95 protein-coding genes, 1 tRNA gene and 4 pseudogenes (1 of these 100 only partly in view) are annotated in these 113,745 nt (G+C 73.6%); 54 read left to right on the plus strand and 46 right to left on the minus strand.

Annotation, left to right across the window (positions count from 1 at the left end):
* Positions 1-1,214, minus strand: a pseudogene (locus K7787_RS31660) (hypothetical protein); the annotation flags it as partial.
* Between the two features lie 379 nt (positions 1,215-1,593).
* Between K7787_RS31660 and K7787_RS09090 the strand changes: the two are divergent.
* A complete protein-coding gene (locus K7787_RS09090) occupies positions 1,594-2,520 on the plus strand; it encodes a DUF3027 domain-containing protein (RefSeq protein WP_009189239.1) in 927 nt (308 codons plus the stop codon).
* A 49-nt stretch (positions 2,521-2,569) separates the two neighbouring features.
* Here the strand turns inward: K7787_RS09090 and K7787_RS09095 are convergent, their stop codons facing one another.
* Positions 2,570-2,917 carry a hypothetical protein gene (locus K7787_RS09095; protein WP_043260971.1) on the minus strand — a complete coding sequence of 116 codons (348 nt, stop codon included), beginning with the start codon at positions 2,915-2,917 and terminating at the stop codon, positions 2,570-2,572.
* A 43-nt stretch (positions 2,918-2,960) separates the two neighbouring features.
* A pseudogene (locus K7787_RS31665) lies at positions 2,961-3,275 on the minus strand (hypothetical protein); the annotation flags it as partial.
* A 171-nt stretch (positions 3,276-3,446) separates the two neighbouring features.
* On the opposite strand from K7787_RS31665, the gene K7787_RS09100 reads away from it, so the two are divergent.
* The 5 genes from K7787_RS09100 to K7787_RS09120 all read left to right on the plus strand — a co-directional run bounded on the left by K7787_RS09100 (position 3,447) and on the right by K7787_RS09120 (position 9,008).
* On the plus strand, positions 3,447-4,322 hold the full coding sequence (locus tag K7787_RS09100; RefSeq protein WP_223001071.1) for a helix-turn-helix domain-containing protein: 876 nt from the start codon (positions 3,447-3,449) through the stop codon (positions 4,320-4,322).
* On the plus strand, positions 4,319-4,528 hold the full coding sequence (locus K7787_RS09105; RefSeq protein WP_223001072.1) for a DUF397 domain-containing protein: 210 nt from the start codon (positions 4,319-4,321) through the stop codon (positions 4,526-4,528). The genes K7787_RS09100 and K7787_RS09105 overlap by 4 nt, the downstream gene beginning before the upstream one ends.
* Positions 4,525-4,734, plus strand: a complete 210-nt coding sequence (locus tag K7787_RS09110) for a DUF397 domain-containing protein (RefSeq protein ID WP_223001073.1) — start codon at positions 4,525-4,527, stop codon at positions 4,732-4,734. Before K7787_RS09105 ends, K7787_RS09110 begins: the two co-directional genes overlap by 4 nt.
* 205 nt (positions 4,735-4,939) lie before the next feature.
* Positions 4,940-8,104 carry a sacsin N-terminal ATP-binding-like domain-containing protein gene (locus K7787_RS09115; protein ID WP_223001074.1) on the plus strand — a complete coding sequence of 1,055 codons (3,165 nt, stop codon included), beginning with the start codon at positions 4,940-4,942 and terminating at the stop codon, positions 8,102-8,104.
* A 145-nt stretch (positions 8,105-8,249) separates the two neighbouring features.
* Entirely contained in the window at positions 8,250-9,008 is a 759-nt protein-coding gene (locus K7787_RS09120) for a calcium-binding protein (RefSeq protein WP_223001075.1), read from the plus strand.
* A 187-nt stretch (positions 9,009-9,195) separates the two neighbouring features.
* On the opposite strand, the gene K7787_RS09125 is transcribed toward K7787_RS09120, so the two are convergent.
* The gene (locus tag K7787_RS09125; RefSeq protein ID WP_223001076.1) at positions 9,196-11,595 is read right to left on the minus strand and encodes a cation-translocating P-type ATPase; all 2,400 of its coding nucleotides are present in this window, start codon (positions 11,593-11,595) and stop codon (positions 9,196-9,198) included.
* 50 nt (positions 11,596-11,645) lie between these two features.
* Positions 11,646-11,927 carry a DUF2530 domain-containing protein gene (locus K7787_RS09130; RefSeq protein WP_223001077.1) on the minus strand — a complete coding sequence of 94 codons (282 nt, stop codon included), beginning with the start codon at positions 11,925-11,927 and terminating at the stop codon, positions 11,646-11,648.
* Between the two features lie 279 nt (positions 11,928-12,206).
* On the opposite strand from K7787_RS09130, the gene K7787_RS09135 reads away from it, so the two are divergent.
* Positions 12,207-13,658: an NCS2 family permease gene (locus tag K7787_RS09135; protein WP_164387967.1), complete on the plus strand. Its 1,452-nt coding sequence runs from the start codon at positions 12,207-12,209 to the stop codon at positions 13,656-13,658.
* Positions 13,659-13,688: 30 nt separating this feature from the next.
* Here the strand turns inward: K7787_RS09135 and K7787_RS09140 are convergent, their stop codons facing one another.
* Complete coding sequence (locus K7787_RS09140) at positions 13,689-13,877, minus strand: ribbon-helix-helix protein, CopG family (RefSeq protein ID WP_019985860.1); 189 nt, start codon at positions 13,875-13,877, stop codon at positions 13,689-13,691.
* 152 nt (positions 13,878-14,029) lie between these two features.
* On the opposite strand from K7787_RS09140, the gene K7787_RS09145 reads away from it, so the two are divergent.
* Complete coding sequence (locus tag K7787_RS09145) at positions 14,030-14,467, plus strand: MarR family winged helix-turn-helix transcriptional regulator (RefSeq protein ID WP_009189225.1); 438 nt, start codon at positions 14,030-14,032, stop codon at positions 14,465-14,467.
* A 561-nt stretch (positions 14,468-15,028) separates the two neighbouring features.
* Entirely contained in the window at positions 15,029-16,318 is a 1,290-nt protein-coding gene (locus K7787_RS09150) for an MFS transporter (protein WP_223001126.1), read from the plus strand.
* 18 nt (positions 16,319-16,336) lie between these two features.
* Here the strand turns inward: K7787_RS09150 and K7787_RS09155 are convergent, their stop codons facing one another.
* Positions 16,337-16,924, minus strand: coding sequence for a Uma2 family endonuclease (locus K7787_RS09155; protein WP_027758780.1), 588 nt, complete (start codon positions 16,922-16,924; stop codon positions 16,337-16,339).
* Between the two features lie 116 nt (positions 16,925-17,040).
* On the opposite strand from K7787_RS09155, the gene thpR reads away from it, so the two are divergent.
* The gene (thpR, locus tag K7787_RS09160) at positions 17,041-17,613 is read left to right on the plus strand and encodes an RNA 2',3'-cyclic phosphodiesterase (protein ID WP_223001078.1); all 573 of its coding nucleotides are present in this window, start codon (positions 17,041-17,043) and stop codon (positions 17,611-17,613) included.
* Positions 17,614-17,774: 161 nt separating this feature from the next.
* Here thpR and K7787_RS09165 read toward each other — a convergent pair whose 3' ends face one another.
* The gene (locus tag K7787_RS09165; RefSeq protein WP_009189222.1) at positions 17,775-18,767 is read right to left on the minus strand and encodes an aldo/keto reductase; all 993 of its coding nucleotides are present in this window, start codon (positions 18,765-18,767) and stop codon (positions 17,775-17,777) included.
* A 131-nt stretch (positions 18,768-18,898) separates the two neighbouring features.
* On the minus strand, positions 18,899-19,573 hold the full coding sequence (locus K7787_RS09170) for an SGNH/GDSL hydrolase family protein (RefSeq protein WP_009189221.1): 675 nt from the start codon (positions 19,571-19,573) through the stop codon (positions 18,899-18,901).
* Between the two features lie 141 nt (positions 19,574-19,714).
* On the opposite strand from K7787_RS09170, the gene K7787_RS09175 reads away from it, so the two are divergent.
* Entirely contained in the window at positions 19,715-20,701 is a 987-nt protein-coding gene (locus K7787_RS09175; protein WP_223001079.1) for a YncE family protein, read from the plus strand.
* Positions 20,702-20,843: 142 nt separating this feature from the next.
* Here K7787_RS09175 and K7787_RS32395 read toward each other — a convergent pair whose 3' ends face one another.
* A complete protein-coding gene (locus K7787_RS32395) occupies positions 20,844-22,829 on the minus strand; it encodes an eCIS core domain-containing protein (protein WP_223001080.1) in 1,986 nt (661 codons plus the stop codon).
* A 268-nt stretch (positions 22,830-23,097) separates the two neighbouring features.
* Here K7787_RS32395 and K7787_RS09185 point away from each other — a divergent pair, with 268 nt between their 5' ends.
* A complete protein-coding gene (locus K7787_RS09185) occupies positions 23,098-24,720 on the plus strand; it encodes a cellulase family glycosylhydrolase (protein WP_223001081.1) in 1,623 nt (540 codons plus the stop codon).
* Between the two features lie 155 nt (positions 24,721-24,875).
* On the opposite strand, the gene K7787_RS09190 is transcribed toward K7787_RS09185, so the two are convergent.
* Positions 24,876-25,169 (minus strand): hypothetical protein, encoded by a 294-nt coding sequence (locus K7787_RS09190; RefSeq protein WP_223001082.1) that lies wholly within the window; start codon positions 25,167-25,169, stop codon positions 24,876-24,878.
* Entirely contained in the window at positions 25,147-25,569 is a 423-nt protein-coding gene (locus K7787_RS09195) for an ATP-binding protein (RefSeq protein ID WP_027758784.1), read from the minus strand. The genes K7787_RS09190 and K7787_RS09195 overlap by 23 nt, the downstream gene beginning before the upstream one ends.
* A 138-nt stretch (positions 25,570-25,707) precedes the next feature.
* Between K7787_RS09195 and K7787_RS09200 the strand changes: the two genes are divergently transcribed.
* Both K7787_RS09200 and K7787_RS09205 read left to right on the plus strand, forming a co-directional pair.
* Positions 25,708-26,577, plus strand: coding sequence for a helix-turn-helix domain-containing protein (locus K7787_RS09200; protein WP_223001083.1), 870 nt, complete (start codon positions 25,708-25,710; stop codon positions 26,575-26,577).
* On the plus strand, positions 26,574-26,750 hold the full coding sequence (locus tag K7787_RS09205; RefSeq protein ID WP_223001084.1) for a DUF397 domain-containing protein: 177 nt from the start codon (positions 26,574-26,576) through the stop codon (positions 26,748-26,750). Before K7787_RS09200 ends, K7787_RS09205 begins: the two co-directional genes overlap by 4 nt.
* A gap of 45 nt (positions 26,751-26,795) precedes the next feature.
* On the opposite strand, the gene K7787_RS09210 is transcribed toward K7787_RS09205, so the two are convergent.
* The 8 genes from K7787_RS09210 to serC form a co-directional block, all read right to left on the minus strand.
* On the minus strand, positions 26,796-27,602 hold the full coding sequence (locus K7787_RS09210; protein ID WP_043260965.1) for an enoyl-CoA hydratase/isomerase family protein: 807 nt from the start codon (positions 27,600-27,602) through the stop codon (positions 26,796-26,798).
* The gene (locus K7787_RS09215; protein ID WP_247720705.1) at positions 27,599-28,735 is read right to left on the minus strand and encodes a cytochrome P450; all 1,137 of its coding nucleotides are present in this window, start codon (positions 28,733-28,735) and stop codon (positions 27,599-27,601) included. Before K7787_RS09215 ends, K7787_RS09210 begins: the two co-directional genes overlap by 4 nt.
* A gap of 231 nt (positions 28,736-28,966) precedes the next feature.
* Positions 28,967-30,283, minus strand: coding sequence for a cytochrome P450 family protein (locus K7787_RS09220; RefSeq protein WP_043260964.1), 1,317 nt, complete (start codon positions 30,281-30,283; stop codon positions 28,967-28,969).
* A 183-nt stretch (positions 30,284-30,466) separates the two neighbouring features.
* Positions 30,467-31,060, minus strand: coding sequence for a GTP-binding protein (locus tag K7787_RS09225; RefSeq protein WP_009189212.1), 594 nt, complete (start codon positions 31,058-31,060; stop codon positions 30,467-30,469).
* Positions 31,038-31,409 carry a DUF742 domain-containing protein gene (locus K7787_RS09230; protein WP_009189211.1) on the minus strand — a complete coding sequence of 124 codons (372 nt, stop codon included), beginning with the start codon at positions 31,407-31,409 and terminating at the stop codon, positions 31,038-31,040. The genes K7787_RS09225 and K7787_RS09230 overlap by 23 nt, the downstream gene beginning before the upstream one ends.
* Entirely contained in the window at positions 31,406-31,807 is a 402-nt protein-coding gene (locus K7787_RS09235) for a roadblock/LC7 domain-containing protein (RefSeq protein WP_009189210.1), read from the minus strand. The genes K7787_RS09230 and K7787_RS09235 overlap by 4 nt, the downstream gene beginning before the upstream one ends.
* The gene (locus tag K7787_RS09240) at positions 31,804-33,003 is read right to left on the minus strand and encodes an ATP-binding protein (protein WP_169438984.1); all 1,200 of its coding nucleotides are present in this window, start codon (positions 33,001-33,003) and stop codon (positions 31,804-31,806) included. The genes K7787_RS09235 and K7787_RS09240 overlap by 4 nt, the downstream gene beginning before the upstream one ends.
* 657 nt (positions 33,004-33,660) lie before the next feature.
* Entirely contained in the window at positions 33,661-34,779 is a 1,119-nt protein-coding gene (gene serC, locus K7787_RS09245; RefSeq protein ID WP_223001086.1) for a phosphoserine transaminase, read from the minus strand.
* A 443-nt stretch (positions 34,780-35,222) separates the two neighbouring features.
* On the opposite strand from serC, the gene K7787_RS09250 reads away from it, so the two are divergent.
* On the plus strand, positions 35,223-38,288 hold the full coding sequence (locus K7787_RS09250; RefSeq protein ID WP_247720711.1) for an FAD-binding and (Fe-S)-binding domain-containing protein: 3,066 nt from the start codon (positions 35,223-35,225) through the stop codon (positions 38,286-38,288).
* A 61-nt stretch (positions 38,289-38,349) separates the two neighbouring features.
* Here K7787_RS09250 and K7787_RS09255 read toward each other — a convergent pair whose 3' ends face one another.
* Positions 38,350-38,559: a DUF397 domain-containing protein gene (locus K7787_RS09255; protein WP_164392037.1), complete on the minus strand. Its 210-nt coding sequence runs from the start codon at positions 38,557-38,559 to the stop codon at positions 38,350-38,352.
* Positions 38,556-39,401, minus strand: a complete 846-nt coding sequence (locus K7787_RS09260; protein WP_308036317.1) for a DUF5753 domain-containing protein — start codon at positions 39,399-39,401, stop codon at positions 38,556-38,558. Before K7787_RS09260 ends, K7787_RS09255 begins: the two co-directional genes overlap by 4 nt.
* A gap of 252 nt (positions 39,402-39,653) precedes the next feature.
* Here K7787_RS09260 and K7787_RS09265 point away from each other — a divergent pair, with 252 nt between their 5' ends.
* From K7787_RS09265 to K7787_RS09315, 11 genes are all read left to right on the plus strand, one after another.
* Complete coding sequence (locus K7787_RS09265; RefSeq protein ID WP_223001089.1) at positions 39,654-40,097, plus strand: ATP-binding protein; 444 nt, start codon at positions 39,654-39,656, stop codon at positions 40,095-40,097.
* 449 nt (positions 40,098-40,546) lie between these two features.
* Positions 40,547-41,536, plus strand: coding sequence for an EamA family transporter (locus K7787_RS09270; RefSeq protein WP_164392043.1), 990 nt, complete (start codon positions 40,547-40,549; stop codon positions 41,534-41,536).
* Positions 41,537-41,741: 205 nt separating this feature from the next.
* Positions 41,742-42,560: a TIGR03084 family metal-binding protein gene (locus K7787_RS09275; protein ID WP_223001090.1), complete on the plus strand. Its 819-nt coding sequence runs from the start codon at positions 41,742-41,744 to the stop codon at positions 42,558-42,560.
* Entirely contained in the window at positions 42,557-44,251 is a 1,695-nt protein-coding gene (locus tag K7787_RS09280; RefSeq protein WP_223001091.1) for an acyclic terpene utilization AtuA family protein, read from the plus strand. The genes K7787_RS09275 and K7787_RS09280 overlap by 4 nt, the downstream gene beginning before the upstream one ends.
* Positions 44,248-45,846: an acyl-CoA carboxylase subunit beta gene (locus K7787_RS09285; RefSeq protein ID WP_164392049.1), complete on the plus strand. Its 1,599-nt coding sequence runs from the start codon at positions 44,248-44,250 to the stop codon at positions 45,844-45,846. Before K7787_RS09280 ends, K7787_RS09285 begins: the two co-directional genes overlap by 4 nt.
* Before the next feature lie 136 nt (positions 45,847-45,982).
* The gene (locus K7787_RS09290; protein WP_223001127.1) at positions 45,983-47,836 is read left to right on the plus strand and encodes an acetyl/propionyl/methylcrotonyl-CoA carboxylase subunit alpha; all 1,854 of its coding nucleotides are present in this window, start codon (positions 45,983-45,985) and stop codon (positions 47,834-47,836) included.
* Positions 47,837-47,921: 85 nt separating this feature from the next.
* Complete coding sequence (locus K7787_RS09295; protein ID WP_169438991.1) at positions 47,922-49,082, plus strand: acyl-CoA dehydrogenase family protein; 1,161 nt, start codon at positions 47,922-47,924, stop codon at positions 49,080-49,082.
* Positions 49,083-49,145: 63 nt separating this feature from the next.
* On the plus strand, positions 49,146-50,714 hold the full coding sequence (locus tag K7787_RS09300) for a 4-coumarate--CoA ligase family protein (RefSeq protein ID WP_169438992.1): 1,569 nt from the start codon (positions 49,146-49,148) through the stop codon (positions 50,712-50,714).
* Complete coding sequence (locus K7787_RS09305) at positions 50,711-51,448, plus strand: enoyl-CoA hydratase family protein (RefSeq protein WP_223001092.1); 738 nt, start codon at positions 50,711-50,713, stop codon at positions 51,446-51,448. Before K7787_RS09300 ends, K7787_RS09305 begins: the two co-directional genes overlap by 4 nt.
* Complete coding sequence (locus tag K7787_RS09310; protein ID WP_223001093.1) at positions 51,436-52,047, plus strand: TetR/AcrR family transcriptional regulator; 612 nt, start codon at positions 51,436-51,438, stop codon at positions 52,045-52,047. Before K7787_RS09305 ends, K7787_RS09310 begins: the two co-directional genes overlap by 13 nt.
* A gap of 343 nt (positions 52,048-52,390) precedes the next feature.
* Positions 52,391-53,419: an isopenicillin N synthase family dioxygenase gene (locus tag K7787_RS09315; RefSeq protein WP_169438993.1), complete on the plus strand. Its 1,029-nt coding sequence runs from the start codon at positions 52,391-52,393 to the stop codon at positions 53,417-53,419.
* 39 nt (positions 53,420-53,458) lie between these two features.
* Here the strand turns inward: K7787_RS09315 and K7787_RS09320 are convergent, their stop codons facing one another.
* Positions 53,459-54,559 (minus strand): citrate synthase 2, encoded by a 1,101-nt coding sequence (locus K7787_RS09320; protein WP_027758790.1) that lies wholly within the window; start codon positions 54,557-54,559, stop codon positions 53,459-53,461.
* Positions 54,560-54,909: 350 nt separating this feature from the next.
* Here K7787_RS09320 and pdxH point away from each other — a divergent pair, with 350 nt between their 5' ends.
* The 3 genes from pdxH to K7787_RS09335 all read left to right on the plus strand — a co-directional run bounded on the left by pdxH (position 54,910) and on the right by K7787_RS09335 (position 58,045).
* Complete coding sequence (gene pdxH / locus K7787_RS09325; protein WP_203622375.1) at positions 54,910-55,539, plus strand: pyridoxamine 5'-phosphate oxidase; 630 nt, start codon at positions 54,910-54,912, stop codon at positions 55,537-55,539.
* A gap of 104 nt (positions 55,540-55,643) precedes the next feature.
* Positions 55,644-56,399, plus strand: coding sequence for an SIS domain-containing protein (locus K7787_RS09330; RefSeq protein ID WP_009189189.1), 756 nt, complete (start codon positions 55,644-55,646; stop codon positions 56,397-56,399).
* Between the two features lie 176 nt (positions 56,400-56,575).
* On the plus strand, positions 56,576-58,045 hold the full coding sequence (locus K7787_RS09335; RefSeq protein ID WP_223001094.1) for a PAS domain-containing protein: 1,470 nt from the start codon (positions 56,576-56,578) through the stop codon (positions 58,043-58,045).
* Between the two features lie 33 nt (positions 58,046-58,078).
* Here the strand turns inward: K7787_RS09335 and K7787_RS09340 are convergent, their stop codons facing one another.
* A complete protein-coding gene (locus tag K7787_RS09340) occupies positions 58,079-58,468 on the minus strand; it encodes a RidA family protein (RefSeq protein ID WP_043260960.1) in 390 nt (129 codons plus the stop codon).
* Positions 58,469-58,916: 448 nt separating this feature from the next.
* Here K7787_RS09340 and K7787_RS09345 point away from each other — a divergent pair, with 448 nt between their 5' ends.
* Positions 58,917-59,609 carry an iron-dependent transcriptional repressor DtxR gene (locus K7787_RS09345; protein WP_009189186.1) on the plus strand — a complete coding sequence of 231 codons (693 nt, stop codon included), beginning with the start codon at positions 58,917-58,919 and terminating at the stop codon, positions 59,607-59,609.
* An 859-nt stretch (positions 59,610-60,468) separates the two neighbouring features.
* Positions 60,469-61,365 (plus strand): alpha/beta fold hydrolase, encoded by an 897-nt coding sequence (locus K7787_RS09350; RefSeq protein WP_037726346.1) that lies wholly within the window; start codon positions 60,469-60,471, stop codon positions 61,363-61,365.
* Positions 61,366-61,530: 165 nt separating this feature from the next.
* Here the strand turns inward: K7787_RS09350 and K7787_RS09355 are convergent, their stop codons facing one another.
* The 3 genes from K7787_RS09355 to K7787_RS09365 all read right to left on the minus strand — a co-directional run bounded on the left by K7787_RS09355 (position 61,531) and on the right by K7787_RS09365 (position 64,712).
* Positions 61,531-63,174 (minus strand): transporter, encoded by a 1,644-nt coding sequence (locus K7787_RS09355; RefSeq protein WP_223001096.1) that lies wholly within the window; start codon positions 63,172-63,174, stop codon positions 61,531-61,533.
* Positions 63,171-63,965, minus strand: a complete 795-nt coding sequence (locus K7787_RS09360; protein ID WP_009189183.1) for an ABC transporter ATP-binding protein — start codon at positions 63,963-63,965, stop codon at positions 63,171-63,173. Before K7787_RS09360 ends, K7787_RS09355 begins: the two co-directional genes overlap by 4 nt.
* Before the next feature lie 81 nt (positions 63,966-64,046).
* Positions 64,047-64,712, minus strand: a complete 666-nt coding sequence (locus K7787_RS09365) for a bifunctional DNA primase/polymerase (protein WP_223001097.1) — start codon at positions 64,710-64,712, stop codon at positions 64,047-64,049.
* Positions 64,713-65,058: 346 nt separating this feature from the next.
* On the opposite strand from K7787_RS09365, the gene K7787_RS09370 reads away from it, so the two are divergent.
* The gene (locus K7787_RS09370; protein WP_009189181.1) at positions 65,059-66,444 is read left to right on the plus strand and encodes an NsdA family TPR-like regulatory protein; all 1,386 of its coding nucleotides are present in this window, start codon (positions 65,059-65,061) and stop codon (positions 66,442-66,444) included.
* 189 nt (positions 66,445-66,633) lie between these two features.
* Entirely contained in the window at positions 66,634-68,397 is a 1,764-nt protein-coding gene (locus K7787_RS09375) for a hypothetical protein (protein ID WP_223001098.1), read from the plus strand.
* A gap of 398 nt (positions 68,398-68,795) precedes the next feature.
* Here K7787_RS09375 and K7787_RS09380 read toward each other — a convergent pair whose 3' ends face one another.
* A complete protein-coding gene (locus tag K7787_RS09380) occupies positions 68,796-70,109 on the minus strand; it encodes an ABC transporter substrate-binding protein (RefSeq protein WP_223001099.1) in 1,314 nt (437 codons plus the stop codon).
* Between the two features lie 117 nt (positions 70,110-70,226).
* On the opposite strand from K7787_RS09380, the gene K7787_RS09385 reads away from it, so the two are divergent.
* Both K7787_RS09385 and purU read left to right on the plus strand, forming a co-directional pair.
* Positions 70,227-70,730: an SCO4402 family protein gene (locus K7787_RS09385; protein WP_009189178.1), complete on the plus strand. Its 504-nt coding sequence runs from the start codon at positions 70,227-70,229 to the stop codon at positions 70,728-70,730.
* 178 nt (positions 70,731-70,908) lie between these two features.
* Complete coding sequence (purU, locus tag K7787_RS09390) at positions 70,909-71,793, plus strand: formyltetrahydrofolate deformylase (protein ID WP_009189177.1); 885 nt, start codon at positions 70,909-70,911, stop codon at positions 71,791-71,793.
* Positions 71,794-72,017: 224 nt separating this feature from the next.
* Here purU and K7787_RS09395 read toward each other — a convergent pair.
* A pseudogene (locus tag K7787_RS09395) lies at positions 72,018-73,163 on the minus strand (zf-HC2 domain-containing protein); the annotation flags it as partial.
* Positions 73,164-73,204: 41 nt separating this feature from the next.
* On the minus strand, positions 73,205-73,789 hold the full coding sequence (locus K7787_RS09400) for a sigma-70 family RNA polymerase sigma factor (protein WP_009189175.1): 585 nt from the start codon (positions 73,787-73,789) through the stop codon (positions 73,205-73,207).
* Between the two features lie 377 nt (positions 73,790-74,166).
* Between K7787_RS09400 and K7787_RS09405 the strand changes: the two genes are divergently transcribed.
* The 3 genes from K7787_RS09405 (at position 74,167) to K7787_RS09415 (ending at position 76,355) form a co-directional block, all read left to right on the plus strand.
* A complete protein-coding gene (locus K7787_RS09405) occupies positions 74,167-74,535 on the plus strand; it encodes an STAS domain-containing protein (protein ID WP_169439001.1) in 369 nt (122 codons plus the stop codon).
* A 288-nt stretch (positions 74,536-74,823) separates the two neighbouring features.
* Positions 74,824-75,336: an EF-hand domain-containing protein gene (locus K7787_RS09410; RefSeq protein WP_009189173.1), complete on the plus strand. Its 513-nt coding sequence runs from the start codon at positions 74,824-74,826 to the stop codon at positions 75,334-75,336.
* Positions 75,337-75,836: 500 nt separating this feature from the next.
* Positions 75,837-76,355: an ATP-binding protein gene (locus K7787_RS09415; RefSeq protein ID WP_223001128.1), complete on the plus strand. Its 519-nt coding sequence runs from the start codon at positions 75,837-75,839 to the stop codon at positions 76,353-76,355.
* A gap of 849 nt (positions 76,356-77,204) precedes the next feature.
* Here the strand turns inward: K7787_RS09415 and K7787_RS09420 are convergent.
* Together K7787_RS09420 and K7787_RS09425 are read right to left on the minus strand one after the other, a co-directional pair.
* On the minus strand, positions 77,205-78,008 hold the full coding sequence (locus tag K7787_RS09420; protein WP_223001101.1) for a serine hydrolase: 804 nt from the start codon (positions 78,006-78,008) through the stop codon (positions 77,205-77,207).
* A gap of 213 nt (positions 78,009-78,221) precedes the next feature.
* Positions 78,222-79,208, minus strand: a complete 987-nt coding sequence (locus tag K7787_RS09425; protein WP_223001102.1) for a GlxA family transcriptional regulator — start codon at positions 79,206-79,208, stop codon at positions 78,222-78,224.
* A 71-nt stretch (positions 79,209-79,279) separates the two neighbouring features.
* On the opposite strand from K7787_RS09425, the gene K7787_RS09430 reads away from it, so the two are divergent.
* Positions 79,280-80,596, plus strand: coding sequence for an MFS transporter (locus K7787_RS09430; RefSeq protein WP_223001103.1), 1,317 nt, complete (start codon positions 79,280-79,282; stop codon positions 80,594-80,596).
* A gap of 318 nt (positions 80,597-80,914) precedes the next feature.
* Here the strand turns inward: K7787_RS09430 and K7787_RS09435 are convergent, their stop codons facing one another.
* Positions 80,915-82,141 carry a flavin-containing monooxygenase gene (locus K7787_RS09435; RefSeq protein ID WP_223001104.1) on the minus strand — a complete coding sequence of 409 codons (1,227 nt, stop codon included), beginning with the start codon at positions 82,139-82,141 and terminating at the stop codon, positions 80,915-80,917.
* Between the two features lie 154 nt (positions 82,142-82,295).
* Here K7787_RS09435 and K7787_RS09440 point away from each other — a divergent pair, with 154 nt between their 5' ends.
* Both K7787_RS09440 and K7787_RS09445 read left to right on the plus strand, forming a co-directional pair.
* Positions 82,296-82,907: a GNAT family N-acetyltransferase gene (locus K7787_RS09440; RefSeq protein ID WP_223001105.1), complete on the plus strand. Its 612-nt coding sequence runs from the start codon at positions 82,296-82,298 to the stop codon at positions 82,905-82,907.
* A 418-nt stretch (positions 82,908-83,325) separates the two neighbouring features.
* Positions 83,326-84,189 (plus strand): GNAT family N-acetyltransferase, encoded by an 864-nt coding sequence (locus K7787_RS09445; RefSeq protein ID WP_223001106.1) that lies wholly within the window; start codon positions 83,326-83,328, stop codon positions 84,187-84,189.
* Between the two features lie 88 nt (positions 84,190-84,277).
* Here the strand turns inward: K7787_RS09445 and K7787_RS09450 are convergent, their stop codons facing one another.
* Complete coding sequence (locus K7787_RS09450; protein WP_223001107.1) at positions 84,278-84,949, minus strand: pyridoxine/pyridoxamine 5'-phosphate oxidase; 672 nt, start codon at positions 84,947-84,949, stop codon at positions 84,278-84,280.
* 198 nt (positions 84,950-85,147) lie between these two features.
* Positions 85,148-85,783: a TetR family transcriptional regulator gene (locus K7787_RS09455; protein ID WP_009189165.1), complete on the minus strand. Its 636-nt coding sequence runs from the start codon at positions 85,781-85,783 to the stop codon at positions 85,148-85,150.
* A 134-nt stretch (positions 85,784-85,917) separates the two neighbouring features.
* Here K7787_RS09455 and kbpA point away from each other — a divergent pair, with 134 nt between their 5' ends.
* From kbpA to K7787_RS09470, 3 genes are all read left to right on the plus strand, one after another.
* Entirely contained in the window at positions 85,918-86,649 is a 732-nt protein-coding gene (gene kbpA, locus K7787_RS09460; protein ID WP_009189164.1) for an AfsK-binding protein KbpA, read from the plus strand.
* A 339-nt stretch (positions 86,650-86,988) separates the two neighbouring features.
* Entirely contained in the window at positions 86,989-89,352 is a 2,364-nt protein-coding gene (gene afsK, locus K7787_RS09465) for a protein serine/threonine kinase AfsK (RefSeq protein ID WP_223001108.1), read from the plus strand.
* 246 nt (positions 89,353-89,598) lie between these two features.
* Entirely contained in the window at positions 89,599-90,183 is a 585-nt protein-coding gene (locus K7787_RS09470; RefSeq protein WP_223001109.1) for a hypothetical protein, read from the plus strand.
* Between the two features lie 142 nt (positions 90,184-90,325).
* Here the strand turns inward: K7787_RS09470 and K7787_RS09475 are convergent, their stop codons facing one another.
* The 4 genes and pseudogenes from K7787_RS09475 to K7787_RS32255 all read right to left on the minus strand — a co-directional run bounded on the left by K7787_RS09475 (position 90,326) and on the right by K7787_RS32255 (position 94,183).
* Complete coding sequence (locus K7787_RS09475; protein ID WP_156301883.1) at positions 90,326-90,493, minus strand: hypothetical protein; 168 nt, start codon at positions 90,491-90,493, stop codon at positions 90,326-90,328.
* 200 nt (positions 90,494-90,693) lie between these two features.
* The gene (gene afsR, locus K7787_RS09480; protein WP_164391356.1) at positions 90,694-93,639 is read right to left on the minus strand and encodes an SARP-family global regulator AfsR; all 2,946 of its coding nucleotides are present in this window, start codon (positions 93,637-93,639) and stop codon (positions 90,694-90,696) included.
* 137 nt (positions 93,640-93,776) lie between these two features.
* Positions 93,777-93,956, minus strand: a pseudogene (locus K7787_RS09485) (SAM-dependent methyltransferase); the annotation flags it as partial.
* 83 nt (positions 93,957-94,039) lie between these two features.
* A complete protein-coding gene (locus K7787_RS32255; RefSeq protein ID WP_308036320.1) occupies positions 94,040-94,183 on the minus strand; it encodes a hypothetical protein in 144 nt (47 codons plus the stop codon).
* Between the two features lie 375 nt (positions 94,184-94,558).
* Between K7787_RS32255 and K7787_RS09495 the strand changes: the two genes are divergently transcribed.
* The 3 genes from K7787_RS09495 to K7787_RS09505 all read left to right on the plus strand — a co-directional run bounded on the left by K7787_RS09495 (position 94,559) and on the right by K7787_RS09505 (position 99,134).
* On the plus strand, positions 94,559-97,144 hold the full coding sequence (locus K7787_RS09495; RefSeq protein ID WP_223001110.1) for a bifunctional FO biosynthesis protein CofGH: 2,586 nt from the start codon (positions 94,559-94,561) through the stop codon (positions 97,142-97,144).
* 122 nt (positions 97,145-97,266) lie between these two features.
* A complete protein-coding gene (locus K7787_RS09500) occupies positions 97,267-97,836 on the plus strand; it encodes a hypothetical protein (RefSeq protein WP_164391886.1) in 570 nt (189 codons plus the stop codon).
* Positions 97,837-98,015: 179 nt separating this feature from the next.
* A complete protein-coding gene (locus K7787_RS09505; protein ID WP_009189156.1) occupies positions 98,016-99,134 on the plus strand; it encodes an ADP-ribosylglycohydrolase family protein in 1,119 nt (372 codons plus the stop codon).
* A 286-nt stretch (positions 99,135-99,420) separates the two neighbouring features.
* On the opposite strand, the gene K7787_RS09510 is transcribed toward K7787_RS09505, so the two are convergent.
* From K7787_RS09510 to K7787_RS09520, 3 genes are all read right to left on the minus strand, one after another.
* On the minus strand, positions 99,421-99,612 hold the full coding sequence (locus K7787_RS09510; protein ID WP_009189155.1) for a DUF397 domain-containing protein: 192 nt from the start codon (positions 99,610-99,612) through the stop codon (positions 99,421-99,423).
* A gap of 273 nt (positions 99,613-99,885) precedes the next feature.
* A complete protein-coding gene (locus K7787_RS09515; protein WP_223001111.1) occupies positions 99,886-100,746 on the minus strand; it encodes a helix-turn-helix domain-containing protein in 861 nt (286 codons plus the stop codon).
* Between the two features lie 458 nt (positions 100,747-101,204).
* Positions 101,205-101,957 (minus strand): GOLPH3/VPS74 family protein, encoded by a 753-nt coding sequence (locus tag K7787_RS09520; RefSeq protein ID WP_009189153.1) that lies wholly within the window; start codon positions 101,955-101,957, stop codon positions 101,205-101,207.
* Between the two features lie 433 nt (positions 101,958-102,390).
* Between K7787_RS09520 and K7787_RS09525 the strand changes: the two genes are divergently transcribed.
* Positions 102,391-105,009 (plus strand): D-alanyl-D-alanine carboxypeptidase, encoded by a 2,619-nt coding sequence (locus tag K7787_RS09525; RefSeq protein ID WP_223001112.1) that lies wholly within the window; start codon positions 102,391-102,393, stop codon positions 105,007-105,009.
* Between the two features lie 148 nt (positions 105,010-105,157).
* The gene (locus tag K7787_RS09530) at positions 105,158-107,035 is read left to right on the plus strand and encodes a DUF8823 domain-containing protein (RefSeq protein ID WP_223001113.1); all 1,878 of its coding nucleotides are present in this window, start codon (positions 105,158-105,160) and stop codon (positions 107,033-107,035) included.
* A 135-nt stretch (positions 107,036-107,170) separates the two neighbouring features.
* Here K7787_RS09530 and K7787_RS09535 read toward each other — a convergent pair whose 3' ends face one another.
* Positions 107,171-107,680, minus strand: coding sequence for a glutathione peroxidase (locus K7787_RS09535; RefSeq protein ID WP_247720708.1), 510 nt, complete (start codon positions 107,678-107,680; stop codon positions 107,171-107,173).
* 101 nt (positions 107,681-107,781) lie between these two features.
* Positions 107,782-108,762 carry an ArsR/SmtB family transcription factor gene (locus K7787_RS09540; RefSeq protein ID WP_223001114.1) on the minus strand — a complete coding sequence of 327 codons (981 nt, stop codon included), beginning with the start codon at positions 108,760-108,762 and terminating at the stop codon, positions 107,782-107,784.
* A gap of 107 nt (positions 108,763-108,869) precedes the next feature.
* On the opposite strand from K7787_RS09540, the gene K7787_RS09545 reads away from it, so the two are divergent.
* From K7787_RS09545 to K7787_RS09555, 3 genes are all read left to right on the plus strand, one after another.
* Positions 108,870-110,162 carry an MFS transporter gene (locus K7787_RS09545; protein ID WP_223001115.1) on the plus strand — a complete coding sequence of 431 codons (1,293 nt, stop codon included), beginning with the start codon at positions 108,870-108,872 and terminating at the stop codon, positions 110,160-110,162.
* Positions 110,163-110,274: 112 nt separating this feature from the next.
* Positions 110,275-110,736 (plus strand): DUF7144 family membrane protein, encoded by a 462-nt coding sequence (locus K7787_RS09550; protein ID WP_009189147.1) that lies wholly within the window; start codon positions 110,275-110,277, stop codon positions 110,734-110,736.
* A 166-nt stretch (positions 110,737-110,902) separates the two neighbouring features.
* Positions 110,903-111,634, plus strand: coding sequence for a ferritin-like domain-containing protein (locus K7787_RS09555; RefSeq protein WP_223001116.1), 732 nt, complete (start codon positions 110,903-110,905; stop codon positions 111,632-111,634).
* Between the two features lie 568 nt (positions 111,635-112,202).
* On the opposite strand, the gene K7787_RS09560 is transcribed toward K7787_RS09555, so the two are convergent.
* Together K7787_RS09560 and K7787_RS09565 are read right to left on the minus strand one after the other, a co-directional pair.
* The gene (locus tag K7787_RS09560; protein WP_223001117.1) at positions 112,203-112,730 is read right to left on the minus strand and encodes a GNAT family N-acetyltransferase; all 528 of its coding nucleotides are present in this window, start codon (positions 112,728-112,730) and stop codon (positions 112,203-112,205) included.
* Between the two features lie 137 nt (positions 112,731-112,867).
* A tRNA-Phe gene (locus tag K7787_RS09565) sits at positions 112,868-112,926 on the minus strand.
* Between the two features lie 231 nt (positions 112,927-113,157).
* Between K7787_RS09565 and K7787_RS09570 the strand changes: the two genes are divergently transcribed.
* The gene (locus K7787_RS09570) at positions 113,158-113,526 is read left to right on the plus strand and encodes a type II toxin-antitoxin system RelE/ParE family toxin (protein WP_055626722.1); all 369 of its coding nucleotides are present in this window, start codon (positions 113,158-113,160) and stop codon (positions 113,524-113,526) included.
* Positions 113,526-113,745: the 5' portion of a helix-turn-helix domain-containing protein gene (locus K7787_RS09575; RefSeq protein ID WP_223001118.1), read on the plus strand. It continues 104 nt past the right edge of the window; the window shows 220 of its 324 coding nt (coding positions 1-220); its start codon is at positions 113,526-113,528; its stop codon lies off the right edge, out of view. The genes K7787_RS09570 and K7787_RS09575 overlap by 1 nt, the downstream gene beginning before the upstream one ends.

The following is a 113,745-nucleotide window of genomic DNA, read 5'->3' on the forward strand; positions in this document are numbered from 1 at the left end:
TCCGGTGCCGCCCCCGGCCGGTCGGGTTCCACCCCGGGCTGCTCGGGCGCAGCCTCGCCCGGCTCGTGCGCCGGCCCGGGCAGCTCGTGTGCAGCCCCGGGCCGCACAGACGCGGCCCCGGACCGCTCAGGTCCCACCCCGGACCGCTCAGGTCCCGCCCCGGACCGCTCAGGTCCCGCCCCGGACCGCTCAGGTCCCGCCCCGGACCGCTCAGGTCCCGCCCCGGACCGCTCAGGTCCCGCCCCGGACCGCTCAGGTCCCGCCCCGGGCCGCCCGGGTGCCACCCCCCGCCGCTCAGGCGCTGCCCCCGGCCGCACGGGCGCGGACCAGGGCCGTCCGGGCGGCGCCCCCGGCCGTCCCGGCGCCCGCTCGGCCCGCGCGGTCGGGCCGCGGCGCGTCCCGTGGCGTGTCGTGCCCTCCGCCGCCGCCAGCAGTGCCCGGTGCTCGCCCTTGGCGGAGTCCACCTTGGGCGGCAGGGAGAACGACAGGAACGTTCCCGCGACGAAGATCACGAACGCGCCGTAGAGCGGCCAGCGCGGGCCGATCAGGTGCAGTCCCGCGCCGACGGGCGCGGCGGCGCCGGTGGCGAGCAGCCCGCCGAGGGTCACCCGGGAGTTCGCCTTGACCAGCGAGAACCGCGGCGGCAGCAGCCGCGGCACGACCGCGCTGCGGACCACCCCGTACGCCTTGGAGGCGACCAGCACGCCGAGCGCCGCCGGATACAGCTCCAGGCCGCCACCGGCCGCCGCGCCCGCGATGACCAGGGCGAGCAGCGCGCGGGCCAGCATCGCGGCGGCCATCGCGGCGCGCCGGCCGTGCGGGAGGCGGTCCAGGAGGGGGCCGATCACCGGGGCGAGGAGCGTGAAGGGAGCCATGGTGATGGCGAGGTAGAGCGCGACCCGGCCGCGGGCCTCGTCGGTGGGGACGGAGAAGAAGACGGTGGAGGCGAGGGCGACGGTGACCATGACGTCCCCGGCGCCGTTCACCGCGTGCAGCTCGATCAGCTTGCCGAGGCCGGACTCGCCGGCGCCGTGCGCGTGGGTGGCCTTGCGGATGCCGCGCACGGTGCCCGTGAAGGGGAGGCGCAGGGCACGGCCGACCGCGCGGACGGACCCGCCGAACCGGCCCGAACCGCTGCCTCGGCTGCTTCCCTCGGACCCCTGGGGCTCGTCGGTCCCGGCGGGGGTCTGCGGGGGCGTCCTCGGGGCTGCCACTCCGTCATACTGCCCCGAGACGGCCGCGGCTAGCGTCAAGACGGCCCGGAAGGGGCCACCCGCCCCCCGACGGGCGCACCCGCACGACGGGGACGCGGGGGGCGGCGCGCGGACCCTTCGGGCAGGCGAATCCGTTCGCCGCGCGACGGTGAGGCACCGTCGGTGTAGGCCGAGCGGCGGCGAGAAGGTAGCGTGCGTAGCGCGCCGTGGCGAACGTTCTCGGCCGCGCGCCTTACGGGCATACCGCAGAATGGATGACGTAGGTGCGCCCGAGCGCGATCGGGCGCGTACGTCGACGCGGTCCGCAGGTCCGCTCCGTTCGCCCCGCCGCCTTCAGGCCGGCGCACCCGTCAGACGGCGTAGGAGAGAAGCGATACCTGTGAGCGCAGCGACCACGCGAAGCCGCACCCCCGACCGCCTGTGCGCCGAGGCCGTCGACCTCGCCCGCGCCGCAGCGGAGGAGGTGGCAGCGCCCGGGGTCGTCGGTGAGCACGCGGGCGTGGTGGCCGAGGGTGACCGCGTCGTCACCCACTTCTTCGAGTGCAAGGAGCTGGGCTACCGCGGCTGGCGCTGGGCGGTCACGGTGGCGCGCGCCTCCCGCGCGAAGATCGTCACGCTGGACGAGGCGGTGCTGCTGCCCGGCCCGGACGCCGTGCTCGCGCCGGAGTGGGTGCCGTGGAGCGAGCGGCTGCGGCCCGGCGACATGGGGCCGGGCGACCTGCTGCCGACGGACGCGGACGATCTGCGTCTGGAGCCCGGCTTCTCCGGCGAGGACGCGCCGCCGCCGAACTCCGCCGTCTCCGAGGAGATGGCCGAGCTGGTGGAGGCGGAGGACGCCGAGGTCACCGACGGCCCGCCGCGCAACCTGCCCACCGCGCCCTCGCGGGGCTCGGTCGCGGCGGTCGCCGAGGAGCTGGGGATGCGGCGCGCGCGGGTCCTGTCCCGCTACGGCCTGCATGTCGCGGCCGACCGCTGGGAGGAGGCGTTCGGCGCGAAGACGCCGATGGCGCAGGCCGCCCCGGCGACCTGCGTGAGCTGTGGTTTCCTCGCTCCGATCGGCGGCTCGCTCGGACAGGCGTTCGGTGTGTGCGCCAACGAGTTCTCCCCGGCCGACGGCCGCGTGGTCTCCCTCGCCTACGGCTGCGGCGGCCACTCGGAGGCGGCGGTCATGCCGAAGCCCCCGCAGCCGGCCCCGCCGGTCATCGACGAGACCAGAGTCGACCCCTTCCCCCTCCGCCCGGCCCCCGACTCGGGCTCGGTCCCCCCGCTCCCGGACGAGGAGACGGCGGAACTGGGGCACTCGTAGGGGGCGCGGCCGGAGTGGGGAGGCGGCGGCCTCCCCTCCCAGCTCCAGCTCAAGTCCGTACTGCCCTCATGGCCTCGTCCAGGACCTCGGTCAGTTCCTGGAGGGCCGCCCGGGCGACGGCCGGGTCCTCGTGCTCCAGGTTGCCCTTGGCCCGGGCGTGGCGGGCGGCGAGGTCGGGACGGCGGGCGATCTCGATGTCCCGGGCCCAGGCCAGGACCCAGCTCCGCACCGGGCTGAGGGACTGCCACTCGACGGCCTTGGCGAACGCGTCGTCCTTCGTCCGCTGCATCTCCGCGAGCCGACCGGGAGCGACCACGGCGAGGGCGGCGCGCAGGGCGTCCGGTGTCTGCTCGGGCCGGGGAACCAGCTCGGGTCCATGATCGGCCCGAGTGCTCATGGTGCCCTCCGGGGATCAGGCCGGGGGAAGCTCGGCCCTCCCCGAAGATGTCCTCGGGCTTCGCCACGGTGACGGCCCGAGTGAGCCAGGTCCGCAGGACGTCGAGGTCGTCGCACTCGGTCACCCGCCTGCGGGCCTCTTCGGACATCTCGAGCCCGCGCTGCTCCAGCACGAGCAGAACGTCCTCGGCCCGGCCCTGAGCCCGGCCCTCGTCGCGGATCTCTTCGGAGAGGTAGGACTTGTAGAACGAGAGGTCCACGGCCACCAGATTCCTCCAGAGGTGCTTGGCCGGGCGGTCGCCCAGACCCTGAGCGGTGAATTCGATGATGGGGTCTGCTACGTCTTCGGGGATGTGGCGATTTCCTGATTCATGTCACTCAGTGTGGCCGGGGCCGCCTACCGTGAACGGTGACTCAGCGGTTGCGTACGGTCACTGTCGGCAAGTTGTCCGGTGCTGTCCAGGCTGTCGGGACCGTTGCTGCGGGTAGGGCGCTCACGCGAACGAGCGCGGGACTACGGAGGGGCGCGAATGTCGGTGGACGGCGAGGCGGGACGGCGCGAGGACGAGGCGGACGAGCCGGGGTGGGATGTCGATCCGGACGACGAGTGGGGCGTCGCCGTGATCACCACCGTGGGGCGGCAGTTGAAGCTGCGACGCGAGGCGCTGGGGATGCGCGTCGTCGACTTCGCCAAGGCGGTCGGCTACGGCGAGGACATGGTCTACAAGATCGAGAGCGGCAAGCGGATTCCCCGCCAGGACTACCTCGTCGTGTCCGACAAGGTGCTGAGGGCCGGTGGGATGGTCGCGGCGATGTGGGAGGACGTCAAGAAGGTCCGGTACCCGAAGAAGATCCGGGAGCTGGGCAAGTTGGAGGGCAAGGCGGTCGAGATCGGCGTGTACGAGTGCAACATCGTTGCCGGGCTGTTGCAGACTCCGGAACACGCGCGGGCGCTGATCGAGGCGGCGCAGCCGCCGTACTCACCGGACGACGTGGAACGCATGGTGGCGGCGCGGCTGGCCCGGCAGTCGGTGTTCGAGCGGAACCCGGCGCCGTCGATCCATTTCGTGCTGGAAGAGGCACCGCTGCGTCGACAGGTTGGGGGCACAATGGCGTGGCGACAGCAGCTCGAACGTCTGTTGGAGGTGGGTCGGTTGAGCAACGTCACGCTTCAGGTGATGCCGACGAACACCGAGCCGCATCCAGGACTGGACGGCAGGATCGAGCTGCTGAAGTTCCCGGACGGTACGGCGGTGGGGCGGGCCGACGGCCTGTTCAACGGCCGTCCGGTGACCGACCTGAAACAGCTCCGCATTCTGGAGCTGCAGTATGGGACGATCCGGGCGCAGGCCCTCCCGTCAAGGGAGTCGCTGGACTTCATCAAGGAACTGCTGGGAGAGAAATGATGCGCAAGGCATCCGCCGGGGACGCCTCCGAACTGGCGTGGTTCAAGAGCAGCTACAGCGGCGGCACCAACGGCGAGTCCTGCGTCGAGCTGGCGCTCACGCCGGGCACGGTGCACGTCCGCGATTCCAAGACCACCGACGGTCCCCGCCTCGCCCTCACGCCCGCCGCGTGGGCGGACTTCGTGCCGTACGCCTCGGAGGCATGATGCGCCGGGCATCCACCGGGGACGCCTCCGAGCTGGCGTGGTTCAAGAGCAGCTACAGCAGCGGCAACGACGGCAACTCATGCGTCGAGCTGGCGCTCACCCCCGGCACGGTGCACGTCCGCGACTCCAAGGCCACGGACGGTCCCCGCCTCGCCCTCACGCCCGCCGCGTGGGCGGACTTCGTGCCGTACGCCGCCGGGAACTGACCCGCCGCGGCAAGCGCCCCGCTCCCGGTTGCCGCCGGGGGCGGGGCGTCGTGCTGTCCGCGTATGGTCGCGGTGCAGCTCACGTCACCCTCCGGGGCGTATCGGTGCGCCGCCGCCCGAACAGGGCACCCGCCCCCCGGGCACCCCGCGTGCCCGGGTGTCCCCGCGCGGTACCTTCGGTTCCACCCTCGTGAGGAGAATCGACGTGAGTATGTTGGTGCAGCCGTCCGCCGGTGGCGATCCCTTCGGGACCGCCCGGCTGCGGCGGGGCGTGCTGGATGCCTGGGCCACCAGCCCGGCGCGGTTCCGGGAGGACGCCAACGCCGAGGAGGACCTCGTCCTCGGCGGCTACCGCGACCGCCTCGTCATCGAGCTGGCGCAGAACGCCGCCGACGCCGCCGCCCGCGCGGGCGTCCCCGGCCGGCTCCGCCTCACCCTGCGCGACGGGGTCCTCGTCGCCGCGAACACCGGCGCGCCCCTGGACGCCACCGGAGTCGAGTCGCTGTCCACGCTGCGCGCCTCCGCGAAGCGGGACGCCGCCGGGCAGGCCACCGCCGTGGGCCGGTTCGGCGTCGGCTTCGCCGCCGTCCTCGCGGTCACCGACGAGCCCGCCGTCGTCGGCCGGCACGGCGGTGTGCGCTGGTCGCTGGCCGAGGCCCGGGGCCTGGCGGAGGAGACCGCCCGGCACAGCCCCGGCCTCGGCGACGAGATCCGCCGCCGCGACGGCCACGTCCCGCTGCTGCGGCTCCCGTTCGCCGCCGAGGGCACCGCCCCCGACCCGTACGACACCGTCGTCATCCTGCCGCTGCGCGACACCGCCGCCGCCGACCTCGCCGAACGCCTCCTGCACGCCGTGGACGACGCCCTGCTGCTGGCCCTGCCGGGGCTGGAGGAGGTCGTTGTGGAGGTCGGCGACGACGCCGAGCCCCGTACGCTGCGCCGGCGTACCGAGGACGGCCTCACCGTCGTCACCGACACCCGCGAGGGCGTGACCCGCTGGCGTACCGCCGACGCGCACGGCCCCCTCACCCCCGACCTGCTCGCCGACCGCCCGGTCGAGGAGCGGCTGCGCCCGCAGTGGTCGGTGACCTGGGCTGTTCCCGTCGACGGCGACGGCGCCCCGGCCCGCCCCCGCACCAGTCCCGTCCTGCACGCGCCCACCCCCAGCGACGAGCCCCTCGGCGTCCCCGCGCTGCTCATCGCGTCGTTCCCGCTGGACAGCACGCGGCGGCACACCGCGCCCGGCCCGCTCACCGACTTCCTCGTGCAGCGCGCCGCCGACGCCTACGCCGCCCTCCTCGCCGACTGGCGGCCGGTCACCGAGGGCGTCATCGGCCTGGTGCCCGGCCCGCTCGGCAAGGGCGAACTGGACGGCGCGCTGCGCCGGGCGATCCTGGACCGGCTGCCGCGCACCTCCTTCCTGCCGCCCGCCGCCACGCCCCGCGCGGACGACTCCGACGAGCTGCCCGAGTCGCTGCGCCCGCGCGACGCCGAGGTGGTGGAGGGCGCGGGCGCCGACACCGTGCGCGTGCTGGCCGAGGTGCTGCCCACGCTGCTGCCCGCCGGCCTCGAACGCCGCGCCGAGCTGCGCACCCTCGGGGTGGCCCGGCTGCCGCTGACCGAGGCCGTGGACCGGCTGGCCGGTCTGGAGAAGGAACCGGAGTGGTGGCGGCGGCTGTACGACAGCCTCGCCGGCGTCGACCCCGACCGGCTCTCCGGACTGCCCGTGCCGCTCGCCGGGGGCACCTCCCGGGCTTTCGGCACCGGGGGAGGGCGTACCGCCATCGGACCGCGCCAGGTCCTGCTGCCCGCCCCGGACAGCGCCGCCGTCGCCGACCCCGAGGTGCTGGCCCGGCTCGGGCTGAAGGTCGCCCACCCCGACGCCGCCCACCCGATCCTGGAGAAGCTGGGCGCGCTGCCCGCCACCCCGCGCGCGGTCCTTACCACCCCGCAGGTGCGGGCCGCCGTCGCCGCCTCCCTGGACGCGGACGGCGGCGGGTGGGACGAGGACACCCCGGACGCCGACGAACTCGCCGACACCGTCCTCGCGTTGGTGCGGGACGCGGGCCTGGAACCCGGCGACGAGCCCTGGCTCGGCGCGCTCGCCCTGCCCGACGAGGACGGCGAACTCGCCCCGGCGGGCGAACTCGTCTTCCCCGGCGGCCCGTTCGCCCGGATCATGCGGGAGGGCGAACTCGCCGCCGTCGACCAGGAGCTGGCCGACAGGTGGGGCGAGCAGCCGCTCGCGGCCTGTGGCGTCCTCGTGGACTTCGCCCTGGTCCGCGCCACCGACGTCGTCCTCGACCCGGACGAACTGGAGCCCCGCGAGAGCGACTTCCCCGAGCCCGACGACCCCGGCCTGCTGGACGCGGTGGACGTGTGGAGCGAGGACGTCCTCGACCGCTTCCCGGACAGCCCCGTTCCGCCGGTCGCCACCGAGATCGTCGCCGTGCGCGACCTGGACCTGGTGGACGACGACCAGTGGCCCGCCGCCCTCGCCCTGCTCGCCCGGCCGCCGCTGCGCGACGCGCTCACCCAGCCGGTGCGCGTCCTGCTGCCCGACGGCACCCACGAGATCGTCCGCCCCTACACCGCCTGGTGGCTGCGCGGCCATCCGGTGCTCGGCGGCCGCCGCCCGGCCGGACTGCGCGCCGCCGGCTCCGACCCGCTGCTGCGCGGCCTGTACGACGAGGCGGACGCGACCGGCTTCGACGACGAGCAGGTGCTGCGGGCGCTCGGCGTACGCACCAGCGTGGCGGCGCTGCTCGCCGAACCGGGCGGCGCGGCCGAACTGCTGGACCGCCTCGCCGACCCGGACCGCCCGGTGACCTCCGCCCAACTGCACGCCCTGTACGGCGCGTTGGCCGAGCTGGACCCCGAACAGGTCACGCTGCCCGACGAGGTGCGGGCCGTAGTCGACGGCCGGGTGGAGGTGGTGGACGCCGCCGACGCCGTGGTCTGCGACTCCCCGGACCTGCTGCCGTTCACCGCCGGCGTCCCGCTGCTGCCCGTAAGGCCTTCCCTGGCCGCCGAGTTGGCCGAGTTGTTCCAGGTGCGGCGGCTGAGCGAGTCCGTCACCGGCGAGGTGGACTCGGACGGCGCCGAGCACGACGTACCGGAGCCGGTGCGGACGCTGCTCGGCCCGCGCACCCCCGAGACGTACGTCGAGCACGAGGAACTCGTCGTGGACGGCACCGAGTTGGACTGGCGTCTCACCCAGGACGGCGTACTGCACGCGGCCACCCTGGAGGGCGTCGCCGCGGGCCTCGCCTGGGCCGCGGGCCAGTGGCCCCGCCGCTTCGAGGTCGCCGCCCTCCTGGAAGACCCGTCCCGCACCGAGGAACTGGCCCGCGACCGCTGGTTCGACTGACCTGTACAAGTCGCACACAATTCAGTCACCGGACGTACAACCTTTCCCCTCCGCTCCCGGTCGTGTCTGGGGAGTCACCGGACTCCCCAGACACGCACGAGGCCCCTGAGCCCCCGTGCGCACCTCTCGAACGTAGGGACCGCATATGCGCATCCGTGCTTCCGTCGCCGTCGTGACCGGCGCCCTCGCCCTGACTGCCCTCGCCGTCCCGGCCGCGCAGGCGGACGGCGGGTACGGCGACACCAAGGTCACCAAGGTCGTCGTCGACGGCGACAACAAGGCGGCCCTGTCCACCTCAGGACTGAAGACGATCACGGTCAGCGTGACGGCCACGGACGGCTCGGGCATCCTGAGCGCCGACCCGTTCGCGCTGCAGGGCCCCGACTACGGCTACTGGACCACCAGCAAGCCCGTCTGCAAGGCGTCGAGCCACACCACCTCCACCTGCACGGCCTCCGTGAAGATCGACCCGAAGGTCGACTTCCTCAGCAACGCGATGGCCGGCACCTGGTACGTGGACGCGTGGGTCGACGCCCGTGACGGCGACTACATCTGGAAGGAGAAGGCCGGCTCGTTCAAGCTCCAGCGCGCCTCCAAGCTGACCGTCAACGCCGCCCCCGAGCCGGTCAAGAAGGGCAAGACCGTCACCGTCACCGGCGCGCTGACCCGCGCGAGCTGGGACGCCGGCAAGTACACCGGCTACGCCGCCCAGCCGGTCAAGCTCCAGTTCCTGAAGAAGGGCGCCAAGACCTACACCACCCTCAAGACCGTCAAGACGGACGCCAAGGGCAACCTGAAGACCACCGTCAAGGCGTCCGTCGACGGCTACTACCGCTACAGCTTCGCGGGCACCCCGACCACCCCGGCGGTCAACGCGACCGCGGACTTCGTCGACGTGCGCTGACCACGCGCGACGTACGCCGGCCGCACCGAACGCATTCGGCCCACCGCTTCCGACGCCTCCGCGCGCCGGAAGCGGCGCACCGGGGAACTGGCCCGCGACCGCTGGTTCGACTGAGCACGCGGCCGGGGGGCCGCTGCGCCGGTGGCCCCCCGGTGGCCCTTCCCGTGCCGCGACCGCGCACACCCGGCTACGCCGGGAAGCGGCGTCCCACCCACTTCCACAGCAGCTCCAGCAACGCCGACGCCACCACCGCGATCCCCACCGCCAGCCACGGCATCGACGTGCCGACCAGGCGCAGCGCGAAGAAGTGCTGGAGCGCCGGGACGGCCAGGACGACCACGAACGCCGCCCCCATCGCCGCCACCAGCGCGACCCGCCACCAGGTGTAGGGGCGGGCGATGATCGCCAGCACCCACATGGAGATCAGGAACAGGGTGAGCGTCGCCACGCTGGTCTCCGCGTCGAGCGCGCCCGGCCCGGTGTAGTGGCTCCGGGCGATCAGATACGTCACGAAGGTCGCCGCGCCCGCCACCACGCCGCCGGGGATCGCGTACCGCATCACCCGCCGTACGAAGTGCGGCCGGGCGCGTTCCTTGTTCGGGGCCAACGCCAGGAAGAAGGCCGGGACGCCGATGGTCAGCGTGGACAGCAGGGTCAGGTGCCGGGGCAGGAACGGGTACTCCACCTGCGAGCACACCACCAGCACCGCCAGCAGCACCGAGTACACCGTCTTGACGAGGAACAGCGTCGCGACCCGGGTGATGTTGCCGATGACGCGGCGGCCCTCGGCCACCACCGACGGCAGGGTGGCGAAGCTGTTGTCCAGCAGCACGATCTGCGCGACCGCCTTGGTGGCCTCCGAGCCGGAGCCCATCGCCACCCCGATGTCGGCGTCCTTGAGCGCCAGCACGTCGTTGACGCCGTCGCCGGTCATCGCGACCGTGTGCCCGCGCGACTGGAGCGCGCCGACCATGTCCCGCTTCTGCTGCGGGGTGACCCGCCCGAACACCGTCGCCTGATCCAGCCGCTCGGCCAGCGCCGCCCGCTCCTCGGGCAGCTTGCGGGCGTCCACGGCGGGGCCGCCGTCCAGCCCGGCCTTGGCGGCCACCGCGCCCACCGAGACCGCGTTGTCGCCGGAGATCACCTTGGCGCGGACGTTCTGGTCGGCGAAGTAGCGCAGGGTGCCGGCCGCGTCGGGCCGCAGCCGCTGCTCCAGCACCACCAGCGCGGTGGGCGTGAGGTCGCGGGTGACGTCCGGGTCGTCCAGCTCGCGGCCGGCCCGCGCCAGCAGCAGCACGCGCAGGCCCTGCTCGTTGAGCCGCCCGGTCTCGGCGAGGGCCGGCGACTTCTCCGGCAGCAGCACGTCCGGCGCGCCGAGCAGCCATGTGCTGGACTCGCCGTCGCCCTCGCTGAAGCTGGCGCCGCTGTACTTGCGGGCCGAGGAGAAGGGCAGCGACTCCACGCAGCGCCAGTCCTCGCTGTCCGGGCAGGCCTCGATGATCGCCTGGAGGGAGGCGTTGGGGCGCGGGTCGGACTCGCCGAGCGCGCCGAGCACCCGGCGGACGTACGCCTCGTCCTGGCCGTCCAGGAGACGGACCTCGGTGACGTCCATGCCGCCCTCGGTGAGCGTGCCGGTCTTGTCCAGGCACACCGTGTCCACCCGGGCCAGGCCCTCGATGGCGGGCAGCTCCTGCACCAGGCACTGCTTGCGGCCGAGCCGGATCACGCCGATGGCGAAGGCGACGGAGGTGAGCAGCACCAGCCCCTCGGGGACCATCGGCACGATGCCGCCGATCATCCGGGCCACGGAGTCCTTCAGGTCGTCGTCCTTGGCGACGAGCTGGCTGATGACGAGGCCGATCGCGGTCGGGATCATCATCCACAGCACGTACTTGAGGATGGTGGAGATGCCGGTGCGCAGTTCGGAGTGGACGAGCGTGAAGCGGGAGGCCTCCTCGGCGAGCTGGGCGGCGTAGGCCTCGCGGCCGACCCGGGTGGCCTGGAAGGCGCCGCCGCCGGCGACGACGAAGCTGCCGGACATCACCGCGTCCCCGCGGCGTTTGACGACGGGGTCGGCCTCGCCGGTGAGCAGCGACTCGTCGATCTCCAGCCCGTCGGCCTCGACGCAGACGCCGTCCACGACGACCTTGTCCCCGGGCCCGATCTCGATCACGTCGTCCAGGACGATCTCCGAGGTGGCGATCTCGGTGGCCGTCCCGTCGCGCCGCACGGTCGGGCGGGCCTCGCCGATCACGGCGAGCGAGTCGAGGGTCTTCTTGGCCCGCCACTCCTGCACGATGCCGATGCCGGTGTTGGCGATGATCACGAAGCCGAACAGGCTGTCCTGGATCGGCGCGACGAACAGGGTGATCACCCACAGCACGCCGATGATCGCGTTGAACCGGGTGAAGACGTTGGCGCGGACGATGTCGGCGAGGCTGCGGCTGCCGCGCACCGGTACGTCGTTGACGTCACCGCGGGCGATGCGCTCGGCGACCTCGCCGGCGGTGAGTCCGGTCGTCCGCGCCGGGGGTATGGGCACGGGGTGCACGGGGTCCAGTTCCGTACCGGCGTCGCTGTGCGTCATGCCTTCGACGGTACGTGGGGACGGGGCCCATTACTCGTTGACGGGGCCCTTTACTCGTTGAACGGGATCACGGTCGGCATCGCCCGGCCGGCCGCCGCGCGCTTGATCGCCGCGTCGCGCCTGCGGACGTACCAGACGCCGATCAGCCCGAGGCCGCCGCCGGCCAGGCAGGTCCACAGCCACCAGGTGCGGTCGTGGTCGGCGTACCAGCCGTAGAAGGGGAGCTGGGCCAGGAAGAGGACGAACCAGACGATCGTGCCGCCGGTGATGGTGGCGACCACGGGGCCCTCCAGGGGCTCCGGCGCCTCGTGCTTGGGGGTCCACTTCGCCATGCGCTCAGCTTACGGCCCGGGGTGCGGGGGCCTCGCGGCCCGGGGGAGAGGAGCTGTGGGGGTGGGCGTGCGGCCGGGGTCTACGCGCGGAGATGGCCATTTTCGCCTTCATATGTTCATACTGAAACGGTCTGCGTCTGGCCGCTTATCTTCGTAGAAAACACCAACCGCAATCTGGGGGAGATCTGTTGGTGACAGAAGACGGCCAGACTCGACCACGTTTGATCCCCTTCCCGGCCCGGTACTCCAGTACCTCCCCGCATCCCTGAGGTCATCCGCATGTCCACCTCGGCCACCGCCAAGGTCCCCGCCCCCGAGAAGCCGGGGACGCCGCCCCCGTACGGCGCCCTCGACCGTTACTTCAAGATCTCCGAGCGCGGCAGCTCCCTGTCCCGCGAGATCCGCGGCGGCTTCGCCACCTTCTTCGCGATGGCCTACATCATCGTGCTGAACCCGATCATCCTGGGCAGCGCGAAGGACATGTACGGGCACCAGCTCGACAACGGCCAGCTCGTCACCGCGACCGCCGTGACGGCCGCGTTCACCACGCTGCTCATGGGCGTCATCGGCAACGTCCCGATCGCGCTCGCCGCCGGCCTCGGCGTCAACACCGTCGTCGCGCTCCAGCTCGCGCCGCGCATGTCGTGGCCGGACGCGATGGGCATGGTCGTCCTGGCCGGCTTCGTCGTGATGCTGCTGGTGGCGACCGGTCTGCGCGAGCGCGTGATGAACGCCGTGCCGCTCGGCCTGCGCAAGGGCATCGCCATCGGCATCGGCCTGTTCATCATGCTGATCGGCCTGGTGGACTCCGGCTTCGTCTCCCGCATGCCGGACGCCGCGCACACCACCGTCCCGCTCCAGCTCGGCGCGGACGGTCACCTCAACGGCTGGCCGGTCCTCGTCTTCATCCTGGGCGCGCTGCTGACGCTCGCCCTCATCGTGCGCAAGGTGCCCGGCGCGATCCTCATCTCGATCGTCGTGATGACGGTCGTCGCGGTGATCGTCAACGCCGTCGCCACGGTGCCGTCCTGGGGTCTGACCACCCCGAAGTGGCCGGGCAACCCGGTCTCCACCCCCGACTTCGGGCTGCTCGGCAAGGTCAGTCTGTTCGGCGGCTTCGACAAGGTCGGCGTCCTGACCGGCATCCTGTTCGTCTTCACCGTGCTGCTGTCCTGCTTCTTCGACGCCATGGGCACGATCATGGGCATCAGCGACGAGGCGAAGCTGACCGACGCGCAGGGCCAGATGCCCGGCATGAACAAGGTGCTGTTCATCGACGGCATCGCCGTCGCCGCCGGCGGCGCCAGCTCCTCCTCGGCCACCACCTGCTTCGTGGAGTCCACGGCCGGTGTCGGCGAGGGCGCGCGGACCGGCTTCGCGAACGTGGTCACCGGCGCGCTGTTCGCCGTGGCGCTGTTCCTCACGCCGATCGCCACGATGGTGCCGTCCCAGGCGGCCACCCCGGCGCTGCTCGCGGTGGGCTTCCTGATCCTGTCCGGCTCGATCAAGGAGATCGACTGGGCGGACCACACGATCGCCATCCCGGCCTTCGTGACGATGCTGATGATGCCGTTCACCTACTCGATCACCAACGGCATCGGGATGGGCTTCATCACCTTCGTGGCGCTGCGGCTGGCCGCCGGGCGGGGCCGGGAGGTGCCGCCGGCGATGTACGTGGTCGCGGCGGTGTTCGCCTTCTACTACCTGATGCCGGCCCTGGGCCTGCTCTGACGGCCCTCGGGGCCCTGGCGGGGAGCGGTTCTACGGCACGCCGTAGAACCGCTCCGTCTCCTCGACGGCGGCGTGGAACCGTTCGTCGAAGTCGTTTCGCATGAGCGTCCGGACTACGTAGTCCTGGACGCTCATTCCTCTTTTCGCGGCGTGTTCCCGGAGCCGTTCGAGCAGCTCGCGGTCCATGCGCAGGCTGAGCACGCTGGTCCCCATGGACATGAGGGTCGCGGCAGCCCTTCGCGCCGGGGTAGACCTTTCCTCCCCCTGTCACCCATATGAGTGACAGTGTTCGACCGGTAGTGGCCAGGGTCACCTCGGCTGTGCGTGTCCCGGTTGGTCTTTAGCGAGAGTGATGAGTTACGCTAAAGAACATGCCGGACCTTACCCATGGTGACGACGTAGCCGCCGTGAACTCCCTGCGCTCCGCCGTGATGCGGCTGTCCCGTCGGCTCAAGCACCAGCGCGTCGACGAGTCGCTGAGCCCCACCGAGATGTCGGTGCTCGGCACCCTGGCCAACTGCGGCAGCGCCACGCCGGGCGAACTCGCCCGCAAGGAGCATGTGCAGCCGCCGTCGATGACCCGCATCGTCGCGCTGCTGGAGGCCAAGGGGCTGGTACGGCTCGAGCCGCACCCCGAGGACCGGCGGCAGAAGGTCGTCACCCAGACCGAGCAGGCCGTGACGATGCTGGAGGAGAGCCGCCGCAAGCGGAACGCCTTCCTGGCCGGCCTGGTTGACGGGCTCGACGAGGACGAGTGGGCGAAGCTGCGCGACGCCGCCCCCGTACTGGAAAAGCTCGCGCACCTGTAGAGAACGTCAGCAGCACCAAGGAGGCGAACCCTTTTGAGTACGGGACCCGGAGCAGCTTCCGCCCCCGCACCGACCGCCTACGACACCCAGCCCGCTCCTGACCCCGGGACCGCCGCCGGCGCCGGCGCGGCCCCCGCCACCGCCCTCGGGCCCGCACCCGCCGCCACGACCGCCGCCGACAGCGGCGCGGTCCCTGCCACCGCCCTCGGGCCCGCACCCGCCGCCACGACCGCCGAAGCGGCCCCGCGTCCCGCAGCCGCACCGCGCACCGCCCCGGAGCCGGGCCGCACTGCGCCCGATCCGGGCCGCGCCGCGTCCGATCCGGGTCGCACTGCCCACGAGCCGGGTCGCACTGCCCACGAGCCGGGTCGCACCGCCCCGGAGCCGGGCCGCACTGCCCGCGAGCCGGGCCGCACCGCGCCCGAGCCGGGCCGCACCGCCCCGGAGTCGGGCCGCACCGCCCCGGAGCCGGGCCGCACTGCCCCCGAGTCGGGCCGCACCGCCCACGAGCCGGGCCGCGCCGCACCCCGTAAGGCCGGAAGCGCCCGGCGCGGCTCCTCGATGTTCAGCTCGCTCAAGGTCCGCAACTACCGCCTGTTCTTCATGGGCCAGGTGGTCTCCAACACCGGCACCTGGATGCAGCGCATCGCCCAGGACTGGCTGGTGCTCAGCCTCACCGGCTCCTCCGCCGCCGTGGGCATCACCACGGCCCTCCAGTTCCTGCCGATGCTGCTCTTCGGCCTGTACGGCGGCGTCCTGGTGGACCGGCTGCCGAAGCGGCCGACCCTGCTCGTCACCCAGTCCGCGATGGCCCTCACCGGCCTGGCGCTGGCCGCGCTCACGCTCACCGGCCACGTCGAGGTGTGGCACGTGTACGTGGCCGCCTTCGCCGTCGGACTCGCCACGGTCGTGGACAACCCGGCCCGGCAGTCCTTCGTCTCGGAGATGGTCGGCCCGGGGCAGCTGCAGAACGCGGTCAGCCTGAACTCGGCGAACTTCCAGTCCGCCCGGCTGATCGGCCCCGCGGTAGCCGGCCTGATGATCACCGGCGTCGGCACCGGCTGGGCGTTCCTCGCCAACGGCCTGTCCTTCGTCGCGCCGCTCACCAGCCTGCTGCTGATGCGCGCCCGCGAACTGCACGTGGTCGAGCGCTCCCCGCGCGGCAAGGGCCAGCTGCGGGAGGGCCTGCGCTACGTCGCCGGCCGCCCCGACCTGATCTGGCCGATCGTCCTGGTCGGCTTCATCGGCACCTTCGGCTTCAACTTCCCGGTGTGGCTGTCGGCCTACGCGGACGACGTGTTCCACGCGGGCGCGGGGGCGTACAGCCTGTTCAACACGGTGATGGCGGTCGGCTCGCTGGTCGGCGCGCTGCTCGCGGCCCGTCGGGGCACGGCGCGGCTGCGGGTGCTGATCGCGGCGGCGGCGGCGTTCGGCGCGCTGGAGATCGTGGCCGCGCTGGCCCCCTCGTACTGGCTGTTCGCGCTGCTGATGGCGCCGATCGGCGTGTTCGGCCTCACGGTCAACGTCACGGCCAACACGACGGTGCAGATGGCCACCGACCCCGCCATGCGCGGCCGGGTGATGGCGCTGTTCATGATGGTCTTCATGGGCGGCACCCCGCTCGGCGCACCCCTGGTCGGCTGGGTCACCGACGCCTACGGCCCCCGCACCGGCTTCGCCCTCGGCGGCGTGATCTCCCTGGCGGCGGCCACGGCGATCGGCCTGGCCCTGACCCGCGCGGGCAACGTCCGCCCCGCCCTCTCCTGGCACGGCCGCCACCCCCGCCTGACCTTCGTCCCCCGCGAGAACGACCACGAGAAGAACAGGGAGCCGGCGAACGCGGCGGCGTGACACCGCCGCCCGCCGGGCTCAGTCGCGGGGGAACTCGTCGGTCTTGAGGACCAGCCCGACGGGCGTGCCGGTCAGGTCGATCTCGTCGCCGAAGTCGAGGCTGAGGTCGCTGCGGTACACGCCGTCCTTCGGCAGGGTGTGCAGGTGCCACATGCCGGTGTACGGGTCCACGATCAGGTACACCGGCACGCCCGCGGCGGCGTAGGCGGTCTTCTTCGGGCCGTAGTCGTTCTTGGCGGTGTCCTTGGAGATCACCTCCGCGATGAACTCCACGTCCTCAGGACGCCACAGGCCGTTCTCGTCCTTCTCCGAGCCTTCCGCGAGGGCGACGACGTCGGACGCGAAGCCGTTGAGGTGGCCGGGGTACTGCATGCGGACGTCGGACTTCAGGCACTTGCGCGGGTACTTGGCGCGTAGTTGGTCATAGATGTCCGCGATGATGTCCCAGTGGGTGTCCCGCTGCGGCGTCACGAAGATGGCCCCCTCGACGATCTCGGTCTTGAAACCCTCGGGGACGTGCATGCGCTCCAGCCACTCGAACATGGTGTCGAGGTCGAGTTCGTTGCCCTGGTCGGCCATCACGGTCCTGTCTGCGAGAACAGTCACTGTGCCGCTCCTCCCCGCTGCTGCCTGGTCGCATGCAGCCGCGCGGTACAACGATAAGCACGGTGACCTGGTCACACCGGTGCACTCGCGGGACGCGCGGCGGGGACACTGGGGGTATGAGACTGTTCGCCGCGGTGTTGCCGCCCGAGGATGTCGTGCGGGTGCTCGGGCGGGAGGTGGAGCGGTTGCGGGAGCTGCCGGGGGCCGGGAGGTTCCGGTGGACCGAGCGGGCCGGGTGGCACTTCACGCTCGCCTTCTACGGCGAGGTCGCCGAGGACGCCGTGCCGGAGCTGTCGGCGCGGCTGGCCAAGGCGGCGCGGCGCACCGAGCCGTTCCCGCTCGCGCTCAGCGGCGGCGGCCAGTTCGGGCGCGGCAAGGCGCTGTGGACGGGCGCGGAGGGCGACCTCGGCGCCCTGCGGCTGCTGGCCGAGCGCGCGGACGCCGCCGCCCGCAGGACCGGCCTGGAGAGGGGCGAGCACCGCCGCTACAAGGCCCACCTCACGGTGGCCCGCGCCCGCGAGGCGGTGGACGTGCGGCCGTACGTCGCCGCGCTCCGGGACTTCGCCGGGCGCACCTGGACGGTGGAGGAGCTGGTCCTCGTCCGCAGCCGACTGCCGAGGTCGGGCGTGCCCGGTGAACAGCCCCGTTACGAGCCGGTCGGCCGCTGGGCGCTCGGCGGGTCCGGTTAGTCTCGAAGACGTGGACCCGAAAACCCGGAACCGGATCATGGCCGGTGCGCTTGTGCTGATGTTGGCCGTCGTAGCCCTGGCGGCCGCGCTCGGCAGGTGACGCCGGGCGCGGCCGCCGCGCCCGCGCCGTCAGGCGGCGCGGGCGGCCGGCGCCCTCCCCGCTACCAGGCGAAGGCCTCCGGGGACGGGCCCGGGCCCGGGAAGATCTCGTCCAGGCCGGACAGAACCTCCTCGCTCAGCTCCAGCTCGACCGCCCGCAGCGCGGACGCCAGCTGCTCGGCGGTGCGCGGACCCACGATCGGGCCGGTCACGCCGGGCCGGGTCAGCAGCCAGGCCAGCGCTGCCTCGCCAGGCTGGAGCCCGTGCTTGTCGAGCAGCGCCTCGTACGCCTCGACCCGCCCGCGCAGCACCGGGTCGGCGAGGGCGTCGGCGGCCCGCCCGGAGGCGCGCCGGCCGCTGTCGGCCTGCTTCTTCAGCACCCCGCCCAGCAGCCCGCCGTGCAGCGGCGACCAGGGGATGACGCCGAGCCCGTAGTCCCGCGCGGCCGGGACGACCTCCATCTCGGCGCGCCGCTCGGCCAGGTTGTACAGGCACTGCTCGCTGACCAGGCCGATGGTGCCGCCCCGGCGCGCGGCGGCCTCGTTGGCCTGCGCGATCTTGTAGCCGGGGAAGTTGGACGAACCGGCGTAGAGGATCTTGCCCTGCTGGACCAGGACGTCGATCGCCTGCCAGATCTCGTCGAAGGACGTGTTCCGGTCGATGTGGTGGAACTGGTACAGGTCGATGTGGTCGGTGCGCAGCCGCTGGAGGCTGGCGTCCACGGCCCGCCGGATGTTCAGCGCGGACAGCTTGTCGTGGTTGGGCCAGGCCTCGCCGTCCGCGCCCATGTTGCCGTACACCTTGGTGGCGAGGACGACCTTGTCGCGTCGGTCGCCGCCCTTGGCGAACCAGTTGCCGATGATCGACTCGGTGCGGCCCTTGTTCTCGCCCCAGCCGTACACGTTGGCCGTGTCGAAGAAGTTGATCCCCGCGTCCAGCGCCGCGTCCATGATCGCGTGGCTGTCCGCCTCGTCGGTCTGCGGCCCGAAGTTCATCGTGCCGAGCACCAGTCGGCTGACCTTGAGTCCCGTGCGTCCCAGCTGTGTGTACTTCATGGTCCCCAAGCCAATGCCTTGGAGTGCGCTCGAAGCAAGGGGGCTTCGGTCCCGGCGGGGCCGTGGGTGGGGGGACGCCTCAGTGCCCGTACACCCGGGCGCGCCTCAGTGCCCGTACGCCCCGGCGCGCCTCAGCCCTCGTACGGCCCGCCCCACCCCCACGCCCCGTGCATCGCGTCGGCGAAGGCGGCGGCGATCTTGTGCTCGCCGCGGGCGTTCGGGTGGGTGCCGTCGTAGGTGTCGGCGTGGATGTCGTACGCCGGCGGCGGGGACGCGAGGAGCAGGGGCGAGCGGGGCTCGTCCAGGTCGGCCACCGCCTTGGCCAGCAGCTCGTTGAAGCGGGCCACCTCGTCGGCGAAGGCCGGCTCGTTCTCGGCGCGCACGTTGGGTATCACCGGCAGCAGCACCATCTGCACGCGCGGCCTGGCCCGACGCGCCTCGGCTACGAAGGAGACCACGTTCTGGGCCGTCTGCTCGGCGTTGGTGTAGAAGCCCAGGTCGATGAGGCCGAGCGAGACGAGCAGGACGTCGGCGCGGCTCGCCCGCACCGCCTCGCCGATCAGCGGGGCCATGTGCTGCCAGCCCTCGCCCCAGCCGGCCAGATGGGCGCGGGGGAAGTCGGGGTCGGCGTACTCGTACGAGGTCGGCGTCTGCGTCGCCTGGTCGTACAGCGTCTCGCGCGGGCCGACGAAGACGAACGGCTCCCCGTACGTGTCGCGCAGGTGCTGCCACAGACGGTAACGCCAGGTGTGTTCGCCCGCGCTGCCGATGGTCATCGAGTCTCCGACGGGCATCAACCTGAGCATCCGCTCATCATCGGGGATCACGGCGGCGGCGGGAGCACCGGGCCGGTGTGAACCCCGCCACCCCCGCCCGGGAAGGCTTCCGTTCCAGTGGTCGTCCGGCCGGGCGGCCCGAACCGCCGTGCGGGATGGCAGGCTTGGGGCATGCGCCGACCGTTCGCCCTGTTCGCCGGGACCGCCGCCCTCCTCGTGGGCGCCCTCGCCGTGCCCGTGCCCGCCTCGGCCGCCGACGGGGACGGCGGGTTCACGATCAAGGACCCGCGGATCAAGGAGTCCAGCGGCCTCGCCGCCTCCCACCTGCACCCCGGCGTCTACTGGACCCACAACGACAGCGACGACGGCCCCTACATCTACGCCGTGGACGGGAAGACGGGGAAGACCGTCGCCACCGTCACCCTCAGCGGCGTCGGCAGACCCCGCGACGTGGAGGCCATCTCCATCGGCCCCGGCAACGCGATCTACGTCGGCGACATCGGCGACAACCTCGGCGGCACCTGGCCCTACGTGTGGATCTACAAGCTGCCCGAGCCCAAGGTGCTGAAGGACCAGACGATCCGGGCCACGCAGTACGTGGTGAAGTACGCGGACGGGCCGCGCGACGCCGAGTCGCTGGTCGTGCACCCGAAGACCGGGCGCGTCTACATCGTCGACAAGAAGGAGGACGGCGGCCACCTCTTCGAGGGCCCGGCCCGCCTGTCCACCTCCGGCGCCAACATCTTCAAACCCATCGCCCCCGTGGACCTGTGGGCCACCGACGCCGCCTTCTCGCCCGACGGCACGAAACTCGCCGTGCGCGGCTACTTCGGCGGCGTCTCCTACGACTGGAACGGCGGCCGGATCAAGCGGGTCGGCCAGCTCGACGTGCCCCTGCAGCGCCAGGGAGAGTCGGTCACGTACTCCGCCGACGGCGCCAAGCTGCTGTACGGCAGCGAGGGCGCGGACAGCCCCGTCCAGGCGAAGGACGCGCCCGGCGGGGGCGACGGAAGCGGCAAGTCTCCTTCGGGCAAGGCGACTTCCTCCGCATCCGGCGCGGGCGGCGGCGGCCTCAGCGGCACGGTGAAGACCGGCGCGGTGGTCGTGGTGCTCGCGGCGGCCGTCGTGTTCGGGCTGCGGCGGCTCAAGCGACGCTGAGGGATGGTCACTTGAGCGGGCGGACGGGCGGGACCGGCCCCGCCCCGGAGGCGTCGACTGGCGGCGTCGGCCCCGGAGGCGTCACGACTGGCGGCGTACCCGGACCGTCAGCGGGTTGACGAAGTCGTCAGCCCCGGAGGCGTCACGACTGGCGGCGCACCCGGACGGTCAGCGGGTTGACGAAGTCGCCGGTGCCGGACGCGTACTGCTTGTCGTGGAAGGTCTCGCCGGGCTGCGAGCCGTAGAGGCGGAAGAACCACTTGCCCTGCCAGGCCAGTTGGTCGATGCCGAGCGCCTGGTACTCCTGCATCGCGCGGGCGCGGGTGGTGTCGGCGAGCTTCTGGATCATCTCGATGACCCGGTCGCTCTCCAGCGCGCCCTGGGGCTCCTTGCCCCGGAAGCTGTTGAAGACGGACTTCGTCTTCTCCCGGTAGGCGCCGAGGAGTTGGCGCTCCAGCTGGCTGAGGGCGCGCTGGGCGTTCTGGTTGCGGGTGTAGTTCTCCAGCGTGACCCAGTCCGCGCCGTCGAGGCTGCGGGCGACGACTCCGGCGAAGTGGTAGTTCCACACGTCGACGTCGCCGCGGTCGGTGCGGTCGTGTCCGGCGGGGGCCGTCGCGTAGTCGAGCTTGTCGTCGCTGCCGACGGAGAGGGTGGCGAACCCCTCGCCGATCTCCGGGCGGGCGTGCTGGTTGACGCCCATGTCCCGGGCGGTCGCGTCGGCGTCGTCGGGGCGTTCGCGCAGGGTGGTGCCGTAGTCGCGGGCGACCCCGGGCTCGGCGTGGTGCTCCCGCTCGTCGCCGGCCGCCGTCGCCGCGGCGGCTCCGTCCGTGGCGGCGCCGGAGCGCACGGTCCCGGCGAGGTGGTGGGCGAGGCGGACGCCGACGTTCGCGCCCCAGGGGGCGGTGCCGCGGGCGCCGCCGCCGTCCGTGACCACGTTCATCTGGCGGCTGCCCACCACCTCGCGCGCCACGTCGATGCACTGCACCCGCACCAGGTCGGCGAAACCGCCGGCCATCCGCCGGGTGGCGGGGTCCGCCGTGACCGGGGTGACCTTGGTCAGCGTCCCCGCCTCGGTCTTGATCTGCGCTCCGCCCTGCACGAGCGTGTAGTGGCTGCCGGTCTGGCCGAGCTGGGTGACCGCCTGCTGGAACACGGCGTTCGTGGCGTAGAACTCCTTCGGCTCCCGGTCGGTGTCGTGGACGGCGAGGGAGCCGTCGTCCGAGATGCGCAGGCTGACGTCGCCGGGGTGGTGGTTCTGGGCGTCCACGTGGTCCACGTGGTGGCCGATCAGGTTGTTCGGCGAGGGGCCGTCGCGCAGGACGCCCTCCGGGGACTGGGTGGTGAAGTACGCGTCGTCGCCGCCGACGGTGGTGAGACCGGTGGGGCGACCGGAGCGGACGCGCTGGAGGGTGGGGGTGCAGTGACCGGCGTGTGCGGCGTGACTGTCGTGGGCGGTGTGGGTGGCGTGTCCCTCGTGGGTCGCGGGGGCGGCGGTGACGGACCGCTGGGTTGTGACGGACCGCTGGGCCGTGGCGGACGGTGCCGCCGTCGCGGACTGCTGGGGTGAACTCGCCAGCGCCCGGCGGGCGTTCTCCTCGGCCGCGCGCTCGTACGCGTCCGAGGGGTCGCTGACCCGGAGCCCGTCGCCGTGGTCGGTGCCCGCGACCGGGCCGCTGCGCTGCTGGATGACGTGGGTCAGCTCGTGGGCCAGGGTGTGCCGGTCGCCGCCGCCGTCGCCGATCACCACATGGCTGCCCGAGGTGTACGCGCGTGCGCCGACCTCGGCGGCCGAGCGGCGGGCGGCGGCGTCGGTGTGCAGGCGTACGTCCCCGAAGTCCGCGCCGAGCCGTTGCTCCATGTCCTGCCGCACGGCGCCGTCGAGCGGGGCGCCCGCCGAGCGGAGCACCTGGCCGACGGAGTGCGCGGCGCCGCCCTGCCCCGCCGCGAGCCCGGCCGCCGCGGCGTTCCCGGCGGTGCGCTGGAGGGCGAGGAGCGCCTCGGGGGACCGGGCGGCGAAGGCGTGCTGCGGGGGTACGGCGGGGGCGCGCCGTCCGGCCGGGACGCGCGGAGTCCGTATGGCGCCCGCGGTCCGCCCGCTCGGGTCCTTGGACTGGTCCTGGCTGCGCATACGTACTCCCGGGGCGGCGCGGAGGCATCGGTTCTGAGGGCGACGCAAGATCCTTACCGGCCGCGCGGTGCGCCCGGGAGGCCCGCGGGGGCAGGCATGGGGGCAGAGATGGGCCGGACGACGCCGACGGCTCCGTGCGCGCGCCGCCCCGGGACGGTTGTCGTGTCCACGGTCTTGACGGGCGGGTGGTACCTGGCTTCCATGGAGGGGCGGGAATGGGAGCGCTCCCATATTGTTCCGGCCCGCGCCTCCGAGAGGAAGCAGCGACATGTTCCGCAGCATGCGTAGAGCGCTGTGCACTGCCGCCGCGGCGCTCCTGATACCCCTGGGCGCGGGCCTCGGCGCGGCGACGACCGCGCACGCGGTCGCCGCCGGGACCGGGCAGGGAAGTGCCGCGCCGGCCGGGCGGGGAGGTGCCGCGCCGGCCGGGCGGGAGAGCGCCGCCGCGGGCACGGCCGCCGGCGCCGGCTACTGGCACACCAGTGGCCGCCAGATCCTGGACGCGGCCGGGAACCCGGTCCGGATCGCGGGCGTCAACTGGTTCGGCTTCGAGACCGGCAACCACGTGGTCCACGGCCTGTGGTCCCGCGACTACAAGAGCATGATCGACCAGATGAAGTCGCTGGGCTACAACACGATCCGGCTGCCCTACAGCGACGACATCTTCAAGGCCGGGACGACGGCCGACAGCATCAACTTCAACAACATGAACACCGACCTCCAGGGGCTGAGCCCGCTCCAGGTCATGGACAAGATCGTGGCGTACGCGGGCCAGGACGGCCTGAAGGTCATCCTGGACCGCCACCGACCGGACTCCGGCGGCCAGTCGGCGCTCTGGTACACCTCGGCCGTCCCCGAGTCGACGTGGATCGCCGACCTCAAGGCGCTGGCGACCCGGTACCAGGGCCAGGACACCGTCATCGGCATCGACCTGCACAACGAGCCCCACGACCCGGCCTGCTGGGGCTGCGGCGACCAGGCGACCGACTGGCGGCTGGCCGCCGAGCGGGCGGGCGACGCGGTGCTCTCGGTCAACCCGAACCTGCTGATCTTCGTGGAGGGCGTGCAGACGGTCGACGGCGTCTCCGGCTGGTGGGGCGGCAACCTGATGGGGGTGGGCCAGTACCCGGTGCGCCTGGACGTGGCGAACCGGGTCGTGTACTCGGCCCACGACTACGCCACGAGCGTGGCTCAGCAGAGCTGGTTCAGCGACCCGGCGTTTCCGGCGAACATGCCGGGCGTGTGGGACAAGTACTGGGGCTACGTCTTCAAGCAGAACATCGCGCCGGTGTGGGTGGGCGAGTTCGGCACGACGCTCCAGTCGACGGTGGACCAGAAGTGGCTGTCGGCGCTGGTGAGTTACCTGCGGCCGACCTCGACCTACGGGGCGGACGGCTTCCAGTGGACGTACTGGTCGTGGAACCCGGACTCGGGTGACACGGGCGGCATCCTGAAGGACGACTGGCAGACGGTGGACACGGTCAAGGACGGCTACCTGGCGAGCATCAAGGCCCCGGGCTTCCCGGCGGGCGGCGGCGGGAACGGCGGGGGCGGCGGAGACGACGGCGGCACGGGCGGCGGCGGCAGCGCGCCGGCCTGCACGGCGGCGTACACCGTCAGCGACGACTGGGGCAGCGGCTTCAACGCCTCGGTCACGGTGAAGAACTCGGGCACGGTGGCCCTCAAGTCCTGGAAGGTCACCTGGACCTGGCCCGGCGCCCAGAAGATCACCAACATCTGGAACGCGAGCTACACGCAGAGCGGAGCGACGGTGACGGCGGTGAACGCCGCGCACAACGGCGCGGTGGCGCCGGGCACGTCGACGAGCTTCGGCTTCGGCGGAGCACCGGGCGGCGCCACGGCGCCGACGGTGACCTGCACGGCGTCCTGAGGAACACCGGCGACACCGAGGGCGGGGCGCCTGGCTGACGACCGGGCACCCCGCCCCCTGCCATGCGACGCGGTGACCGCCTGCCTCAGCTCCCCAACGGGCACGCCAGCTCCGGATGCGCGCGGTTGGGAGCGCAGGTCACCTGCGGCGGAGTATCAAGGTCTGAGGACGTAGGGCCGTACGAGGTCGTCGGCCACCCAGGTGTGCGGCCGAGGCCGGCAGGGCCGGGCCCAGCACTCCTCGTCGCGCGGGCACGCGAGGTAACGCCCGGCGGCCTCGCAGCGCTTGGACCAGCGGCGCCAGCGCGCGTCGTAGGGGCTGGGGAGCGGCCACACGTACGGGTCGAGGGGGCGGACCTCCTGTGTGACGTCCCAGAGGTCCGCCTCCGCGCGGCTGCGGCGGGCCGCCCGCAGGCGGGCGAGTGCGTCACGGAGCGGCCGGAACGGCATGGGCCTCCGCCTTCGCCAGGTCGAACCGCGCCCACACGCACTTCCGGTACGGCTCCTGTCGGCAGCCCCACGCGTCGGACAGCGCTTCCACGAGGGCGAGCCCGCGGCCGCCTTCCTCGTCGGGCGCGAAGTCCCGGAGCCGGGGGAGCCGGTCGCGGTCCGGGTCGGACACCTCCAGGAGGAGGGCCGCGCCGTCCAGGGTGAGCGCGATCTCGACCTGGGCGTAGGAGATGCGGCAGTGGATGACGGCGTTGGTGACGAGTTCGCTGGCCAACAGGGTGACGAAGTCGGCGAGTTCGTCGGTGACGCCCCAGTCCGCGAGCGCCTTGCGGGTCTGCTGCCGAGCCGTGGGCACGTGCCGTCGGCGCGCGGGGATGCGGAAGGTTTCGGTTGCGGGCATGCCTCGGAAGCTACGGTCGCATTCCAAGTGGCTGCAACGCGCTTCACTGAATACATTCACTTGTCCACTCGATCGAGTGATGGGACCTCGGAGTTGGTGACCTCTGTGGCATCGTGGCCGCGAACGAGGGGAGGGCCCATGCCCGCAGGTGGACGACCGACCGTGCGCAGCCGGCGCCTGGGTACGGCACTCAGGCAGTACCGGCAGGCCGCGAAGATGGACCAGCCACAGGCCGCCGAGATCATCGCCGCGAGCCAGGCGAGGATCAGCAGGCTGGAGAGCGGGCACGTCACGGCCCGCGTCATCGAGGTACGGCTGCTGCTGGACGCGTACGGGGTGGACGACCCCGAGATCCGGGCCAAGCTGGAGAACCTGGCCAAGCACTCCAAGAACCGCGGCTGGTGGCTCGAACACGCGGAACACCTACGGCCGGACTACGTCGACCACATCGCGCTGGAGGACGATGCGACGTACATCCGCGAGTGGCAGCCGGTCATGGTGCCGGGCCTTTTGCAGACTCCGGCCTACGCGGAGGCAGTGATTGCCGGAGGCCCGCACTACATCGACCCGGAGCGGATCGCCGAGTTGGTGAAGGTTCGTGTGGGACGTCAGGCGAAGATCGAAGAGGGCGGGGCCTCGTACACCGCCATCCTCTGGGAAGCGGTGCTCAGACACCCACTGATCGACGTCGGCATCCACCGGGAGCAACTGTCCACGATCCTGGAGGTCGGAAAGCGGAAGAACGTCACCATCCAGGTGCTCCCCTTCAGCGCGGGCGTCCTGGCCGGTTACTCGTCTGCCTTCTACTCCTTCAGCTTCGACGAGGAGCCGACCGTGGAAGCGGTCGCCATGGACAATCTGCGAGGGACGTCGGTCCTCGAAGGTCCCGAGGACCTGGCTGCTTACGCCAATGCATTCGACCTACTACGATCGGCGGCGTTGGCGCCGGACGCGAGCGCGAAGCTCATCCGGGGCATACTCCGGAGCTTGAAGGAAGACCCATCGTGACCGAGGTTGTAAGCCCCTTCTGGAAGTCGTCGTACTCCGGGCAGGAGAACGCCTGCGTCGAGGTCGCCGACACGGCCGACCACGGCCGTGCCGTCCGTGACAGCAAGCAGCCGGACGGACCTCTCCTCACCGTCTCCCGCGAAGGCTGGCGGGCGTTCCTGCGGCAGTTCTGAGCCCGGCCTTTCGCCCAGGCGGCAGGCCGGGTCTGTGGGGAGCACCTAGAACAGATGCCCCGTCCGGCGCGACGCCTTGCCCGTCGTGTACTCGTTGGCCGCCAGGGCCGAGGCCATCAACTCCGCGTCCAGGGCTGTGACGTCGGCCAGACGGGTCGCGCTCGCGTAGGCGTTGAAGAGGTGCTTGGTGACGCGCAGGGCCGTCGCCGAGCGGCGGACGACCGGGGCCGCCCAGGTGCGCACCGCGGCGTCGAGGTCGCTCTCCGGGACCACGTTCTGGAGGATGGAGAGGTCCCTCGCCTCCCGTGCGTCGAACGCCCGGCAGGTGAGGACGAGTTCGCGTACCCGGGCCGCGCCGACCTCGTTGAGGAGGCGGGGCAGCAGGCCGCCCCACGCGGTGGGCAGGCCGAGGGCCAGTTCCGGGAGGCGGAAGGTGGCCGTGTCCGCGCCCACCCTGAGGTCGCAGGCCAGGGCCAGGGCGAGGCCGGCGCCGATGGCCTTGCCCTGGACGCGGGCGATGGTGACGGCCGGGTTGGTGGACAGGGCCTCGCAGACCCGGCGGGCCTTGGCGCCGGAGACGCGGATGCCGCCCCCGGTCGGGTCCTGCGCGAGCTGCTCGGCGAACTCGGAGCGGTCGCCGCCCAGGCAGAAGTCGTCGCCGGCCCCGGAGAGCACGACGACCCGCACGTCGGGGTCCTGGGCGTCGAGGACGGCGAGGAGTTCGTCGAGCATGGTGTCGGTGACCGCGTTGCCCTGCTCCGGGGTGTTCAGCTCGATGGACAGGACGGGTCCCTGCCGGTCGGTCCGCACCGTCTTGAGGTACTGGACGGTCGGGTCGGGCAGGACGGTCATGACGTCACTCTCAAAGAGGTCACGCGGCGGAACACCATACGGGGCGCGTACTCGGGACCGCTCGCGAGAGCAAGATCAGGGAATCGTTTCAGCAGGTGGGAGAGGAGTGTACGGGCCTCCAGGCGCGCCAGGCCCGCGCCGAGGCAGTAGTGGGCGCCGCCGCCGAAGGTGAGGTGCGCGCCCCTGCGCCGGACGTCGAAGGTGTGCGGGTCCTCGTTGCGCCGGGGGTCGTGGTTGGCCGCGCCGTACAGGACGTGGACCATCGTGTCCTTGGCGACGGGAACCCCGGCGAGCACGGTGTCCTTCGCGGCCACGCGCGAGTTGAGGTGGATGGGCGGGTCGTAGCGCAGCGCCTCGTCGATCGCGTCGTCCACGTGCTCGGGGTGCGCGCGCAGCCAGTCCCACTGGGCGCGGTCCCGCAGCAGGAGCCAGACCATGTTCGACAGGAGCGTCGCGGTGGTCTCCAGCGAGGCGATCGTGATGAACATGACCAGGTGGTAGAGGGCGCGGTCGGCGGCGGCCCGGTCGTCGGGGAACCGGGCGTCCCAGTGGCGGATCCACTCGGAGACGACGTCGTCGCCGGGGTGCGCCCGGCGCTCGCGGATGAGGTCGGTGAAGAAGGTCCGCATCTCCATGGTGGCCGCGGCGGAGACCTTCAAGTCGCTCTTGGTCGGCAGGAGTTCCTGGGCGAAGACCTGCCGGTGGGTGAAGTCCAGGATGTGCGCGTACCGCTCGGCGGGGATGGCCAGCCAGTGGCCGACCGTCTCGACGGGCAGCCGCTCGCTGACGGTGGAGACCAGGTCGGCCTCGCCCGCCGTGCGCAGCCGCTCCTCCAGGGCGTCGCAGAGCCGGCGGACGTGGCCCTCGACGTCCGGCGTCATCGCCTCAAGGGTGCCGCGGTCGAAGAGGTTGCCGAGGGCGCGCCGCTGACAGGTGTGCTCGGGGGCGTTGAGCCGGGACAGGGTGTGGCTCATCTCCCGGGTGGCGGGGGCGTGCCAGCGCTCGGGGGCGGGCTGGCGTTCCTGCCAGGCGATGTCGGGTACGAGCCAGTCGCGGCCGCGCAGCACCTGGTTGCACACCTCGAACCCGGTGACGAAGTGCCCGCCCCAGGGGGCGGGAACCACGTCGCCCATGTCACGCAGTTCTTTCCACAGGGGGAGGGGGTCGGTCTGCCCCTCCGGAGAACGCAGGCGCCGGACAACCGATATGACGGCTCGACGGTCGAGTCTGCCGCCTATGTCATCCACTGCCGTCACGTGTAGCTCCTTCTGGCCGTGTCGATCATTGACGATCCCGGCGGAAGCTACCCTTCCCCTCCCCCTGCTCATGCGTCGAAAACTGTTGCCCCTGTCACATGCGCCCCGCTAGACGCGGAAGATGTCGAGGAACGTGCTCCAAAATCCCTTTTTCCGCGCCGAGTTGTCCTGCGCCCGGACGCTCGCCACGGGCGGGTGGGCCGGGATCGGCGCGGGCGCGGGAGCCGTCGTGGCCGGCGCCGGGGTGTGCAGGGCGGCCACCCGGGTGCCGGGGGTCGGGGTGAAGCGGACCGGCAGCGCGGCCAGCGCCCGGTGGAAGGGACCCGGCCGCCACTCCGCCTGCTCGGCCGGGATGTCCAGCGCCAGGTCGGGCAGCGCGTTGAGGATCGCCTCGACGGCCGTCAGCGCGATCACCGTCGCCGGTGACTTCGCCGGGCACGCGTGCGGACCGGCGCCCCACGCCAGATGGGCGCCCTTGCTCAGCGACTGCCGGGCGGTGCGCAGCGAGGGGTCGTTGTTGGCGCCGCCGAAGCTGATCACCAGCGGGGTGTCGGCCTCGACGTACACGCCGCCGAGATCGACGTCCCGCAGCGGGTAGTGCGTGGCGTAGTTCGCGATCGGCGGGTTGTTCCACAGGACGTGGTCGAGGGCCTCCTCGATCAGCATGCCCGCGCCCCGCTCCGAGGAGCCGCTGGACAGCAGCAGGAGCAGCGAGTTGCCGATCAGGTTGCGCTCCGGCTCGACGCCGGCGCCCATCAGCATCACCAGCTGGTCCTTCAGCTCCGCGTCGGTCAGCCCGACCGGGTGCTGGATCAGCCAGGAGGTGACGTCGTCGCCCGGCTCACGCCGCTTGAGGGCGATCAACTCCATGAGGCAGGCGGTGAGTTCCTCGTTGGCGCGCACCGCGTCCCGGCCGTCGAAGATCGCCGACATGGAGCTGGTGAGCCGGTCGCCGATGTCGGCCGGGCAGCCGAAGAGCCGGTTGAACAGCAGCAGCGGCAGCAGCTTGGCGTAGTCGTTGAGCAGGTCGGCGCGCCCGCGCTCGCTGAACCGGTCGATGAGGAAGGCCGCGATGGGCTCCACGTCCCGGCGGATGCGGCCCATGTCCAGCCGGTCCAGGCTGTCGGTGACGGCCTTGCGCAGCCGCAGGTGGGTGGCCCCGTCGGTGAACAGGCAGTTGGGGCGGTACGCCATCATCGGCAGCACCGGGTGGTCCGGCGGGATCAGCCCCTCGTTGAGGGCCTTCCAGCGGCGCGGGTCGCGGCTGAAGTCGGTCGTGTTCTGCAGCACGCTGCGCGCGGCCTGGTAGCCGACGACGAGCGTGGCGTCCACGCCCGGGGCGAGTTCGACCGGCGCGGCGGGGCCGCCCGCCCGCATTTTGTCGTAGGCGCCGTGGGGGTCGGCGGCGAAGTCCTGGCCGTGCATGGGGCATCTGGACGGTATGCCCGGCGTGTCGGCCGGTCGCTGATATTCCATGGTGTTCGGATCCTTCGTCTGCCCGGTGTTCGTGCGTTCCGGGCGGCAGGGGCGTTCCGGGGGTGTTCCGGCGCGCTCCGGGGGGACGGTCCGGGGCGTTCCGGAGGAGGGCTGGGGGTGGCGCCCGGTGGATCAGGCCGTACGCGTCAGCAGATGCCGTACGAGAGTGATCAGTGCCTGGCCCGACGACTCGCGGCTGCGGGCGTCGCAGTACGAGACGGGGGTGTCGGGAAGCAGATCGAGGGCCTCGCGGATCTCCGCCTCGTCGTACCGCTCGTCCGGAGTGAAGGAGTTGACGGCGATGGAGTACTCCAGGCCGTACTTCTCCACCAGTTCGATCACCGGGAAGGACTCGGCCAGCCGGACCGGGTCCACGAGGATCAGCGCGCCGAGCGCCCCGCGGGCCATGTCCTCCCACAGCTGGATGAACCGCTGCTGCCCGGGCGTGCCGAACAGGTACAGCACCACGTCGTCGCTGAGGGTGAGCCGGCCGAAGTCCAGGGCGACGGTCGTCGTCACCTTGTCCGGCGCGCCCCGCAGGTCGTCCACGTGGGCGGCGGCCTGGGTCATCCGCTCCTCGGTGCGCAGCGGGGCGATCTCGGAGAGCGAGCCGATGAACGTGGTCTTGCCCACGGCGAAGTGACCCACCACGAGGATCTTCGCGGCGACGGTGACCGCGTCCGAGACGTAGCGGGGCTCAGGCCTAGAGGGCTTTGAGTAGTCCATGCAACACCTTCTCGATGACGGCTCTCTCTTGAGGCTTGGCCCGCGGGGGCGCGGCGCGGCGCAGCAGATGACCCTGCTCGGCTAAATCGGTCAGCAGCAGGCGGGCGACGCCCACCGGCAGACCCAGGTGGGCGGCGACCTCCACCACGGCCAGATAGCCTCCCGAGCACAGCTCCCAGATGGCGCGCACCTCCGGTCCGGCGCTCAGCGGCATCTGCCGGTCGGGCGCCAGCGTGACCAGGGTGTGCAGCGACAGCTCGTCGTCGTCGGGCAGCTGCCGGCCGCCGGTGATGACGTAGGAGCGGACGAGTTCGCTGGAGACCAGGGCGTCCTCGCCGGGCCCGCTCATGCCTCTGCACCGGCGCTCTGGCGCGGCTGAGCGCTCAGGGCCTTCCCCAGCGCCGTCACCTGCTGCTGCATCCGGATCGACATCAGTTCCATGTCGACGTCGAGGGCCGCGGAGACCGCCAGGTACGCGCCGCTGCCCGCCGCGATCAGGAAGATCCAGCCGCCGTCGTACTCCATCAGGGTCTGCTTCCAGATCCCGTGGCCGCCGGAGACGAAGCCGGCCACGGCGCGGCTGAGCGACTGCATGGAACTCATGGCGGCCGCGTTGGTCTCGGCCTCGTCCCTGCCTATGTCGCTGGAGCGCTCCATGAGCAGGCCGTCGGCGGAGACGAGAATCGCATGGCGGGCGCCGCGTACGGTCAGCACGTCGTTCAGCACCCAGGACAGATCGGGCTTCACTGCTCTTGTGATCCTTCCGTGATGGACGTGTCCCGCCCCAGGAACGTTCCGCGCGCGAAGGCGCCAAGGCGCGACGCGGTCACCTCGCTGCTCTGCTCCGGCTCCGGGGCATCAGACACCGAGGGTTCCGGCTGGGGCACCACCGCGACCGCGCGACGGCGCTTGGGCAGGCCCCCGGCCGTCTTGCCGACGATCGTCACCGGGGACGGCCCCGGGGCGGCGTACGACGCGGACTCCGGCCCGTCGAAGTCGTGCGTCGTGATCTCGGCCGGCTGGGGCTGGGGGACTTCGTGGGTCAAGAGGCTCTCCGGGAGCAGGATGACCGCGCGGACGCCTCCGTACGGCGAGACGGAATCGACGGAGACCTTGAAGCCGTACCGGGCGGCGAGCACACCGGCGACGGCGAAGCCCACCCGGGGCGGGCTGCCGAGGCTGGTGATCGAGACGGGGCCCTGCGTGTTGAGGAGCGCTGCGGCCCGGTCCTTCTCCTCCTGGCTGATGCCGAGACCGGCGTCGTCGATGATCAGGCACACGCCGGTGGGCACCGACTGGATGTTGATCTCGACGGGGGTGCCGGGGGCGCTGTAGTTGGTGGCGTTGTCGAGGAGTTCGGCCAGGACCACGGCGACGGGCTCCACGGCGGTGCTGGTGACCGCCACGTTGACCTGGCTGTGGATCCGCACCCGGTCGAAGTGCCGGATACGGCCCTGCGCGCTGCGCGCCACGTCGTAGACGGAGGCGGCGCTCTCCCGGCGGCCGAGCCAGCCGCCGCACAGGGCCGCGATGCCCTGGGCGCGCCGGCCGAACTGCGAGTTGGTGTGGTCGATGGTCATGAAGTCGGCGAGGATCTTGGGATCGTTGCCGTACTTCAGCCGGGCCAGGTCGCTGATGGAGCGCTGCTGCTCGTCGGCGAGGACCTGCAGGGTGCGCATCCACGCCCTGAGCACGTCCTTGGTCTCCGACTCGGCGGCGGCGCGGACTTCGGCGAGCGCGCGTTCGTGCTCGGCGCGCAGGCTCTCGTACTGGGCGTGCAGTCGCAGGCGCTCCGCGTCGAGTCCGTCGCGGTTGGCCCGGAGTTCGGCGCTCTGCCTGCGGAGCGCCATGTTGGTTCTGCGAGCGCGCAGCACCGCGAGGATCGCGGTGACGAGCACTCCTAGCAAGATCCACAGCAGGGGATCTTCGATCAAAGACGTCATGGGAATCTTTCGAGTCGCATCGCGGAGATGAGCAGGCCTCGCGGGGGCGTCCGCGTTCGCAGGTCTCATGGAGCGCTGCGGGCTCACTCACGGGCCAACGGCTGCTCCTTCGCGGTGGGGCCTCCTCGGGACTGTCCCCCGTGACGCATATCTGACGCTGCGCCAGCCTACTGAAAGTGTGTTGATCTTATCAGCGGGGTAACGCCTAAATCGCAGTCGGGCGAGCCGAGTTGACGCATGATGTCTGGTTGGTCCGGCGAATGTTCCACCGGATCCGCACACGAACGAACCACGCTCGCGTCGAGGGGTGAACGCCCGGCGTCCGCCGGGGCACGCGAAGGCGCCGGGGGGAGGGCGGGCGGGGGCGTCTGGGGCGGGCGTCCGGTGGGGGCGTCCGGTGGGGGCGTCCGGCGGGGAGGCGTCCGGCGGGGGTGGCTAGGGCGCGTGGCGGGGCGGCGGGGACGCGTGCCGCCGGGACGCGTGCCGCCGGGACGCGTGCCGCCGGGACGCGTGGCGCCGGGGCGCGTCCGGCGGGACGGGGGGAGTCCGCGGGGCGGGGAGCGAGGCGAGGAGCGGTAGAGGGCGCCGGGCGGTGCGCACACACGAAAGGCGCCCGGCGGATCAGCCGCCGGGCGCCCTCGCTGTCGTGGGGTACGACTACAGCTTCTCGATCACGTAGTCGACGCACTTGGTCAGCGCCTCGACGTCCGCCGGGTCGATCGCCGGGAACATCGCCACCCGCAGCTGGTTGCGGCCGAGCTTGCGGTACGGCTCGGTGTCCACGATGCCGTTGGCGCGCAGCACCTTGGCGACGGCGGCGGCGTCGATGTCGTCGGAGAAGTCGATCGTGCCGATGACCTGCGACCGCTTGGCCGGGTCGGTGACGAACGGCGTCGCGAACTTCACGTCCTCCGCCCAGCCGTACAGCGTGCGCGCGGAGGTGGCGGTGCGGCGGACCGCCCAGTCCAGACCGCCCTGGCCGTTGATCCACTCCAGCTGCTGGTTCAGCAGGAACAGGGTGGCCAGCGCCGGGGTGTTGTACGTCTGGTTCTTGCGGGAGTTGTCGATCGCCGTGGGCAGGCTGAAGAACTCCGGGATGTGCCGGCCGGAGGCGTGGATGCGCTCGGCGCGCTCGATCGCGGCCGGGGAGAACACGCCGATCCACAGACCGCCGTCGGAGGCGAAGGACTTCTGCGGGGCGAAGTAGTAGACGTCCGTCTCGGCGATGTCGACCGGCAGTCCGCCCGCGCCGGAGGTGGCGTCCACCAGCACCAGCGCGCCCTCGTCGGCGCCCTCGACCCGCTTGATGGGCATGGCCACGCCGGTGGAGGTCTCGTTGTGCGTGTACGCGTACACGTCGACGCCCGCCTCGGCCTTCGGCTCTGGGTGCGTGCCCGGGTCGGCGGAGACGAGGGTCGGCTCGGCGAGCCAGGGGGCGAGCTTGGCGGCCTTGGCGAACTTCGAGCTGAACTCGCCGAAGGTGAGGTGCTGCGACTTGCCGTCGATCAGCCCGTGGGTCGCGATGTCCCAGAACGCGGTGGAGCCGCCGTTGCCGAGGACCACCTCGTAGCCGTCGGGGAGCTGGAACAGCTCGCTGATGCCCTCGCGGACCTTGCCGACCAGGTTCTTGACCGGAGCCTGGCGGTGGGAGGTGCCCAGGAGGGACGTACCGGTGGCGGCGAGGGCGTCCAGCGCCTCGGTCCGCACCTTGGAGGGACCCGCGCCGAAGCGTCCGTCGGCGGGCTTGATGTCAGCGGGAATCTGGATGTCGGCCACGACTCGGAGGGTAGTCCCTGGGCGAAAAGGGACGGAACCGTGTCCGTCCGATGAGACGAGATCGCCGATAGATGGGCTTGTGAGGTCGTACGACAAGCAGATCTGAGCTGCGGGGCTGTGGACAACTTCTGATGACTGTCCGTGATCGGATGCATTCTGGACGCATGACGGATCTCTCGGATTTCCCGGAGCCCGGCGGTCGGCCGGAGTCCGCTGGTCGCCCGGAGCCCCCGGGGCGCCCGGGTCTCCCGGCGCGCCGGGGTCGTTCGGGTCGCTCGGCACGCTCGGCACGCTCGGCACGCTCGGCACGCTCGGCACGCTCGGGTCGTTCGAGCCTCCCGGGCCTCCCGGACGGCCCGGGCCTCTCGGATCTTCCGGCGCGGCTGCGGGCCGCCGTCCGGGGCGAGGTGGCCTTCGACGCCACCGCCCGGGCGCTGGTCACCATGGACGCGTCCAACTACCGGCGCGTCCCGCACGGCGTGGTCGCGCCGCGGGACGCCGACGACGTGGCGGCGGTGCTGGAGGTCTGCCGGGAGCTGGGGGTGCCGGTCGTGGCGCGCGGCGGCGGCACGTCGATCGCCGGGCAGGCCACGGGCACGGGCGTCGTCCTCGACTTCACCCGCCATATGAACCGCGTGCTGCGCCTGGACCCCGACGCGCGCACCGCCGTCGTCCAGCCGGGCGTCGTCCTCGACCGGCTCCAGGAGGCCGCGGCCCCGCACGGCCTGCGCTTCGGCCCGGACCCCTCCACGCACAGCCGCTGCACGCTCGGCGGCATGATCGGCAACAACTCCTGCGGTTCCCACTCGGTCGCCTGGGGCACCACCGCGGACAACGTCCGGGAGCTGTCGGTGCTCACCGCGCGCGGCCGCCGCCTCGTGCTCGGCCGCCGGTGGGCCGGCGCCCCGGACGGGCTGCGCGCACTGGCCGAGGGCGAACTGGCCCGGCTGCGGACCGGCTTCCCCGACCTTCCCCGCCGCATCTCCGGCTACGCCCTGGACGCCCTGCTGCCCGAGAAGGGCGCCGACGTGGCGCGCTCCTTCTGCGGCTCCGAGGGCACCCTCGGCATCCTCACCGAGGCGGTGGTCTCCCTGGTGCCCGCCCCGCGCGCCCGTGCGCTGGCCGTCCTCGGGTACGCCGACGAGAGCGGGGCCGCCGAGGCCGCGGCCGGGCTGCTGCCGCTCGGGCCACTGACCGTGGAGGGCATGGCGGCGGACCTCGTGCCGAGTGCGGCGGACCTGCCGCGCGGCGGGGCCTGGCTGTTCGTGGAGACCGGCGGGGACACCGGTGCGCAGGCGCGGGCGCGGGCCGAGGCGGTCGTGCGCGCCGCCGACGTCCTGGACGCCCTCGTCGTCACCGATCCGGCCGCGCAGCGCGCCCTGTGGCGCATCCGCGAGGACGCCAGCGGCACGGCCACGCGCATGCCGGACGGCACGGAGGCCTGGCCCGGCTGGGAGGACTGCGCGGTGCCGCCGGCCCGCCTCGGCCCCTACCTGCGGGAGTTCCGCGCCCTGCTGGCCGCCCACGGACTGCGCGGCACGCCGTACGGGCACTTCGGCGACGGCTGCATCCACGTCCGCATCGACTTCGACCTGCTCACCGAGGCGGGCGTCGGCCGCTTCCGGCGCTTCTCGGAGGACCTCGCCGACCTGGTGGTGGCCCACGGCGGCTCGCTGTCCGGGGAGCACGGCGACGGACAGGCCCGCGCCGAACTGCTGCCGCGGATGTACGGGACGCAGACGGTCGCCCTGTTCGAGCGCGCCAAGGCCCTGTGGGACCCCGACGACCTGCTCAACCCCGGCATCCTGGTCCGCCCCGCGCCCCTGGACGCCGACCTGCGCTTCGCCGTGCTGCCCCGCGACCCGGTGCCGGTCGCCTTCGGCTACCCCGCCGACGGCGGCGACTTCACGGCGGCGGTCCGCCGCTGCGTCGGCGTCGCCAAATGCCGCACGACCGAGGTGTCCGGCACGGCGGTGATGTGCCCGTCCTTCCGGGCCACCGGCCGGGAGGAGCACTCCACGCGCGGCCGCGCCCGTCTGCTGCACGAGATGCTCGCGGGCGAGGTGATCACGGACGGCTGGCGCTCCGAGGAGGTCCGCGACGCCCTCGACCTGTGCCTGTCCTGCAAGGGCTGCCGCTCCGACTGCCCGGTCGGCGTCGACATGGCCACCTACAAGGCGGAGTTCCTGCACCACCACTACGCCGGCCGCCACCGCCCCGCCGCCCACTACGCCCTCGGCCGGCTCCCGGTGTGGCTGCGCTGGACGGCCCGCACCCGCACCGCCCCCGCGCTCAACGCGCTCGCCGCCGTACGCCCCCTGGCCGCCGCCGCGAAACGCCTCGTCGGCCTCGCCCCCGAACGACCGATCCCGCGCCTGGCCCGCGAGCCGTTCACCCACTGGTGGCGCAACCGCCCCCTGCCGGACCGGGCCGAGTCCCGGGACCGGCCCCTGACCCGGGAGCGCGGCGGCGAGCTGGCCTGTGAGGACAGCGGCGGGGGGCGGACCCGGGAGGGCGGCGGTGAGCTGGCCTGCGAGGGCGGCGGCGGGGAGTGGGCCCGGGAGGGCGGCGGTGAGCTGGCCTGCGAGGGCGGCGGCGGGGAGCGGGCCCGAGAAGGCGGCGAACGGGCCCAGGAGGGCCGTGGCGAGCGGGCCCGGGAGGGCGGTGCCGGACGGGACCGGGAGGGCCGTGGTGAGCGGGCCCGGGAGGGCGGCGGTGAGCTGGTCGTCCTGTGGCCGGACACCTTCACCGAGCACCTCTCGCCCACCGTGGGCCGCGCGGCCGTACGGGTACTGGAGGCGGCCGGACTGCGGGTCGCCCTCCCCCCGACCCTGCGCCTGGACCGCCCGCCGGTCGGCGACGGCCGATCGAGGTTCCTGAACCCGCTCGCGCTGCTGCGCGCCCGGGGCCGGGTGTGCTGCGGACTGACCTACATCTCCACGGGCCAGCTCGACCACGCCCGTACGGTGCTGCGCCGCACCCTGGACCTGATGGAACCGGTCCTGGAGACCGCCGCCCCGGTCGTCGTCCTGGAACCGAGCTGCGCCGCCGCCCTGCGCACCGACCTGCCCGAGCTGCTGCCCGACGACCCTCGGGCGCGTCAACTGGCCGACCGGGTGCTGACCTTCGCCGAGACCCTGGAGAGACACGCCCCCGCCTGGCGGCCCCCGCGCCTGGACCGCCCGGTCGCCGGCCAGACCCACTGCCACCAGCACGCCGTCCTCGGCGACGCGGCCGACCGCAGACTGCGCGCCGCGGCGGGCCTGACCGGCGAACTCTCCGGCGGCTGCTGCGGCCTGGCCGGAAACTTCGGCTTCGAGAAGGGCCACTGGGAGGTGTCGAAGGCCTGCGCGGAGGAACAGCTCCTCCCGTCGGTCCGATCCGCACCGCAGGACACGATGCTCCTGGCGGACGGCTACTCGTGCCGCACCCAGCTGGAGCAGCTGGCGGGGGTCCGGGGCCGGCACTTGGCGGAGGTGCTGGCGGAGGGGTTGGGGGAGGGGGACTGAACAGCAGTCGGCCTCCGTGCGGCCACGGGGCCGCACGGAGGCCGTTTTTCGGGATTCCGGGTTACAGGGCGCCCGTCTTGATTCCGGCGACCAGGGCCGACAGGCTCGCACGGGCGAGCAGGAGCGCCGGGCCGGTCGGGGCCTTGCTGTCCCGGACCGCGACACGCGCGGGATCGACGATGGCGCACTCGACGCAGTCGGACTGCGCCCCGGACGCCGACGCCTTCCACCACGTGACGGGCAGCGTCGAAGCGTCTGCAACATGGCTCATTTGATGTGTTCCCTTATCTCTGCGATGCGATCGGCGGACAGCTCGGGAGAGAGCGCGACGGAAGTCAGCTCCTCGAACGCCTGCCGGTAGACGCCGACGTCCAGCGGGTCCTCGACATACAGCGCCGAGGTCAGGCTCTCGGCGTGCACGACATCGAGGTCCGTGCCCTCCTCGAACGACAAGAGGCTGTAGCTGCCCATCTGTCCGGCATGAGGCGGCGAGTCCGCCGGCAGCACCTGGATCGTGACGTGCGGCCGCTGGCCGCGTTCGAGCAGCCGCCCGAGCTGGTCGCGCATGACGCCCGCGCCGACGCACCGGGTATGGAGCGCGCTTTCAGCGATGACGGCCCACAGCTTGACGGGCGCCTCGCGGGTGAGGACTGACTGGCGTGCGAGGCGTACGTCGACCAGAGAATCGACGCGTGACTCGACGGCCTCGGACATGGCGGTCGCGGTGATGATCTCCCGCGCGTACTCGGCGGTCTGAAGCAGTCCCGGGATGACACCCATCTGCCACGTCCGGACCGTGGCCGCTTCGTGTTCGAGGCTGATCAAGTCCTCGTAGACGGGCGAGAGAACACCACGGTAGCTGTGCCACCAGCCGCGCCTGGCACCCTCGCGGGCGAGGGACAGCAGCGCGCCGCGCAACTCTTCGTCCTCGACGCCGTAGAGATCAAGCAGCGTCACCACGTCGGCGGACTTGGCCGCGCTCTTCGCCAGCTCCAGCCGCGACAGCTTGGCGACGGTGAAGGTGTTGTCGCTCTTCTCGGCGACGTCTTCAAGAGTGAGGCGCTGAGCCTCCCGTAGCGCCCGAAGCTTCCTGCCGAGTCTGCGCCGGCGCACAGTCGGACCACTCAATGCCGCCTCCCCTCCGGTAGTCCAGCCCACAGTCTGCCGCGTGCTCTCTGACGGTGTCACCTCGGATGCCCTCCCGTGAGCTGCCACTATCGGTGAAGCGTGCGAATTCTCATTTTTCGATGAGAGGGTTGCATGAGCGGTGCGGGAAACGGCACTCTGTGGATACGAACAGTGAGTGCGCCGCCACTTTTGCGTGATCTCGCATGGGCGGCTGACAGCCAGGCGTAGGGAGTTTGCATGGTGCACGTACGACCGGACGCTTTACCGAAGGGCTGCCTCCCCCCGGCCGAGCGCCCGGGCCCGGCGCAAGCCAGATTTCTCGCGGGGCCGGAGACGGCGGGAAAGGCACGCGCGTACGTACGGGAGGTGCTCGCTGCCGATGATGACCGGCTCGACGCCGCGTGTGTGGACGATGTGCTGCTCGTCGTCTCCGAGTTGGTGACCAACGCCTACCGGTACGGCACCGAGCCGGGCGACTCGCTGCTCGTCGTGATCGTCAAGTCCGCCGACCATGTGCGCGTCGAGGTGCACGACCCCGTACGGCGTCGGCCGGTGCTGCGCGAGGAAGCCGGCGAGCGGGTGCGTGGGCGGGGGCTGCATATCGTCAAGGCCCTCGCCGCGCGCTGCGGCGTCGAGGACCGGCCGCTCGGGAAGGCGGTGTGGGCGGAGGTGGCGCGGTGACCGAGTGCTGGACTCTCGCGCAGCGTGCGTTCCGCCGTTGGTCGGTTCACGTGGCCGGCTGTCGATCGTGCCGTGCGAACGAGGCGTGCACCGACGGAACGCGCCATCGTGAACGGTGGCGCGCGGCCCGGCGCGCTCGCCCGGCGCAGCCCGGCTGAACCCCGTCGCGGGTGCCGCCGACCACCTCGGCGACGGACCCGCGGCCCGCCCTCGCCCCCGTCGAGGGCGGGCCGCTCCTGCGTCGAGGCCACTACCGGGATCGTCGGCGATCGGCGCAATGCCGCTTTCCCGATCACGGTCGGTCGATGACCCCGGCCTGCCGTGGCCGTGCGGGGCGGGGGAGGGAGCGAGGACAGTCCCGTAAATGCTTTACGCGCCTGACGTGGGTCTATTACCCTGGACTCAGTAGTACATCGCGCTGTACAAACCCCAAGCCCCTGGACCGCCCCGTGAGTACCCCGAGCACCCCCGGCACCGACCTCCCGTCCGCCCCCGCGGCCCCTGCCGCGAACTCGGCCGCTCCTTCAGTCCCGCAGGCCGGAAAGGCCGCGGGTGCGGGCGGCGGCGGCCGGTTCGGGGCGCTCGGGCCGGTGGGGCTGGTGCTCGGCGGCTGCGTGTCCGTGCAGTTCGGCGGCGCGCTGGCCGTGACGCTGATGCCGCGCGCGGGCGCGCTCGGCGTGGTGAGCCTGCGGCTGCTGGTGGCCGCGATCGTGCTGCTGGTGGTCTGCCGCCCCAGGCTGCGCGGCCACTCGCGCGCCGACTGGGGGACGGTCGTGGCGTTCGGTGTCGCGATGGCCGCGATGAACGGCCTCTTCTACCAGTCCGTCGCCCGTATCCCGCTCGGCCCCGCCGTCACCCTGGAGGTCCTCGGCCCGCTCGCCCTGTCCGTCCTGGCCTCCCGCCGGGCGGTCAACGCGCTCTGGGCGGCCCTGGCCCTGGCCGGCGTCTTCCTGCTGGGCGGCGGAGGGTTCGGCGACCTCGATCCGGCGGGCGCCGCCTTCGCGGTGGGCGCGGGCGCGATGTGGGCGGCGTACATCGTCTTCAGCGCGCGTACCGGTCGGCGGTTCCCGCAGGCCGACGGGCTGGCCCTGGCGATGACGGTGGGCGCGGTGCTGTTCCTGCCGCTCGGGATCGCCGAGTCGGGGACGAAACTCGCCGACCCGACGACGTTCGCCCTGGGCGCGGCGGTGGCGATGCTGTCCTCCGTCCTGCCCTACACCCTCGAACTGCTGGCCCTGCGCCGCCTGCCCGCCCCCACCTTCGCCATCCTCATGAGCCTGGAACCGGCCCTCGCCGCCACCGCCGGCTTCCTCGTCCTGAACCAGTCCCTCTCCCCGGCCGAGGGCGTAGCCATCGCCCTGGTCATCGCGGCGAGCATGGGCGCGGTACGCACCCAGGTGGGCCGGGGACGGGGGAAACGGGCGGTGCCGGAGGCGTGAGAGGCGCGCGTCGCACGGTGCGGCGCGCACCGTCCTGTCGGGTGCTGCCCTGCGCGCCCTCCCTGTGTGTGCGCCCTCCCTGCCGCGTGCCTTCGTTCAGCCGTACCTCTCGATCGTCGTCGGCGACCGGTCGGCGGCGGTTTCTTTCGGCTGAATTCATGCAAGCATGCTTGATTGTTTTTGGCCGCGCTGCCATGCTCCCCCCATGTCCGAACCGACGCCCGTGTTCGATGATCTGCGTGACGAGAGCGAGGAACTCGACCGGCTGGTCGCCGGGTTGGGGGCCGAGCAGTGGGGGCTGGCGACGCCCGCGCCCGGGTGGAGCGTCGCGCACCAGATCGCCCACCTCGCCTGGACCGACCGTTCCGCGTTCCTCGCCGTCACCGACTCCGAGCGGTTCCGCGCGCTGGTGGAGAAGGCGCTCGCCGCGCCCGACGCCTTCGTGGACGAGGGGGCCGAGGAGGGGGCCGCGCTGCCGCCGGGGGAGTTGCTGGCGCGGTGGCGGGAGGGGCGGGCCGCCCTGGACCGCGCGCTGCGGGACTCCGCGCCCGGTGCGCGGTTCCCCTGGTACGGGCCGCCCATGTCGGCGGCCTCCATGGCCACCGGGCGGCTGATGGAGACCTGGGCCCACGGGCAGGACGTGGCCGACGCCCTCGGCGTGGTGCGCGCCCCCACCGACCGGCTCCGGCACGTGGTGCGCATCGGGGTGCGGGCGCGGGACTTCGCGTTCGGGGTGCGGGGGCTGTCCGCGCCCGGCGAGGAGTTCCGGGTGGAGGTCGTCGCGCCGTCCGGCGCGCTGTGGACGTACGGGCCCGAGGACGCCGCCCAGCGGGTGACCGGGCCCGCCCTCGACTTCTGTCTGCTGGTCACCCAGCGCGCGCACCGCGCCGACCTCGCCGTGCGCGCCGAGGGGCCGGACGCCGACCGCTGGCTGGACATCGCGCAGGCCTTCGCCGGCCCGCCGGGCGCCGGCCGCCCGCCCCGGACGGGGACCGAGGGCGGCCGTGCGGGGGAGGCCCCGTGACCGGCGTCCTGCGCATAGGCAACGCCTCCGGCTTCTACGGCGACCGTTTCGACGCCCTGCGCGAGATGCTCACCGGAGGGGAGCTGGACGTCCTCACCGGGGACTATCTCGCCGAGCTGACCATGCTCATCCTCGGCCGGGACCGGCTCAAGGATCCCGCCGCCGGATACGCCCGCACCTTCCTGCGCCAGCTCGAGGAGTGCCTCGGGCTCGCCCATGAGCGCGGGGTGCGGATCGTCGCCAACGCGGGCGGGCTGAATCCCGCCGGGCTCGCCGAGCGGGTGCGCGAGCTGGCCGGACGGCTCGGCGTCCCGGTGCGCGTCGCCCACGTCGAGGGCGACGACCGCACCGCCCTGCACCCGGGCGCCCTGGCCGCCCACGCCTACCTCGGCGGCTTCGGCATCGCCGAGTGCCTGCGGGCCGGCGCGGACATCGTCGTCACCGGACGCGTGAGTGACGCGGCCCTGGTCACCGGCCCGGCCGCCGCGCGGTTCGGCTGGCGGCCGGACGACTACGACCGGCTGGCCGGCGCCGTCGTCGCCGGGCATGTGCTGGAGTGCGGCGCGCAGGCCACCGGCGGCAACTACGCCTTCTTCGCCGAGCACGGCCTCGACCGGCTGCGCCGCCCCGGCTTCCCGCTCGCCGAGATCCACGAGGACGGCGGCTGCGTCGTCACCAAGCACCCCGGCACCGGCGGCGTCGTGGACGTCGGCACGGTCACCGCGCAGCTCCTGTACGAGACGGGCGGCGCGCGCTACGCCGGTCCCGACGTCACCGCGCGGCTGGACACCGTGCGGCTGAGCCAGGACGGGCCGGACCGGGTGCGGATCGAGGGGGTGCGCGGGGAGGCCCCGCCGCCCACCCTGAAGGTCGGGCTCAACCGCCTCGGCGGCTTCCGCAACGAGGTCACCTTCGTCCTCACCGGCCTCGACATCGAGGACAAGGCCGCCCTGGTGCGGCAGCAGATGCGGGACGCCTTCGACGCGGCCAAGAAGCCGCCCGCCGAGGTCCGCTGGGACCTGGTGCGCACCGACCGACCCGACGCCGACACCGAGGAGTGCGCGAGCGCCCTGCTCCGGCTGGTCGTCCGGGACCAGGACCCCGAGGCCGTGGGCCGCGCCTTCAGCGGCGCCGCGATCGAGCTGGCGCTCGCCGGCTACCCCGGCTTCCACGTCCTCGCCCCGCCCGGCAAGGGCGCCCCCTACGGCGTCTTCGAGGCCGCCCACGTCCCCCAGGACGCCGTCGAGCACATCGCCGTCCTGCCCGACGGCCGGCGTATCTCCGTACCGCCCGCCCCGGAGGGGCGAGTCCTGGCGGACGTGCCCGAGCCGGCGCTGCCGGAGCCGCTGCCGGCCGGGCCCGTGCGCCGGGCGCCGCTCGGGCTGGTCGCCGGGGCGCGCAGCGGGGACAAGGGCGGCGACGCCAACGTCGGCGTGTGGGCGCGGTCGCAGGACGCCTGGCGGTGGCTGGCCCACGAGCTGACCGCCGACCGGTTCCGGCAACTGGTCCCGGAGAGCCGGACGCTGACCGTGACCCGGCACGCGCTGCCGAATCTGCGCGCCCTGAACTTTGTCGTCGAGGGGATCCTCGGCGAGGGCGTCGCCGCCCAGCACCGCTTCGATCCGCAGGCCAAGGCCCTCGGGGAGTGGCTGCGCTCCCGCCACCTGGACATACCGGAGGTGCTGCTGTGACGGTCCTTCCCACCGCCCTGGACGTGAACTCCCCCGACTACCGCGCCCACCGCGAGGCCATGCTCGCCAAGCTGGCCGAGCTGGAGGCCGAGCACGCCAAGGCCCTCGCGGGCGGCGGACCCAAGTACGTCGAACGGCACCGTAAGCGCGGCAAGCTCCTCGCCCGCGAGCGCATCGAGCTGCTCCTCGACCCCGACACGCCGTTCCTGGAGCTGTCGCCGCTGGCCGCCTGGGGCAGCGACTACACGGTCGGGGCCTCGCTGGTCACCGGGATCGGGGTGGTCGAGGGCGTCGAGTGCCTGATCACCGCCAACGACCCGACCGTGCGCGGCGGGGCCAGCAATCCGTGGAGCCTGAAGAAGGCGCTGCGCGCCAACGACATCGCGCTCGCCAACCGGCTGCCCTGCATCAGCCTGGTGGAGTCCGGCGGCGCCGATCTGCCCTCCCAGAAGGAGATCTTCATCCCGGGCGGGGCCATCTTCCGCGACCTCACCCGGCTGTCGGCGGCCGGCATCCCGACCGTCGCCGTCGTCTTCGGCAACTCCACCGCGGGCGGCGCCTACGTCCCCGGCATGTCCGACCACGTGATCATGGTCAAGGAGCGCGCCAAGGTGTTCCTCGGCGGGCCGCCGCTGGTGAAGATGGCCACCGGCGAGGAGAGCGACGACGAGTCCCTCGGCGGCGCCGAGATGCACGCGCGCGTGTCCGGTCTCGCCGACTACTTCGCCGTGGACGAGCGGGACGCGCTGCGCCAGGCGCGCCGCGTCGTCGCCCGGCTCAACCACCGCAAGGCCCATCCCGATCCCCCCTTCGCCGAAGAGCCCAAATACGACAACGGGGAGCTTCTCGGCATAGTTCCCGGCGATCTGAAAGTCCCCTTCGACCCGCGCGAGGTCATCGCCCGGATCGTGGACGGCTCCGACTTCGACGAGTTCAAACCGCTGTACGGGACGAGCCTGGTGACCGGGTGGGCCGCCCTGCACGGCTATCCCGTCGGCATCCTCGCCAACGCGCAGGGCGTCCTGTTCAGCGCCGAGTCGCAGAAGGCGGCGCAGTTCATCCAGCTCGCCAACCAGCGCGACATCCCGCTGCTGTTCCTGCACAACACCACCGGCTACATGGTCGGCCGCGAGTACGAGCAGGGCGGCATCATCAAGCACGGCGCGATGATGATCAACGCCGTCTCCAACTCGCGCGTCCCGCACCTGTCCGTCCTCATGGGCGCCTCCTACGGCGCCGGGCACTACGGCATGTGCGGGCGGGCCTACGACCCGCGCTTCCTGTTCGCCTGGCCGAGCGCGAAGTCCGCGGTGATGGGCCCCCAGCAGCTCGCCGGCGTGCTCTCGATCGTCGCCCGCCAGTCGGCGGCGGCCAAGGGCCACCCCTACGACGACGAGGCGGACGCGGCGCTGCGCGCCATGGTCGAACAGCAGATCGAGTCGGAGTCGCTGCCGATGTTCCTGTCGGGGCGGCTGTACGACGACGGCGTCATCGACCCGCGCGACACCCGCACCGTCCTCGGCCTGTGCCTGTCCGCGATCCACACCGCCCCCTTCGAGGGCGCGCGCGGCGGCTTCGGCGTCTTCCGGATGTGAGGGAGCGACACCAGTGAGGACGAACCCCATGACGCCGACGGACCCCGCGATCCCGGCAGACACCACGACGCGGACGGACCCCGCGATCCCGCCGGACACCACGACGCGGACGGACCCCGCGATCCCGCCGGACACGGTGATCTCGACCGTCCTGGTCGCCAACCGCGGCGAGATCGCCTGCCGCGTCTTCCGCACCTGCCGCGACCTCGGCATCCGCACGGTCGCCGTGCACTCCGACGCCGACGCGGGCGCCCTGCACGCGCGCGTGGCCGACGCCGCCGTACGCCTGCCGGGGGCCACGCCGGCCGAGACGTATCTGCGCGGCGACCTGATCGTGAAGGCGGCGCTCGCGGCCGGCGCGGACGCCGTGCACCCCGGCTACGGCTTCCTGTCCGAGAACGCCGGCTTCGCCCGCGCCGTCCTGGACGCGGGCCTGGTGTGGATCGGGCCGCCGCCGGAGGCCATCGAGGCGATGGCGTCCAAGACCCGCGCCAAGCAGCTCATGGGCATCGAGCCCCTGAAGGAGGTCACCGAGGCCGATCTGCCGGTGCTGGTGAAGGCGGCGGCGGGCGGCGGCGGCCGCGGGATGCGCGTCGTACGGCGCCTTGAGGACCTGGACGCGGAACTGGCCGCCGCGCGCGCGGAGGCGGCGAGCGCCTTCGGCGACGGCGAGGTGTTCACCGAGCCCTACGTCGAGGGCGGCCGCCACGTCGAGGTGCAGATCCTCGCCGACGCCCACGGCACCGTGTGGCCGCTCGGCACCCGCGACTGCTCCCTCCAGCGCCGCCACCAGAAGGTCATCGAGGAGGCCCCGGCGCCCGGCCTGCCCGAACCCCTCACCGCCGAGCTGTACGAGCTGGCCGTGCGCGCCGCCCGCGCGGTCGACTACGTCGGCGCCGGCACCGTGGAGTTCCTGGTCGCGGGCGGGCGGGCGCACTTCCTGGAGATGAACACCCGCCTCCAGGTCGAACACCCCGTCACCGAGGCCGTGTTCGGCATCGACCTGGTCGCCCTCCAGATCCGCGTCGCCGAGGGCCACGCCCTGGAGAGCGCACCGCCGCCCGCGCGCGGGCACGCGATCGAGGCCCGCCTGTACGCCGAGGACCCCGCGCGCGACTGGGCCCCGCAGACCGGCGTCCTGCACCGCCTCGCCGTCCCCGGCGGCGTCCGCCTGGACACCGGGTACGGCGACGGCGACACCATCGGCGTCCACTACGACCCGATGCTCGCCAAGGTCGTCGCCCACGCCTCCACGCGCGTGGAGGCCCTGCGCAGGCTCGCCGGGGCCCTGGAGCGGGCCGCCGTGCACGGCCCGGTCACCAACCGCGACCTGCTGGTGCGCTCGCTCAGGCACCCGGAGTTCGCGACCGCCCGCATGGACACCGGCTTCTACGACCGCCACCTCGCCGAGCTGACCGAGCCCGCCCCCGACCCGTACGCCCCGCTGGCCGCCGCGCTCGCCGACGCCTGCGGCCGGTCCCGCTTCGGCGGCTGGCGCAACGTGCCCTCCCAGCCGCAGACCAAGCGCTACCTGATGGCGGGGGAGGAGCACGAGGCCCGCTACCGGCACACCCGCGACGGCCTCGCCGCTGACACCGACGACGTACGCGTCGTCCACGCGGACGCGCACCTGGTCGTCCTCGAAGTGGGCGGCGTGCAGCGCCGGTTCGAGGTGGCCCGCCACGGCGACCAGGTGTACGTGGGCGGCACCGCCCTCACCGTCCTGCCCCGCTTCCCCGATCCGGCCGCGCAGCGCGCCCCCGGCTCCCTGCTCGCCCCCATGCCGGGCACGGTCGTCCGCGTCGCCGAGGGCCTGGCCGAGGGCGCCCGGGTCGAGGCCGGCCAGCCCCTGCTCTGGCTGGAGGCGATGAAGATGGAACACAAGATCACCGCACCCGCCACCGGCACCCTGACGACCCTGCACGCCACCCCGGGCCGGCAGGTGGAGGTCGGCGCCCTGCTGGCCGTGGTGGCGGAGAGCGCTCCTTAGGAGCGCGGCGCGGGACCCAGCCGACATGCGGCCCCGCCGCGCGAGCGCGACCAGCCACAAACCAACCCGCACCCGGGAGACTCACATGACCCCCGTCATCGAATCCGAAGAACAAAAGGACCTCCGCGCGGCGGTAGCCGCACTCGGCAAGCGCTACGGCCGCGACTACATCGCCCGCACCGTCGCCGAAGGCCGCCACCCCGCCGAACTCTGGGCGGAGGCGGGCAAACTCGGCTACCTCGGCGTCAACCTCCCCGAGGAGTACGGCGGAGGCGGTGGCGGCGTCACCGAACTGTCCATCGTCCTGGAGGAGCTGGGCGCCGCGGGCAGCCCCCTCCTCATGCTGGTGGTCTCACCGGCCATCTGCGGCACCGTCATCGCCCGCTTCGGCACCGAGGAGCAGAAGCGGACCTGGCTGCCCGGCATCGCCGACGGCACCCGCACCATGGCCTTCGGCATCACCGAGCCCGACGCCGGCTCCAACTCGCACCGCATCACCACCACCGCCCGCCGCGACGGCGACGACTGGCTGCTGACCGGCCGCAAGGTGTTCATCTCCGGCGTGGACATCGCCGACGCCGTGCTGATCGTCGGCCGCACCGAGGACGCCCGCACCGGCCGCCTCAAGCCGTGCCTGTTCATCGTGCCGCCGGACGCCGAGGGCTTCCAGCGCAACCCGATCGACATGGAACTGAACGCCGCCGAGAAGCAGTTCGAGCTGGTGCTGGACGACGTCCGGCTGCCCGCCGACGCGCTCGTCGGCGACGAGGACGCAGGGCTCCTGCAACTGTTCGCCGGCCTCAACCCCGAGCGCATCATGACCGCCGCCTTCGCGATCGGCATGGGCCGCTACGCGCTCGGCCGCGCCCTCGACTACGCCCGTGAGCGCACCGTGTGGAAGACCCCCATCGGCGCCCACCAGGCCATCGCCCACCCGCTGGCCCGAGCCCACATCGACCTCGAACTCGCCCGCCTGATGATGCAGAAGGCCGCCCACCTCTACGACGCGGGCGACGATGTCGGGGCGGGCGAGGCCGCCAACATGGCCAAGTACGCGGCCGGGGAAGCCTGCGTGAACGCCGTCGACCAGGCCGTGCACACCCTCGGCGGCAACGGCCTCACCCGCGAGTACGGACTCGCCTCGCTGATAACGGCCGCGCGCGTGGCTCGCATCGCACCGGTGAGCCGGGAGATGATTCTGAACTACGTCTCCCACCAGAGCCTGGGCCTGCCCAAGTCGTACTGACCCGCACCGCCCGACCCGCACCGCTCCGTACCCACCCGCCGGCCGGCGGGGCGAGGAGGAACCGTGTTCCGCAGCGCGTACGCAGACGTTCCGGCAGTGGAACTGCCCATCCACGACGCCGTCCTGGGACACGCCGCCGAGTTCGGCGACGCGCCCGCACTGATCGACGGCACGGACGGCACCACCCTCACCTACGCACAGGTGGACCGCTTCCACCGCCGTGTCGCCGCCGCGCTCGCCGAGGCCGGCGTACGCAAGGGCGACGTCCTCGCCCTGCACAGCCCCAACACCGTGGCGTTCCCGATCGCGTTCTACGCGGCCACCCGCGCGGGCGCCACGGTCACCACCGTCCACCCCCTCGCCACCCCCGAGGAAGTGGCCAAACAGCTCACCGACTCGGGCGCCCGCTGGATCGTCACCGTCTCGCCGCTGCTCCCGGCGGCGCGCCGGGCCGCCGAACTCGCCGGCGGCATCCGGGAGATCCTCGTCTGCGACAGCGCGCCCGGCCACCGCTCGCTGCTCGACCTGGTCGCCTCCACCGCGCCCGAACCGTCCGTCGCCGTCGATCCGGCGGCGGACGTCGCGGCCCTGCCGTACTCCTCGGGCACCACCGGCGTCCCCAAGGGCGTCATGCTCACCCACCGGCAGATCGCCACCAACCTCGCCCAACTGGACCCGGCGATCACTTCAGGCCCCGGCGAACGCATCCTCGCCGTCCTGCCGTTCTTCCACATCTACGGCCTCACCGCCCTGATGAACGCGCCCCTGCGCAAGGGCGCCACCGTCGTCGTCCTGCCCCGCTTCGAGCTGGAGACCTTCCTCGCCGCGATCCAGAACCACCGCATCACCGGCCTGTACGTCGCCCCGCCGATCGTCCTCGCCCTCGCCAAGCACCCGGCGGTGGACGGCTACGACCTGTCCTCGCTGCGGTACGTCATCAGCGCGGCCGCACCCCTGGACGCCGAACTCGCCGCCGCCTGCTCCCGGCGGCTCGGCCTGCCGCCGGTCGGCCAGGCCTACGGCATGACGGAACTGTCCCCGGGCACCCACGTCACCCCGCCCGACGCCCTGGAGAAGGCCCCGCCCGGCACCGTCGGCAGGCTCATCGCCGGCACCGAGATGCGGATCGTCTCCCTCGACGACCCCCGAGCCGACCTCGGCGTGGGCGAGCCCGGCGAGATCCTCATCCGCGGACCGCAGGTCATGAAGGGCTACCTGGGCCGCCCCGACGCCACCGCCGCCATGATCGACGCCGACGGCTGGCTGCACACCGGGGACGTCGGCCACGTCGACGCCGACGGCTGGCTCTTCGTCGTGGACCGCGTCAAGGAACTCATCAAGTACAAGGGCTACCAGGTGGCCCCCGCCGAACTGGAGGCCCTGCTGCTCACCCACCCCGCCGTCGCCGACGCCGCCGTCATCGGCGAGAGAAACGACGACGGCAACGAGATCCCGCACGCCCACGTCGTCCGCCGCGCCGGCGCCGGCGAGCTGACCGAGGCGGACGTGATGGCGTACGTCGCCGAACGCGTCGCCCCCTACAAACGCGTCCGCAAGGTCACCTTCATCGACGCCGTGCCGCGCGCCGTCTCCGGCAAGATCCTGCGCCGGCAGCTCAGGGAGCGCCCGTGACCGCCCTCGTCGGCCGCGACCGCACCCGCGGCATCGCCACCCTCAGCCTGGACTCGGCCGCCACCCGCAACGCCCTGTCCGCCGCCCTGGTCGGCGAACTCGCCGACGCGCTCGCCGAGTGCGGCGAGGACGGCGAGGTGCGCGCCGTCGTCCTCACCCACAGCGGCACCACGTTCTGCGCCGGGGCCGACCTGCGCGACCCGCCCGACCCGGACGCGCTGGTCGCGCTGCTGCGCCAGATCGTGGCCGTGCCCAAGCCCGTCGTCGCCCGCGTCACCGGGCACGTCCGCGCCGGGGGCCTCGGGCTCCTGGCCGCCTGCGACATCACCGCCGCGGCCACCACGGCCACCTTCGCCTTCACCGAGGTGCGCATCGGGGTCGCGCCCGCCGTGATCTCCATGACCGTGCTGCCCCGAGCCGACCCGCGCGCCGTCGCCCGCCACTACCTCACCGGCGAGCGCTTCGACGCCGCCGAAGCCGTACGCGTCGGTCTGCTCACCGCCGCCGGCGACGACGTGGACGCCGTCCTCGCCCCCGTCCTGGACGGACTGCGCAAGGCCTCGCCGCAGGGCCTGGCCGAGACGAAGCGGCTGCTCACGGCTAAGGTGCTGGAGACCATCGACCGGGAGGCGGCCGACCTGACCGCGCTCTCGGCGCGGCTGTTCAGCTCCGACCAGGCCAGGGAGGGGATGACGGCCTTCCTCGAACGACGGGATGCCGCATGGGCGCTGTGAGCGCAGCCGACCGCCGCCCCAAGCAGGACCGCAGCCGCGCCACCCGGCAGCGGCTGCTGGAGGCCGCTGTGGCCTGCCTCGCCGAGCACGGCTGGGCGGGCTCCACGGTGTCCGTCGTCGCCGAACGCGCCGGCGTCTCCCGCGGCGCCGCGCAGCACCACTTCCCCACCCGCGAGGACCTGTTCACGGCCGCCGTCGAGTACGTCGCCGAGGAACGCTCCACCGCCCTCACCGCCCTGTTCCCGCAGGGCGGCGAGGGCCCCGCCGGCGACCGCCGGGCCGTCGTCGCCGCCCTCGTCGGCCTCTACACCGGCCCCCTCTTCCGCGCCGCCCTGCACCTGTGGGTGGCCGCCTCCAACGAGGACCAGCTGCGCCCCCGCGTCACCGAGCTGGAGGCCCGCGTCGGCCGCGAGTCCCACCGCATGGCCGTGGAACTGCTCGGCGCCGACGAGTCCCGCCCCGGCGTCCGCGAGACCGTCCAGGGCTTCCTCGACATGGCCCGCGGCCTGGGCCTGGCCACCCTCCTCACCGACGACAGCGCCCGCCGCGAACGCGTCGTCGTCCAGTGGGCCGCCCTCCTCGACGAGGCCCTCGGCTGAGCACCGGCCCGCGGCGGCCGACGGGACGCCCCGTAAGAGGGTGCGGGAAAACGTGAACCGGGCCACACCGGCGGCGGCCGGGCCGCAGTAACCTGTGCGCATGCCTGCGATGCTCGTCCGACGCCGCCACGTGGACTACGTGCGCGTCACGAGCATGGGCTGTCGGCGCTCCGCCTGACCCCCGCCCCGCAGGGACCTTCTGCCGTCCCTCGCCGCCGCGGCGCCCGAGCGGCGCGCCCCCACCGGCACCCCGGCCCACCCGGTCTCTCCCACCCCGGCCTCCGCGGCCGCCCGCCCACCCACGACGGGCGGCCCGGACCCCCGTACACCCCGCGGACTCCTCATGACCCACACGGCGACGAACCCGTCGTACCAGCAGCTGCCCGTCATCGACCTCGCCGCGGCCGACCGCGGCCCCCAGGCGCGGGCCCTGCTCCACGCCCAACTGCACAGCGCCGCCCACGACGTGGGCTTCTTCCAGCTCGTCGGGCACGGCGTCACCCAGGCCGAGACCGACGCCCTGCTCACCGCCATGCACGCCTTCTTCAAGCTGCCCGAGGCCGACCGCCTCGCCCTGGACAACGTGCGCTCCCCGCACTTCCGCGGCTACACCCGCACCGGCGACGAACGCACCGCGGGCGCCCGCGACTGGCGCGACCAGCTCGACATAGGCGCCGAACGGCCCGCCCGCGTCCCCGCGCCCGGCGAGCCCGCCTACTGGTGGCTCCAGGGCCCCAACCAGTGGCCGGCCGCCCTGCCCGAACTGCGCACCGCCGCCCTGCACTGGATCGACCGGCTCAGCGGCGTCGCCCGCAGGCTGCTGCACGAACTGCTCACCGCCATCGGCGCCCCCGCCGACTTCTACGACCCGGTCTTCGGCGAGCACGCCCACCCGCAGCTCAAACTCGTCCGCTACCCCGGCAGCGCCGACGACGGCACAGGCCAGGGCGTCGGCGCGCACAAGGACTACGGCTTCCTCACCCTGCTGCTCCAGGACGAGATCGGCGGGCTCCAGGTGCAGCGCGAGGACGGGCGCTTCCACGACGTGCCGCCGATCCCGGGCGCGTTCGTCGTGAACCTCGGCGAGCTGCTGGAGGTGGCCACCAACGGCTACCTGCTGGCCACCAACCACCGCGTGGTCTCCCCGCCCGGCGCCACCGAGCGGTTCTCCGTGCCGTTCTTCTACAACCCGCGCCTGGACGCCCGGGTGGCCCCGCTGCCCTTCCCGCACGCCACCACCGCGCCCGGCGTCACCGACGACCCGGACAACCCGCTGTTCGCCGAGTACGGCTACAACGAGCTGAAGGGCAAGCTGCGCGCCCACCCCCTGGTCGCCCGCCGGCACCACGCGGAGCTGCTGAGCCCCGCGTGATGCCCTGACGTACGCCCGGTCGTCCTCGGGCGTGTCCCGTCAGTGCGCGATGTCCTCGTAGCCCGCCACCTCGCGCGGGCTGCGCGGACCGGGGCCGATGTAGCGGGCCGAGGGCCGCACCAGGCGGCCGGTGCGCTTCTGCTCCAGGATGTGCGCCGACCAGCCCGCGGTCCGCGCGCACGTGAACATCGACGTGAACATGTGCGCCGGCACCTCGGCGAAGTCCAGCATGATCGCCGCCCAGAACTCCACGTTCGTGGCCAGCACCCGGTCCGGGCGGCGGTTGTGCAGCTCCTCCAGCGCCGCCTTCTCCAGCGCCTCGGCCACCTCGAACCGCGGCGCGCCCAGCTCCTTCGCGGTCCGCCGCAGCACCCGCGCGCGCGGGTCCTCCGCCCGGTACACCCGGTGGCCGAAGCCCATCAGCCGCTCGCCGCGGTCCAGGGTCCGCTTCACATAGCCCACCGCGTCGCCGGTCCGCTCGATCTCCTCGATCATGCCGAGCACCCGGGAGGGCGCGCCGCCGTGCAGCGGGCCGGACATCGCGCCCACCGCGCCCGACAGGGCGGCGGCCACGTCCGCGCCGGTGGAGGCGATCACGCGGGCGGTGAACGTGGAGGCGTTCATGCCGTGCTCGGCGGCGGAGGACCAGTAGGCGTCCACGGCCGCCACGTGCTTGGGGTCGGGCTCGCCGCGCCAGCGGATCATGAACCGCTCGGTGATGGAGTGCGCCTTGTCGATCTCGCGCTGCGGCACCATCGGCAGGCCCTGCCCGCGCGCCGACTGCGCCACGTACGACAGCGCCATCACGGCCGCCCGCGCCAGGTCGTCGCGGGCCTGCTCGGCGTCGATGTCCAGCAGCGGCTTCAGCCCCCACACCGGGGCGAGCATGGCCAGCGCCGACTGCACGTCCACCCGGATGTCACCCGAGTGCACCGGGATCGGGAACGGCTCGGCCGGCGGCAGCCCGGGGTTGAAGGCGCCGTCGACGAGCAGCCCCCACACATGGCCGAAGGAGACGTGGCCGACCAGCTCCTCGATGTCGACGCCCCGGTAGCGGAGGGCGCCGCCCTCCTTGTCCGGTTCGGCGATCTCCGTCTCGAACGCGACGACTCCCTCGAGCCCGGGTACGAAGTCGGACATCAGGCGGCTCCTCGTGGTCTGTGCGGCAGATGGTGCGGTGGGGGCGACGGCCGGGCCGTCGAAGGTACGGAAGCGGATCTGCGTGCGCGCCCGCCGGTACGGCTCCGCGGCCGTGTCCTGCGGCTCGCGGTCCGGGGCGGTCATCCCTTGTGTGCCCCGTGCGGTCGGCGCTCACCCAACCGGTACGGCAGCAGCACGATATCCCCGAGTGCCACCTTTGGGGAGAGTGCGCGGCACTCGGTGCCACGCAGTGACGAAGGACACCCGGGGGCCCCGGGCCGCCGATACGGCAAGATGACCGCGTGACCGACCGAGCAGCCGGAGAATCCGCGTCCCTCGACCTCGCCGCCATGCGCAAGCACTACCGGCACGAGGGCCTCACCGAGACCGACCTGGCCGACACGCCCGTGGCGCAGTTCGCCCACTGGTTCGGGCAGGCCGCCGCCGAGGGCCACCTGTTCGAGCCCAACGCCATGATCGTCTCCACGGCGGACGCCCAGGGCCGCCCCAGCTCCCGCACGGTGCTGCTCAAGGGCTTCGACGAACAGGGCTTCGTCTTCTACACCAACTACGACTCCCGCAAGGCCCGCGACCTCGCCGAGAACCCGTACGTCTCGCTGCTCTTCCCCTGGCACCCGATGGCCCGCCAGGTCATCGTCCAGGGCGTCGCCCGCCGCACCGGACGCGACGAGACCGCCGCCTACTTCCGCACCCGCCCGCACGGCTCCCAGCTCGGCGCGTGGGCCAGCGCCCAGTCCACGGTGATCGCCACCCGCGGCGCCCTCGACGCCGCCTACGCCGAACTCGCCGCCCGCTACCCCGAGGGCGAGCAGGTCCCCGTACCGCCGCACTGGGGCGGCTTCCGGGTCGCACCCCGCTCGGTCGAGTTCTGGCAGGGCCGCGAGAACCGCCTCCACGACCGCCTGCGCTACGTCGCCGAACCCGACGGCGGCTGGCGGGTGGAACGGCTCTGCCCCTGAGGGGACTTCCGCCGGGGCGGCGGGTGGGCCGTATTGACACGGCTGTGGTCCAGACCTCACCGTGATCGCGACGCGCAGACACCCCCCGAAGGGACGGAACCCGCATGAGCGACCGTACGCCCGCCGGCCAGTTCTTCGACGCGGCCATCGGCCTGCTCCAGCGGGTCCGCGACGAGGAGGCCGACGCCATCACGGCCGCCGGCACCCTCCTCGCCGACACCGTCGCCGACGGCGGCCGCCTCTTCGCCTTCGGCGCCGGCCACTCCTCCCTCGCCGCCCAGGACGTCGTCTACCGCGCCGGCGGACTCGCCCTGATGAACCTGCTCGCCGTCCCCGGCGCCGTCGGCGTCGACGTCATGCCCGCCACCCTCGGCTCCGCCCTGGAACGCGTCGACGGACTCGCCGCCGCCGTCCTCGACAGCTCCCCGATCCGGTCCGGCGACGCCCTCGTGATCGTCTCCCTGTCCGGCCGCAACGCCCTGCCCGTCGAGATGGCCCTGAACGCCCGCGCCCTCGGCATCAAGGTCGTCGGCGTCACCTCCGTCGCCTACGCCACCCAGACCACCTCACGGCACGTCTCCGGGACGTACCTGAAGGACCACTGCGACATCGTCCTCGACTCCAAGATCGCCGTCGGCGACGCGGAACTCACCCTCGACACCGTCCCGGCGCCCTTCGCGCCCGCCTCCACCGTCGTCACCTCCGCCCTGATGCAGGCCGTCATGGCCACCGCCGCCGGGGCCCTCGCCGACCGCGGCATCGAACCCCCGCTGCTGCGCTCCGGCAACGTCGACGGCGGCCACGACTGGAACGCCCGCGTCTTCGACCAGTACGCCGACCGGATCTTCTACCGCCGCTGACCCCCTCCCGCCGCCGCCGGGCGGGCCCCGCCCGGACCGCGCGGCCATGGACCGGCCGAGAAGTGCCCCCAACTTGCGGGAATCCGATGTGTGCTGTGTCACGTTCAAGTTGAATGATGGCCAGTGAGTGAAACGACGCGGCACGACGCGCCGACGCAGCCTGCAGGGGGTCCAGGGTGAGTGCTTCCCGGCGTAGTGGGACCACCGACGAACTCGGGCCGGACGAGCCCGAGCCGGACCGGAGCCGGACCGGGTGCGACGACGCGCCCGCCGGCCCGGACGGCTCCGACCTGCTCGCCGCCCTCCTCGACGGCATGGACGCCGCCCTGTGCGCCTTCGACGCCGACGGCGTCGTCACCCACTGGAACCGCGAGGCCGAACGCATCCTCGGCTGGAGCGCCGCCGAGGCCGTCGGACGGCACGGCTTCGCCGGCTGGGCCGTCCGCAGCGCCGACGCCGAGGACGTCGAGCGCCGCCTGCTCGCCGCCATGCACGCCCCCGGCCGCCAGGTCCACGAGTTCGCCCTGCTCACCAAGGACGGCGGCCGCGTCCTCGTGCGCACCCAGTCCGCCGCCGTCCGCGGCCCCGACGGCGCCCCCGCCGGCCTGTACTGCGCCTTCAGCGAGGTGCACGCGCAGATCGACCTCGAACGCTCCATCGCGCTCAGCGAAGCCCTCTTCGAGGACGCCTCCTGGGGCGTCGTCCTCGTCGACGCCGACCTGCGCCCCGCCGTCGTCAACGCCCACGCCGCCCGCGCCCTCGGCACCGGCCGCACCGCCGCCCTCGGCCGCCCGCTCGGCGAACTGCTCTCCCAGGGCGTCGAGGAACTCGAATGCGCCCTCACCCACGTCCTCGCCGAGGGCGCGCCGCCCGTCCCCGCCGAGATCTGGGTCGGCGTGCGCACCCCGGAGGGCGAACGGCGGCGCTGCTGGCGCAGCGGCTTCGTCCGCCTCGCCTCACCGCTGGCCGAGGAACCCGTGCCGCTCGGCGTCGCCTGGCTGTTCGTGGACGTCACCGGCACCAAGCAGGGCGAACAGGAGGCCTCCCTGCTGCGGTTCCGCACCAACCAGCTGCACCGCGCCGCCCGCGCCGCCGCCGAGTGCGAGGACCCGCTCGACGCCGCCACCGTCCACCTCGACTTCGCCCTCGCCGGCTTCGCCGACCACGCCGTCATCGACCGCCTCGCCGACGACACCACGGCCCCCGTCGGCCACACCCCCGCCGCCCCGCCCGCCGACGACGCGCCCGCCGCACCGGCCCGCCTCGTCCGCGTCGCCGCCACCCCGGCCGGCGGCCCCGGCCCCAGCCTGCGCACCGGCCGCACCGCCCTCCCCGTCCGCTACGGCCCCGGCCACCCCGCCCTCCAGTGCGTCGAACGCAACGGCTCCGTCCGCGCCACCGTCGGCACCGCACCGCCCGAACAGGCGCACGAATGGGCCCTGGCCCGCCAGTGGCCGGCCGACACGGTCCACGCCCTGTGCGCGGTCCTGCGCAGCCGCGGCCGCACCCTGGGCGTCGTCACCTTCCTGCGCACCTCGGGCCGCGCCCCCTTCGAACGCCCCGACACGACCTACGCCGAGGACGTCGCCGCCCGCATCGCCACCACCCTGGACCTGGCCGCCCTGACCCGCGAGACGCGCCCCTGACCCGAGCCGAGCCCCGGGGGGAACACCTGACGATCAGGCCCCCGGCCTGCGCGCGTCCACCTCGATCTCGATCTTCATCGCCGGATCCGCCAGCCCGCACACCATCATCGTCGCCGCCGGCCGCACCGGCCCGAACACCCGCCGCAGCACCGGCCAGCACGGCTCGAAGTCCGCCCGCTCGGGCAGCAGGTACCGCACCCGCACCACGTCCTCGAACCCGCACCCGGCCTCCTCGAGCGCGGCCCCGATGTTCCGCAGGCACTGCTCGGCCTGCTCCACCACGTCCTCGGAGATCGTCATGGCCGCGTAGTCGTACCCGGTCGTCCCGGACACGTGCACCCACTCCCCGTCCACCACGGCCCGCGCATAACCGATCCGCTCCTCGAACACCGACCCACTGAGCACCGCCCACCGCCGCGTCATGCGCGGAACAGTAGCGGCGCGGCCGTGCGGGCGCCTTGGAAAAAAGCGGTTGATCCCAGCCCGGACGGTTCTTAGGGTGTGGAGCACACGAGAAGGGAGGTGGTTCGGCAGATGTATGAGAACCGGACGCGTGAGGTGGCTGCGGGCTAGCGGCCCGTCACCACATCCTGTGCGGTGCCGGACCAGCGCGCGAAAGATGCGTGCGGCCGGCCCAATCCCAAGCAGTCACCCGACCCGCGAGCTGCCGGTACGTCCGGCCGGCTTCTCCGCCGTCAGGCGGAGGGACCCAGCTCGCGGGTCGTCTGCTTGTCCGCGCTCCGTCCTGTTCCGGCCCCCTCTTTCGGCGGAGCGCTCCGGTTGTCAGTGGTATGCGTCAGAATTGAGTCCAGGGCCAGCGCACGCTCCGGTGAGCCGTCCAGCCGCCGGCAGAGGTAATCGAGGGGCACGTATGTCCGGACTGATCGACACCACGGAGATGTACCTCCGCACCATCCTCGAACTGGAGGAGGAAGGCGTCGTCCCCATGCGCGCCCGGATCGCCGAACGGCTGGATCAGAGCGGGCCGACGGTGAGCCAGACGGTGGCGCGGATGGAGCGCGACGGTCTGGTCTCCGTGGCGCCGGACCGCCATCTGGAGCTGACCGACGAGGGCCGCCGGCTGGCCACGCGCGTCATGCGCAAGCACCGGCTCGCCGAGTGTCTGCTGGTCGACGTGATCGGCCTGGAGTGGGAGCAGGTGCACGCCGAGGCGTGTCGCTGGGAGCACGTGATGAGCGAGGCGGTCGAGCGCCGGGTGCTGGAGCTGCTGCGCCACCCGACCGAGTCGCCGTACGGCAACCCGATCCCGGGTCTGGAGGAACTGGGCGAGGCCGACGGCGCCAACCCGTTCCTGGACGAGGGCATGGTGTCGCTGGCCGATCTCGACCCGGGCTCGGACGGCAAGACGGTCGTCGTGCGCCGGATCGGGGAGCCGATCCAGACGGACGCGCAGCTGATGTACACGCTGCGGCGGGCGGGCGTGCAGCCCGGTTCGGTGGTCAGCGTGACGGAGTCGCCCGGCGGGGTGCTGGTCGGCAGCGGCGGCGAGGCGGCCGAGCTGGAGTCGGAGACCGCCTCGCACGTCTTCGTCGCCAAGCGCTGAGCGGAGCCGGCCCCGGCCGGTGTCTTCCCGCCCGGTTCCCCGGGGGTGCGCGGCGCGTGCGGGCCGGGTGCGCCGAAGGGCAGCGGGCGCGGCGCCTCGCGTGCGAGGCTGGTGCGAGAGGCATATGACCCGAAGGGGTGGGGGAGGATGTGCCGCAGACGTGTGGAGGGTCCCGGCGCCTTGCGGCGCCGGGGCCTGTCCTCCCCTGGTGCGACCCGGAGCCCCGAGCTCTCAGGGTCGTTCCCCGCGGACCCCTTTTCCCCGAGTGGTCCGCCTCCCGTTGAAGATCTCCCCTCGACGGCGGCGATCATTCCTGGGGCGGGGTCACTCGAACGTGGGGTGTTCGCTGGGAAAAGGGTGCTTTCGAAAAGGTTTTCGATAGCCTGCGGGTGAGGTGACGGGCCGCCCCGCGCGGCCCGGACCGGAGCAGTGCGCACGACGGCTGAGAGACAAGCGAACGTTGGTTCACAGGGCCGGCCGCCGGTCCGTCCGAGGACGGACGGGACGAGCGGCCGGAGCGGAACCAGGGGGGTGCCAGGACATGGCGCGGCGTATCGACGTGACCGGGGCGGGTGGCGTACGGCTCGCCGCCTGGGAGTTCGCCGAACCCCCGAAGGACGGCCACGGGGCCGTGGGGGAGGGCGAGGAGGCGGACAAACCCTTCGTCCCGGCCCAGGCGGAGCGGGCGGAGCAGGGGCGGGCGGAACGGGCGGGGCCGGTGGAACCGGCGCAGTCCGCGCAGTCCGCGTCGTCCTCGCGGTCGGCGCAGGCGGCGGGGCGGCAGCGGCTCTCCGCCGTCCCCGAGCACTCCGGACGCGCCGAGGGGGCCGAGCGGGCCGCCCGGCCCGGGCACTCCGCCGTGTCCGAGCACCCCGGGGCGCGCGAGTCCTCCGGGCCGTCCGAGCACCCCGCACCGCCCGAGCACCTCGCCCCGTCCGAGCGTCCCGGTTCCCCCGGTCCGGCCGACGGCCGTACCGCCTCGCCGCGCGCCACCGGCGTGCTGTTACTCCACGGCCTCATGGGCCGGGCCTCGCACTGGGCGGGCACCGCGCGGTGGCTGTCCGGGCGGTACCGGGCCGTCGCGCTCGACCAGCGGGGACACGGCCAGAGCGACAAGCCGCCGTCGTCCGCCCTCACCCGCGAGGCCTACGTCGATGACGCCGAGGCCGCCGTCGAGCAGCTCGGTCTCGGGCCGGTCCTGGTCATCGGGCACGGAATGGGCGCGCTGACCGGCTGGCAGCTCGCCGCCCGGCGCCCCGACCTGGTGCGCGGGCTGGTCATCTGCGACATGCGGGCCTCCGCACTCGGCGCGGCCTCCCAGCGGGAGTGGGAGGAGTGGTTCAAGGCGTGGCCGGTGCCGTTCGCCACGCTCGCCGACGTCCGCAAGTGGTTCGGCGAGGACGACCCCTGGGTGGACCGCCCGAACCCGGCCCGCGGCGAGTTCTACGCCGAGGTCATGCACGAGTGCCCGGACGGCTGGCGTCCCGTCTTCGAGCCCGCCGACATGCTCGCCTCCCGGGAGACGTGGGTGTACGACGCGCACTGGGAGGAGCTGACCCAGGTGCGCTGCCCGGCCCTCGTGGTGCGCGGTCTCGACGGCGAGCTGGGCCGGGCCGAGGCGCAGGAGATGGTGCGGGTCCTGCCGCGCGGCCAGTACGCGGAGGTGGTGGACGCCGGTCACCTCGTGCACTGCGACCAGCCGGAGGCGTGGCGTACGGCCATCACCCCGTTCCTGGAGTCGGTCCTCTCCCCGTGACCCGCGCGCCCCGCGTCCGCGTCCGCGTCCGCGTCCCGTACGCTCCCGGCACGCGCCCCCTGACGCCGAGGGCCCCCGGACCGCCCCGGCCCGCCTCCCCGGCACCGAGGGCACCGAGGACACGCACCCCCCGGACCGCCCCCGGCACCGAGGGCACGCGCCGTCTCAGCCCTTGCTGACCGCCGTCAGGATCTCCGGCAGCCGGGCCGCCGTGCGCGGGGCGGCCAGTCGCAGGCCGAGGACGGTCAGCCCGGCGCCGTAGAGCGCGCCGACCGGCAGCAGCACCCAGCTCCAGTCCCCGCCGCTCGCACTGACGTGCGACCAGATGGTGAGGGCGATGACGGGGGAGCACAGCAGGGCCGCCGAGAGCATGCCGTCGAAGACGGCGATCCAGGCGAGACCGGCCTGGCCGGGGACGACGTTCTTGTAGCCCTCCTGCGGGATGGAGTAGGGGAAGCGGGCCGACATCCACGCCCCGGTCGCCAGCATCGCGCCGAGCAGCCCGAAGGACAGGCCGAGCACCTGCGGCAGCCGCGCCCAGCCGCCGAGCAGCGCGGTGGTCAGCACGGTGACGAGGGTGGCGTACGGCAGGGTGACCGTGAGGAGGGCCAGCGCGCGCCCGCGCAGTTCGACGTAGGCGTCGCGCGGGGTGGAGATGGTGAGGGCGACCATCCAGAACGCGGAGGTGTCCTGGCCGAACTGGTTGTACATCTGGATGCCGAGCATCCCGGCGGCGAAGCAGGCGAAGTACGGCGATCCGGTGCCCTGGAGGGCGTTGAAGACGGGCACGATCAGGCCGATGGCCAGCGAGGTCATCCAGGCGGCCTTGGTCTTCGGGTCGCGCCAGATGTAGCGCAGGCTGCGCTCCATGACGGTGCCGGTGCGGCCGGGCGGCACCAGCCGGGCGAGGCCGCCGCCGGAGCGTTCCCGGGCCGCGGCGTCGGGGCTCTGGACGGTGGAGGCGTCGGGGGAGGTCATCAGCCGGGTGAGGCTGCGCGCCCACACCCCGAGCAGGGCGGCGAGGGCGGCGGCGGTCAGGGCGAGCTGGGCGGCGGCCGCCGCGTGGTCGCCGCGGCTCGCGGAGTCCACCGCGCCGACGGCCGTCGCGGGCGGCACCCAGCGCAGGACGTCCGCGGCCGGGTCGAGCTGGGCCAGGCCCGCCGTGCCGAGCCGCTGCATGCCGAAGTTGACGAGCTGGGCGCCGACGGCGACGACCAGACCGCTGAGCACGGCGAGGTCGCGGCCCCGGCGGCTGGTCAGCAGCTGGATGTTGGCGGCGGCCACGGCGCGGGCGAGGGCCACGCACACCAGCAGCGCGAGCGGGACGGCGACGACCGCGACGGTCCAGGCCACCGCCCCGTGCGCCACCGCGATCACGCAGCCGGCCAGCAGCAGCACCGTGAACAGCGGTCCGACGCCGACCAGGGAGGCGGCCAGCAGCGCCCGGACCAGGGGCTGGGGGCGCAGCGGCAGCATCACCAGGCGGGTCGGGTCGAGGGTCTCGTCGCCGCTGGGGAAGAACAGCGGCATCACCGCCCACCCGAGGGCGAGCAGCGCCCCGCCGGGCACGGCGACGGAGGCGATGTGCGCGTGGCCGCGCAGCACGATCAGCCCGAGGAGCTGGGAGAGGGCGAAGAGCAGGGCGAGGACGGCGGAGGTGAGGTAGGCGGCGCGCCGCCCGCCGGACTGGCGCAGCCCGTTGCGCAGCAGCGACAGCTTCAGCCGGACGACGACGGGGGTGATCGACGGGGCGGGGGCGGCCGGCGGGGTCTGCCGGCCGGTCGGGCCGGTGGGCGCGGTGGCGGTCATCGGGCGCCGCCGCCGAGCCAGTCGAGGTCGGACCCGGCGGCGCGGCCCTGTGCGCCGACGAGTGCGAGGAAGGCCTCCTGGAGGGTGGCGGCGTCGCCGCGGACCTCGGCGAGCGGCCCCTGGGCGCGGATACGGCCGGCGGCCATGACGGCGACCCAGTCGCACAGCGACTCGACCAGCTCCATCACATGGGAGGAGAACACGACGGTGGCGCCGGAGGCGGTGTAGCGCTCCAGGACGCCGCGGATGGTCTGCGCGGAGACGGGGTCGACGCCCTCGAACGGCTCGTCGAGGAAGAGGACTTCGGGGTTGTGCAGGAGGGCGGCGGCGAGGCCGATCTTCTTGCGCATGCCGGTGGAGTAGTCGACGACCAGTTTGTGCTGGGCGCCGGCCAGGTCGAGCACGTCGAGGAGCTGGGCCGCGCGCCGGTCCACCTCGTCGCCGGGCAGTCCGCGCAACCGGCCCGAGTAGGCGAGGAGTTCGCGTCCGGTGAGCCGTTCGAACAGGCGCAGCCCTTCGGGCAGGACGCCGATGCGCGCCTTCACGGCGACCGGGTCGCGCCACACGTCGTGCCCGGCGATCTCGACGGTGCCCTGGTCGGGGCGGAGCAGGCCGGTCACCATGGACAGGGTGGTGGTCTTGCCGGCGCCGTTGGGGCCGACCAGGCCGATGAACTTCCCGGCGGGCAGCTCCAGATCGATCCCGGCGACGGCGATCTGCTGCCCGAACCGCTTCCACAGCCCCTGAATCCGTACGGCGCTGGTACTCACCACTGCTGCTCCCTCCGTCAGGGTGCACCCTACGGGGGAGCGGCGGGGCGTCCACCGGCGCGCGACCGGCCTCCGGGGAGGACGCGCGTCGTCGGACCGGCGTTAGCGGTCGCGCCCGCAGGCGTAGGCGAGGGCGGAGATCAGTTCCTCGGCGTCGGGCAGCCAGCGGTTGGCGGGGGTCGGCCGGCACACCCACTGGACGGCGCCGCGCGTGCCGTAGCGGGTGGGCGGGGCGGCGACGTAGGCGCCCTCGCCGAGCGCGACCAGGTCGAGGGAGGACGGGGACCAGCCGAGCCGGCGCACCAGGCCGGGGAGTTTGGCGCAGGCGCCGGGCAGTACGAAGAACTGCATGCGCCGCTCCGGGGTGAGGGTGACCGGGCCGAGGGTGAGGCCCATGCGTTCCATCCGGGCCAGCGCGAGGAACCCGGCGGTCTCGGGGACGCACATTGCGTCGAACGTGCGGCCGGTGGGCAGCAGGATCGACGCGGTGGGCCGCTTCTGCCACAGCCGGCGGGCGACGGTCGCGCTGCCGGTGGCCTGGCTCGCCCAGTCATCGCGCGCCGGGTGTGCGCCGGGTGCGGCGCAGGCCGGGTCGCCGCAGGAGCAGCGCCGCACCCCGTCGGCGTCCTCCAGCCAGGTGCCGGGCAGGACGTCCCAGTGGCGTTCTTCGGCATAGCGAACGGCGGTCTCCAGCAGCGAGTCGCCGCGCTGGAGGGGGATCTGGCCGGTGAGGGGCGCGACTTGGGTGTCCGGGATCGTCTCTTCCACGTTCCACTCAACTCCCGTGCCCACCTGGAGTTACGGGGTGCGCGGCGGGGCCGCGCGCGGGGGAGGAGCACCGATTCCACGGCCGGGGCGCATGGGTGCACGGTCGGGGGCGCGCGGGAGGATCCGCGGCGGGCGCGGGGTAGTTGAGTGTGGGGGCGGCATGCACCTTTACTCCGGCAATCTTCGCATGTCCCGCATTTTCGGTATGTCCGTGGGGCATTGATCTTCACGGCCGGTCTCCTCGCCGGGATGCGTCGGGGGCCGGCCGCGCAAGTCACGTCAACTTCGGTGCGTGGGCAGGGCACCGCAGCCACACGCGAGCCGCCAGGAAGCAGGGGGTTATGCCATGGCCGCAAGGCCTCTCGTAGCGCGGCAGCCGAACGAACGGCTGCAGGCGCTCATTCAGGAAGCGGGCTGCTCGAACGCCGGGCTGGCCCGCCGGGTCAACATGTGCGGCGCCGAGCACGGCCTGGATCTGCGGTACGACAAGACGTCCGTGGCGCGCTGGCTGCGCGGACAGCAGCCGCGCGGCCGGGCGCCGGCGATCATCGCCGAGGCGCTGGGCCGCAAACTCGGCCGTACGGTCACGATCGACGAGATCGGCATGGCCAACGGCAAGAACCTCGCCTCGGGGGTGGGTCTCCAGTTCTCGCCGACGGTGCTGGGGGCCATCGAGCAGGTGTGCGAGCTGTGGCGCAGCGACGTGGGCCGGCGGGACTTCCTGTCCGGCTCCTCCGTCGCCGCCTCCGCGCTGGTCGAGCCGAGCCGGGACTGGCTGATCTCGGCGCCGGACGGCCAGGTGGCGCGGGCGGCCGGCCCGAGGGTGGGGCAGTCGGACGTCGCGGCCGTACGGGCCATGACGCAGGCGCTGGTGGACCTGGACCACACCTACGGCAGCGGGCATGTGCGGCCGGTGGTCGTGCACTACCTCAACAGCGTGGTCTCCGGGCTGCTGGCGGGGTCGTACCGGGAGGCGGTGGGCCGCGATCTGTTCGGCGCGGTGGCGCGGCTGACGGAGCTGGCCGGGTACATGGCCGTGGACACCGGCCAGCCGGGGCTCGCGCAGCGCTACTACATCCAGGCGCTGCGGCTCGCGCAGGCGGCCGGCGACCGCGGCTACGGCGGTTACGTGCTGGCGGCCTCCATGAGCCATCTCGCGGCGCAGCTCGGCAACCCGCGGGAGATCGCGCAGCTGGCGCGGGCGGCGCAGGAGGGGGCGCGGGGCCGGGTGACGCCGCGCGCGGAGTCGATGTTCCACGCGGCCGAGGCGCGCGGGCACGCCCTGATGGGCGATGTGCGCTCGGCGCAGCTGTCGGCGGGGCGGGCGATCAGCGCGCTGGAGGCGGCCGAGTCGGACACCGGGGACGATCCGGCGTGGATCGCGCACTTCGACGAGGCGTACCTCGCCGACGAGCTGGCGCACTGCTACCGCGATCTGGGGCAGCCGGAGGCGGCGGCCCGGCAGGCGGAGCGGGCGCTGGCCGGGCATCCGGCCGCGCGGGCCCGGCGCCGGGCGATCGGCTATGTGCTGCTCGCCACGGCGCAGGTGCAGCAGCGGGAGATCGAGCAGGCGTGCAGCACCGGGATGAAGGCCGTGGAGCTGCTGGAGACGCTGCGCTCCAACCGGGGCGCGGAGTATCTGGAGGACTTCCAGCAGCGGCTCGATCCGTTCCGGGACGAGGCGGTGGTACGGGAGTTCGGGGCGCGGCTGGAGGTGCAGGCGGCGGCGTGACCGCGCGCGTGAACCATCTGTGGCCCCCGCGTACGCGGGGGTGATCCCCATATACAGCGCATCGGGCGCGGGTTTCGTCACTGCGGCCGTGGGGGAAGGGACGGAGTCCCGTGCTGCGTGGCACGGGGCTCGGGGGACCCGGTAGCGTGAGCCGACGATTCCGCAAGTCCCCCATTCGTAGGAGTCCCGGTGACGCAGAGTGGACAGGGCGAGGAGCCCTCGGCGCAGCCCGCGCGCGAAGGCATCGTGCTGCCCTCCGACGGTGGGCAGCCCCTGCTGCCGGGCATGACGGGCGGCGGCGCGGGCGGCCACGGCGGTCATGGCGGGCACGGCGGCCATGGCGGGCACGGTGGGCACGGTGGCCATGGCGCGCCGGGCGGTATGCCGCCCGCGCAGCAGGGCGGGCAGGGGCCGGGCACGGCTCCGGCCGGCGGCCAGGCCTGGGGCCAGCCGTGGGGTCCGGGACAGCAGCAGAGCCCGCAGCCGCCGCAGTCCGGGCCCGGGCAGGGCTGGCAGGCCCAGACCCCCGCGCCGGGCTGGGGCTCCCCGCAGCAGTACCAGCAGCAGCCCGGCCAGACGGCGCAGGGCCAGTGGGACGCGCAGGGACCCGCCGCCGGGCGCCCGGGCGCGGGCCCGCTGCCCCCGGAGGGCGCCCCGGCGCCCGGCCACGGCGCCCACGGGGGCGCGCAGCCGCCGTACCAGCAGCACCAGCCGCAGGCGGGCCACCCGCAGCAGGCGCACGGCATGCACGGCGCGCCGCTGCCGCCGGCCGCGCCGTACGGGGCCGCGGGCGCGGACGAGGGCGCCACCCAGTACATACCGCCGGTCACCGACGGCCCGGCGCCGTACGCGCCCCCCGCGGACGAGGGCGCGACGCAGTACATACCGCCGGTGGGCGCGGGCGCGATGCCGCCCGAGGCGCCCGGCGGCGACCCCGCGACCCGCTTCCTCGGCCGGGTGCCGCAGGGCGGCGGCGCGGGCGGCGGCAACCCGGACGCCGAGCCCACCCAGTTCATGGCCCCCGTGCCCGCCGGCCCGGTGGGCGGCGGCCCGGGCGCGCCCTTCGGCGCCGGACCGGGCGCGGGCGGACCGGGCGACGCCGGACGGCAGACGCCCGCCGAGTTCGACAACCTGTTCCGCGGCGGCGGCGAGGCCCCGGCCACCGCGCAACTGCCCCGGGTGGAGCCCCGTCACGACGCACGCCCCGCCCCGGCCGGCTACCCCGGCCCCGGCGGCTACGCCGGACCGGGCGCGCCCTACGGCGGACAGCCCGGCGGCCCCGGCCAGGACGACGACGGCGGCCGGGGCGGCAAGCGCACCGGCTCGCGGCTGCCGCTGATCGCGGCCATCGGCGTCGGCATCGCCGTCCTCGGCGTCGGCGCGGGCGCCCTGCTCAGCGGGGGCGGCGGCGACGACGACAAGAAGACCGACGCGAGCACCAACGTCTCCGCGACCGCTCCGGCGAGCAACGAACCGTCGGCCTCGCCGACCGCCGACCCGGCCCGCGATCAGGCGGTGGCGCTGGACAAGCTGCTGGCCGACAGCGGCAGCAGCCGGGCCTCCGTGATCAAGGCGGTGGCCGACGTCAAGAAGTGCGCCAACCTCCAGCAGGCCGCGGCCGACCTGCGCGCCGCCGCCAAGCAGCGCGGCGAGCTGGTCACCCGGCTGAACGGGCTGTCCGTCGACAAGCTGCCGAACCACGCGCAGCTGACCGGCGCGCTCACCAGCGCCTGGAAGGCGTCCGCCTCGGCGGACCAGCACTACGCGGCGTGGGCGGACCAGGTGGGCGGCAAGAACGGCTGCAAGAAGGGCCAGGCCCGCACCACCTCCCAGGCGCAGGCCGGCAACCGGCAGAGCGGCGTCGCCAGCGCCCAGAAGAGCAAGGCCGCCGGGCTGTGGAACGCGATCGCCGGGAAGTACGGCCTGACCCAGCGCCAGCCCACCCAGCTGTGACCCGCTGCCGACTGTGACCCGCTGAACGACGGCCACCCACCGGCCACCCACCGGCCACCCACCGGCCACCCACCGGCCGAGCACCGGCCACCCACCGGCCGAGCACCGGCCACCCACCGGCCGAGCACCGGCCACCCACCGGCCGAGCACCGGCCACCCACCGGCCGAGCAGTGCCTCGCACACCGGCCGAACAGCGCCTCGCGCACCGGCCGAGCACGAGCGAGCCCCCGGTCCCGGAGATCTCCGGCGGCCGGGGGCTCGGCTCGTACCCGGCTCGGCTCGTACCCGGCTCGGCTCGTACCCGGCTCGGCTCGCGCGCGGCTCGGCTCGCGCGCGGTCCGGCTCGTACGCGGCCCGGCTCGTATCCGGCCTGGCTCGTACGCGGTCCGGCTCCCGCTCAGCCCACGTCCGCGTTCTGCAGCGTCCTCGTCACGTCCACGGCGTCCTTCGTGGCCGCCACCAGCCGGCCCTGGCGCACCACTTGGAGGGTGACGCCGGCGTTGACCAGGCGGGCCAGGCCCGCGGCGGCGAAGGGGCCGGACTGGCTCCAGCTCAGGGGCGGGGTCAGCCCGCCGGTGTCCGCCTTCAGCCCGCTGTTGAGGGTGCGGCGCACGGTGTCGGCGGTCACCGCGCCGGAGCCGATCTTCTCCAGGACCGCGCGCAGCACCGTGTAGGCGATCCAGGTGGTCTGCACCCCGGCGTCCGCCGGATCGACGCGGTTGTCGCCGAACGCCTGCTCGTTGATGACCTTCTTCATCGGCGCCCACCGCGGATCGTCCGCCACCGGGTACCAGCCGGTGATGTACGCCCCCTCGTACGGCCCCGTGCGCCCGCCGCTCGCGTCGATCACCGTCTGGTCGACGTTGCCGAGCACCGCGGCGGTGCGCACCGCCGGATAGCTGTCGCGGTCGCGGCGGAAGGAGTCCATGAAGATGTTGGTGCGCTCGCCGAGGGAGGGCACCACGCAGCCGCGCCGGCCCGGCTCGGCGGCCGACTGCCTCAGCGCCCGGTCCGCCTGCCCGGAGTACTCGGTGGCGTCCTCGGCGGCCGGCCGGTCGAGGGCGGGGCCGTGGCCGCCCGCCTTCAGGCCCGCGTTCAGCAGGCCGGGCAGCTCGTCGCCGGCGATGCTGTCGGGCCGTACGAAGGTGACCGGGCCGCAGTCGGCGGCCAGCGCCTTGCCGAGTCCGACCAGCAGGCTCGGCTGGCCGCCGTTGACGGGGTAGGACAGCGCGCGGGTGAACTCGGCGGTGGTCACGCCGTAGCCGCCGAGGTACGGGATGCCCGCGCCCTCCAGCGGCGGGAAGAAGGAGTCGCTGTACTGGCTGTAGGAGCCGACGACGGCGACCACGTTCTCCTTGACCGCGAGCCGGGCGCACTTGGCCGCCGCCACGCTGTCGTTGCCCTCGTTGCAGGTGAGGACCTTGAGCTTGTGGCCCGCGATGCCGCCGTCGGCGTTGACCCAGCGGGCGTAGGCGCGGGCCATGGCGGGCATGCCGGGCTTGTTGGTCGCCCGGGTGCCGTCCGGCGCCCAGGTCATCACGGTCACGGTGTCGTCCCCGGAGCCCCCCGTGACGGCGGGGACGACACCGCAGCCGGCGGCGAGCGACGCGCACACCGCCAGGGCGGCCGCGGTCAGGAGGGTCCTTCTGCGTCCGGCGGGCCGGGTGGGGGCGGTGGGAAGGAAGCTGCGCGCGTGTCGCCTGCCGGTCATGTCCCCGCACGATTCCGGCACATCCCTAACCCCGGAGCGATCCTTCCTTGACAATGGGTGACGCGACGGTGAATTGCGGGGGGCGGGCCGGCCGTCCGGAAGGAGAACGTACGATCGATGACCGTGCAAGGTTCGGAGAACTCTTCCCGTCGCGGCCGTCGCTCCTCCACCATGGGCGGCATGCCACTCAACGACATGCCGTGGTGGCGCTGGCGCAGCAATGTGCGCTCCGCGCTGCACATGCTCTCCGACCCGGTGTTCCAGCGGGACGTCTGGCTGGCGGGCGTCGAGGGGTACGGAGACGTCACCGACGCCGTGTACCGGCTGGTGGAGGACACCTGGCTGGACAACTGGTCCGCCGAGAAATACGTCGGCACGATCTTCCGGGACTCCCAGGAGGCCGCGCTCGTCGACACGGCCGTCCTGCGGGTGCTGCGGATCATGCACCAGGTCGGGCCGGACGCGCCGGTGGCCGCCTATCTCGACCACCACGCCTGGCCGGAGGCGGTGCGGGCGGCGCGGGACGCGCATCTGCGGCTCGCGGCGAGCGACGGCGACGACCCGGACGCGCCGCCGCGCAGCCTGGAGGTGCTGCGCATCATGACCCGCGGCGCGGCATAGGGTCCGCCGACGCGGCACAGGGTCCTCGGCCCGGCCCGGCCCGGCCCGGCCCGGCCCGGCGCGGGGCCTGCGGCCGGGGCGCGGGGTACGGGTACGGCCCGCGGTGCCGGCTGCGGGGCGCGTCCGGTCGGCGGGACGCGTTCCCGCGACGGGCGGGGTGTGTGGGACCCTGTCCCGCATGACTGAGCAGTCCTCCCGAGCCGCCGCGACCACGGCCGACCAGTACGTCCTGACCCTCTCCTGCCCCGACAAGCAGGGCATCGTGCACGCCGTGTCGAGCTATCTGTTCATGACCGGCTGCAACATCGTGGACAGCCAGCAGTTCGGCGACCAGGACTCGGGACTGTTCTTCATGCGGGTCCACTTCTCCGCCGAGTCGCCGGTGACCGTGGACAAGCTGCGGGCCAGCTTCGCGGCGATCGGCGACTCCTTCGGCATGGAGTGGCAGATCCACCGGGCCGACGAGAAGATGCGGATCGTGCTGATGGTCAGCAAGTTCGGGCACTGCCTGAACGACCTGCTCTTCCGCGCCCGGATCGGGGCGCTGCCCGTCGAGATCGCCGCCGTGGTCTCCAACCACACCGACTTCGCCGAGCTGGTGGCCTCCTACGACATCCCCTTCCACCACATCCCGGTGACCCGCGACACCAAGGCCGAGGCCGAGGCGCGGCTGCTGGAGCTGGTGCGCGAGGAGGAGGTCGAACTCGTCGTCCTCGCCCGCTACATGCAGGTCCTCTCCGACGACCTGTGCAAGCAGCTCAGCGGCCGGATCATCAACATCCACCACTCCTTCCTGCCGAGCTTCAAGGGCGCCAAGCCGTACCACCAGGCGCACGCGCGGGGCGTGAAGCTGATCGGCGCGACGGCCCACTACGTGACCGCCGACCTCGACGAGGGCCCGATCATCGAGCAGGAGGTCGAGCGGGTCGGCCACGACGTCACCCCGGACCAGCTGGTCGCCCTCGGCCGCGACGTGGAGTGCCAGGCCCTGGCCCGCGCAGTGAAGTGGCACGCCGAACACCGCATCCTCCTGAACGGCCGCCGCACGGTGGTCTTCGCCTGAGCCGCGACGCCTGAGCCGCGACGCCTGAGCCGCTGTGCCTGACGGCGGGCGCCTGGCCGGCCGAGGGCGCCTGACCGGCTGGGGACGCCTGACCGGCTGGGGACGCCCGATCGGCTGGGGACGCCCGGCCGGCCGAGGGCGCCTGACCAGCCGAGGACGCCTGACGGCCGAGGACGCCTGACCAGCCGAGGGCGGCCGACGGCGCGGGGCGGACCCGTCGCCGGTTACATCCGGCTCAGCGATGCCGCCGCGTACAGGACGTCCCTGATCGCGTCGCGGTCGCCGGTCTGGCCCGCGGCCGCCTCGCGCGGGGCGATGTGGCCGGCCGCCAGATGGCAGAACTCCACGCCGTCCAGCGCCACATGGGCCACCTCGTGGTCCGCGGAGCCCACCGCGCCGGGCGAGTCGAGCGGTATCAGCCACTGCCCGCCGCCCGAGCCCTCGATCTCCAGCCGCAGACTGCGCCCCGGCGCGCCCGCGGTCACCAGGTGCCGGGCCCGGCCCGGTGCGGCCAGTCCGGCCCGCCGCCGCTCGGCCAGCACCCCCGGCAGCATCCGGGCGGCCAGGTCGATCATCCCGTGCAGATGGCGCGGGGCCGGCGGGTCGTAGGGGTAGTCCACCGCGTCGGCGATGTCCTCGGCGTGCACCCAGCACTCGAAGGCCCGGTCCAGCAGCGCGTCCCGCAGCGGCAGTTCGAAGCCGCCGTACGGCACCGTCGCCTTCTCCGGGCCGACGGCGTCGGCGGGCTCGGTCCCGTCGGCCCGGGACACCGTGCGCACCAGCGCGTGCGTCTGGCTGCGCCAGGGCGTCCGTACGGAGCGGGTCGGCGGGCAGTGCGCGGCCCGCCAGTACGCCTCGGTGCGCGCCGTCGGCGTGGGCGGGTCGGCCGGGGTGTCCGCGAGCGGGTCGGCCAGGCCGAGCGCCGCCGCGACCAGCCCGTCCACGCTCATCAGATGCGCGATGACCCCCGCGACGGTGGTCCGGCGGCTGGCCGCCGACTCGCCCTCGAACCAGCGCAGCCGCACCGGCGCGTGCCAATCGGGGTCGCGGATGTCCTGGAGCAGCGCGTCCAGGCGCGCGGTCTCCGCGTCGTAGGGCGCCGCCCACGCGGGCACCGGGATGCGCGCCGGGCGCCGTTCCAGACAGCTTTCCAGGACCCGGGTGCGCAGGCCGGGGTCCAGGTCGAGGCTCTCGGGCGGGTGCAGCAGGCCGACCGCAGCCCGCAGCCGCAGCGCCTCCTCGGCGCAGTCGCCGCAGCCGCCGAGGTGCTCCTCCACGGCCGCCGCCTCCCGGGGCGAGCAGGCGGCCAGCGCCCACGCCCCGAGGAGCGACTTCAGGACGTCGTGTGCCGGCACGGGGCCGCCCGCGTCCTCTCGTCGCGCCGGCCGCCGCTCCGGCCGGGTCCGTCCGCTCATGCCGCGCCCCCGTATCCCGGTGGCGGCGCGCCGGGGCCGGCCGAGTCGTGGGCGGTGGCCAGCAGCTGGAGGCCGAGGCGGAGCCGGCGGCGGGCCTCGTCCTCGGTGACGCCGAGGTCGGCGGCGGTCTGCCGGTAGTCGCGGCGCTGGAAGTAGGCCAGCTCCAGGGCGGCGCGCAGCGGCGCGGGCATGGAGTGGACGATGAAGTCGGCGCGGGCGGCGACGGAGGCGCGGCGCACCCGGTGCTCCAGTTCCTCGGGCGAGCCCTCGCCGCCGTCGGTCAGGGCGGCGGCGCCGAGGGCGCGCAGCCGCTGCACGGCCAGCCGGTGGGTCAGCGTCGCCACCCAGGTGCGCAGGGGGCCCTGGCGCGGGTCGTAGGCGTCGGGGTGCTGCCAGACGTGGGCGAACACCTCGCGGGTGACGGCGTCGGCGCCCTGTTCGTCGCCGAGCACGCGGTGGGCGAGGCCGTGCACGAGGGAGGCGAACCGGTCGTACAGCTCGCCGAGAGCGGCGGCCTCGCCGCGGGCGAGCCGTTGCTGCATCCCGCTGTCCCAGCGGGGCGGTGCGTCCTTCTTCGCCATGCGGCCCCCTCCGCGCCCGGCGCCCTGCCGCGCCCGTGTCCCGGTCCGTCGCCGGTTTCCACCCTGTCCGTCCGGTCCTTCCGAATGTAGTCGGCACGTACGGGGCCGCACGCCCCTTTGTGCCAATGTGCGCCCCCCGACAAGCCGCAGGTGGTAGAGGGCGTTTTCTCGTTCTGTCGCGTCTACCCCCGCACCGGGGGACCAATTCCGACCGAACGCGACCGGAGTTGACCGAAATGAATCCGTTGATGAACAAGGCCGGTTTGACGTGCGGTGTTTGGGGGAACGGCCGCTGGGCAGCCGCGCGGAAAGAAACGTAGGAACTGGCTCCGTTTCCGGGCGGTTCCGGGGAAGATCCGGCGAGCGGAGGGCGGGCCGTGGTGTTCAAGGTGACCGGCGACGAACAGGGCGGGTGGAGCGTGCTCCACGTCGCCGGCGAACTGGACCTGGTGACCTCACCGGTGCTGCGCCAGCGGGTCCACGACGTGGTGGCGCAGGGCCGCCACGATCTCGTGCTGGACCTCTCGGAGGTCTTCTTCTGCGACTCCAGCGGCGTCGGCGTGCTCATCGCCGCCCGCCGGCTGATCCGCTCCTGCCAGGGCCGGCTGCGGCTGCTCCTGCCGGCCGGCGGCGCCGAGGAGGGCTCCCACGTCAACCGCGTCCTCGGCGCGCTCGGCGTGCGCCGCCTCTTCGACGTGCGCCCCGACCTGGCCTCGGCGGTCGACGAGGAACCGCTGTCCGCGTAGCGCGCCCGCACCGCGTCCGCCCGGGTCGCGACACCCCCGGCCCACCCGGGTCACGGCACCCGGAGTCGCGCGTACCCGTGTCACCCGGAGTCGCCGTACCCGTGTCACCCGGAGTCGCCGTACCCGTGTCACCCGGAGTCGCAGTCCCGTGTCACCCGGAGTTGTAGTACCCGTGTCCCGGAATTAGCCCGGAGTCGGCACAACGGCCGCTTTCCGGCCTCCCGCGGGCGTCCGGCGTCATACGCTCCCAGCCAGACGCACCCCCACACGTGAGGCGGCCGAAAAGACATGGTGAGCAGCGAGTACGAACGCAGGATCGGGGACCGGTTCGCCACCCTCGACCAGGACGGCAACGGCTGGATCGACCGCGAGGACTTCAACGTGGCGGCCAAGGCGCTGCTCGGCGAGTTCGGCGTCACCGCCCGCTGCGACAAGGGCCAGGCCCTGTACGGCGGGGCGGAGGCCTTCTGGCAGGGCATGGCCGGGATCGCCGACGCCGACGGCGACCAGCGCATCACCCGCCAGGAGTTCGTGACCGGCGCGGTCAAGCGGCTGCGCGACAACCCCGAGCGGTTCGCCGAGATCGCCCGACCCTTCCTGCACGCCGCCCTGGCCGTCGCGGACACCGACGACGACGGGGCCGCCACCGTCGCGGACACCGCCCGCGCGCTCAGGGCCCTCGGCGTGTCCGAGCAGACCGCGCGGGCCACCGCCGCCGCGCTCGACGCCGACGGCGACGACCGGATCGGCGAGCAGGACGTCGTCCCCGCGCTGGCCCGCTACTTCACCGTCACCGAGTGACCGGGCCGGGGCTCCCCCGGCCGCCGTGGACCGCGCTGCGGATCGTGGCGGAGCGCGGCTACGGAGGGTAGTTGTCGAGTTGTCCGCCCCGCGCCACCCGTCACGTCCCGGAGTCGCCGGTCCGCTCCGGTACCTTGGGTCGGGTGCGAGTGGCTCCGCGGACCGGCCGTCCCGGCGTCGTCCCAGGGGCGGCTCCGGACAGGGCGGTGCGTGCGGCTGCTTGCGAGGTCGGGCGGCGTGTGCTGCCCACCTGTTCGACTCCCCGCGATGAGCGTCGCACAGTATGCCGCACGAGTACTCCTTCGCGCGGGAATATGCCCGAAGCGCTTGTTGCGGTGACGGTACGTCAACCATGCTGTCTCGCATGGGAGTCACAGTCCGTGACGCTTGCTCTGGTCGTTGTTCTGGCCATGCAGAAAATGGCTACGATCGTGGCCCTCGCACGGCGCGGGGTCATGGGTCCGCCGGTTCGGATGGTGTGAGCGGTGCAGGTGCTTCAAGTGCAGCTGGAGATCCGGCCCGACCCCGCGGAAGTGGGGCGGGCCCGCAGATGGGCCCGTTCCCGGCTGGCCGGGTCGGGGATAGCGGCCGACGAGCCGCTCGCCGAGACCCTGGTCCTGCTCGTCTCCGAGCTGGTCACCAACGCCGTGGTGCACACCGGCTGTCCGGCCGTGCTACGGCTCTGTCTGCCCGGCACGGCGGCCGAGGCGGCCACCGTGCGGCTGGAGGTGGCCGACGCCAGCACCCGGGCGCCCGTGCCGCGCTGCGCGGACGACGACGCCACCGGCGGGCGGGGCCTGGCCCTGGTGGACGGCCTCGCCGACCGGTGGGGGTGGAGCGCGGAGGGCGCCGGCAAGCGGATCTGGTGCGAACTCGACCGCTGCGCACCGGCCGTCGCGGAGAAGGCCGCCCCGGCCTCCTGCGGCGACCGGCTCCCGGCGGGCGGCGCCGCGGTGCCGGCCGGGACGTCGGGGCTCGACGGGCCGACGTACGAAGGGCTGGCCTTCGAGGCGGTGTGAGGGACGGGTGTACGGGCCGCGGTCCCCACGTCGCTTGCGGCTCACAGGAGTTGGCGGTGCGGTCCGGGTTGCGGCCGTGCGCCGGAGGGAGTCGACGCCTGCCCCGAGGACGGCCGTGCGCCGAGGGCGCCGACGCTTGTCCTGGGGGCGGCCGTGCGCCGAGTGTGCCGGTCCGGGTGAGGGCCGTGCGCCGGGGGGTGCTTCCGTGCGCGGCCGTTGCGAGCCCCGCATAACGGGCATACCGCCGAACGGCTGTTGACGTGCCGTGTCCGTTTGATCACGCTTGTGGCAGCGATTCGCCGTGAGGGGACGCCGAGGGCCGCACGCCGAACTCCGGGCCACCGGAGGCTCCGTGTGCCGAGGCCTCGGCGAGTGTGAGTCGTGAGGTCGGCGCCGACCGGTCCCGTCAGGACCGAGGGGGGTGGGGTCGGTGCGCCGGAGCCGGATGGCGGCGCGCGGTGCCGTGCTCGGGGCGGGCATGGGCGCGCCGCCACCCGGACTCGCCCCGCGCCGCCCGGCGCCTGGGCTCGCCCCGCCGTCCGGGACCGGGGCTCGCGCCGCCGTCCGGGACCCGGGCTCGTCCCGCCGTTCGGTGCCGGGGCTCGTCCCGCCGTTCGGGACCGGGGCTCGCCTCGCCGTTCGGTGCCCGGGCTCGCGCCGCCGTTCGGGACCCGGACTCGCCTCGCTGTCCGGTGCCGGGGCTCGCGCCGCCGTTCGGGACCCGGACCCGCCTCGCTGGCCGGTGCCGAGGCTCGCGCCGACTTCTCCACAGGCTGTGGACAACTCCGTGCGCCCTCGACCGCCCTCGCCTCGGCCTCCGCCTCGGCCTCGAACTAGGACCCGGTCCCGTTATCGTCCCGCCGCCGAGGACACGGCCGTCCGTGCCGTCCGCTGGACCAGGGAGACGCCGTCGTCCATCGACGCGTTGCCGGCCGACAGGACCGCCACCAGGTAGCGGTGCCCGCCGACGGTGATCCGGCCGACGCTGTTCACGTCCCACAGCCCGGTCGTGCTCCGCTGCAGCCAGCCGTTCTTCAGGGCCGTGCCCGAGGCCGAGCCGGCCGCCGAGACGCCCCAGGCCTGTTCGTCGTCCACGCTGTTCATCAGGGTGCGGAGGTAGGTCCGGGAGGTCTCGTTCAGCGCGGCCGGGGCCGTCTTCGGCGGGTCGAACACCGCGCGCAGCAGCCGTATCTGGTCGCTCGCCGTGGTCCGGGTCAGCCCCCACTTGGCGCCGGGGCCGCCCTGGGTCTCGGTCAGCCCGAGCCGCTTGTTCGCCGCGGCCAGGCCCGGTGCGCGGCCGATCTGCCGCCACAGGGCGTTCGCCGCCGCGTTGTCGCTCTCGCGGATCATCGGCTCGGCCCAGGCGCGCTCCTGCGCGGTGAGGGACCGCCCCGCGTCCTGCGCCTGGAGCAGCGCCGTCGCGAGGATGTCCACCTTGACGATGCTGGCGGTGTCGTAGGGGGAGTCGTCGCCGTAGACGACGGGCTGCTGCCGGGCGCCGTCCAGCGGGAGCACCGCCGCGGTCACCCGGGAGGCGTCCTCGGCGTGCGCCGGTGCGGCGGCGCCCAGGGCGCTGGCGGACAGCAGCACGGCGGCGGAGACGAGAAGGGCGCCGGTCCTCGGACGCGGCACCGAGCGCAAGCGATTCAGCATGGTCGAGAAGGCCCTGTTCGTGGCGGGGGCGAGGGATCGGACGACCCGGAGACGAACATAGGTAAAACGGCTGGCCGGGGAGGTGACCGTCATCACCGAAAACCGGCATACGCCCGAATTGTGAGAAGAGCCATAGGCGACGGCCCGGCCGTGAAACGCCCCCTCGTCCTCGCCCCCGCTCCTGCCCTGCCCCTATACCGCCCTGCCCCGCCCCTACACCGCCCCGCCCACCCGGAACGTGCGCCGGTAGGCGGTCGGGGTCACTCCGAGCGCCGCCATGAGGTGCTGCCGCATCGACTGCGCCGTGCCGAAGCCCGCGTCCCGTGCCACCCGGTCCATGGACAGGTCCGTCGACTCCAGCAGGTGCCGGGCCCGTTCGATCCGCTGCCGGGTGAGCCACTGACCCGGGCTCACCCCGACCTCCTCCCGGAACCGCCGGGCGAACGTCCGTACCGACATGGCCTCCCGCTCGGCCATGTCGCGCAGCTGGATCGGTTCGTGCAGCCGCTCCAGCGCCCAGGCGCGGGCGGTGGCCGTGGTGGCCAGCTGCGGGTCGGGCACCGGACGGGCGATGTACTGCGCCTGCCCGCCGTCGCGGTGCGGGGGCACGACCGTGCGGCGGGCCACGTCGTTGGCGACGGCGGTGCCGTGGTCGCGGCGCACCATGTGCAGGCACAGGTCGATCCCGGCCGCCACGCCCGCCGAGGTCAGCACGTCGCCGTCGTCGACGAACAGCACGTCCGCGTCCACCTTGACCCGCGGGAACAGCCGCTGGAAGCGGCCGGCGTCCGCCCAGTGAATGGTCGCGGGGCGGCCGTCCAGGTATCCGGCGGCGGCGAGCACGTACGCGCCCGTGCAGATCGAGGCGAGCCGGGTGCCGGGCCGGATCAGCGCGAGGGCGGCGGCCAGGTCCTCGGTCAGCCGCCCCTCCTCGAAGACCGGCCCCAGCTCGTAGGAGGCCGGGACGATCACCGTGTCGGCGCCGGCCAGCGCCTGAGGCCCGTGCGCGACGTCGATCGAGAAGTCGGCGTCCGTGGCCACCGGGCCCGGCGGCCGTACCGAACAGGTCACGACGTCGTACAGCAGCCGCCCCTCGGCGTCGGTGGGCCGGCCGAAGATCCGGTGCGGGATGCCCAGCTCGAAGGGGAGCAGCCCGTCGAGGGCGAGGACGGCGACGCGGTGCGGCCGGAACGAGTCCATGGCCCGATCCTAGCGAATGCTGTCCTTCGGGCCACTCGTTGGGAACGCGCGCACGACGGAAGCTCTATGGCGTGACCCAGACAACCGAACCCGCACCCGACGTCGTGGAAGAACCGCTCCGGCGCCGCCGCATCACGGTGCACCGCGCCTGGTTCGTCGCCGCCGTCACCTTCGTCACGATCATCGGCGCGGCGGCCTTCCGCTCCCTGCCCGGCCTGCTCATCGACCCGCTGCACGCGGAGTTCGGCTGGTCGCGCGGCACGATCGGCGCGGCCGTCTCGATCAACCTCGCCCTGTACGGGCTGACCGCGCCGTTCGCCGCCGCGCTGATGGACCGGTTCGGCATCCGCAAGGTGGTCGCCGTCGCGCTCACCGTGATCGCGGTCGGCTCCGGGCTGACCGTGTGGATGACCGCCGCCTGGCAGCTGTGGCTGTGCTGGGGCCTGCTGGTCGGTCTCGGCTCGGGCTCGATGGCGCTGGCCTTCGCGGCCACGGTCACCAACCGCTGGTTCACCGAGCGGCGCGGCCTGGTCAGCGGCATCCTCACCGCCGCCTCCGCCTCCGGTCAGCTGATCTTCCTGCCGGTGCTGTCCTGGATCGTCCAGTCCCCGCACGGGTGGCGTCCGGCGGCCGTCACGGTGGCGCTCGCGGCCCTCGCCGTCGTCCCCTTCGTCTGGCTGCTGCTGCGCGACCACCCCGCCGACGTGGGCGCACGGCCGTACGGGGCGACGGAGTTCGTGCCCAAGCCGGAGCCCGTACGGGGCGCGGCGCGGCGGACCCTGACCGTGCTGTCCTCGGCGGTGCGCACCGGACCCTTCTGGCTGCTGGCCGGCACCTTCGCGATCTGCGGAGCCTCCACCAACGGCCTGGTCCAGACCCACTTCGTGCCCGCCGCCCACGACCACGGCATGCCCATCACGGCCGCCGCCTCGCTGCTCGCGGTCATCGGCGTCTTCGACGTGGTCGGCACGATCGCCTCCGGCTGGTTCACCGACCGCTTCGAACCGCGCCGGCTGCTCGCCGTGTACTACGCCCTGCGCGGCGTCGCCCTGCTGTTCCTGCCGATGCTGCTGGCGCCGAGCGTCCACCCGCCGATGATCTTCTTCATCGTCTTCTACGGCCTCGACTGGGTCGCCACCGTGCCGCCCACCCTCGCCCTGTGCCGGGAGCAGTACGGCGAGGACAGCGCGATCGTGTTCGGCTGGGTACTCGCCTCCCACCAGGTCGGCGCCGCCCTCGTCGCCTACCTCGGCGGCGTCGCGCGGGACGCCTTCGGCTCCTACGACACGGTCTGGTACGCCTCGGGCGCGCTGTGCGCGGCGGCGGCGCTGATGGCGCTGGTGATCCGACGCCGGCCGGCCGCCGCGGCGGCGGCGTACGCGGGGTGACACGCCGGGGCGTGCGGCGGGCCGCCGTCAGGACGGGCGGCCCTGGGCGGGATGCGGGGGCCCCGGGCGGGACGCGGCCGACCCTGGGCGGGACGCGGGCGGCCCGTCAGGACATCCGGTCCGTCCCGGCAGTTGGCCCGTCAGGACGTCCGGCCCGTCAGGAAGTCCGGCCCGGCCCGGCAGTCGGCCCGGCAGGCCGGCGCGAGCCCGTCAGGACCGTCGCTTTCGCAGGCCGGCGCGGGCCCGTCAGGACCGTTGCTCCCGCAGGCCGGTGCGGGCACGTCGGGACCGGTGGCCCGTCCGACCGGTGCGGGTCCGTCAGGACCGTTGGCCCGGCAGGCCCGTGCGGGGGTTCGCGTGGCGCTTGGCGACGGCCCGCGCGATGCGCTCCGCGTCGATCGCCAGCTCGCGGAGCATGCCGCTGATGGGGTTGGTGAAGCCGGTGAAGTAGAGGCCGGGCGCGTCGGCGGGGGTGCGGGGGCCGTGCGCGACCGGGCGGCCGCGGTCGTCCAGCACCCCGAGATGGCCGACCAGGTCCGTGAGGCCGCGGGTGTAGCCGGTCGCCGCGATCACGGCGTCCGGCTCGATCCGGGAGCCGTCGGCGAGGACCACCTCGCCGCCCTCGAAGGCCTCGACGGCGGCGACCACCTCCACCCGGCCCGTGCGCACGGCGTCGATCAGCCCGACGTCCTGGACCGGGATCGCCCCCTGGCGCACCCGCGAGTACAGGCCGGTGTCCGGGCGCGGCAGCCCCTGCGCCGACAGATCCGGCACACTGAGGCGCGCCAGCGGCCGGGCGAGGCGGTCGACCAGGGCGACCGGAAGCCGCCGGCACAGCACACCCGTGTACTGCGCGGCCCACCCGGCGGTCGACCGGCGCACGATGTGCGGAACGGTGCGCACGGCCAGCCGTACGCGCCGGGCGCCGCCCTCCACCAGATCGACGGCTATCTCCGCGCCGGTGTTGCCGGCGCCCACGACGAGGACGTCCCGGCCGGCGTACGGAGCGGGGGCGCGGTAGGCGGATGCGTGCAGCAGCTCGCCGGTGTACTCCGTACGGCCGGGCCAGTCGGGCAGGCGCGGCGTGTGGTTGTGGCCGGTGGCGACGACCACCGCGCCGCCGGTCAGCTCCCGGCCGCCGGTGGCGCGCAGCAGCCAGCCGGTGCCGTCCGGGGCGCGTTCGATCCGGGAGACCTCGACGCCGGTCACGACCTCCAGCTCATGGTGCTCGGCGTACTTCTCCAGGTAGCGCACCAGGTCGTCGCGGGCCACCCAGCGGCCGAAGCGGCGGGGTATCGCCAGTCCGGGCAGCGCGGACAGGCGGCGGGTGGTGTGCAGATGGAGCCGGTCGTAGTGCCCGCGCCAGGACGCTCCCACCCGGTCGGACTTCTCCAGGACGACGGCGCGTACGCCCCGCGCGCGCAGGGCGTACGCGGCGGCCAGCCCGCCGGGGCCGCCGCCCACGACGTAGACGGGGCGGTCGGCGTGCTCCGGCGCGAAGGGGGCGGTCGGAGGGGGCGGAGTGGTGGGGGTGGAGTCGGCCATGAGGGGGAGCGTATTCACGCACCCGGTTGATGGGTCTCGGTCAAGACCGGAATTGGTTGCGGATTGATCACATGTGACCACGGGCCGTACCGCACCCACCACTTCGGCGCCCCGTGCCTCCGTGACCGTGACGGGACTCGGCCACAATGACCCGATGGCCGACATACGTGAGCAGTCCTTCGCCCGGAGCACCCTCGACCTGCGGGGGCACGGACTCCGGCTGCGCCTGTGGGACCGGCACTCCGAGGACGACGTGCACAGCTGGCTGCGCGGGCGCTCCGACCCGGAGTTCCGGCGCTGGAACACCCCGCTGATCATGGAACGCGACCTCGCCGACGCCCGCGAGTCCCTCACCTCCCACGTCGTGGAGGCCACCGACGGCACCGGCATGCCCCTGTGCGTCACCGACGAGAAGACCGGCGCGATCCTGGGCCACGTCGGCGTGCACGTCATCAGCCGCACCATGCGATGCGGGCGGATCGGCTACTGGGTCCTGCCCGAGGCGCGCGGCCACGGCGTCGCCACCCGGGCGCTGAAGCTCGCCACCCGCTGGGCCTTCGAGGAACTCGCCCTGCACCGCATCGAGTTGGGCCACGCCCTCGGCCACGAGGCGTCCTGCCGCGTCGCCGAGCGGTGCGGGTACCGCTACGAGGGGACCCAGCGCGGCGCGATGTGGGAGGAGGCCCGCCACGACGCCTTCCGCGACTGCCACCTGCACGCCCGCCTGACGACGGACCCGGACCCGGACGAGGCCCCGACCCGGTAGCCGGACGCGGGCCTGAACCCGGCCTCGGGCCGGCAGCAGGCCCCGGCCCGGTGACGGACACGCAGCCGGGTTCCGGCCCCGGTCTGGGGCGGACCTGGGTCGCTGAGGCGGCGGGGCTGAGCCGGAAGCGAGTGCGGGGCCCCTGGAGCGGGCTGTCGACGAGAGGGTGGAGACGCTCAGCGGCGAGCGGTCCGAGCTGGTCTCGGCCCCCAGTGAGTCTCGGTTCGGAGCGGGTCCCGGTTTCGAGCCGGTCCCGGCGTCGGACCGGTGGCCGGGCTGGGCCGGCAGTCGGACTCGGGCCGGGGGCGGCCTCGGGGCGGTGGACGGGATCGGCCCCGGGCCGGCAGGCGGGACTCGGTCAGCCGAGGCGGCGGGGAAAATCGCGGGCGTCTTCGTGCGCCGCGCGGAACCATGGGGCATGCCCTCCGACGACTGGTACCTCACCACCGATCTGGACGACTTCCTCGCGCGAGCGGGGGAGTTCCTGCGCTCGCGTCCTGCGCGGCACACCGTCCCCCTGACCGTCACGGAGAATCTGCGCACCGGCGGGCTCCGCCTCTACGGCGACCGGGCGCCCGAGTTCGGCGTCCTGCGCGGCGACGGCGTGACCGGGGTGCGGGCGGCCTTCTTCCGCACCCCGCCGCATCCGCTGATGCTCACCGCCCTGACCGAGCGGGAGGCCGACGCGCTCGCCGGTCAGCTGGCCGGGGCGGGCCAGGAGCTGCCGGGCGTCAACGCCGACCGAGACACCGCCGCCGCGTTCGCCGCGGCCTGGCAGCGCCGTACCGGCGCGGGCGCCGTCCTCGACCGGCGGATGCGGCTCTACCGGCTCGGCGAGCTGACCGTGCCCCGCCCGGCGCCGCCGGGACGCGCGCGGCCGGCGGGCGAGGGCGACCGCGAGCTGCTGGCGCGGTGGTACGGGGAGTTCCACACCGCCATCGGCGAGAGCGCCGTCCGGCCCGCGGCGGACTGGGCCCGCGAGCGCGCCCGGCGCGGCGACATCCTGCTCTGGCAGACCCCGGACGGCGCCCCCGCCGCCATGGCCGGGCTGTCCCCGAAGGTCGCCGGGCAGATCCGGGTGAACGCCGTCTACACCCCCGCCCACCTTCGTGGACGCGGATACGCCGGGGCCGTCACCGCGGCGGTGAGCCGGGCCGCGGTGGACGCGGGGGCGGCGGAGGTCCTGCTCTTCACCGACCTCGCCAACCCCACCAGCAACGGCCTTTACCAGCACCTCGGTTACCGCCCGGTGACGGACTTCGCCCGGTACGCGTTCGAGTGAGCGGCCCGGTGGACGGACGGGAGAGCGGACGGACCGGACGAGCCGGGCGGACCCGAGGAGCGGCGGCCCCGGGAGGCGCGGCCCGGCCTCACGGCCACAGCAGTTCCCGGGTCCAGGCGGTGTCCTCCCCGTCCCGCCGGTAGCGCAGGCGTACGTGGCGGCGGCGGGCGTCGCCCTGGAAGAACTCGACCTCGGTGGGCCGCAGGCGGTACAGCGTCCAGGTCGGGGCCTCGGCGTCCGGTTCCGCGCCGGCCCGCTCCCAGGCCGCCCCGGAGGCCTCGGCCAGTTCCTCCAGCGAGCCGAGGACCTGGCTCTGGCGGCCGGTGAGGGCGGCGGCGAGGGCGCCGGTGGACCGCATCCGCAGATCCGCCCGCGCCTGCTCGGACGGGGCGGTGGCGACCGGGCCGCGGACCCGGACCTGGCGGCCGAGCACCGGCCAGTAGAAGGCGAGGGCCGCGTGCGGGCGGGCGGCCAGCTGCCGCCCCTTGCGGCTGTCGGCGTGGGTGGCGAAGGCCCAGCCGGCGGCGTCGGCGCCGTGCAGCATCACGATGCGGACGTCCGGGCGACCCTCCTCGTCGGCCGTCGCCAGCGACATCGTGTGCGGCTCGCGCTCACCGGCCGCGGCGGCCTCGCCGAGCCACGCGGCGAAGAGGGGGAGGGGCGCGTCGGGGGCGGCGGCGGGGTCGAGGCCGGGCAGCGTGGTGACCTCGGGGTCCCACACCCGCAGCGACTTCAGCAGCTCCTGGAGATCCGTGTCCATGCCCCGAGTATCGGCGCCGCGGCGCGGCGACGGCCGCCCGGGAGGGCCGTACGCGGTGAGCCGGTACGCCGCCGGCCCGTACCCCGGACCCGTACCCCATGGGGCCGTACAACGCGACAGGCGGCGGTCCACTCGGGTGAACCGCCGCCTGCCTGACAGGACTTGTGGCCGGGGGACCGGCGCCGTACCGGCTGCCGGTTATCTGCTCGGCTTCTTGCCGGTCATGCCCAGGTGCACCAACAGAGCGAGGTTCGGCTTGAGTTCGGCCTGCTTCACACCCCAGGAGGAGAAGCCCTTCTGGTGCGAGGCGACCGCGGCGAGCATCGCGACGAGGGAACCGGCGATCGCGGCCGGGTTCACGTCCTTGTCGATCTTGCCCTTGGACTGGAGTTCGGCAACCGAATCCGCGAGGGAACTGTTCACGGAGTTCAGGATCTTCATCCGCAGCTTGTAGAAGCGCTTGTCGCCCTCGGCCGCGCCGAGGTCCACGACGCGCAGGATCGCGTCGTTGCGCCGCCAGAACTCCAGGAATCCGTCCACGAGTTCCTGCGCCGTCTGCCAGCCGGCCTTGCCGACCCAGGAGCGGTCCCGCACCAGGTCGGTCAAATCGGCGCTCTCGGCCGCCATTTGCTCGGCGATCTCCAGGACGGCGCCCTCGACGTCCGGGAAGTACTGGTAGAAGGTCGCGGGCGAAGTGCCCGCCTTGCGGGCGACGTCGATGACTTTGACGTCCCGGTAGGGAGAAGAGCTGAGCATGTCGCTGAGGCAGTCGAGCAGCTTCTGCCGAGTCGCCTGCCCACGCCGCCCGGCCACGCGGCCGTCGACGGTACGCACTTGTCCTGTCATGTCGTCAGCTTACCGAGGGGTGATGGGAGCGCGATTCGGCCGACTGCAAATGGGGTGCGGGGGCCGATCGAGGCTGGTGTGCCTGGTCTGCGGGCTGCGGGTGAGCCGGTTACTTTGACGGCATGGCCGAAAACAGGGCATCCGCGTACACCGAAGGCGTCCCGTGCTGGGTGGACGCGCAGCTCCCCGACGTGGCGGCGGGCAAACGTTTCTACGGTCAGCTCTTCGGATGGGACTTCGAGGACGGTCAGGCCGCGTACGGCCGCTCCGTGCTGGCCCGGCTGGACGGCGAACCGGTGGCCGCGCTCACGCCGAAGACGGACGGCCGGATGCCCACCGTCTGGACGGTGTACTTCGCCGCCCCCGACCCCGAGGCGCTGGCCGGGCGGATCGTCGCCGGGGGCGGGCGGATCGTCGCCCCGGCGGCGAACGTGGGCGGGCTCGGCACGGCCGTCCTGGCCGCCGACCCCGAGGGCGCCGTCTTCGGCCTGTGGCAGCCGGCCGGCCGCGCGGGCTTCGGCCGCCGTCACGAGCCCGGCGCCTTCGCCTGGGCGCAGCTCTACACCCGCGACACCGAGGCCGCGAACACCTTCTACGGCTCCCTCTTCCACGACGCCCTCTTCGGCCCCGGCGCCCGCCCAGACTTCGGCCGCGCCCCCGTCTGCGACGTCTTCCCGGCCGAGATGCCGCCCCACTTCCTCGTCCACTTCCGGGTCGAGCGGGCCGGCGAGGCGCTGGACGCGGCGGTCGCGCTGGGCGGGCGGGTGCAGGTGCCGCCCTTCGAGACCTCCTACGGCACCGCCGCCGTCGTCGTGGACAATCAGGGGGCGTCCTTCGCCGTACTGGAGAGGTGAGGCGGCGCGGCCCCGGAGCCGTACCGGAAGGCGGCGCGGACCCGGCCGTACCGGAAGGGCCGCCGGTCCGGTCGCAACGGAACGACGGGACCCGGCCGGACCGGAACGGCGGCGCCCGCTCGTACCGGAAAGGTGAATTCGGTACGCGGTCCGGCTGGAAAGCACCGCTTTGGCGGAGAATTGCGGCGGGACATCCCGATTCGTCGGCGGGTTCGCAACCAGTGCCCCGGCCAGGAAGAATCGGGGTGCGTGCCGCCATGGCGGTGCGGTGGGTGAGACGCTGCACGGGGGCCGCGTACACAGGTGGTGACGCGGCTCGTACGGGGAGGTGGCAGGCAAGTGGATCAGCTGACGCAGCACGATCCGCGGCGGATCGGGCCGTTCGAGGTGCTGGGACGGCTGGGCGCCGGCGGCATGGGGCTGGTCTATCTCGCGCGCTCGGCGTCCGGGCGGCGGGTGGCGATCAAGACCGTCCGCACCGAGCTGGCCGAGGACCAGCTCTTCCGGGTCCGCTTCACGCGCGAGGTCGAGGCCGCGCGGGCGGTCTCCGGCTTCTACACGGCCGCGGTCGTGGACGCCGACCCGCGCGCCGCCGTGCCCTGGCTCGCCACCGCCTACGTCCCCGCGCCCTCCCTCGAGGAGATAGTGACCGAGTGCGGTCCGCTGCCGGCGCAGGCGGTGCGCTGGCTGGCGGCCGGGATCGCCGAGGCGCTGCAGTCCATCCACGGCGCCGGGCTGGTCCACCGCGACCTGAAGCCGTCCAACGTCCTCGTGGTGGAGGACGGGCCGCGGGTGATCGACTTCGGCATCGCCTCCGGTGTTTCGAACACCCGTTTGACGATGACGAACGTCGCCGTCGGCACCCCCGCCTACATGTCGCCCGAGCAGGCCAAGGACTCCCGCAGCGTCACCGGCGCCAGCGACGTCTTCTCGCTCGGCTCCACCCTCGTCTTCGCCGCCACCGGACACGCCCCCTTCCACGGCGCCAACCCGGTCGAGACCGTCTTCATGCTGCTGCGCGAGGGACCGGACCTCGAAGGGCTCCCGGACGAACTGCGCCCGCTGATCGAGTCCTGCATGCAGATGGACGCCACCGCCCGCCCCACCCCCGCCGACCTCCAGGCCCAGCTCGCCCCCCACCTCTTCGGCTCCGGCTCCGACGACAGCGGCACCGCCTCCGCCTGGCTGCCCGAGCCGGCGGTCGGCCTGATCGAGTCCCGCCGCGGCGGCCGTCCCGTCCCGCCGCCCACCTCGCCCGGCCCGCGGGGCGCGGGCCGCCCGCACGTGCCGCCGCCGCCCTCGCACGACCCGGTCGTCCCGGCCCCGCACCACCCGCCCGTCCCGGTGGGCGCGCCCGACCCCGGGCCGGTGCAGCTGGCCGGCGCCCGGGTGCCGATCGGACCCGGGCCGCGCGTCGCCGACGCCCGCGCCGCCGCCGTGAAGGCGCCCCCGCCCGAGGCCGGGCTCGCCGCCTCCTGGTCCAAGCCCCGCCCCGGCGCCGACCCGGTCGCCTCCGCCGTCGCCCCCCTGCCCGGCGGGCCGGCCGCGCCCGCCGTGCCGCCGGAGACCGCGCCCGGCTGGCGCCCCTGGCGCTTCCGCATGTCCAACGACGTCTGGGGCACCCCCGCCGTCGCCGGCGACCTGGTCTACGTCACCTCCTTCGAGGTGCACGCCCTGGACGTGGCCACCGGCCGCCGCCGCTTCAAGACCCGCGACGTGGCCTGGTCGACGGCGGTCGCCGACGGCCGCATCCACGCCTCCGACGGCCCCACCCTGTTCGCGCTGGACGCCCGCGAGGGCGCCGACCTGTGGCGGCTGCAGACCGACGCCTGGGTGTACACCCTCAAGGCCGACCGGGGCACCGTCGTCACCGGCACCCGCGGCGGCGGCGTCCAGGGCTGGGAGGCGGCCGGCGGGCAGAAGCTGTGGGAGATCACCGGCTGCCAGAGCGACTTCGAGACCCCCGAGGCCGGCCCCGCCCTCCACGACGGCACGGTCTACGTCTGGCAGGACGCCCGGCTGCGCGCCCTGGAGGCCCGCACCGGCGAGGAGCGCTGGTCCTACCCCATCGGCGACGCGGCCTCCTGCGGCGGCGTCCCGGTCCGCGTCACCCCCGCCCCCGATGGCTACGTCTACGTCTGCGCCGGCACCCGCGTCGTCGCCCTCGACGTGGCGAGCGGGCATGTGCGCTGGCACTTCGAGGCGCCCGCGGTGTTCCTGTGCCCGCCGGCCTTCGCCCCCGGCCCCGCCGTCACCGGCGGCGGCGTCTACCTCGCCGACTACCTCGGCACGGTCTACGCCCTGGACGCCACCGACGGCCGCGACCGCTGGCGCATCGCCACCGAGGCGCGGTCCGCGATCGACCCGGTGCTGGTGGCGGCCGGCCATGTGCACGTCGGCAGCGGCAAGGGCCTGTACACCCTGGACGCGGTGACCGGGACGCCCAAGTGGCGCTTCCAGTCCGGCGGCGAGATCGTCGGCTCCCCGGCGGTGGCCGAGGGCCGCATCCACTTCGGCTCCACGGACCACCTGCTGTACACGCTGAAGGCCGACGACGGCCGGCTGCGCTGGAAGCTGGCCACCGGCGGCGAGATCACCGGCTCCCCGGTGGTGCGCGACGGCGTCGTCTACGCCTGCAGCAAGGACCGCTGCGTGTACGCGCTGGACGCGGAGAAGGGCACGGGCACGGCCCGCACGACGTAGGAATCCGCCGCTGGTTGGTGACGGCCGTCGCACGGGATGCACGGAAGGGCTGGGCTCGGACGACGGCCGTCGTCACGGGTGAGCGGCCTGCGCCGCGTCACTGCTCGCACTCACGAAACTACGCCGGGTGCGCGACCCCCGCCACCCGACTGCCGGGCGGTCGATAGGGTGACCGCCATGCGGATACGGGGAGCACGGAAAGCACGCGGAACTCGGGGGCGGGGACGCAGTCTCCGGCTGGCGGCGGTGCTGGCGGCGACGGTGCTGGCGCTGACCGGCTTCTCCCGGGGCCACGGCCACGGTCACAGCGGTCACGGCGGGAGCGGCGGAGGCTGCAGCAGCTCGCACCAGGACCACGACAGCACGACGTCGTCCACGTCGGGCGGCCGGAGCGCGTACGACGACACCGACGACACGTACGGCGACGCCGACGCCGAGGACAGCTACGGCACCGGCGGCAGTTCGAGCGGCGGCTCCTCCAGCCGCCGCCCCGGGTACCGCTCCACACCCTCGGCCTCCGGCACGGCGAGCGGCGGCGACCTGGCCGCCGGCAAGGTGAGGCTGGTGAGCTGCGCGACGCAGAAGGCGCCGTACGCCACCGTCGAGGTCAGCAACCCCAACGGCGCCGGAGCGAAGTTCACCGCCTTCGTCGAATTCCGGGACGCCGAGGACGAGTCGGTCGCCTACAGGTCGGCCGAGGTCACCGTCCCGGCCGACGGCACGGCACGGGTCCGCGTCCCGCTGGACGACGGCGGCGTCAAGGACGACGGCCTGATCCACGAGGTCGACCACTGCGCCCCGGACCCGACCGCCCCGCCGCTCGACGACTGACGGCACGCCACCTGCGTACGCGTCACCTGCGTACGCGCCCGCGGGAAGCGGGCGCGTGGATGACCGGGGCCGGACATGCCTCGGCCGCGGCGGCTCCCCCTCGGTGCCACCGCGGCCGGTCCCCCCGGTCGGTGAAGGCCGGTCAGGCCTTCTCGTCCGTGGCGTGGGTGTTGTCCGGCGTGGCCACGCCGCCGTCCTCGCCCGCGGCCAGCGTGACCGGCTTCAGCGGCTCGCTGGTGGCGTGGGTGTTCAGCGTGGTCACCTCGGGGACCTCGGTCCCCTCCTCGGTCTTCTGCTCGGCGTCGCTCATGACTGCTCCCGTGATGCTTCGTGCTGACGAAAAAGGCCCGTCCGGCAACTCCCCCGAGGGCCGCCGGACGGGCACCTCTGGGCCGATACACCCTAAGGCGCGGCCGTACGGCGTTCCGTCCGCCCCCCGACGCGACGGAACGACACGACCGAGAGTGCCGGGTAGCGATAAACGAACGATGAACGCGCAGGAGCGACGTGTCAGGCGACCGCGCGCGGTTCGAGCAGCGACCGCACCTCTGCGGCCTCCGGTGCGCCCAAGCCCTCGAAGATACCGAGGGCTTCGCGCAGACAGACGTGGGCGCGCCCGGTGTGACCGATGCCGCTCAGCGCCCTGCCGAGCAGGGTGAGCACGTTCCCGCGCCGCCACTCGCCGCCGATCCCGCGGAGCAGGGTGAGCGCCGATTCGGCGTGGGTCGCGGCCTCGGCCAACCGCCGGGCGGCGAGATCGACCTCCGCCAGGCGGAAGAGGGTCATGCCCTCCCACAGGCGCTGCCGGCTGTCCCGGAACACGGCGAGCGCCTCTTCCAGGCGGTCGGCGGCCAGTTCGAGCCGGCCGCTCTGGGTGAGCGCGAGGCCGAGTGCATAGCGGCCGTTGGCCCCGCGCAGGGCGTGGCCCATGTCGTCGTACATGTCGGTCCCCTGCTGGGCCAGCGACACCGCGCTCGCGGTGCGGTCCGTCGCCAGGTGGATCCGCGAGAGGTTGCACAGGGCGCTGGCCTCCCCGGGGCGGTCCCCGGAGGAGCGGAAGTTCTCGATGGCGCGGGTCAGGTGCGTCTCCCCGGCGTCGTACCGGCTCTGGTACAGCGCGATGATCCCCAGCATGTTGGACGCCCAGCACTGGGGCAGCGGGTCGGCCGCCAGCTCCGCCAGCCGGACCGCTTCGGCGGCTTCCTGGTCCGCCAGCTCGAACCGGCCGGACGCGTGGTGGCCGTTGGCCAGCGTGACCAGGGCGCGGGCCTCCGCCCGCTGGTCCCCGGCGGCCTGTGCGGCGGCGCGGACGGCGGTCGCGGTCGTCTCGTACTCCTTCGAGTTCGCCCCCGACTCCGCCAGGTCGACCGCCGCCCACAGGACGTCCACGGCGCGGCGCAGCATGCCCGGCTGCTGGGTGCACTGGCGTACGCAGGCCAGCAGGGACACCGCCTCGGAGTACAGCCAGTCCTGGGCCGCGTGCCGGTCGGAGAAGGCGAGCCCCGGGTACTCCGCGCGCTCCAGGTGGTCGGCCAGGCGGTCGCCGGGGCGCTCGATGGAGTAGACGCCGGCGACGGTCGCCAGATAGAAGTCCAGCAGCCGCGACATTGCCGCGTCGCGTTCGCTCGGCGGGTGTTCGTCGCGTTCGGCGCAGGCGCGGGCGTAGAGGCGGACCAGGTCGTGGAAGCGGTAGCGGCCGGGGGCGGCGGACTCCAGCAGGGAGGTGTCGACCAGGGACTCCAGCAGGTCCTCGGTGTCCTCCACCGGGAGGTCCAGCACGGCGGCGGCCGCGGCCAGGGAGATGTCGGGGCCGTCGGCCAGGCCGAGCAGGCGGAAGGCGCGGGCCTGGGCCGGTTCCAGCTGGCCGTAGCCGAGTTCGAAGGTGGCCTTGACCGCGAGGTCGCCCGCCTGCAGCTCGTCCAGCCGCCGCCGCTCGTCGGCGAGTTTGGCCGCCAGCACCGACACCGTCCAGGTGCGGCGGGAGGCGAGCCGGGAGGCGGCGATGCGGATGGCCAGCGGGAGGAAGCCGCAGGCGGCCACCACGTCGAGGGCGGCCTCGCGCTCCGAGGACACCCGCTCCTCGCCGACGATCTTGGTGAAGAGGGACAGCGCCTCCTCCGGGCTCATCACGTCCAGGTCCACCAGGTGCGCCCCGGCGAGGTCCACCATCCGCACCCGCGAGGTGACCAGGGCCGCGCAGCCCTCCGTGCCCGGCAGCAGCGGCCTGACCTGCGCGGCGTCCCGGGCGTTGTCCAGCAGGACGAGCACCCGGCGGCCGTCCAGCACCGACCGGTACAGCGCCGCGCGCTCCTCCAGGGAGTCCGGGATCGCCGAGTCGGCGGTGCCGAGGGCGCGCAGGAAGGAGCCGAGGACGGTCTCCGGTTCGGCGGCGCGCGAGCCGGCGCCCTGGAGGTCGACGTAGAGCTGGCCGTCGGGGAAGGCCGACCGGGCCTGGTGGGCGACGTGCACGGCGAGCGTGGTCTTGCCGACGCCGCCGATCCCGGCCAGCGCGGAGACCGCCATCACCCGGCCGTCCGCCGACGCCAGCACCTCGCTCAGCTCGACCACGAACGCGGCACGGCCGGTGAAGTCGGGCACGGTCGCCGGGAGTTGCGCGGGGCGCACCGGAGCGGCCGCCGGTTCGGGCGGCGGGGCGGAGGGTTCGGCGAGGGCCGGGTCGGCCTGGAGGATGCGCTGCTGGAGGTCGCGCAGCTCCGGGCGCGGGTCCACGCCCAGTTCCTCGGCGAGCAGCCGGTGGGTGTCGGCGTAGACCGCGAGGGCCTCGGCCTGGCGGCCGCTGCGGTACAGGGCGAGCATCAGCAGTTCGCGCAGCCGCTCGCGCAGCGGGTGCGCGGCGGTCAGCGCGGTGAGTTCGGAGACGGCCTCCGCGTGGCAGCCCTGTTCGAGGTCCAGGTCGAGCCGGGCTTCGAGGAGTTGGAGCCGCCACTCCTCCAGGCGGGCGCGCTGCGCCTCGGCGTACGGGCCGGGCAGCCCGGCCAGCGGTTCGCCGTCCCACAGGGCGAGCGCGCCGCGCAGCGCCTCCCGGGCGCGGCCGAGGTCGCCGGCGGCGCGGGCCTTGTCGGCCGCCGCCGCGAGTTCCTGCGCCGCGGCCAGGTCGAGGGCGTCCTCGCCGAGGCCGCGCACGGCGTAGCCGCCGGACTCGCTGACCAGGATGTCCGGGTCGAGGGCCTTGCGCAGCCGGGAGGCGTAGGTGCGGACCGCGGCCAGCGCCTGGTGCGGCGGCTCCTCGCCCCACAGCGCGTCGATCAGCTCGGACGCGGTCGCGGTGCGGCCCTCGCGCAGCAACAGGGCGGCCAGCAGGGCGCGTTGCTGCGGTGAGCCGGTGTGCAGCGGTTCCTCGCCGCGCCAGGCGCGCACCGGGCCGAGGACGCCGAAGCGCAGTGGCGCCGGTGCTCCGGGCCCCCGCCGCTCAGGCATTCGCGGTACACCGTCCATCGCTGCCCCCTGGCCACCTGCCGAACAAACCACCATCGAGAGGCCAGTTTGCCTTGCTGGCACCGGATGCGTCAGCTCCGCGAGACGGCGATCACAGAGCGTGGTACCCGGCCTCACAAGGCCCTCACAATCGGGGGTCAGGGCTTGCGGCCCAGCCCGCCGTGCCGGCCGATCGGCCGCGGCGCGCCGGGGGCGCCCTCCGCGGCCGGTTCCGGCCGCCACAGCGGCACCGGCACCACGCCCGGCGGGACCGGTTCCAGGCCCGCGAAGAAGCCCTCGACGTCCTCGACGGGGCGCAGGAAGTACGGCGGCCGCCCTCCAGGCGGACGCCGTGGACCATGCCGTCGCCGAAGAACCAGTGCTCGGAGGCGGCGGCCGGGTGGGGGCCGTTGCGCGGGTATCAGCCGGTCGGCTCGGGCGGGACCGTGGCGGTGACCGGCAGGCCGTGGGCGGTGAGTCCCTCGGTGACGGGGGCGTGGTCGCCGGCCGGGCGGCGGGGTACGGCGGCCGGGGCGGCCGCGGCCACTCCCGCCGCGACGGCCACGGGCGCTCCCGCTCCGGCGCTCGGCGGGCGCCGCGCCCACGGCGGGCGCCTCCGCCACGCGCGAGCCCGAGCGCGTCACCTATGCCGTCGCCGTCGAGTGACCTGAGCGTCCGCGTCCCGCCGGCCGCGCCGCCGCGGCCACCGGTCCGGTGGCCGGAAACGCGCTCGCGTGACCGGCGGCCGTCCGCGGGACCCGCCCGGGCCGCTCCCGGTCGGCGGAGCGCGGCCGGTCAGGCCCCGGCCCCTGGCCTGTGTCGTGCGCCGCCCACCGCGACCCAGGGGTCAAGCCCCCGTGTCCCTGCCGTACGCCCCTCACCCGCGCCGCCGGGACCCGCCGGAACCCGGACTTGATCACCGCGTCCGTATGCTCGAAGGATGACGACTTCCGCGACCTCCGGAACCGGACCCACCGAGAACTCCCTGCGTCGCGCGCTCAAACGGGCCCGGGACGGCGTCGCCCTCGACGTCGCCGAGGCCGCGGTGCTGCTCCAGGCCCGCGGCGAGCACCTCGACGACCTCGCCGCCTCCGCCGCGCGGGTGCGCGACGCGGGACTGGAGGCGGCCGGCCGGCCCGGCGTCATCACCTACTCCAAGAGCGTGTTCATCCCGCTGACCCGGCTGTGCCGCGACAAGTGCCACTACTGCACCTTCGTCACCGTCCCCGGCAAGCTCCGCCGCGCCGGCCACGGGATGTTCATGTCCCCCGACGAAGTCCTCGACATCGCCCGCAAGGGCGCCGAACTCGGCTGCAAGGAAGCCCTGATCACCCTGGGCGACAAGCCCGAGGACCGCTGGCCCGAGGCCCGCGAGTGGCTCGACGCGCACGGCTACGACGACACCATCGCCTACGTCCGCGCCGTCTCGATCCGCATCCTGGAGGAGACGGGCCTGCTGCCCCACCTCAACCCGGGCGTCCTGACCTGGACCGACTTCCAGCGGCTCAAGCCGGTCGCGCCCTCCATGGGCATGATGCTGGAGACCACCGCGACCCGCCTGTGGTCCGAGCCGGGCGGCCCCCACCACGGCTCCCCGGACAAGGAACCCGCCGTCCGGCTCCGGGTGCTGGAGGACGCCGGACGCTCCTCCGTGCCGTTCACCTCGGGCATCCTCATCGGCATCGGCGAGACGTACGAGGAGCGCGCCGAGTCCCTGTTCGCGCTGCGCAAGGTCGCCCGCGCCTACCACGGCGTCCAGGAGCTGATCATCCAGAACTTCCGCGCCAAGCCGGACACGGCGATGCGCGGCATGCCGGACGCCGAACTGGACGACCTGGTCGCCACGGTCGCCGTCGCCCGCCACATCATGGGCCCCTCGGCCTGCCTCCAGGCCCCGCCCAACCTGGTCGACGGCGAGTACGAGCGGCTCATCGGCGCCGGTATCGACGACTGGGGCGGCGTCTCCCCGCTCACCATCGACCACGTCAACCCCGAGCGCCCCTGGCCGCAGATCGACAGACTCGCCGAGAAGTCCCGCGCGGCCGGCTTCGAGCTGCGCGAACGCCTCTGCGTCTACCCGGAGTTCGTCACCCGCGGCGAACCCTGGCTGGACCCCCGGCTGCTGCCGCACGTACGCGCCCTGGCCGACCCGGCGACCGGCCTCGCCCGCGAGGACGCCGTCGTGACGGGCCGCCCGTGGCAGGAGCCGGACGAGGCGTTCACCGCCTTCGGCCGCACCGACCTGCACGCCTCCATCGACACCGAGGGCCGCACCACCGACCGCCGCGACGACTTCGACGAGGTCTACGGCGACTGGGACGCCCTGCGCGAGGCGGCCGCCCCCGGCATGGCGCCCGAGCGCATCGACACGGACGTACGGCAGGCGCTGCGCACGGCCGCCGACGACCCGACGAAGCTCACCGACGCCGAGGCCCTGGCCCTGCTGCACGCGGACGGGCCCGCGCTGGACGCCCTGTGCCGGATCGCCGACGACGTGCGCCGGGCGGCGGTGGGCGACGACGTGACGTACATCGTCACCCGGAACATCAACTTCACCAACGTCTGCTACACCGGCTGCCGGTTCTGCGCCTTCGCGCAGCGCCGCACCGACGCCGACGCCTACACCCTCTCCCTGGACCAGGTCGCCGACCGGGCGCAGCAGGCGTGGGAGGTGGGCGCGGTCGAGGTGTGCATGCAGGGCGGCATCCACCCGGACCTGCCCGGCACGGCGTACTTCGACATCGCGAAGGCCGTCAAGGAACGCGTCCCGGGGATGCACGTGCACGCCTTCTCGCCGATGGAGGTGGTCAACGGCGCGACCCGCACCGGCCTGTCGATCCGCGAGTGGCTGACGGCTGCAAAGGAGGCCGGGCTCGACACCATCCCCGGCACGGCGGCGGAGATCCTGGACGACGAGGTCCGCTGGGTGCTGACCAAGGGCAAGCTGCCCACGGCGACCTGGATCGAGGTGGTGACGACCGCGCACGAGCTGGGCATCCGCTCGTCCTCGACCATGATGTACGGCCACGTCGACCAGCCCCGGCACTGGCTCGGCCACTTCCGCACCCTGGCCCGTATCCAGCAGGAGACGGGCGGCTTCACGGAGTTCGTCACCCTGCCGTTCGTGCACACCAACGCCCCCGTCTACCTGGCCGGCATCGCCCGCCCCGGCCCGACCGTGCGGGACAACCGGGCGGTCACCGCGATGGCCCGGCTGCTGCTGCACCCGCACATCCCGAACATCCAGACCAGCTGGGTCAAGCTCGGCGCCGAGGGCGCGGCCGAGATGCTGCGCTCGGGCGCCAACGACGTCGGCGGCACGCTGATGGAGGAGACGATCTCGCGGATGGCGGGCTCCTCCTACGGGTCGTACAAGTCGGTCAAGGACCTCGTCGCGGTGGCGGCGGCGGCCGGCCGGCCGGCGAAGCCGCGCACCACGCTGTACGGCGAGGTGCCCGAGGAGCGGCAGCGCGCGGCGGCGGCCTCCGACGGCCATCTGCCCGAGCTGCTGCCGGTGCTGGAGTAGCCGGGACGGGCCGTCCGGAGCGCCCGGCCGCCGGTGGCCGGACAGGCCGGGGCACGGGCGGCTCGCAGTAGGATGATCCGGCCCCCGGAGGAGGGGTCGAACAGCCGAGGAGATGCGTGCCCATGCCGGCCCGAATACCTTCGTGGGCCTGGGTCAGCGGCCTGACCGTGGGAGCCGTGGCGGCGGTCGCCGTGCTCGCCGTCCAGGCCGACCACGGCCCGCAGCCCACGGCCGCGACCGCCCGCCCGAGCACCTCGGCGTCGGCCGGCGCCCACCACCCGGCCGCCTCGCCCAAGCCCAGCACCCCGCCCGAGCCCCCGGCCGGCTCGGGCACCGGCCGCCGCGTGGTCTACTCGCTCGGCCAGAAGCGGGTGTGGCTGATGGACGTGCGCGGCATGCCGGTGCGCACCTTCACCGTCTGGCCCGGCACGGTCAGCCCGGACCCGGGCGCCTACGCGATCTCCCAGCGGGTGCCGGCCACCACGGGCTCGGACGGCACGAAGATCGAGCACATCATGTACTTCGCCGGCAAGGCGGGCATCTTCATCGCCTTCAGCAACGCCGTGGACGGCGCCTCGCCGCCGCCGGTCGCCCCCGACGTCAAGACGGGCGGCGTCCGCACGGGCAAGGCCGACGGCGCGGCGCTGTGGACGTTCGCGGAGAAGGGGACGCGGGTGGTCGTCGTCGCCTAGCGACGGCGCCCCGCTCCGTCCCGAGGCGGGCGCCCCCTCCGCGTCCGCCCCCGCCGCGTCCGCTCCCTCTCGCCTGGTCCGCCGGAAATCGCCCCCTGAACACAGCCTTCCCGTTCGACTACAGTGCCGAGCGTCGTACATACGGACGGTGCCGTGAGGGAGGTCTGGGTGAGTACGACGTGAGTGCGGCGACCGGTGTCGTCTGGGGGCGTGCCGAGCAGCAGGACTTCCGCAGCCGGGTGCGCGGCACCCTGCTCGGGGCGGCGCTCGGCGATGCGCTCGGCGCGCCGGTGGACCGCCTCGACCTGGCCGGGATCCAGGCGGCGCACGGCCCCGAGGGCGTCGTGGACCTGCTGCCCGCCCACGGCCGGCGCGGCGCGGTCTCGCACCTCACCCAGCTCACCCTGTTCTCCGTGGACGGCCTGATCCGCGCCCAGGTGCGCCGCGACACCGGCGCCTGGCACCCGCCGACCGATCTGCACCGGGCCTATCTGCGGTGGGCGGCCACCCAACGCGACTGGGGCCCCGACGAACGCCGCGCGGAGGACGGCTGGCTGGCCCGCGAGGAGTGGCTCTACGCCCGCCGGGACGCCACGCGGGCGCTGCTCCTCGGCTTCGGCGACGAGGTCATGGGCACCCTGGAGGCGCCCAAGAACCCCGGCGAGCCCGGACCGGAGGCCGCCGCCCGGTCGGCGCCGTTCGGGCTGCTCGTCGGGTGGGAGCCGCAGCTCGTCGTGCAGCTCGCCGTCGAGTGCGCCGCGCAGTCCCACGGCCACCCCTCCGCGTGCCTGGCGGCGGGGGCGTACGCCGTGATCGTGCACGCGCTGGCCCGGGGCGACGATCTGGACGGCGCGGTGCAGAAGGCGCTGGCGCTGCTGGCCGTACGGCCCGGGCACCAGCCGGTGTCGGACGCCCTCCAGCACGCCCTCGGCGCGGTCCGGCAGGGCATGCCGGGGCCGGGACGGGTGGCGGAGCTGGCGGGGGAGGGCACCGCGGAGGAGTCGCTGGCGGTCGCGGTGTACTGCGCGCTGGTCGGCGAGGACGTACGGCACGGCCTGTGCCTGGCGGTGAACCAGGACGGCCCCTCGGGCGCGGCCGGCGCGCTCACCGGCGGGCTGCTCGGCGCCCTGCACGGCGAGACGGCCCTCCCGCCGGCCTGGCTGGCCGAACTGGAGGGCCGCCCCACGCTGCTGGTGCTGGCGGACGACTTCGCGATGGAGATGACCCAGGGCCCAGCGCTGCACGGCCCCACCGGCTCCTCCCCGGGCTGGCTGGCCCGCTACCCGAGGGGAACCTAGCCCCCCGCTACGACCGCGGGGCGCCCCCGCTACGACCGCGAGGCGCCCCCGCTACGACCGCGAGGCGCCGATGCTACGGCCGCGGGGTGCCGATGCTACGACCGAGGGGCGCCGACCGCGTCGTCGCCCGCGCCCGCCGGGGCAGAGCAGAGCCCCCTCGGCAAGGACGGCGGGCTCGTCGAGAGGGCTCTCGGTGGTGCGTATTCAGCTGTCGTGGTGCTGTGTCCTGCGATGGTGCGCGGCGCTGCTCGGGGCGCCGGAGGGGGAGAGGAGGGGGTCCTCCCGCTCACGCCTTCATCGAGTGGACGAAGGAGTTCCACGCGTCGGCGGGGAAGCCGAGCACCGGACCCTCGGGAACCTTGGAGTCCCGTACGGCCATGGCCGCGACGACCGGCGACTTGATCTCGACGCACGCGCCGTTGCCCGTGGAGTACGAGGACTTGGTCCACGTCTCCGTGGCGCCCTGACGAATTGCCATTTCTGCTCCGGAATGCGAGTGGAGTGGTTGAATTGCTGACACCGCACGACGCGTCGGAAACCCACAGCGCGGTTCACGCCAACGTTCTTGCTCGATGGCGTGATCGACGCTACTCGCCGGGCTCGGTCTCGCAGGAAACCCGTTCACTCGTCCGAATGGCTTTTTTCAACAGGTCTTCCGTAAAAGCGGGTTCACGGTGTACCGTCCCGCCCGCTCATCGTCGGTTCACCGGTTCACCGGTTCACCGGTTCACCGGCTCACCGGTTCACCGGCTCACCGGCCCGCGTGTTTCTTGGCGATGTCCGCGATGAACTGGCGCGACTGCTCGACGTTCAGCGCCTGCGCCCGCAGGTGCTCGTACATCACGCTGTACTTCTGCACGTCGTTGGCCTTCTCCAGGTACAGGTCGCTGGTGACGCCCTCGATGTAGACGACGCTGGAGTCCGCCGCGTCCGGGAACTCCAGGATGGCGTACTGCCCGTTCAGGCCCGGGTGCGCGCCCATGTCGAACGGGATCACCTGCACGGTGACGTGCGGCAGCCGGGACTGCTCCACCAGGTGCTCCAACTGGTCGCGCATCACGTCGGAGTTGCCGACGATGCGGTGCAGAGCGGCCTCGTCGAGCACGGTCCACAGCCGCAGCGGGTTCTCCGCGGCGGAGATTCGTTCCTGCCGCCGCAGCCGCACCTGGACGCGCTTGTCGACGTCCGCGGGCGCCGTCTCCGGCAGCGCGCCGGCGATCAGCGCCTCCGCGTACTGCCGGGTCTGCAGCAGGCCCGGGACGACCTGCGGATCGTAGACCCTCAGGCTCGCCGCGTCCGTCTCCAGACCGATGTAGACGCTGTACGGGATGTCGCCGAAGGAGTGCCACCAGCCCTGCTGGCGCGAGTCCTTGGCCATCTGCATCAGCGAGTCGACGATCCGGTGGTCCTCCACCTCGTAGACCCCGCACAGATCGCGGACGTCGCGCTGGCTGATGCTGCGCCGGCCGTTCTCCAGGCGGCTGATCTTCGACTGCGACACCAGCAGCCGCTCCGCCACCTCCTCGGCGGTCATGCCCTTGAGCTCGCGGAGCCTGCGCAGCTCCTGGCCCAGTCGGCGCCGCCTGACGGTGGGATTGACATTGGACGCCACGGGACGTGCACCTCCGGCTGCGTGCCTCTACTTTGCGTATCTGCTGTTGAGCAGATTGCCACCAAGGTGCTTCTTACCGCTGGGAAACGCCGGATATGCGGGCGCTGCGCGCCAGTTCGCATGTTCAGTGGATCGGGTGGAGCGTGTAGAGCGGGTGGAGCGGGTGGACCGTGGGACGGCGGGGGCCCGCCCCGTGGGCACGGCTGAGCGGGGTGGGGAGACCCTGGAGTCTCCCCACCCCGCTCAGCCTGCGGCTCCCGAACCGGGACTTGGGGACGTGCGGTGCGGCGGTGGCGCGCGGTGCGCGCGTCGGGGTGCGCCGGGTGCGGTCCGCGCGGCGGGTGGTGCCGCGCGGTGCACGGTGTGCGCGGGTGGTGCTGTGCGGGTGTTCCGCGAGCGGTGTTGTGCGCGTGTTCGGGGTGGGCGCGTCGTGCGCCCGGGTTGCCGCCGGCGCCGCCTCAGTGGGCCACGGCGCGCGCCATGGACCCGTGGTGCGGCTGCATCGGGACGCCGCGGGCCGGTTCCGGTCCGGACCTGGCCCCGGCGGGCTGCCGGCCGGCCGTGGCCTGACCGCGGCGGGGCTGGGCCGCCACGCCGTTCTGGACGTCCATCACGGCGTGCGCGACGAGTCCGCCCATCGGGTCGTGCCGGATCAGGTCCCGCAGCCGGGAACGGGACGAGCGGCCCTCGTTCCCCGGATACAGGTGCTTGCCGAGACCGACCGCGTGGGCCAGCGCGGCGAGCGCCGCCGTCCGCGGGTCCGGCGGCACGCCGGTACGGATCGCGGAATCCAGCCGGGCCTTGATCTCCCGGCTGATCGCCGTGTCCGTCGCCTGGTAGCGCGTCGTCGGCAGCACCCCGCACATCTGGCCGGGCACGGCGGCGACCATGCCGCACCGCTCCAGATGCGAGAGGTAGGTCTGGCGGAGCCCGAGCCGGGGTCCGCCGATCCAGTGGACGGCCCGTACCGGAGCGCCGCGCCTTCGCAGCAACTCCAACGCGCAGTCCAGTGTCGGATCTCCTGTCGGCCGTGGCACCACCACGGCGATACGATCCCCGTCTGGGGCTATCCGTCCGGCCAGCGCCAGCTCCACTAGCTGCGCTCCGGCCAGACCCAGGTCGAGCGACTGCGGCTGCGCAGTGGTACCCGTGGCCGGGTCCAGTGCCAGCAGCAGAAGCTCCTCCGGAAGTGTTCTGCGGCTCCTGCCCATCCATGCCTCCCCGCGTGGATGAATGACAGGGTGACCCCTCTCACATTGGTCTGTCGAGGGTGCGTGACCGGTTCGTAGTGGAACCAGTAGGTATGTCGTTCTCGTCTACCGGTCGGGTTTGGTCCGCACACAGGACACTGGTACATGGTTCGGACAGCGGTACGACCGGGTGGCACGACCGGTCGGGACCGGCCGGCGTCCAGGTGGCGGTTCACGGTTCGGTAGCCGTACGCGGGGTGCGGCACATGAGGAGGCATCGGTGGCGGGCGAGTCCCCCGACAGGTCGAAGCAGCGCGAGTCGTCGGCAGAACCGACGTCGGGGAGCGCGGGTCCGGTTCCCGGGGCCAGGAGCGAGGCACGCGACGCCCGCGACCCGCGCCTCGCCCTCGCGGGGGAGCCCGGGACGGGCGATGCGTCCGAGGGGCGCGGTGGTGTGGACACGGCCACTCGGGTGCTTTCGGTACGGGATCTGAAGACGGCGGAGGACTCCGGCGCCGCGGAGCCCTCCGGGGGCGCGGAGGAGTCCGCGGGCGCCGGGGGCTCCGGGGCGTCCGGCGGGGGCTCCGCGGGTTCCTCCGGGGAGCGCGCGGAGGGGGCCGGTGCGGCGGGCGACGCGGCGGGTGACGGCGCGTCGGGCGACGGTGCGCGCGAGGGCGCCGTACGCGACGATGAGCCGGACGGCGTCCGGGAGGGTGACGAGGAGCCGGAGGCGGCTGGGGTGACCGAGTCGGACGCCTCGGCTGGTGGGCCGGGCCGCGTCTCGGACGACGCCGCGCCCGTGGCGAAGGACGACGACGCGGAGGCCGAGGCCGAGAGCGAGCCCGAGGCCGCCTCCGAGGCGGAGAAGGCCGGCTCCGAGCCGAAGAGCGAGGGGGCCGAGACCGACGCGGAGGACGCGACGGGCGAGGCGGAGAAGGACGGCGCGGCGGCGGACGCGAAGCCCGCGGCCAAGACGTCCGCAGCCGCGACGCCTGAGACCGCGCCCGAGTCCGCCCCGGCGTCCGAGGCCGAGTCCGCCCCGGCGTCCGCGCCCGAGGCCAGGCCCGGCTCGGCGTCCAAGCCTGACCCGGTGTCCGAGCCTGACCCGGCCGCCGAGCACGAGTTCGCGGCGAAGTCTGCCCCGGAGTCCGGGACCGACTCGGCCTCCGAGGCCGAGCCCGACGCGAAGTCCGAGCCCGAGCCCGACGCGAAGTCCGAGCCCAAGCCCGACACGAAGGCCGAGCCCGACACGAAGGCCGAGTCCGACGCGAAGGCCAAGCACGACCCGGTGTCCGGGGCCGAGTCCGAGCCCGAGCCCGAGTCCGCCCCGGCGTCCAAGCCCGAGTCCGACGCGAAGTCCGCCCCCCCGGTCGATCAGCCCACCGCCATCTTCAAGGCGCCCAAGCCCCCGGTGGACCAGCCCACCACCATGCTCAAGCTCGGCGGCGCCGAGAAGGGCGGGAAGGCCGGGACCGAGGACGGCGGGAAGGGCGCGAAGAAGGACGCCCAGGGCACCGCGAAGGGCGCCCCGGCGGACACCGCGGCGCGCGGGAAGTCCACGCCCGAGTCCGAGGCCGAGCGCACCAGCAAGTTCGTCGCGCTCAAGCCCCTCGACGACCCGGCGACCCGCAGGCCGCCGAAGGCGAGGCCGGACGCCGACGCCGCGCCGCCGCAGCCGAAGGACGCCCCCGGCAAGCCGTCGTCGCGGCCGAAGGCCGATCCGGCGGTCACCGCCGCGATCCCCGCGGCCGCCCCGGTCGGCCCCGAGCGCACCACCCAGCAGCCGCTGCCGCCCAAGCCCCCGCTCGACCTGCTGGCCGAGCTGACCAACACCCCGCCGCCCCCGGAGACCCCGCTGCGCACCACCATGCGCCGGGTGAAGATCTGGACGCCGCTGGTGGTGCTGCTCCTGATCGTCTTCGCGATCGCGCAGTCCCTGCGGCCGCTGCCCGAGCCGGGTCTCCAGCTCACCGCGAAGGAGAGCCACACCTTCGCCGGCGGCAAGCTGACCCTGCCCTGGCCGGGCGAGGGCCAGGGCTGGATGGACGTGAACGGCGTCGGGACGATGGACCACTTCGGCGAGCAGAAGCCGGCGGCCATCGGTTCGGTCGCCAAGACGATGACGGCGTACATCATCCTCAGGGACCACCCGCTCAAGCCCGGCGAGGAAGGCCCGAAGATCAAGGTCGACGCGACGGCGGAGAAGGAGGGCGGCTACGACAAGGGCGGCGAGTCCACCCTGAACACCGTCAAGGCCGGCGACTTCCTCACCGAGAAGCAGGCGCTGTCGGCCGTCATGATCCCCTCCGCGAACAACATCGCGCGGCTGCTGGCGCGCTGGGACGCGGGTTCGGAGGCGGCGTTCGCCGAGAAGATGAACGCCACGGCCAAGGAACTCGGGATGACGCGGACGACGTACACCGACCCCTCGGGGCTGAAGGAGACCACCGTCTCCACGGCGCAGGACCAGGTGAAGCTCGGCAACGCGGTCGTGAAGAACCCGGCCCTGGTAGCCATCACCAGCGCCGCCAGCTGGACCGACCCCTCCGGGCGCAACTGGCCGAACTACAACTCGCTGCCCTACTGGATCGGCGCGATCGGCATCAAGACCGGCACGACCACCGCGGCCGGCGGCAACCTGCTGTTCGCCGCCCGCAAGAAGGTCGGCGGGCAGACGGTGACCGTCGTCGGCGCGATCCTCGGCCAGCACAAGACCCCGATCCTCGACACGGTCAACGCGGTCAGCAAGACCGCGCTGCTCGGCGCCGAGAAGGCGCTGACCGCCGAGAAGATCATGAAGAAGGGCGACGTCGTCGGGTACGTGGACGACCGGCTCGGCGGCCACACCCCCGTCGTGGTCACCGAGGACGTCACCGCGGTCGGCTGGGCCGGCTCCGTGGTGAAGCTCTCCTTCACCGCCGACGCCGTCCCGCACACCGCGAAGGCGGGCGCCAAGGTCGGCACGCTCACCGTCGGCGACGGCGGCGCGGGCGGCGCGATCCGCGTCCCGGTGGCGTTGCAGAAGGACCTGGCCGAGCCCGGCTTCACGGCCAAGCTGACCCGCATCGGCTGACCCGGCCGGCCCGGCCGCGCACCCCGTCGGGGGGCCCTCCGGACGGGCCTGTCCGGCGGGGTGCGTGCTAGCGTCGCGAGACGGGGCACGTCGCCGGTCGCGGGACGCGGCCGGAAACTCAAGGACGGGACACGGGGAGTGCCTTCAGGTGGCCACTGCGGAGCCGACACGCGCCGACGACGCCGAGCCGGGCCCGGGAGCCGGGCCGCGAATACGACCGCGGACAAGCCGTACGGAACGTGACGACCCGAAGCCGGTAAGTGACCGTCCTTCAAAGGTCGTCGCAGGGCGCTCCCGCGCGGGGGCCGTCGTCATGGCGGTGCGGGAGCGGATGCTGCGGCACCCGGCCCTCTCCGTCACCGCGCTGGCCGGAGTCCTGCACCTCGTCTGGTTCTTCGCGCTCGCGAACAGCGGGGGCGATCTCGCGGCGCAGGACGCGTGGGCCGAGTTCGTCGGCCGGCACCCGGACTCGGCGTACAACCTCGCCTGGTACGGCGGGATGCACGCCGTCTCCTACAGCATGGTCTCGCCGTATCTGATGTCCGTCCTCGGCGTCCGGACCACGATGATGATCGCCGGGACGCTGTCGGCGGGCCTGCTGACCCTGGTCCTGATCCGCAGCCGCGCGGTGAGGAACCCCCTGTGGGCGGCGCTCGCCGGGGTCTTCGGGCTGCTGTGCAACGCGCTGTCGGGCCGGGTGACGTTCGGCCTGGGCTCGCTGTTCGCGCTGGGCGCGGTCGCGGCCGTGTTCTGCTGGCCGTACCGCTGGCGCCACAAACGCTGGGCGAAGGCGCTGACCGCGGCCCCGCTGGCCGCGCTCGCCACCATGTCCTCGCCCGTCGCCGGACTCTTCGTCGGCCTGGTCGCGGTCGCGCTGTTCCTCCAGAAGCGCCGCCCGGGCGCGTGGGCGCTCGGACTCGCGCCGGCCGCGGTGGTGGCCGTCTCGGCCCTGCTGTTCCCCTTCTCCGGCACCCAGCCCATGGGCTTCGGCTCGGCGAGCCTGCCGCTGCTCTACGCGATCCTCGCCGCCGTCCTCGTCCCGCGGGAGTGGAAGACGGTCCGGATCACCTCGTGGGTGTACGCCCTGTCGGTCGTCGGGGTCTGGGTGGTCAGCTCGCAGATCGGCTCCAACATCACCCGCCTCGCGATGCTGTTCGCCGGGGTGGTCCTGGTGGCGGCGCTGCCCTTCGCCGTCCCGCGCTCGCGCAAGTGGTACGCGATCGTGCTGTCCCTGGTCGGCTTCGTCAGCTGGATCGGCGTCAAGTCGGTGGACGACGTCGTCCACACCGCGCCGGCCGCCTCCTGGTCGCACGAGCTGGCGCCGCTGGTCCACCAGCTCCAGAAGGCCGGCGCGGAGAAGGGCCGGGTCGAGGTGGTCCCGGCCAGCTCCCACCGAGAGGCCTCCGCGCTCGCCCCGTACGTCAACCTGGCGCGCGGCTGGAACCGCCAGGCCGACATGAAGCGCAACCCCCTCTTCTACGACGACACGCTCAACTCGGCGAACTACCACGAGTGGCTCCAGCGCTGGGCCGTGCACTACGTGGTGCTGCCCAAGGGCGAGCCGGACGGCGACGGCGGCCAGCGCGAACGCGAGCTGGTGCGGCAGGGCCAGCCCTATCTGCGGCAGGTCTGGGGCGACGCCAACTGGCAGCTGTTCGAGGTGACCGACCCCAAGCCGCTCGCCGAGCCCAACGCGGTGGTGGACCGGGCCGAGCAGGTCGAGCTGACCCTCGAGGTGAGCAAGCCGGGCCGCGTCCTCATCCGCATCCCGTACTCGCCCTGGCTGAGCATCGTGGACGAGCACGGCAAGCGGCTCAAGGCGCCGGAGGAGACCGAGGCGTCCAAGCACCGCCCCGAGGGCACGGCGAAGACGTACGACAACGTCAACGGCTGTCTGTGGGAGACGCCCGAGGACGCCAAGGGCGACAAGTGGACCATGCTGCTCGCGCCGCGGGCGGGGACGTACCGGCTGGCGGCGCCGTACCAGCTGCCGCGGGGGACGCCGTGCCCGGACGAGCTGAAGTGAGCGCGGCGGATCGTTTCGCGCGGGGGCGCCGGCGCCTCGGGTGAGGACCCGGGGCGCCGGCGCCCGGCGTGTGCGGTGACCGGCGTGTGCGGTGACCGGTGGGGCGGCGCCCGGCGTGTGCGGCGCCCGGCCTGGTCAGGCGAGCTGGGCCTCGACGGCCGCGACCAGCGCGGGGTCGTCCGGCGTGGTCTGCGGGGAGAACCGGGCCACGACCTCGCCGTCCCGCCCGATCAGGAACTTCTCGAAGTTCCAGCGGATGTCGCCGCTGTGCCCCTCGGCGTCGGCGACGCCGGTCAGCCGGTCGTAGAGCGGGTGGCGGCCCTCGCCGTTGACGTCGACCTTCTCGGTGAGCGGGAAGGTGACGCCGTACGTCGCCGAGCAGAACTCGGCGATCTCCGCCGCGCTGCCCGGCTCCTGCCCGGCGAACTGGTTGCAGGGCACGCCGAGCACGGTGAAGCCACGGTCGGCGAACCGTTCGTGCAGCTGTTCGAGGCCGGCGTACTGCGGGGTGAGGCCGCACTTGGACGCCACGTTCACGACGAGCACGGGACGGCCCGCGTACTGCTTCAGGTTCGCCGGGCCGCCCCGCAGGGCGCCGATCTCTGCGTCGAGGGGGGAGGTGCCGTTGCTGTCTGCAGTGGTCATGGGCCGGATGCTAGTGCCTGTGAACTGGGGCGGGGCCGTCGCCCGGGTGTTTCGTCCGGATCGGGCCGGGACCGAACGGAAGAGCGTGCCGGGTCCGTGTTTCACCCCGGGTCCGGCGTGGCCGCCGCGACGAGGACCCGGCCCGCGTCCGTACGCGAGTACAGCACCGACCGCCCCGCCCGCCGCCGTTCGATCAGCCCGGCGTCCAGCAGGACCCGCAGGTGCCGGCCGACGGACCCCAGCCCCTGCCCGGTCACGGCGGTCAGCTGGGTGGTGCTGAGCGGCGAGCCGAGCAGGACCAGCACCTCGGCCCGGGCGGGCCCGAGCAGCGCGCCGAGGGCGGCGGAGACGGAGGAGCGGCGGGCGCGGGCGTCGGCGAGGACGCCCGCGCACGGGTAGACGACGGCGTACCGGCTCGGCGGCTCGTCCCACGCCACCCAGCCGGTCTGCGGGGTGACCGGCACCAGGACGAGCTGCGCGCCGGCGATCTCGCGCGGCGGGTAGGCGTGCGAGTTGACCTGGAAGCGGTTCCCGCCGAGCCAGCGGGTGCCCGGCCGCAGCGCGTCCAGCACGGCCGCCCAGCCGCCCCGGCTCACCTGCGCGGTGCGGGCGACGATGTCGGCCTCCAGGACGTGCCGCCGCCGGTCCCAGGCGGGCCGTACGGTCTCCGTCCAGACGTGCTCCAGGAGCCGGGCCGCGCGTTCGGGCAGGTCGTCGCGGTCGAGCGCGGCGGGCAGCGGGCCGTTCAGGGAGCGCCGCAGATGGGCGCGGGCGGCGACGGGATCGGCGGCGCGGACACGGGCCACCCCGTCCGCGAAGCTCTCCTCGTCGCGGGGCGTGGGGGTGAGGAAGTCGGCGATCCAGTCGTGGCCGAGTCCGGCGCGCACGAGCAGCGCGGTGACGGGGTCGCCGGCCAGCAGCCGCCGGTAGCCGGGCAGATGCGCGCGGAGCCAGGCATGCTCGCCGGGGTGGCGGCCGGCGCCGGCGTGCAGGAGCTTGAGGCTCGCGAAGGTCTCGGCGAGCGGGGAGATCAGGAAGCGGCTGCCGGCGAGGGTGTCGGCGTTGACCTCCCACAGCCCCATGCCGCCCCGCCTCCCCTCCCCGGCACGCTCTGTACCTGTACCGGCGACGTTTCGCCCGCACGCGAAACAGTAACGGCGGTGGCGGCCCCCGCCCGAGACTCCGGCGCATGCACAGCTACCGAGACCTGTTCCGCACCCCGGAGTTCACTCCGCTCTTCGTTGCGACCGCCGCCCAGACCGTCGCGCAGACGGCGAGCGGGCTGGCGCTCGGCACGCTGGTGTACCGGTCGACCGGTTCGCCGCTGCTGTCGGCGGTGAGCATGTTCGGCCCGTCGCTGGCCCAGGTGCTGGGGGCGACGCTGCTGCTCTCGGGCGCCGACCGGCTGCCGCCGCGCGGAACGCTGGCGGGGATCTCGCTCGCCTTCGCGGCCCTGACGGCGCTCCTGGCGCTGCCCGGGCTGCCGCTCGGGGCGGTGTTCGCGGTCGTCCTCGTCCAGGGCCTGGTCGCCTCGCTCGGGGGCGGCGTCCGCTGGGGCCTGCTGAACGAGATCCTGGCGAAGGACGAGGCGAAGGGTGGGGCGAAGGACGAGGCGAAGGACGAGGCGAAGGACGAGGTGAAGGGTGGGACGAACGGCGGGGCGAACGGTGGGACGAACGGCGGATACCTGCTGGGGCGTTCGGTGTTCAACATGATGAGCGGGATCATGCAGATCACCGGGTACGCGACGGGCGGGGCGCTGGTGGCGGCGCTGTCGCCGCGGGTGTCGCTGCTGCTGGCGGCGGTGCTGTACGCGGTGGCCGCGGCCGGGGTCCGGCTCGGCCTGAGCGGCCGTACGCCCCGCTCGTCCGGCCGCCCGTCGGTGACGGCGACCTGGCGCACCAACGCCGTCCTGTGGCGCGACCGCCCGCGCCGCCTCACCTATCTCGGCCTGTGGCTGCCCAACGGCCTGGTGGTCGGCTGCGAGTCGCTGTACGTGCCGTACGCCCCCGGCGCGGCCGGGACGCTGTTCGCGTGCGCGGCGCTGGGCATGCTGGCCGGCGATGTGACGGTGGGCCGTCTGCTGCCGCCCGCGGTGCGCCGCCGCGCGGCCACACCGCTGCTGGCGCTGCTGGCCGCGCCGTACCTCCTGTTCGCGCTGCGCCCGCCGGCGGCGGTGGCGGCCTGCCTGGTGGCGCTGGCCTCGGTCGGCTTCGGCGCGAGCCTGGTCCAGCAGGAACGGCTGATGAGCCTGACCCCGCCCGGGCTGAGCGGCCACGCGCTGGGGCTGCACTCGGCCGGGATGCTGACGACGCAGGGGGTGGGCGCGGCCCTGGCGGGCACGGCGGCGCAGCTCACCTCGCCGGCCGTGGCGATGACGGGGACGGCGGCGACGTCGGCGGCGGTGACGCTGGCCCTGGCGGTGGCCCCGGTGGCGGCTCCGGCGGAGGCGGACCGCCGCGGGGAGCCGGCGCTGCGGTGAACGCCGCCGTTTAACGCGGCGGCGGGTCCCGTCACCCGTTCGGCGGCCCCCCGCTGGTAGCACGCCCTTTCGACGCACACGGTGGACGCACCGGAACCAGGAGGGACGACCCATGACGCAGCAGCCGACATCGCCGGGAAGCCATCCCCACCAGGAACACGCGGGCGCCGGCGGCGGCCGGGACCGGACCAGCATGTGGGTGGCGGGCGGCACGGTGTTCGCCGGAGTGGTGCTGCTGGTGGACGGCCTGCTGGACATCCTCAAGGGCATCACGGCCATCGCGTCCGACGACATCTACGCGAACATCAACGACTACGTCTACCGCTTCAACCTGACCGGCTGGGGCTGGGTCCTGCTGATCCTGGGCGTGATCTCGGTGGTCACCGGCCTCGGCCTCCTGACGGACGCCTTGTGGGCGAGGGTGCTGGGCGTCTTCATGGCCTCCCTGAGCCTGATCGCCAACTTCCTCTGGCTCCCGTACCAGCCCCTGTGGGCCCTCATCTCGATCGCCCTGGACGCCTGGGTCATCTGGGCCCTGACGGCCCACCGCTCCTCGCGGACGACGGCGCTCTGAGGGACGGACGACGGCGCTTCGGGCGGGAGCAGGGGAGCGGCACCCTCTGCTCAGCCCATCGGGAACGACCGTTCCAAGTTGCCCATTTGTGTGACCGGAACGGTTCGCCACCCGCAGGCGTCTCCCCTCTCCAGGACACGGTGGCGTGTCGGGGAGGGGAGACCGGGTGGGTGGGGACGAGTTCGCCAAGTGGGTGGAGCGGTTCGAGGACGAGCGCGAGCGCAGACGCGCGGAGGGGGACCCGGACTGGGGCCGGGGCGCGAGACTGCACCCGGCGATATGGGCGGGCATCCAGCGCTTCCAGGTCGGCGAGGACGGCGACGGCGCCAACCTGGTGAGCAAGGCGGACCAGGCCGGCGACGCCGACTACGCACGGGCGGTGCGCCTGTTCGTCGCCGAGGAACAGAACCACGCCCGCCTCCTCGCCCGGCTGCTGGCCGCGGGCGGCAGACCGACGCTGTCCGGCCACTGGAGCGACACGGTCTTCGTACGACTGCGCCGCCTGATGGGCCTGCGCATGGAACTGCTGGTGCTGATGATCGCGGAGGTGGTGGCGCTGCGGTACTACCGCGCGCTGCGCGACGGCACGGACGACCCGCTCACGACGGAGGTCGCGGCCCGCATCCTCGCCGACGAGGAACGCCACGTGCCCTTCCACTGCGCCCGCCTGCACACATCCCTCGCCGAACTCCCGCGCCCACTACGCCGCCCACTCCTCGCGGCATGGCAACTCCTGCTCCTGGCAGTCACTTTGACGGTCGCCGCAGACCACGGCCACGCCCTGCGCCGTCTCTCCGTCGGCCGCCGGCGCTTCACGACGGACGTCATGAAGTCCTCCGCCCCGGTCGTATCGGCGATCCTCAGGCCTCGCCCGGACGAGTGGAGGGACGGGGGCTGACCGAGAACACCCCGACTCAGCGCCGGAGTTCTCCAGAGTCCCCTTTTTGCCTTCCGGTCGACCAAGGACGTCGAGGTCCTGGCTAACGTCGGAGGACCGCTGCGGAGTGCTGCCGTGGCGACTCGGTCGCCCCGTTCCCGACGTCACGTGGAGAGGCGAGAGCAGTGGCCCGGCTCAACGTGGTGGAGGCGGCGGCCACCCTTCCCGACGCCTGGCGCTCTCGGGCCATGGGCAAGGTGAGAATCGCCGACGTGAAGGTGCTCAGTATGAACGAGCCGCCCGTCGCGGAGGAGGCTCATCCGACGACCGAGGCACTACTGGTCTTGAACGGATGCCTCAGACTCCAACTCGCGTGGCAGGCCACGTCGTTGACGACAAATGACCTCTGTGTGGTCCCGGCGAACACGCCGCACGCGGTACTGCCCGGCAGCGCCGGGACCTTGCTGATCGTAGAGGTCGCCAACGAGCACGGTGAAGAACGGACGGCCGCACTTCAATTGACCGGCCGAAAACGGAAGACCGAGGCTCCGACCACCCGACCCACCTTGAGGAGTGACGCAGGTAGCCGTCACGGGACGGCGACGCGCAGATCCCGGACGTACCAGTCGAAGCGCGTGCCGTCCTCGCTGCGCGTCTGCCGGCCAGGGGTGAACCCCGCCCGCAGCGCCACCGCGGCAGACGCGGGATTCCCTGGCTCCACCTGGATCACCGCCTCCGTACCGCCCTCGCTCGCGGCGTACGCGGTCGCCAACAGGACCGCGCGAGTGGCCAGTCCATGCCCCCGCCACGACGGATAGAGGCCGTACGCGACATTCACCTGGCCGGGCGCCAGCCCTCCTCCCGCGAACCGCAGGTCGACCGTGCCGGCGAGCACCTCGTCGCCACCCACCCGAATACCGAACGCGCGAAGCGGCCCCCTGGCGTCCCACTGCTCCCGGCAGTGCCGGAAGTACGCCGCGACACCCTCGTACGTCCCGGGACCCCCGTTGAGCCACCGAACAAGCAGCTCATCCTCCCCCGCGAGATGCGCCTCCACGTCACTCAGCCGCAGCGGCGACAGCGTGACGATCCCATCGAACAGTTCCACGTCATGCATCCGGTGATTGTGGACGCCAGAGAGGTGTCCCACCAACGGAAAACCGTCTGGACGCACGTAGTGCAGGACACACACAGTGAGAACCATGAACCATGACGAAGACCTCCCCTCAACGTTGAGGGGAGGTCTTCATTCGGTGCCCCCGGCAGGATTCGAACCTGCGACACCCGCTTTAGGAGTTTCCTCTGGACGGGGCTGTGACCTGGGGAAACGCCTGCTTTTGGCTGTCTGGCCTTCGGAAACTCTCTTCGGCGGTTCTCACGCCTTTGGGAGGCTTCCCGTCCTCATGTGTGCCGAATCCGTTCTGGGTCGGCCGGAGGCAGCGACCTTTTCGGGCGGTTGAGATGGCGGTGCGCTCGGGGACGGTGCGGCTTGGAGATCCGTGGCGGCTTGCGGTATGCATCTGGAGGTATATACCGTTGATTGCATGACGGAGCGGTGGGAGATCGAGATCGAACCCGAGGTACGGGATTGGCTGGAACTGCTTCCGTTCCGCCTCTACCGGCGGGTCGAGGACAAGACGGACCGCCTGCTGGACGAGCCGACGACCCTCGGCGAGCCCTACTCGCGGCACCTGGGTGGCAAGCTACGTGAACTCCGCTTCGAGTTGGACGGCGAAGCCGTACGCATCCCGTACTGGCTCGCGCCAGGACAACGGATCGTGCTGCTGACGGTCTTCCGTAAGACGAGGATGCGTGAAGCAGCGGAAGTCGAGCGTGCGCACCAAGCCCAGAAGGTCTGCGAGGCCGAACACGGCCACGCCCAGCACACGTACGAGCGGCGCAAGGAGAGCTGATGAATCACAGCACGTGGAGGACGCGCCGGACCCGGCAGCTTGCGGGTGAGGCGGTGGAGTACGACCAGGAGTACGTCGACGCGCGACTGGCCGGCGATCTCGGGCAGGCGGTCTACAACCGCCGGATCGAGCTCGGCCTCTCCCAGACGGAACTGGCGGAGCGAGCCGGGATGACTCAGCCCCAGGTCTCCCGGATGGAGGGCGGCGACACCGTGCCGA

Origin of the sequence: Streptomyces sennicomposti (assembly GCF_019890635.1) — a bacterium.
In the GTDB taxonomy this organism is placed as follows: Bacteria; Actinomycetota; Actinomycetes; order Streptomycetales; family Streptomycetaceae; genus Streptomyces; species Streptomyces sennicomposti.

What these genes read in the sequence shown, in the direction of transcription:
- K7787_RS09095 (WP_043260971.1), bottom strand. Translation starts at nt 2,917, where the DNA reads ATGAGCACTCGGGCCGATCATGGACCCGAGCTGGTTCCCCGGCCCGAG.
- K7787_RS09100 (WP_223001071.1), top strand. Translation starts at nt 3,447, where the DNA reads ATGTCGGTGGACGGCGAGGCGGGACGGCGCGAGGACGAGGCGGACGAG.
- K7787_RS09105 (WP_223001072.1), top strand. Translation starts at nt 4,319, where the DNA reads ATGATGCGCAAGGCATCCGCCGGGGACGCCTCCGAACTGGCGTGGTTC.
- K7787_RS09110 (WP_223001073.1), top strand. Translation starts at nt 4,525, where the DNA reads ATGATGCGCCGGGCATCCACCGGGGACGCCTCCGAGCTGGCGTGGTTC.
- K7787_RS09120 (WP_223001075.1), top strand. Translation starts at nt 8,250, where the DNA reads ATGCGCATCCGTGCTTCCGTCGCCGTCGTGACCGGCGCCCTCGCCCTG.
- K7787_RS09125 (WP_223001076.1), bottom strand. Translation starts at nt 11,595, where the DNA reads ATGACGCACAGCGACGCCGGTACGGAACTGGACCCCGTGCACCCCGTG.
- K7787_RS09130 (WP_223001077.1), bottom strand. Translation starts at nt 11,927, where the DNA reads ATGGCGAAGTGGACCCCCAAGCACGAGGCGCCGGAGCCCCTGGAGGGC.
- K7787_RS09135 (WP_164387967.1), top strand. Translation starts at nt 12,207, where the DNA reads ATGTCCACCTCGGCCACCGCCAAGGTCCCCGCCCCCGAGAAGCCGGGG.
- K7787_RS09140 (WP_019985860.1), bottom strand. Translation starts at nt 13,877, where the DNA reads ATGTCCATGGGGACCAGCGTGCTCAGCCTGCGCATGGACCGCGAGCTG.
- K7787_RS09145 (WP_009189225.1), top strand. Translation starts at nt 14,030, where the DNA reads ATGCCGGACCTTACCCATGGTGACGACGTAGCCGCCGTGAACTCCCTG.
- K7787_RS09150 (WP_223001126.1), top strand. Translation starts at nt 15,029, where the DNA reads ATGTTCAGCTCGCTCAAGGTCCGCAACTACCGCCTGTTCTTCATGGGC.
- thpR (WP_223001078.1), top strand. Translation starts at nt 17,041, where the DNA reads ATGAGACTGTTCGCCGCGGTGTTGCCGCCCGAGGATGTCGTGCGGGTG.
- K7787_RS09165 (WP_009189222.1), bottom strand. Translation starts at nt 18,767, where the DNA reads ATGAAGTACACACAGCTGGGACGCACGGGACTCAAGGTCAGCCGACTG.
- K7787_RS09170 (WP_009189221.1), bottom strand. Translation starts at nt 19,573, where the DNA reads ATGCTCAGGTTGATGCCCGTCGGAGACTCGATGACCATCGGCAGCGCG.
- K7787_RS09175 (WP_223001079.1), top strand. Translation starts at nt 19,715, where the DNA reads ATGCGCCGACCGTTCGCCCTGTTCGCCGGGACCGCCGCCCTCCTCGTG.
- K7787_RS32395 (WP_223001080.1), bottom strand. Translation starts at nt 22,829, where the DNA reads ATGCGCAGCCAGGACCAGTCCAAGGACCCGAGCGGGCGGACCGCGGGC.
- K7787_RS09185 (WP_223001081.1), top strand. Translation starts at nt 23,098, where the DNA reads ATGTTCCGCAGCATGCGTAGAGCGCTGTGCACTGCCGCCGCGGCGCTC.
- K7787_RS09190 (WP_223001082.1), bottom strand. Translation starts at nt 25,169, where the DNA reads ATGCCGTTCCGGCCGCTCCGTGACGCACTCGCCCGCCTGCGGGCGGCC.
- K7787_RS09195 (WP_027758784.1), bottom strand. Translation starts at nt 25,569, where the DNA reads ATGCCCGCAACCGAAACCTTCCGCATCCCCGCGCGCCGACGGCACGTG.
- K7787_RS09200 (WP_223001083.1), top strand. Translation starts at nt 25,708, where the DNA reads ATGCCCGCAGGTGGACGACCGACCGTGCGCAGCCGGCGCCTGGGTACG.
- K7787_RS09210 (WP_043260965.1), bottom strand. Translation starts at nt 27,602, where the DNA reads ATGACCGTCCTGCCCGACCCGACCGTCCAGTACCTCAAGACGGTGCGG.
- K7787_RS09215 (WP_247720705.1), bottom strand. Translation starts at nt 28,735, where the DNA reads ATGGGCGACGTGGTTCCCGCCCCCTGGGGCGGGCACTTCGTCACCGGG.
- K7787_RS09220 (WP_043260964.1), bottom strand. Translation starts at nt 30,283, where the DNA reads ATGCACGGCCAGGACTTCGCCGCCGACCCCCACGGCGCCTACGACAAA.
- K7787_RS09225 (WP_009189212.1), bottom strand. Translation starts at nt 31,060, where the DNA reads ATGGACTACTCAAAGCCCTCTAGGCCTGAGCCCCGCTACGTCTCGGAC.
- K7787_RS09230 (WP_009189211.1), bottom strand. Translation starts at nt 31,409, where the DNA reads ATGAGCGGGCCCGGCGAGGACGCCCTGGTCTCCAGCGAACTCGTCCGC.
- K7787_RS09240 (WP_169438984.1), bottom strand. Translation starts at nt 33,003, where the DNA reads ATGACGTCTTTGATCGAAGATCCCCTGCTGTGGATCTTGCTAGGAGTG.
- K7787_RS09250 (WP_247720711.1), top strand. Translation starts at nt 35,223, where the DNA reads ATGGACGCGTCCAACTACCGGCGCGTCCCGCACGGCGTGGTCGCGCCG.
- K7787_RS09255 (WP_164392037.1), bottom strand. Translation starts at nt 38,559, where the DNA reads ATGAGCCATGTTGCAGACGCTTCGACGCTGCCCGTCACGTGGTGGAAG.
- K7787_RS09265 (WP_223001089.1), top strand. Translation starts at nt 39,654, where the DNA reads ATGGTGCACGTACGACCGGACGCTTTACCGAAGGGCTGCCTCCCCCCG.
- K7787_RS09275 (WP_223001090.1), top strand. Translation starts at nt 41,742, where the DNA reads ATGTCCGAACCGACGCCCGTGTTCGATGATCTGCGTGACGAGAGCGAG.
- K7787_RS09295 (WP_169438991.1), top strand. Translation starts at nt 47,922, where the DNA reads ATGACCCCCGTCATCGAATCCGAAGAACAAAAGGACCTCCGCGCGGCG.
- K7787_RS09310 (WP_223001093.1), top strand. Translation starts at nt 51,436, where the DNA reads ATGGGCGCTGTGAGCGCAGCCGACCGCCGCCCCAAGCAGGACCGCAGC.
- K7787_RS09315 (WP_169438993.1), top strand. Translation starts at nt 52,391, where the DNA reads ATGACCCACACGGCGACGAACCCGTCGTACCAGCAGCTGCCCGTCATC.
- K7787_RS09320 (WP_027758790.1), bottom strand. Translation starts at nt 54,559, where the DNA reads ATGTCCGACTTCGTACCCGGGCTCGAGGGAGTCGTCGCGTTCGAGACG.
- pdxH (WP_203622375.1), top strand. Translation starts at nt 54,910, where the DNA reads ATGCGCAAGCACTACCGGCACGAGGGCCTCACCGAGACCGACCTGGCC.
- K7787_RS09330 (WP_009189189.1), top strand. Translation starts at nt 55,644, where the DNA reads ATGAGCGACCGTACGCCCGCCGGCCAGTTCTTCGACGCGGCCATCGGC.
- K7787_RS09340 (WP_043260960.1), bottom strand. Translation starts at nt 58,468, where the DNA reads ATGACGCGGCGGTGGGCGGTGCTCAGTGGGTCGGTGTTCGAGGAGCGG.
- K7787_RS09345 (WP_009189186.1), top strand. Translation starts at nt 58,917, where the DNA reads ATGTCCGGACTGATCGACACCACGGAGATGTACCTCCGCACCATCCTC.
- K7787_RS09355 (WP_223001096.1), bottom strand. Translation starts at nt 63,174, where the DNA reads ATGACCGCCACCGCGCCCACCGGCCCGACCGGCCGGCAGACCCCGCCG.
- K7787_RS09370 (WP_009189181.1), top strand. Translation starts at nt 65,059, where the DNA reads ATGGCCGCAAGGCCTCTCGTAGCGCGGCAGCCGAACGAACGGCTGCAG.
- K7787_RS09380 (WP_223001099.1), bottom strand. Translation starts at nt 70,109, where the DNA reads ATGACCGGCAGGCGACACGCGCGCAGCTTCCTTCCCACCGCCCCCACC.
- K7787_RS09385 (WP_009189178.1), top strand. Translation starts at nt 70,227, where the DNA reads ATGACCGTGCAAGGTTCGGAGAACTCTTCCCGTCGCGGCCGTCGCTCC.
- purU (WP_009189177.1), top strand. Translation starts at nt 70,909, where the DNA reads ATGACTGAGCAGTCCTCCCGAGCCGCCGCGACCACGGCCGACCAGTAC.
- K7787_RS09400 (WP_009189175.1), bottom strand. Translation starts at nt 73,789, where the DNA reads ATGGCGAAGAAGGACGCACCGCCCCGCTGGGACAGCGGGATGCAGCAA.
- K7787_RS09410 (WP_009189173.1), top strand. Translation starts at nt 74,824, where the DNA reads ATGGTGAGCAGCGAGTACGAACGCAGGATCGGGGACCGGTTCGCCACC.
- K7787_RS09420 (WP_223001101.1), bottom strand. Translation starts at nt 78,008, where the DNA reads ATGCTGAATCGCTTGCGCTCGGTGCCGCGTCCGAGGACCGGCGCCCTT.
- K7787_RS09425 (WP_223001102.1), bottom strand. Translation starts at nt 79,208, where the DNA reads ATGGACTCGTTCCGGCCGCACCGCGTCGCCGTCCTCGCCCTCGACGGG.
- K7787_RS09435 (WP_223001104.1), bottom strand. Translation starts at nt 82,141, where the DNA reads ATGGCCGACTCCACCCCCACCACTCCGCCCCCTCCGACCGCCCCCTTC.
- K7787_RS09440 (WP_223001105.1), top strand. Translation starts at nt 82,296, where the DNA reads ATGGCCGACATACGTGAGCAGTCCTTCGCCCGGAGCACCCTCGACCTG.
- K7787_RS09445 (WP_223001106.1), top strand. Translation starts at nt 83,326, where the DNA reads ATGCCCTCCGACGACTGGTACCTCACCACCGATCTGGACGACTTCCTC.
- K7787_RS09450 (WP_223001107.1), bottom strand. Translation starts at nt 84,949, where the DNA reads ATGGACACGGATCTCCAGGAGCTGCTGAAGTCGCTGCGGGTGTGGGAC.
- kbpA (WP_009189164.1), top strand. Translation starts at nt 85,918, where the DNA reads ATGGCCGAAAACAGGGCATCCGCGTACACCGAAGGCGTCCCGTGCTGG.
- K7787_RS09475 (WP_156301883.1), bottom strand. Translation starts at nt 90,493, where the DNA reads ATGAGCGACGCCGAGCAGAAGACCGAGGAGGGGACCGAGGTCCCCGAG.
- afsR (WP_164391356.1), bottom strand. Translation starts at nt 93,639, where the DNA reads ATGGACGGTGTACCGCGAATGCCTGAGCGGCGGGGGCCCGGAGCACCG.
- K7787_RS09495 (WP_223001110.1), top strand. Translation starts at nt 94,559, where the DNA reads ATGACGACTTCCGCGACCTCCGGAACCGGACCCACCGAGAACTCCCTG.
- K7787_RS09500 (WP_164391886.1), top strand. Translation starts at nt 97,267, where the DNA reads ATGCCGGCCCGAATACCTTCGTGGGCCTGGGTCAGCGGCCTGACCGTG.
- K7787_RS09510 (WP_009189155.1), bottom strand. Translation starts at nt 99,612, where the DNA reads ATGGCAATTCGTCAGGGCGCCACGGAGACGTGGACCAAGTCCTCGTAC.
- K7787_RS09520 (WP_009189153.1), bottom strand. Translation starts at nt 101,957, where the DNA reads ATGGGCAGGAGCCGCAGAACACTTCCGGAGGAGCTTCTGCTGCTGGCA.
- K7787_RS09535 (WP_247720708.1), bottom strand. Translation starts at nt 107,680, where the DNA reads ATGACCACTGCAGACAGCAACGGCACCTCCCCCCTCGACGCAGAGATC.
- K7787_RS09540 (WP_223001114.1), bottom strand. Translation starts at nt 108,762, where the DNA reads ATGGGGCTGTGGGAGGTCAACGCCGACACCCTCGCCGGCAGCCGCTTC.
- K7787_RS09545 (WP_223001115.1), top strand. Translation starts at nt 108,870, where the DNA reads ATGCACAGCTACCGAGACCTGTTCCGCACCCCGGAGTTCACTCCGCTC.
- K7787_RS09550 (WP_009189147.1), top strand. Translation starts at nt 110,275, where the DNA reads ATGACGCAGCAGCCGACATCGCCGGGAAGCCATCCCCACCAGGAACAC.
- K7787_RS09560 (WP_223001117.1), bottom strand. Translation starts at nt 112,730, where the DNA reads ATGCATGACGTGGAACTGTTCGATGGGATCGTCACGCTGTCGCCGCTG.
- K7787_RS09570 (WP_055626722.1), top strand. Translation starts at nt 113,158, where the DNA reads ATGACGGAGCGGTGGGAGATCGAGATCGAACCCGAGGTACGGGATTGG.